Annotated in this window: 108 protein-coding genes, 2 tRNA genes, 1 pseudogene and 1 riboswitch (2 of these 112 cut by a window edge); of the genes and pseudogenes, 69 read left to right on the top strand and 42 right to left on the bottom strand. The window is 67.8% G+C overall.

The window, feature by feature from the left end:
• From gltX to ACIBH2_RS10160, 3 genes are all read left to right on the top strand, one after another.
• Positions 1–189, top strand: the 3' portion of a protein-coding gene (gene gltX, locus ACIBH2_RS10170) for a glutamate--tRNA ligase (RefSeq protein WP_397115469.1). The gene continues 1,284 nt to the left of window position 1, outside the view; the window shows 189 of its 1,473 coding nt (coding positions 1,285–1,473); the start codon falls outside the window, past its left edge; the stop codon is at positions 187–189.
• Between the two features lie 142 nt (positions 190–331).
• A tRNA-Gln gene (locus ACIBH2_RS10165) sits at positions 332–403 on the top strand.
• Positions 404–441: 38 nt separating this feature from the next.
• A tRNA-Glu gene (locus ACIBH2_RS10160) sits at positions 442–514 on the top strand.
• 58 nt (positions 515–572) lie between these two features.
• Here the strand turns inward: ACIBH2_RS10160 and ACIBH2_RS10155 are convergent.
• Both ACIBH2_RS10155 and ACIBH2_RS10150 read right to left on the bottom strand, forming a co-directional pair.
• A complete protein-coding gene (locus tag ACIBH2_RS10155) occupies positions 573–1,073 on the bottom strand; it encodes a pyridoxamine 5'-phosphate oxidase family protein (RefSeq protein WP_397115467.1) in 501 nt (166 codons plus the stop codon).
• A gap of 319 nt (positions 1,074–1,392) precedes the next feature.
• Positions 1,393–2,094: an IclR family transcriptional regulator gene (locus tag ACIBH2_RS10150; RefSeq protein ID WP_397115465.1), complete on the bottom strand. Its 702-nt coding sequence runs from the start codon at positions 2,092–2,094 to the stop codon at positions 1,393–1,395.
• Between the two features lie 119 nt (positions 2,095–2,213).
• On the opposite strand from ACIBH2_RS10150, the gene leuC reads away from it, so the two are divergent.
• The 3 genes from leuC to ACIBH2_RS10135 all read left to right on the top strand — a co-directional run bounded on the left by leuC (position 2,214) and on the right by ACIBH2_RS10135 (position 5,078).
• Positions 2,214–3,638: a 3-isopropylmalate dehydratase large subunit gene (gene leuC / locus ACIBH2_RS10145; protein ID WP_397115463.1), complete on the top strand. Its 1,425-nt coding sequence runs from the start codon at positions 2,214–2,216 to the stop codon at positions 3,636–3,638.
• A 36-nt stretch (positions 3,639–3,674) separates the two neighbouring features.
• On the top strand, positions 3,675–4,283 hold the full coding sequence (gene leuD, locus ACIBH2_RS10140) for a 3-isopropylmalate dehydratase small subunit (protein ID WP_397115461.1): 609 nt from the start codon (positions 3,675–3,677) through the stop codon (positions 4,281–4,283).
• Between the two features lie 156 nt (positions 4,284–4,439).
• Positions 4,440–5,078, top strand: coding sequence for an HU family DNA-binding protein (locus ACIBH2_RS10135; protein WP_397115459.1), 639 nt, complete (start codon positions 4,440–4,442; stop codon positions 5,076–5,078).
• Positions 5,079–5,350: 272 nt separating this feature from the next.
• On the opposite strand, the gene ACIBH2_RS10130 is transcribed toward ACIBH2_RS10135, so the two are convergent.
• From ACIBH2_RS10130 to cofC, 3 genes are read right to left on the bottom strand one after another with little or no spacing between them, the layout of a single operon-like run.
• Positions 5,351–6,280 carry an NUDIX domain-containing protein gene (locus tag ACIBH2_RS10130; protein ID WP_397116954.1) on the bottom strand — a complete coding sequence of 310 codons (930 nt, stop codon included), beginning with the start codon at positions 6,278–6,280 and terminating at the stop codon, positions 5,351–5,353.
• A gap of 47 nt (positions 6,281–6,327) precedes the next feature.
• On the bottom strand, positions 6,328–8,514 hold the full coding sequence (locus ACIBH2_RS10125; protein WP_397115457.1) for an RNA degradosome polyphosphate kinase: 2,187 nt from the start codon (positions 8,512–8,514) through the stop codon (positions 6,328–6,330).
• 52 nt (positions 8,515–8,566) lie between these two features.
• Complete coding sequence (gene cofC / locus ACIBH2_RS10120; RefSeq protein WP_397115455.1) at positions 8,567–9,277, bottom strand: 2-phospho-L-lactate guanylyltransferase; 711 nt, start codon at positions 9,275–9,277, stop codon at positions 8,567–8,569.
• Between the two features lie 229 nt (positions 9,278–9,506).
• On the opposite strand from cofC, the gene ACIBH2_RS10115 reads away from it, so the two are divergent.
• The 3 genes from ACIBH2_RS10115 (at position 9,507) to ACIBH2_RS10105 (ending at position 12,206) form a co-directional block, all read left to right on the top strand.
• Positions 9,507–10,502 (top strand): NAD(P)H-dependent glycerol-3-phosphate dehydrogenase, encoded by a 996-nt coding sequence (locus tag ACIBH2_RS10115; protein ID WP_397115453.1) that lies wholly within the window; start codon positions 9,507–9,509, stop codon positions 10,500–10,502.
• A 224-nt stretch (positions 10,503–10,726) separates the two neighbouring features.
• Complete coding sequence (locus ACIBH2_RS10110) at positions 10,727–11,824, top strand: D-alanine--D-alanine ligase family protein (protein ID WP_397115451.1); 1,098 nt, start codon at positions 10,727–10,729, stop codon at positions 11,822–11,824.
• An 82-nt stretch (positions 11,825–11,906) separates the two neighbouring features.
• The gene (locus tag ACIBH2_RS10105) at positions 11,907–12,206 is read left to right on the top strand and encodes a DUF6191 domain-containing protein (RefSeq protein ID WP_397115449.1); all 300 of its coding nucleotides are present in this window, start codon (positions 11,907–11,909) and stop codon (positions 12,204–12,206) included.
• On the opposite strand, the gene ACIBH2_RS10100 is transcribed toward ACIBH2_RS10105, so the two are convergent.
• A complete protein-coding gene (locus ACIBH2_RS10100) occupies positions 12,203–13,087 on the bottom strand; it encodes a DUF3515 domain-containing protein (protein ID WP_397115447.1) in 885 nt (294 codons plus the stop codon). The genes ACIBH2_RS10105 and ACIBH2_RS10100 overlap by 4 nt on opposite strands.
• A gap of 148 nt (positions 13,088–13,235) precedes the next feature.
• Between ACIBH2_RS10100 and ACIBH2_RS10095 the strand changes: the two genes are divergently transcribed.
• From ACIBH2_RS10095 to ACIBH2_RS10085, 3 genes are read left to right on the top strand one after another with little or no spacing between them, the layout of a single operon-like run.
• Entirely contained in the window at positions 13,236–14,177 is a 942-nt protein-coding gene (locus ACIBH2_RS10095) for a thiamine-phosphate kinase (RefSeq protein WP_397116952.1), read from the top strand.
• 39 nt (positions 14,178–14,216) lie between these two features.
• Positions 14,217–14,894: a uracil-DNA glycosylase gene (locus tag ACIBH2_RS10090; RefSeq protein WP_397115445.1), complete on the top strand. Its 678-nt coding sequence runs from the start codon at positions 14,217–14,219 to the stop codon at positions 14,892–14,894.
• Positions 14,895–14,931: 37 nt separating this feature from the next.
• The gene (locus ACIBH2_RS10085; RefSeq protein WP_397115443.1) at positions 14,932–15,192 is read left to right on the top strand and encodes a hypothetical protein; all 261 of its coding nucleotides are present in this window, start codon (positions 14,932–14,934) and stop codon (positions 15,190–15,192) included.
• Positions 15,193–15,221: 29 nt separating this feature from the next.
• Here ACIBH2_RS10085 and ACIBH2_RS10080 read toward each other — a convergent pair whose 3' ends face one another.
• The 3 genes from ACIBH2_RS10080 to ACIBH2_RS10070 all read right to left on the bottom strand — a co-directional run bounded on the left by ACIBH2_RS10080 (position 15,222) and on the right by ACIBH2_RS10070 (position 16,654).
• The gene (locus tag ACIBH2_RS10080; RefSeq protein WP_397115441.1) at positions 15,222–15,740 is read right to left on the bottom strand and encodes a GNAT family N-acetyltransferase; all 519 of its coding nucleotides are present in this window, start codon (positions 15,738–15,740) and stop codon (positions 15,222–15,224) included.
• A 76-nt stretch (positions 15,741–15,816) separates the two neighbouring features.
• Positions 15,817–16,008 (bottom strand): 50S ribosomal protein L28, encoded by a 192-nt coding sequence (gene rpmB / locus ACIBH2_RS10075; protein WP_039799620.1) that lies wholly within the window; start codon positions 16,006–16,008, stop codon positions 15,817–15,819.
• Between the two features lie 202 nt (positions 16,009–16,210).
• Entirely contained in the window at positions 16,211–16,654 is a 444-nt protein-coding gene (locus ACIBH2_RS10070) for a hypothetical protein (RefSeq protein WP_397115439.1), read from the bottom strand.
• Positions 16,655–16,834: 180 nt separating this feature from the next.
• Between ACIBH2_RS10070 and ACIBH2_RS10065 the strand changes: the two genes are divergently transcribed.
• From ACIBH2_RS10065 to ACIBH2_RS10045, 5 genes are all read left to right on the top strand, one after another.
• Complete coding sequence (locus ACIBH2_RS10065; protein ID WP_397115437.1) at positions 16,835–18,883, top strand: DAK2 domain-containing protein; 2,049 nt, start codon at positions 16,835–16,837, stop codon at positions 18,881–18,883.
• The gene (recG, locus tag ACIBH2_RS10060) at positions 18,884–21,157 is read left to right on the top strand and encodes an ATP-dependent DNA helicase RecG (protein ID WP_397115435.1); all 2,274 of its coding nucleotides are present in this window, start codon (positions 18,884–18,886) and stop codon (positions 21,155–21,157) included.
• A gap of 45 nt (positions 21,158–21,202) precedes the next feature.
• Positions 21,203–22,105: an EamA family transporter gene (locus ACIBH2_RS10055; protein WP_397115430.1), complete on the top strand. Its 903-nt coding sequence runs from the start codon at positions 21,203–21,205 to the stop codon at positions 22,103–22,105.
• Positions 22,106–22,192: 87 nt separating this feature from the next.
• Positions 22,193–22,927 carry a FadR/GntR family transcriptional regulator gene (locus ACIBH2_RS10050; RefSeq protein ID WP_397115428.1) on the top strand — a complete coding sequence of 245 codons (735 nt, stop codon included), beginning with the start codon at positions 22,193–22,195 and terminating at the stop codon, positions 22,925–22,927.
• Complete coding sequence (locus tag ACIBH2_RS10045; protein ID WP_397115426.1) at positions 22,914–23,570, top strand: sterol desaturase family protein; 657 nt, start codon at positions 22,914–22,916, stop codon at positions 23,568–23,570. The genes ACIBH2_RS10050 and ACIBH2_RS10045 overlap by 14 nt, the downstream gene beginning before the upstream one ends.
• Before the next feature lie 3 nt (positions 23,571–23,573).
• Here the strand turns inward: ACIBH2_RS10045 and ACIBH2_RS10040 are convergent, their stop codons facing one another.
• Positions 23,574–24,215: a response regulator gene (locus ACIBH2_RS10040; RefSeq protein ID WP_397115424.1), complete on the bottom strand. Its 642-nt coding sequence runs from the start codon at positions 24,213–24,215 to the stop codon at positions 23,574–23,576.
• Positions 24,212–25,378 (bottom strand): sensor histidine kinase, encoded by a 1,167-nt coding sequence (locus ACIBH2_RS10035; protein ID WP_397115422.1) that lies wholly within the window; start codon positions 25,376–25,378, stop codon positions 24,212–24,214. Before ACIBH2_RS10035 ends, ACIBH2_RS10040 begins: the two co-directional genes overlap by 4 nt.
• A 129-nt stretch (positions 25,379–25,507) precedes the next feature.
• Between ACIBH2_RS10035 and ACIBH2_RS10030 the strand changes: the two genes are divergently transcribed.
• Together ACIBH2_RS10030 and ACIBH2_RS10025 are read left to right on the top strand one after the other, a co-directional pair.
• A complete protein-coding gene (locus tag ACIBH2_RS10030) occupies positions 25,508–26,641 on the top strand; it encodes an SDR family NAD(P)-dependent oxidoreductase (protein WP_397115420.1) in 1,134 nt (377 codons plus the stop codon).
• Positions 26,642–26,718: 77 nt separating this feature from the next.
• Positions 26,719–27,210, top strand: coding sequence for a hypothetical protein (locus tag ACIBH2_RS10025; RefSeq protein WP_397115418.1), 492 nt, complete (start codon positions 26,719–26,721; stop codon positions 27,208–27,210).
• A gap of 3 nt (positions 27,211–27,213) precedes the next feature.
• Here ACIBH2_RS10025 and ACIBH2_RS10020 read toward each other — a convergent pair whose 3' ends face one another.
• Positions 27,214–28,635, bottom strand: coding sequence for a short-chain fatty acyl-CoA regulator family protein (locus ACIBH2_RS10020; protein ID WP_397115416.1), 1,422 nt, complete (start codon positions 28,633–28,635; stop codon positions 27,214–27,216).
• 150 nt (positions 28,636–28,785) lie between these two features.
• Between ACIBH2_RS10020 and ACIBH2_RS10015 the strand changes: the two genes are divergently transcribed.
• A complete protein-coding gene (locus tag ACIBH2_RS10015; RefSeq protein WP_397115414.1) occupies positions 28,786–30,294 on the top strand; it encodes an MmgE/PrpD family protein in 1,509 nt (502 codons plus the stop codon).
• Positions 30,295–30,323: 29 nt separating this feature from the next.
• On the opposite strand, the gene ACIBH2_RS10010 is transcribed toward ACIBH2_RS10015, so the two are convergent.
• Positions 30,324–30,491, bottom strand: coding sequence for a DUF1737 domain-containing protein (locus tag ACIBH2_RS10010; protein WP_397115412.1), 168 nt, complete (start codon positions 30,489–30,491; stop codon positions 30,324–30,326).
• Positions 30,492–30,529: 38 nt separating this feature from the next.
• Between ACIBH2_RS10010 and prpB the strand changes: the two genes are divergently transcribed.
• Together prpB and ACIBH2_RS10000 are read left to right on the top strand one after the other, a co-directional pair.
• A complete protein-coding gene (gene prpB / locus ACIBH2_RS10005; protein ID WP_397116950.1) occupies positions 30,530–31,426 on the top strand; it encodes a methylisocitrate lyase in 897 nt (298 codons plus the stop codon).
• A gap of 5 nt (positions 31,427–31,431) precedes the next feature.
• Positions 31,432–32,577, top strand: a complete 1,146-nt coding sequence (locus ACIBH2_RS10000) for a bifunctional 2-methylcitrate synthase/citrate synthase (RefSeq protein ID WP_397116948.1) — start codon at positions 31,432–31,434, stop codon at positions 32,575–32,577.
• Here ACIBH2_RS10000 and ACIBH2_RS09995 read toward each other — a convergent pair whose 3' ends face one another.
• Complete coding sequence (locus ACIBH2_RS09995; RefSeq protein ID WP_397115410.1) at positions 32,578–33,789, bottom strand: DUF445 domain-containing protein; 1,212 nt, start codon at positions 33,787–33,789, stop codon at positions 32,578–32,580.
• Positions 33,790–33,874: 85 nt separating this feature from the next.
• Between ACIBH2_RS09995 and ACIBH2_RS09990 the strand changes: the two genes are divergently transcribed.
• From ACIBH2_RS09990 to ACIBH2_RS09980, 3 genes are all read left to right on the top strand, one after another.
• The gene (locus ACIBH2_RS09990; RefSeq protein ID WP_397115408.1) at positions 33,875–34,780 is read left to right on the top strand and encodes a helix-turn-helix domain-containing protein; all 906 of its coding nucleotides are present in this window, start codon (positions 33,875–33,877) and stop codon (positions 34,778–34,780) included.
• A gap of 92 nt (positions 34,781–34,872) precedes the next feature.
• Positions 34,873–35,514 carry a YitT family protein gene (locus tag ACIBH2_RS09985; RefSeq protein ID WP_397115406.1) on the top strand — a complete coding sequence of 214 codons (642 nt, stop codon included), beginning with the start codon at positions 34,873–34,875 and terminating at the stop codon, positions 35,512–35,514.
• Between the two features lie 5 nt (positions 35,515–35,519).
• Positions 35,520–36,419: an alpha/beta fold hydrolase gene (locus ACIBH2_RS09980; protein WP_397115404.1), complete on the top strand. Its 900-nt coding sequence runs from the start codon at positions 35,520–35,522 to the stop codon at positions 36,417–36,419.
• A 52-nt stretch (positions 36,420–36,471) separates the two neighbouring features.
• Here the strand turns inward: ACIBH2_RS09980 and metE are convergent, their stop codons facing one another.
• Positions 36,472–38,736 carry a 5-methyltetrahydropteroyltriglutamate--homocysteine S-methyltransferase gene (metE, locus tag ACIBH2_RS09975; RefSeq protein ID WP_397115402.1) on the bottom strand — a complete coding sequence of 755 codons (2,265 nt, stop codon included), beginning with the start codon at positions 38,734–38,736 and terminating at the stop codon, positions 36,472–36,474.
• Positions 38,737–38,874: 138 nt separating this feature from the next.
• A riboswitch (cobalamin riboswitch) is annotated at positions 38,875–39,064 on the bottom strand.
• Between the two features lie 215 nt (positions 39,065–39,279).
• On the opposite strand from metE, the gene ACIBH2_RS09970 reads away from it, so the two are divergent.
• Positions 39,280–42,684, top strand: a complete 3,405-nt coding sequence (locus tag ACIBH2_RS09970) for a pyruvate carboxylase (RefSeq protein ID WP_397115400.1) — start codon at positions 39,280–39,282, stop codon at positions 42,682–42,684.
• A 67-nt stretch (positions 42,685–42,751) separates the two neighbouring features.
• Entirely contained in the window at positions 42,752–43,318 is a 567-nt protein-coding gene (rsmD, locus tag ACIBH2_RS09965) for a 16S rRNA (guanine(966)-N(2))-methyltransferase RsmD (RefSeq protein ID WP_397115398.1), read from the top strand.
• Positions 43,319–43,391: 73 nt separating this feature from the next.
• Here the strand turns inward: rsmD and ACIBH2_RS09960 are convergent, their stop codons facing one another.
• Positions 43,392–43,829, bottom strand: coding sequence for a DUF4279 domain-containing protein (locus tag ACIBH2_RS09960; RefSeq protein ID WP_397115396.1), 438 nt, complete (start codon positions 43,827–43,829; stop codon positions 43,392–43,394).
• 108 nt (positions 43,830–43,937) lie between these two features.
• Here ACIBH2_RS09960 and coaD point away from each other — a divergent pair, with 108 nt between their 5' ends.
• Positions 43,938–44,423, top strand: a complete 486-nt coding sequence (coaD, locus tag ACIBH2_RS09955) for a pantetheine-phosphate adenylyltransferase (RefSeq protein ID WP_397115394.1) — start codon at positions 43,938–43,940, stop codon at positions 44,421–44,423.
• A gap of 845 nt (positions 44,424–45,268) precedes the next feature.
• Here coaD and ACIBH2_RS09950 read toward each other — a convergent pair.
• Positions 45,269–46,732 carry a hypothetical protein gene (locus ACIBH2_RS09950; protein ID WP_397115392.1) on the bottom strand — a complete coding sequence of 488 codons (1,464 nt, stop codon included), beginning with the start codon at positions 46,730–46,732 and terminating at the stop codon, positions 45,269–45,271.
• Between the two features lie 285 nt (positions 46,733–47,017).
• On the bottom strand, positions 47,018–47,533 hold the full coding sequence (locus ACIBH2_RS09945) for a GtrA family protein (RefSeq protein ID WP_397115390.1): 516 nt from the start codon (positions 47,531–47,533) through the stop codon (positions 47,018–47,020).
• A 348-nt stretch (positions 47,534–47,881) separates the two neighbouring features.
• On the opposite strand from ACIBH2_RS09945, the gene ACIBH2_RS09940 reads away from it, so the two are divergent.
• The 6 genes from ACIBH2_RS09940 to ACIBH2_RS09915 all read left to right on the top strand — a co-directional run bounded on the left by ACIBH2_RS09940 (position 47,882) and on the right by ACIBH2_RS09915 (position 51,830).
• Complete coding sequence (locus tag ACIBH2_RS09940; RefSeq protein WP_397115388.1) at positions 47,882–48,631, top strand: DivIVA domain-containing protein; 750 nt, start codon at positions 47,882–47,884, stop codon at positions 48,629–48,631.
• 85 nt (positions 48,632–48,716) lie between these two features.
• Complete coding sequence (locus ACIBH2_RS09935; RefSeq protein ID WP_397116946.1) at positions 48,717–49,346, top strand: YceD family protein; 630 nt, start codon at positions 48,717–48,719, stop codon at positions 49,344–49,346.
• Positions 49,347–49,348: 2 nt separating this feature from the next.
• A complete protein-coding gene (gene rpmF, locus ACIBH2_RS09930) occupies positions 49,349–49,531 on the top strand; it encodes a 50S ribosomal protein L32 (protein ID WP_397115386.1) in 183 nt (60 codons plus the stop codon).
• A 25-nt stretch (positions 49,532–49,556) separates the two neighbouring features.
• Positions 49,557–50,303 (top strand): ribonuclease III, encoded by a 747-nt coding sequence (rnc, locus tag ACIBH2_RS09925; protein WP_397115384.1) that lies wholly within the window; start codon positions 49,557–49,559, stop codon positions 50,301–50,303.
• Positions 50,303–51,160 (top strand): bifunctional DNA-formamidopyrimidine glycosylase/DNA-(apurinic or apyrimidinic site) lyase, encoded by an 858-nt coding sequence (gene mutM, locus ACIBH2_RS09920; RefSeq protein WP_397115382.1) that lies wholly within the window; start codon positions 50,303–50,305, stop codon positions 51,158–51,160. The genes rnc and mutM overlap by 1 nt, the downstream gene beginning before the upstream one ends.
• Positions 51,161–51,248: 88 nt before the next feature.
• A complete protein-coding gene (locus ACIBH2_RS09915; RefSeq protein ID WP_397115380.1) occupies positions 51,249–51,830 on the top strand; it encodes a dihydrofolate reductase family protein in 582 nt (193 codons plus the stop codon).
• Positions 51,831–51,890: 60 nt separating this feature from the next.
• Here ACIBH2_RS09915 and ACIBH2_RS09910 read toward each other — a convergent pair whose 3' ends face one another.
• The 7 genes from ACIBH2_RS09910 to ACIBH2_RS09880 all read right to left on the bottom strand — a co-directional run bounded on the left by ACIBH2_RS09910 (position 51,891) and on the right by ACIBH2_RS09880 (position 56,116).
• The gene (locus tag ACIBH2_RS09910) at positions 51,891–52,343 is read right to left on the bottom strand and encodes a DUF350 domain-containing protein (RefSeq protein ID WP_397115378.1); all 453 of its coding nucleotides are present in this window, start codon (positions 52,341–52,343) and stop codon (positions 51,891–51,893) included.
• Positions 52,344–52,377: 34 nt separating this feature from the next.
• Positions 52,378–53,541 carry a glutathionylspermidine synthase family protein gene (locus tag ACIBH2_RS09905; RefSeq protein ID WP_397115376.1) on the bottom strand — a complete coding sequence of 388 codons (1,164 nt, stop codon included), beginning with the start codon at positions 53,539–53,541 and terminating at the stop codon, positions 52,378–52,380.
• A complete protein-coding gene (locus ACIBH2_RS09900) occupies positions 53,541–54,263 on the bottom strand; it encodes a hypothetical protein (protein ID WP_397115374.1) in 723 nt (240 codons plus the stop codon). Before ACIBH2_RS09900 ends, ACIBH2_RS09905 begins: the two co-directional genes overlap by 1 nt.
• 27 nt (positions 54,264–54,290) lie before the next feature.
• Positions 54,291–54,572, bottom strand: coding sequence for an acylphosphatase (locus tag ACIBH2_RS09895; RefSeq protein ID WP_397115372.1), 282 nt, complete (start codon positions 54,570–54,572; stop codon positions 54,291–54,293).
• The gene (locus tag ACIBH2_RS09890; protein WP_397115369.1) at positions 54,569–55,033 is read right to left on the bottom strand and encodes an OsmC family protein; all 465 of its coding nucleotides are present in this window, start codon (positions 55,031–55,033) and stop codon (positions 54,569–54,571) included. The genes ACIBH2_RS09895 and ACIBH2_RS09890 overlap by 4 nt, the downstream gene beginning before the upstream one ends.
• A 99-nt stretch (positions 55,034–55,132) precedes the next feature.
• Positions 55,133–55,573, bottom strand: coding sequence for a hypothetical protein (locus ACIBH2_RS09885; RefSeq protein ID WP_397115367.1), 441 nt, complete (start codon positions 55,571–55,573; stop codon positions 55,133–55,135).
• Positions 55,574–55,669: 96 nt separating this feature from the next.
• Positions 55,670–56,116, bottom strand: a complete 447-nt coding sequence (locus ACIBH2_RS09880) for a MarR family winged helix-turn-helix transcriptional regulator (protein WP_397115365.1) — start codon at positions 56,114–56,116, stop codon at positions 55,670–55,672.
• A gap of 112 nt (positions 56,117–56,228) precedes the next feature.
• Here ACIBH2_RS09880 and ACIBH2_RS09875 point away from each other — a divergent pair.
• Positions 56,229–56,798, top strand: a pseudogene (locus tag ACIBH2_RS09875) (Dyp-type peroxidase domain-containing protein); the annotation flags it as partial.
• 95 nt (positions 56,799–56,893) lie between these two features.
• Positions 56,894–57,535 carry a Dyp-type peroxidase gene (locus tag ACIBH2_RS09870; RefSeq protein WP_397115363.1) on the top strand — a complete coding sequence of 214 codons (642 nt, stop codon included), beginning with the start codon at positions 56,894–56,896 and terminating at the stop codon, positions 57,533–57,535.
• On the opposite strand, the gene ACIBH2_RS09865 is transcribed toward ACIBH2_RS09870, so the two are convergent.
• Positions 57,532–58,194: an HAD family hydrolase gene (locus tag ACIBH2_RS09865; protein ID WP_397115361.1), complete on the bottom strand. Its 663-nt coding sequence runs from the start codon at positions 58,192–58,194 to the stop codon at positions 57,532–57,534. The two genes, ACIBH2_RS09870 and ACIBH2_RS09865, sit on opposite strands and share 4 nt — an antisense overlap.
• A gap of 151 nt (positions 58,195–58,345) precedes the next feature.
• Here ACIBH2_RS09865 and ACIBH2_RS09860 point away from each other — a divergent pair, with 151 nt between their 5' ends.
• A complete protein-coding gene (locus ACIBH2_RS09860) occupies positions 58,346–59,539 on the top strand; it encodes a cytochrome P450 (RefSeq protein WP_397115358.1) in 1,194 nt (397 codons plus the stop codon).
• Positions 59,540–59,542: 3 nt separating this feature from the next.
• Here ACIBH2_RS09860 and ACIBH2_RS09855 read toward each other — a convergent pair whose 3' ends face one another.
• From ACIBH2_RS09855 to ACIBH2_RS09845, 3 genes are read right to left on the bottom strand one after another with little or no spacing between them, the layout of a single operon-like run.
• Entirely contained in the window at positions 59,543–60,244 is a 702-nt protein-coding gene (locus ACIBH2_RS09855; protein ID WP_397115356.1) for a response regulator, read from the bottom strand.
• The gene (locus tag ACIBH2_RS09850) at positions 60,241–62,775 is read right to left on the bottom strand and encodes an ATP-binding protein (protein ID WP_397115354.1); all 2,535 of its coding nucleotides are present in this window, start codon (positions 62,773–62,775) and stop codon (positions 60,241–60,243) included. The genes ACIBH2_RS09855 and ACIBH2_RS09850 overlap by 4 nt, the downstream gene beginning before the upstream one ends.
• Positions 62,772–62,921 (bottom strand): hypothetical protein, encoded by a 150-nt coding sequence (locus tag ACIBH2_RS09845; protein WP_397115352.1) that lies wholly within the window; start codon positions 62,919–62,921, stop codon positions 62,772–62,774. The genes ACIBH2_RS09850 and ACIBH2_RS09845 overlap by 4 nt, the downstream gene beginning before the upstream one ends.
• A 358-nt stretch (positions 62,922–63,279) precedes the next feature.
• Between ACIBH2_RS09845 and kdpF the strand changes: the two genes are divergently transcribed.
• From kdpF to ACIBH2_RS09825, 4 genes are read left to right on the top strand one after another with little or no spacing between them, the layout of a single operon-like run.
• Positions 63,280–63,366 carry a K(+)-transporting ATPase subunit F gene (gene kdpF / locus ACIBH2_RS09840; protein ID WP_397116944.1) on the top strand — a complete coding sequence of 29 codons (87 nt, stop codon included), beginning with the start codon at positions 63,280–63,282 and terminating at the stop codon, positions 63,364–63,366.
• Complete coding sequence (kdpA, locus tag ACIBH2_RS09835) at positions 63,367–65,037, top strand: potassium-transporting ATPase subunit KdpA (RefSeq protein ID WP_397115350.1); 1,671 nt, start codon at positions 63,367–63,369, stop codon at positions 65,035–65,037.
• A 1-nt stretch (position 65,038) separates the two neighbouring features.
• The gene (gene kdpB, locus ACIBH2_RS09830) at positions 65,039–67,201 is read left to right on the top strand and encodes a potassium-transporting ATPase subunit KdpB (RefSeq protein WP_397115348.1); all 2,163 of its coding nucleotides are present in this window, start codon (positions 65,039–65,041) and stop codon (positions 67,199–67,201) included.
• 1 nt (position 67,202) lies between these two features.
• A complete protein-coding gene (locus ACIBH2_RS09825; RefSeq protein ID WP_397115346.1) occupies positions 67,203–68,072 on the top strand; it encodes a potassium-transporting ATPase subunit C in 870 nt (289 codons plus the stop codon).
• 56 nt (positions 68,073–68,128) lie between these two features.
• On the opposite strand, the gene ACIBH2_RS09820 is transcribed toward ACIBH2_RS09825, so the two are convergent.
• Complete coding sequence (locus tag ACIBH2_RS09820) at positions 68,129–68,761, bottom strand: NAD(P)-dependent oxidoreductase (protein WP_397115344.1); 633 nt, start codon at positions 68,759–68,761, stop codon at positions 68,129–68,131.
• Positions 68,762–68,835: 74 nt separating this feature from the next.
• Between ACIBH2_RS09820 and ACIBH2_RS09815 the strand changes: the two genes are divergently transcribed.
• A complete protein-coding gene (locus ACIBH2_RS09815; RefSeq protein ID WP_397115342.1) occupies positions 68,836–69,423 on the top strand; it encodes a TetR/AcrR family transcriptional regulator in 588 nt (195 codons plus the stop codon).
• Here the strand turns inward: ACIBH2_RS09815 and ACIBH2_RS09810 are convergent.
• On the bottom strand, positions 69,410–69,859 hold the full coding sequence (locus tag ACIBH2_RS09810) for a PaaI family thioesterase (protein ID WP_397115340.1): 450 nt from the start codon (positions 69,857–69,859) through the stop codon (positions 69,410–69,412). The genes ACIBH2_RS09815 and ACIBH2_RS09810 overlap by 14 nt on opposite strands.
• 94 nt (positions 69,860–69,953) lie before the next feature.
• Between ACIBH2_RS09810 and ACIBH2_RS09805 the strand changes: the two genes are divergently transcribed.
• Positions 69,954–70,508, top strand: a complete 555-nt coding sequence (locus ACIBH2_RS09805; protein ID WP_397115338.1) for a TetR/AcrR family transcriptional regulator — start codon at positions 69,954–69,956, stop codon at positions 70,506–70,508.
• Between the two features lies 1 nt (position 70,509).
• Here the strand turns inward: ACIBH2_RS09805 and ACIBH2_RS09800 are convergent, their stop codons facing one another.
• The 3 genes from ACIBH2_RS09800 to ACIBH2_RS09790 form a co-directional block, all read right to left on the bottom strand.
• The gene (locus ACIBH2_RS09800) at positions 70,510–72,594 is read right to left on the bottom strand and encodes an acyltransferase family protein (RefSeq protein ID WP_397115336.1); all 2,085 of its coding nucleotides are present in this window, start codon (positions 72,592–72,594) and stop codon (positions 70,510–70,512) included.
• An 85-nt stretch (positions 72,595–72,679) separates the two neighbouring features.
• Complete coding sequence (locus tag ACIBH2_RS09795) at positions 72,680–73,963, bottom strand: SLC13 family permease (protein ID WP_397115334.1); 1,284 nt, start codon at positions 73,961–73,963, stop codon at positions 72,680–72,682.
• Positions 73,964–73,982: 19 nt separating this feature from the next.
• Complete coding sequence (locus ACIBH2_RS09790) at positions 73,983–74,426, bottom strand: CBS domain-containing protein (RefSeq protein WP_397115332.1); 444 nt, start codon at positions 74,424–74,426, stop codon at positions 73,983–73,985.
• 115 nt (positions 74,427–74,541) lie between these two features.
• Between ACIBH2_RS09790 and ACIBH2_RS09785 the strand changes: the two genes are divergently transcribed.
• The 3 genes from ACIBH2_RS09785 to ACIBH2_RS09775 are packed head-to-tail and all read left to right on the top strand — an operon-like array spanning position 74,542 to position 76,867.
• Positions 74,542–74,991, top strand: coding sequence for a hypothetical protein (locus tag ACIBH2_RS09785; RefSeq protein ID WP_397115330.1), 450 nt, complete (start codon positions 74,542–74,544; stop codon positions 74,989–74,991).
• A 53-nt stretch (positions 74,992–75,044) separates the two neighbouring features.
• Positions 75,045–76,415 carry a dihydrolipoyl dehydrogenase family protein gene (locus tag ACIBH2_RS09780; RefSeq protein WP_397115328.1) on the top strand — a complete coding sequence of 457 codons (1,371 nt, stop codon included), beginning with the start codon at positions 75,045–75,047 and terminating at the stop codon, positions 76,413–76,415.
• Complete coding sequence (locus ACIBH2_RS09775; protein ID WP_397115326.1) at positions 76,412–76,867, top strand: nitroreductase family deazaflavin-dependent oxidoreductase; 456 nt, start codon at positions 76,412–76,414, stop codon at positions 76,865–76,867. The genes ACIBH2_RS09780 and ACIBH2_RS09775 overlap by 4 nt, the downstream gene beginning before the upstream one ends.
• Here ACIBH2_RS09775 and ACIBH2_RS09770 read toward each other — a convergent pair.
• The 3 genes from ACIBH2_RS09770 to ACIBH2_RS09760 form a co-directional block, all read right to left on the bottom strand.
• The gene (locus ACIBH2_RS09770; protein ID WP_397115324.1) at positions 76,861–77,301 is read right to left on the bottom strand and encodes a carboxymuconolactone decarboxylase family protein; all 441 of its coding nucleotides are present in this window, start codon (positions 77,299–77,301) and stop codon (positions 76,861–76,863) included. The genes ACIBH2_RS09775 and ACIBH2_RS09770 overlap by 7 nt on opposite strands.
• Positions 77,302–77,417: 116 nt before the next feature.
• Positions 77,418–78,545 carry an acyl-CoA dehydrogenase family protein gene (locus ACIBH2_RS09765; protein WP_397115322.1) on the bottom strand — a complete coding sequence of 376 codons (1,128 nt, stop codon included), beginning with the start codon at positions 78,543–78,545 and terminating at the stop codon, positions 77,418–77,420.
• Between the two features lie 2 nt (positions 78,546–78,547).
• Positions 78,548–79,780 (bottom strand): acyl-CoA dehydrogenase family protein, encoded by a 1,233-nt coding sequence (locus tag ACIBH2_RS09760; RefSeq protein WP_397115320.1) that lies wholly within the window; start codon positions 79,778–79,780, stop codon positions 78,548–78,550.
• A gap of 160 nt (positions 79,781–79,940) precedes the next feature.
• Between ACIBH2_RS09760 and ACIBH2_RS09755 the strand changes: the two genes are divergently transcribed.
• A complete protein-coding gene (locus ACIBH2_RS09755; protein WP_397115318.1) occupies positions 79,941–80,363 on the top strand; it encodes a DUF1707 domain-containing protein in 423 nt (140 codons plus the stop codon).
• Between the two features lie 1,214 nt (positions 80,364–81,577).
• On the opposite strand, the gene ACIBH2_RS09750 is transcribed toward ACIBH2_RS09755, so the two are convergent.
• Positions 81,578–83,077 (bottom strand): DUF222 domain-containing protein, encoded by a 1,500-nt coding sequence (locus tag ACIBH2_RS09750; protein ID WP_397115316.1) that lies wholly within the window; start codon positions 83,075–83,077, stop codon positions 81,578–81,580.
• Between the two features lie 214 nt (positions 83,078–83,291).
• Here ACIBH2_RS09750 and smc point away from each other — a divergent pair, with 214 nt between their 5' ends.
• Positions 83,292–86,900, top strand: a complete 3,609-nt coding sequence (smc, locus tag ACIBH2_RS09745; RefSeq protein ID WP_397115314.1) for a chromosome segregation protein SMC — start codon at positions 83,292–83,294, stop codon at positions 86,898–86,900.
• Between the two features lie 39 nt (positions 86,901–86,939).
• Here the strand turns inward: smc and ACIBH2_RS09740 are convergent, their stop codons facing one another.
• Complete coding sequence (locus tag ACIBH2_RS09740; RefSeq protein WP_397115312.1) at positions 86,940–87,836, bottom strand: NmrA family NAD(P)-binding protein; 897 nt, start codon at positions 87,834–87,836, stop codon at positions 86,940–86,942.
• A gap of 112 nt (positions 87,837–87,948) precedes the next feature.
• On the opposite strand from ACIBH2_RS09740, the gene ACIBH2_RS09735 reads away from it, so the two are divergent.
• The 4 genes from ACIBH2_RS09735 (at position 87,949) to ACIBH2_RS09720 (ending at position 91,499) form a co-directional block, all read left to right on the top strand.
• Entirely contained in the window at positions 87,949–88,734 is a 786-nt protein-coding gene (locus ACIBH2_RS09735) for a TetR/AcrR family transcriptional regulator (RefSeq protein WP_397115310.1), read from the top strand.
• A gap of 149 nt (positions 88,735–88,883) precedes the next feature.
• On the top strand, positions 88,884–89,546 hold the full coding sequence (locus ACIBH2_RS09730) for an HAD family acid phosphatase (RefSeq protein WP_397115308.1): 663 nt from the start codon (positions 88,884–88,886) through the stop codon (positions 89,544–89,546).
• A gap of 59 nt (positions 89,547–89,605) precedes the next feature.
• A complete protein-coding gene (locus tag ACIBH2_RS09725; RefSeq protein ID WP_397115306.1) occupies positions 89,606–90,952 on the top strand; it encodes a hypothetical protein in 1,347 nt (448 codons plus the stop codon).
• A 130-nt stretch (positions 90,953–91,082) separates the two neighbouring features.
• Positions 91,083–91,499: a hypothetical protein gene (locus ACIBH2_RS09720; protein WP_397115304.1), complete on the top strand. Its 417-nt coding sequence runs from the start codon at positions 91,083–91,085 to the stop codon at positions 91,497–91,499.
• Positions 91,500–91,730: 231 nt separating this feature from the next.
• Here ACIBH2_RS09720 and ACIBH2_RS09715 read toward each other — a convergent pair whose 3' ends face one another.
• Both ACIBH2_RS09715 and ACIBH2_RS09710 read right to left on the bottom strand, forming a co-directional pair.
• Complete coding sequence (locus ACIBH2_RS09715) at positions 91,731–92,219, bottom strand: pyridoxamine 5'-phosphate oxidase family protein (RefSeq protein ID WP_397115302.1); 489 nt, start codon at positions 92,217–92,219, stop codon at positions 91,731–91,733.
• 106 nt (positions 92,220–92,325) lie between these two features.
• Positions 92,326–92,715, bottom strand: a complete 390-nt coding sequence (locus tag ACIBH2_RS09710; RefSeq protein WP_397115300.1) for a DUF2237 family protein — start codon at positions 92,713–92,715, stop codon at positions 92,326–92,328.
• Positions 92,716–92,949: 234 nt separating this feature from the next.
• Between ACIBH2_RS09710 and ftsY the strand changes: the two genes are divergently transcribed.
• The 6 genes from ftsY (at position 92,950) to ffh (ending at position 101,331) form a co-directional block, all read left to right on the top strand.
• Positions 92,950–94,734, top strand: a complete 1,785-nt coding sequence (ftsY, locus tag ACIBH2_RS09705) for a signal recognition particle-docking protein FtsY (RefSeq protein WP_397115298.1) — start codon at positions 92,950–92,952, stop codon at positions 94,732–94,734.
• A gap of 266 nt (positions 94,735–95,000) precedes the next feature.
• A complete protein-coding gene (locus ACIBH2_RS09700) occupies positions 95,001–96,305 on the top strand; it encodes an ammonium transporter (protein WP_397116942.1) in 1,305 nt (434 codons plus the stop codon).
• A gap of 3 nt (positions 96,306–96,308) precedes the next feature.
• On the top strand, positions 96,309–96,647 hold the full coding sequence (locus ACIBH2_RS09695; protein ID WP_397115296.1) for a P-II family nitrogen regulator: 339 nt from the start codon (positions 96,309–96,311) through the stop codon (positions 96,645–96,647).
• 117 nt (positions 96,648–96,764) lie between these two features.
• Positions 96,765–99,230, top strand: coding sequence for a [protein-PII] uridylyltransferase (locus ACIBH2_RS09690; RefSeq protein WP_397115294.1), 2,466 nt, complete (start codon positions 96,765–96,767; stop codon positions 99,228–99,230).
• Positions 99,231–99,426: 196 nt separating this feature from the next.
• The gene (locus tag ACIBH2_RS09685) at positions 99,427–99,696 is read left to right on the top strand and encodes a hypothetical protein (RefSeq protein ID WP_397115292.1); all 270 of its coding nucleotides are present in this window, start codon (positions 99,427–99,429) and stop codon (positions 99,694–99,696) included.
• 66 nt (positions 99,697–99,762) lie between these two features.
• Positions 99,763–101,331 carry a signal recognition particle protein gene (gene ffh, locus ACIBH2_RS09680; protein WP_397115290.1) on the top strand — a complete coding sequence of 523 codons (1,569 nt, stop codon included), beginning with the start codon at positions 99,763–99,765 and terminating at the stop codon, positions 101,329–101,331.
• A 79-nt stretch (positions 101,332–101,410) separates the two neighbouring features.
• Here ffh and ACIBH2_RS09675 read toward each other — a convergent pair whose 3' ends face one another.
• Positions 101,411–101,599: a hypothetical protein gene (locus ACIBH2_RS09675; RefSeq protein WP_397115288.1), complete on the bottom strand. Its 189-nt coding sequence runs from the start codon at positions 101,597–101,599 to the stop codon at positions 101,411–101,413.
• Positions 101,600–101,673: 74 nt separating this feature from the next.
• Here ACIBH2_RS09675 and ACIBH2_RS09670 point away from each other — a divergent pair, with 74 nt between their 5' ends.
• From ACIBH2_RS09670 to ACIBH2_RS09620, 11 genes are all read left to right on the top strand, one after another.
• Positions 101,674–102,597: a LysR substrate-binding domain-containing protein gene (locus ACIBH2_RS09670; RefSeq protein ID WP_397115286.1), complete on the top strand. Its 924-nt coding sequence runs from the start codon at positions 101,674–101,676 to the stop codon at positions 102,595–102,597.
• 73 nt (positions 102,598–102,670) lie between these two features.
• Positions 102,671–103,765, top strand: a complete 1,095-nt coding sequence (locus tag ACIBH2_RS09665) for an amidohydrolase family protein (protein ID WP_397115284.1) — start codon at positions 102,671–102,673, stop codon at positions 103,763–103,765.
• Between the two features lie 433 nt (positions 103,766–104,198).
• On the top strand, positions 104,199–104,642 hold the full coding sequence (gene rpsP, locus ACIBH2_RS09660) for a 30S ribosomal protein S16 (RefSeq protein ID WP_397115282.1): 444 nt from the start codon (positions 104,199–104,201) through the stop codon (positions 104,640–104,642).
• A gap of 2 nt (positions 104,643–104,644) precedes the next feature.
• On the top strand, positions 104,645–104,887 hold the full coding sequence (locus tag ACIBH2_RS09655) for an RNA-binding protein (RefSeq protein WP_067524163.1): 243 nt from the start codon (positions 104,645–104,647) through the stop codon (positions 104,885–104,887).
• A complete protein-coding gene (gene rimM / locus ACIBH2_RS09650; RefSeq protein ID WP_397115279.1) occupies positions 104,888–105,424 on the top strand; it encodes a ribosome maturation factor RimM in 537 nt (178 codons plus the stop codon).
• Between the two features lie 5 nt (positions 105,425–105,429).
• Positions 105,430–106,113 (top strand): tRNA (guanosine(37)-N1)-methyltransferase TrmD, encoded by a 684-nt coding sequence (trmD, locus tag ACIBH2_RS09645; protein WP_397116940.1) that lies wholly within the window; start codon positions 105,430–105,432, stop codon positions 106,111–106,113.
• Positions 106,114–106,247: 134 nt separating this feature from the next.
• Entirely contained in the window at positions 106,248–106,502 is a 255-nt protein-coding gene (locus ACIBH2_RS09640; RefSeq protein ID WP_397115277.1) for a hypothetical protein, read from the top strand.
• Between the two features lie 169 nt (positions 106,503–106,671).
• Complete coding sequence (locus ACIBH2_RS09635) at positions 106,672–109,041, top strand: Tex family protein (protein ID WP_397116938.1); 2,370 nt, start codon at positions 106,672–106,674, stop codon at positions 109,039–109,041.
• A 117-nt stretch (positions 109,042–109,158) separates the two neighbouring features.
• Entirely contained in the window at positions 109,159–110,031 is an 873-nt protein-coding gene (locus ACIBH2_RS09630) for a hypothetical protein (RefSeq protein ID WP_397115275.1), read from the top strand.
• A gap of 228 nt (positions 110,032–110,259) precedes the next feature.
• Positions 110,260–110,601, top strand: coding sequence for a 50S ribosomal protein L19 (gene rplS / locus ACIBH2_RS09625; protein ID WP_379401135.1), 342 nt, complete (start codon positions 110,260–110,262; stop codon positions 110,599–110,601).
• Positions 110,602–110,794: 193 nt separating this feature from the next.
• Positions 110,795–112,327: the 5' portion of a zinc ribbon domain-containing protein gene (locus tag ACIBH2_RS09620; RefSeq protein ID WP_397115273.1), read on the top strand. The gene runs 342 nt beyond the window's last position; 1,533 of the gene's 1,875 nt are visible here — the first part of the coding sequence; the start codon lies at positions 110,795–110,797; its stop codon lies off the right edge, out of view.

Raw genomic sequence — 112,327 nt, 5'->3', positions numbered from 1 at the left:
GAGGAGGCCCTCAAAGCCGCGCTCATCGACGAACTCGGTCTCAAGCCGCGCAAGGCGTTCGCGCCCGTGCGCGTCGCGGTCACCGGATCGCACATCAGCCCCCCGCTGTACGAGTCGCTCGAGCTGCTCGGCCGCGAGACGGCCATGGCCCGGCTGCGGGCCGCGCTGGACTCGATCGCGGCGGCCTAGTGCCGTCCGGAGCCCGAAATAGCCGGAAAATCGGCCTCTGACCAGCCGATTTGTGGTTTACCCGGTGGCGTTTGGTAATCTCTTTCTCGGCCGGAAACGAGGTTGAGATCCCCACAAGGGACAGACCAAACGCCCAGGTCATTGGGGTATGGTGTAATTGGCAACACAGCTGATTCTGGTTCAGCCATTCTAGGTTCGAGTCCTGGTACCCCAGCGGAGTTCGATGAACTCTCGGTTGCTCGCAACCATCCTGGTCCCGTCGTCTAGCGGCCTAGGACGCCGCCCTCTCAAGGCGGTAGCGCGGGTTCAAATCCCGTCGGGACTACAACGAAAGGCCCCCAACCACCGGTTGGGGGCCTTTCGCATTTCCACGAACAATTCGTTCAGTCCAAGGCATTCGCGGTCGAGCCGCCCAAAGGCATGGCGGGCATCCCGAGTTTGCGGTGATCCCAGCTGCGGATGCGCTCGGGCACCACCCGTACGGCCACGCGCTTGTTCAGCATCTGCTCGACGAACGGCTTCATATCCTCGCTGTAGGGCCCGGTGTAGCGCTCCCACACGCTGATTCCCACCTGGAACAGCTGGTCGGCGTCGTCGATGATTTCGGCCCGGCCCTCGAGGGAGACGCCGCGCAGCTGGTCGTAGGTGTCGCCCGCCTCGATCAGCACGGTCACGCGCGGATCACGGCGCAGATTGACCGCTTTCTGCGACTTCGCCTTGGTCTCGAACCAGATCTCGCCGTTGATCAGCCCGTACCACATGGCGGTCAGGTGCGGGGTGCCCGTGGGCCCGAGGGTGGCCAGGGTGGCGATGCGGCTGCGCTCCAGGAAGTCGGTGATCTCCTGCTCGGACATCACGATCGACGCGCGTTGATTAACTCCCATGCGGCCGACTGTACTTTACGGCGTATGGGGCAGGTCACAGTCGTCGTACGGTGATGCGGTTCGGGCGCGAGAGTGATTCGCGGCTCGCGGGAAGTCCGCTGCTCTCGGCGTCGCCGCGGTCCGGGCCGTTCGAGGGGGCCCGGGGCGGTCGGGAGCGGGTGTGAGGGGCTGTTCGGGAGCGGGCGCGGGGCCGCGTGACCGGTGCGACGCGATGCGACCGGTGTGCCCCGAGAGGGCGCTGAGGGGTTTGTGACGCCCGGGAAAGCCGGGAGGGTGTTTCCCCGTCCCCGGCTGCCCCGTAAGCCCGTCAGGGCCGATTTCAGAGGCGCTTGTGCAGGGCCTCGGCGGCGGCCACGAGATCGGCGGCCCAACGCGCGCCGGGGCGGCGGCCCATACGGTCGATGGGTCCGGATACCGAGACGGCGGCGATGACGGCCCCCGCCGCGTCACGCACCGGAGCCGAGACGCTGGCGACACCGGCCGCGCGCTCGGCCGCGCTCTGGGCCCAGCCGCGGCGGCGCACCTCGGCCAACGCGCGTTCGCCGAAGACGGCGTCGGCGAGGATGGTGCGCTGCAATTCCGGATCGCCCCAGGCCAGCAGCACCTTCGCGGCCGATCCGGCGGTGAGCGGCAGGCGCGCGCCGATCGGCACGGTGTCGCGCAGTCCGGCCGCGGGCTCCATGGCGGCCACGCAGACGCGGGCGTTGCCGTCGCGGCGGTAGAGCTGCACGCTCTCGCCGGTGATCTCGCGCAGGCGCGGCAGGATGGTGCTCGCCGCGTCCAGCAGCGGGTCGCTGGCGGTGGTCGCGAGCTCGGAGAGCGCGGGTCCGGGCCGCCACAGGCCCTGGTTGTCGCGGGCCAGCATCCGGTGCACTTCCAGGCCTACGGCCAGCCGATGTGCCGTCGCTCGGGGCAGGCCCGTGCGGGTGCACAGCTCGTTGAGGCCGCAGGGTTGCTCGGCGACGGCGGCCAGTACCGCCATGGCTTTGTCGAGCACCCCGATACCGCTATGCTGTCTCATAGAACGATATTAGCGTCTCGCATGTTGGGAATTGCAACTCGACTCCCCGACGGCCGTGCGAGCCGCGACCGCGCCGACAGCCCCGGCGCGGGCGATGTCTACCGAAAGGTGATGGAGATATGGCCGATCGGCCACGCACTCTGGCGGAGAAGGTCTGGGAGCAGCACGTCGTCGTCCGCGGCGAAGGCGACGGCGAACAGCGCGAGCCCGACCTCATCTACATCGATCTGCATCTGGTGCACGAGGTGACCAGTCCGCAGGCCTTCGACGGTCTGCGCGCGGCCGGTCGCCCGGTGCGTCGACCGGATCTCACCATCGCCACCGAGGACCACAACGTCCCGACCATCGATATCGACAAGCCGATCGCCGACCCCATTTCGCGCACCCAGGTGGAGACGCTGCGCCGCAACTGCGAGGAATTCGGTATCCGCCTGCACCCCATGGGCGATCTGGATCAGGGCATCGTGCACGTGGTCGGCCCGCAGCTGGGCCTGACCCAGCCGGGAACCACGGTGGTGTGCGGTGATTCGCACACCTCCACGCACGGCGCGTTCGGCGCGCTGGCCATGGGTATCGGCACCTCCGAGGTGGAACACGTGCTGGCGACACAGACTTTGTCGCTGCGGCCCTTCAAGACCATGGCCATCAATATCGATGGGCAGCTGCCGCCGGGCGTCACCGCCAAGGATGTGATTCTCGCCGTCATCGCCAAGATCGGCACCGGCGGCGGCCAGGGCTATGTGCTGGAGTACCGCGGCGAGGCGGTGCGCTCCATGTCCATGGAGGCCCGGATGACCATGTGCAACATGTCGATCGAGGCCGGTGCCCGTGCGGGCATGGTGGCCCCCGACGAGGTCACCTACGAATTCCTGAAGGGCCGCCCGCACGCGCCGCAGGGCGCCGACTGGGATGCCGCCGTGGCGGCCTGGGAGGCCCTGAAGACCGATGAGGGCGCGGTTTTCGACGCCGAGGTGCACATCGACGCGTCGGCGCTGACGCCTTTCGTCACGTGGGGAACCAACCCGGGACAGGGTGCGCCGCTGGGCGATACCGTGCCCGACCCGGCCGATATGGCCGACGAGAACGAGCGTGAGACCGCCGAGAAGGCGTTGCGCTACATGGATCTGACGCCGGGTATGCCATTGCGCGATGTCACCGTCGACACCGTCTTCGTGGGCTCGTGCACCAATGGCCGGATCGAGGATTTGCGTGCCGTCGCAGAGGTTCTGAAGGACCGAAAAGTGGCCGACGGCGTGCGGATGTTGATCGTGCCGGGCTCCATGCGCGTGCGTCTGGAGGCGGAAAAAGAAGGGCTGGGCGAGATTTTCACCGCCGCGGGCGCGGAATGGCGGCAGGCCGGTTGTTCCATGTGCCTGGGCATGAACCCCGATCAGCTCTCGCCCGGTCAGCGCTGCGCCTCGACGTCGAACCGGAACTTCGAAGGGCGACAGGGCAAGGGCGGCCGGACGCATCTGGTCTCGCCGCAGGTCGCGGCGGCCACCGCGGTGCGCGGAACCCTGTCCTCACCTGCGGATCTGAACTGATTCCGCCCTTCCCACACCAGACTTCAGGAGTAAACGATGGATGCCTTCAAGGTTCACAAGGGGATCGGTGTTCCGTTGCGCCGATCCAACGTCGACACCGATCAGATCATCCCGGCGGTGTATCTGAAGCGCGTTACCCGAACGGGTTTCGAGGATGGCCTGTTCTCGGCATGGCGAACGGATCCGAACTTCATTCTGAACACCGAGCCCTACAAGCGGGGCAGTGTCCTGGTCGCCGGTCCGGATTTCGGGACCGGATCCTCACGCGAGCACGCGGTTTGGGCGCTCATGGACTACGGCTTCCGCGTGGTGATCTCGTCGCGTTTCGCGGACATCTTCCGGGGGAACGCTGGCAAGGGTGGGTTACTGGCCGCTCGAATGTCACAGAACGATGTCGAATTGCTCTGGAAGATCATCGAAGAGCAGCCGGGTCTGGAATTGGTTGTGGACCTGGAGGCTCGAACCGTGACGGCGGGAACGGTCGTGTTGCCGTTCGATATTGACGACTACACGCGGTGGCGGCTGCTCGAGGGCTTGGACGACATCGGTCTCACCCTGCGCCGTTGCGACGAGATCGACGCCTACGAAAAGGCAAGGCCGACATGGAAACCCGCAACGATTCCGGCTCATATTTCGCAGACGTAATCATCCGGATCCATTAGCTGAGTCCTCTCCGACCCGATAGCTGGGCGTGTGCCACAACACATGAATTTTGGCGTGGCACATAGACTCTTGCCCAATGAAGGTTTAACGTGGTACCTAGTCGGTCCGACGACGGGCCATTAGTCTGCGGAGGATTCAATGAACAAGGCGGAACTGATCGATGTTCTGACCGAGAAGTTGGGTACTGACCGGCGCACGGCCACTGCGGCAGTGGAACAGATGGTGGACACCATCGTGCGCGCGGTGAACAAAGGTCAGAGCGTCACCATCACCGGATTCGGTGTCTTCGAACAGCGTAAGCGGGCGGCTCGCGTCGCCCGTAACCCGCGCACCGGCGAAACCGTGAAGGTCAAGCCGACTTCGGTTCCCGCGTTCCGTCCGGGTGCTCAGTTCAAGGCGATCATTGCGGGTAAGCAGAAGATCGCCGCGAGCGGCCCGGCCGTGAAACGTGGTGTGGCCGCCCCGGTGTCGGGCAAGGCTGGTGCCAAGAAGACCGCCAAGAAGGCGGCGGCGAAGAAGACCACCGCGAAGAAGGCCGCGACCAAGGCTCCGGCCAAGACCACGGCGAAGAAGGCGGCTTCGAAGGCTCCGGCCAAGAAGACCACCGCCAAGAAGACCGCCACCAAGGCCGCCGCCAAGAAGACCACGACCGCCAAGAAGGCTCCGGCCAAGAAGACGGTCAAGGCCACCGCGGCGAAGAAGACGACCGCGAAGAAGACTGCTGCCAAGAAGGCTCCGGCGAAGAAGACCGCCGCCAAGCGCACCGCCCGTCGCTAGACGGCGGCAGCCGTCCAGCGCGGGATACGCGCGACGCAGTAGGACGACATATGCGAAACGGCCCGGCCATCGGCCCGGGCCGTTTCGCATGTCAGCGGCCGGATTCGCCTGTCGGGGAGCAGATCTCCCGGTCAGCCGACGATCCCCCGGTCAGCGCGACGTTGCCCGGTCAGGACCGCATTCGTGGTCCCGTCCGGGCGTGAAATGCGCTGGCGACCGGGGGAAGTGGGCTGTGACGGCGCGAAATGGCCTGTGACGGCGCGGCTGCGGGACTAGCGCCCGATATCCACGGTCAGGGCACGGTCGAGGTGATCCGCGGCCACCAGGCGGCCCTCGTGCAGTGACAGCACCCAGGCGCTGCCCTTGCGATTGCGGGCGGGCGGCAGCGTGACGCCGTCGCGGGCGGCCCACCACTCGAGCAGATCCGGAATCACCTTGCCCTGACTGCAGATAACCGGAACAGCGTCCTCGGAAACCAATTTGCGGGCGCGCTTGCGGGCCGCCTCCGTCATTTCGGCATAACCGGTTTCGGAGAACAGTGGTTCGAGTTCGATCTCGATACCGAGTTGTTCGGCGAGCGGGCGCACCGTCTGCACACAGCGCAGCGGTGGGGCGGAGTGGATTTCGGTCGCCCCGAAGGCGGCCAGACTGGGCGCGAGTCCACGCGCCTGTGCGCGACCGGCCTTTTCGAGCGGCCGCTCGTCGTCGGGGCCCGAGAAACGTTCCTTGCGGCCAGCTTTGGCGTGCCGGACGATCAGCAGGGTGTCGGTATCGGCCGGTAGCCGCAGGAAATTGCGCACGACGGTGCGATCCATCGGATAGGACAGCTGATCCATCAGCCCGTCGACGTGATGCCATTGCAACTCGTCGACCTCGTTGTTGGAGGAGAACTGCCCCTCCACCACCTCGGCCGCCCAGTAGTCCACCCGCTTGAGCTTGCGGTGGCCGGGGATCGGATAGGTCACGTAGCCGAGATAGCGGCCCAGCCGCGAATGCAGGCCGGTCTCCTCGGCCACCTCGCGCACGGCCGTGACCATCGGCGTCTCACCGGGATCCAGCTTGCCCTTGGGCAGCGACCAGTCGTCGTACTTGGGGCGGTGCACGACCGCGATCTCGATCCCGCCGCGGGCGTCGTAGCGCCACAGCACCGCCCCCGCCGCGAGAATATTGGGGCTGACCCGGGGGTCGGAGATGCCGTTCATCGATTCGGATGCGCCTGTGGTGTCCGGCTTGTGGGATTTCGACTTGCTCACGGGCGGTCCGGTCGTCGCAGTCGCATGAGGTACTCCTGGTGGTCGCGCACCTGTTCGCCCGGCACGCTGCCGTCCGGGCTGGCCTGCCAGCCGCTGTCGGATTGCAGGATCCAGCACCGGGTATCCGGATGCAGGGCGGAGTCGAACATGGCGTTCAGCTGGCCCGCCAGGCGCGGATCCTTCACCTGCGCCATGACTTCCACGCGCCGGTCCAGATTGCGGTGCATCATATCGGCGCTGCCGATCCAGTACTCGTTCTGCGCCTGGAAGTGCATGACCCGCGAATGTTCCAGGTAGCGGCCCAATATCGACCGTACCTCGATGTTCTCGCTCATACCCGGGACGCCGGGCTTCAACCCGCAGATGCCGCGCACCACGATCTGGGTGGGCACCCCGGCCTGGGAGGCGCGGTAGAGCGCGTCGATGACCTGTTCGTCCACGATGGCGTTGGCCTTCAAGCGGATTCGCGCCGACTCACCCTGCTGGGCCAACTCGATCTCGCGCTCGATGCGGTCGATGATTCCGGCGCGCACGCCGCTGGGCGCCACAAGTAGGTTGCGGTAACTGGACTTTCGGGAGTATCCGGTCAGCGAATTGAACAGGTCGGTCAGATCCGCGCCGATCTCCGGTGCGGCCGTGAGCAATCCGACATCTTCGTACAGGCGCGCGGTCTTGGGGTTGTAGTTGCCGGTGCCGATATGGCAGTAGCGGCGGATGGTCGCGCCCTCACGGCGCACCACCAGGCAGGTCTTGCAGTGCGTCTTGAGGCCGATGAGCCCGTAGACCACGTGCACGCCAGCCTGTTCCAGGGCGCGCGCCCACTTGATATTGGCCTGTTCGTCGAAGCGCGCCTTGATCTCGACCAGCGCCACCACCTGCTTGCCCGCCTCGGCGGCGTCGATGAGGGCATTGACGATGGGGGAGTCGCCGGAGGTGCGGTAGAGCGTCTGCTTGATGGCGAGCACCTGCGGGTCGGCGGCGGCCTGTTCGATGAAGCGCTGCACCGAGGTCGAGAACGAGTCGTAGGGGTGGTGCACCAGCACGTCGCCCTCGCGCAGGGCGGCGAAAACGTTTCGGGGCGTTTCCCGTTCGCCGAAGGCGGGGGGCGTGGCGGGGACGTAGGGCGCGTCCTTGAGATTGGGCCGGTCGACGCCGTACACCTGCCACAGGCAGGACAGGTCGAGCAGGCCGGGCACCTGGATGACGTCGCCGGGATCCACATCCAGTTCGCGCAGCAGCAGATCGAGCATGTGCTCGGTCATATCGTCGGAGACTTCCAGGCGCACCGGCGATCCGAAGCGGCGGCGGGCGAGTTCGCGCTCCAGGGCCTGCAGCAGATCCTCGTCGCGGTCCTCGTCCACCTCGAAGTCGGCATTGCGGGTGATGCGGAACGAATGGTGTTCCACCACTTCCATTCCCGGGAAGAGCAGATCCAGGTGCGCCGCGATGAGCTCCTCCATGGGCAGGAAGGCGGCCATGGCGGAACCGGTGGGGGAGTTGGCATCCCGGGCCGGATTGGTGCGGCGCACCCGCACGAAGCGGTCCACGTTGTCGGGCACCTTGACGCGGGCGAAATGCTCGCCGCCGGTGACCGAATCCTTCACCGTCACCGCGAGATTCAGGCTCAGGCCGCTGATGTAAGGGAACGGGTGGGCCGGGTCGACGGCGAGCGGGGTGAGCACCGGGAAGACCTGATCGGTGAAGTAGCCCGAAAGGCGTTGGCGCTCGGCCTCGTCGAGATCGTGCCAGCCGATGATGTCGATGCCCTCCGCGGTGAGGGCGGGCAGGACCGCGGTCAGGAAGACGCGGGCGTGCCGGTCGGCGATCTCCTGGGCGCGTGCGGCGATGAGATCGAGCTGTTCGTTGGGGGACAGGCCGTCGGCGGAGCGGACCGACAGGCCGGTCTCGGCGCGGCGTTTCAGCCCGGCCACGCGGACCATGTAGAACTCGTCCAGATTCGACGCGAAGATGGCCAGGAATTTGGCGCGCTCGAGCAGCGGCTGGGAGGTGTCCTCGGCGAGGGCGAGCACGCGGGCGTTGAAATCGAGCCAACTCAGTTCACGATTGAGGTAGCGATTCTGCGGCAGCCGCGACTGCGTGGGCGGTGGGGTCGCCGCGGGCGGGGCCGCGGGTAGTAGCGGCGGTTGCTTGACGGTTTCCGTATCGCTCACGCTCACAATCATTCCCTATCTGGCGGGGGGCTCGCCGATCCGACACCGCGCAGTGCAGTGCAGATCACGCCGGTCGCGACACCGGCGGCCCCGTACGGTCTACTGCGGATTTGCCGCCGCGCCCGCGCGACATATCCAGTTCACGAAGTAGTGCGCGGGTGTTCACGCCGACGCCCAGCGCCACGGCGCGGGTCAGGTCGTCGGCGGTGTCCACGTCCTGGCGCAGGCCGGGCCAGTCGCCGAGCAGCTCCACCGCCCCAGCCGCGATGTGGCGGCGGGCCGAATCGGTGCCGAAAAGCGGGTTCAGCGGGGCGGATCCATCGCGGACGAGCAGGGCGACGGTGCCGGTGCCCTCGTGGTCGACCACCACCGATCGCCCGCGTGCGGGGGCGGTGGCGAGCATGCCGGACAGTTCGTCCGGGCGCAGCGCGGGCAGATCGGCCTGCAGCGCCAGCAACTCCACCGGTCCGTGAGTGTCGCGCACCGCGCGGGCGGCGGCCGCGAGGGCGGAGTTCAGGCCGGTGCGATGGTCCGGGGCGGTCGGTTCGGGAATGACCCGCGCCCCCAGCCCGTGCACCAGATCCGAGACCCGAGGATCCGGCGTCACCACGGTCACCGACTCGACCTCCGGCGTGGCGGTGGCCGCCACCACGGTGTCGGCCAGCATGGCCAGCACCAGGTGCGGCCGGTCGTGCGGAGGCAGCCGATCGGCGAGTCGGCTCTTGGCGAGCCCGAGACTCTTCACCGCGATCACGGCGTGCACGGACGAGCGCATGCCCGAATCCTCCCACTCCTTGGTGACGCGGTGCGCGGCGGTCGCCGTTTGGCGAGGCCCGCCGGGGCCGCGTGCCGCTCCCGCGCGGCCGTCCCAGGCGTCAGCCTGCGCGGGGCGCGTCGGTATTCCCGATCCGGCGCGGCGGGTCGAAACGCGGGGGATCGGCAAGTGTCCGCACCGAATTCGGGAGTGTCGGCGACCCCGTGCGCGGCGTGCATATAGTGGTCTGATGACGAGGGCGGCAGTACTGGGCGCGGGGTCTTGGGGGACCGCGTTCGCGAAGGTGTTGGCGGAGGCCGGAACCGAGACCATCATGTGGGCGCGGCGGCCGGAGGTGGCGAAGGCGTTGGCCACCGAGCACCGCAATCCCTGGTATCTGCCGGATGTCGCGCTGCCCCCGATCGCCGCCACCGATGATCACCGGGTCGCGCTCGCGGGAGCGGACATCGTGGTGTTGGCCGTACCCTCGCAGACCCTGCGCGCCAATCTCACGGAGTGGAAGGGCGACATTCCCGCCGACGCCACGCTGTTGAGTCTGGCCAAGGGCATCGAGACCGGCACGCTGCTGCGAATGAGCGAGGTCATCGCGGAGGTGAGCGGCGCCGATCCCGGCCGCGTGGCGGTGCTGTCCGGACCGAATCTGGCGCACGAGATCGCCGCGGGCCAGCCCGCCGCCACCGTGGTCGCCTGTTCCGATGTCGGGCGCGCCGAGGCCGTGCAGCGCGCGTGCGCGGCCGGGTACTTCCGCCCCTACACCAATACCGATGTGGTGGGCGCGGAGATCGGCGGCGCGAGCAAGAACGTCATCGCCCTCGCCTGCGGTATCGCCTCGGGAATGGGCTTGGGCGACAACTCGATTGCCAGCCTCATCACCCGCGGGTTGGCCGAGATCATCCGCCTCGGCGTCGCCCTCGGCGCGGAACCGGTGACGCTGGCGGGTCTCGCCGGTGTCGGCGATCTGGTCGCCACCTGCACCTCGCCACTGTCGCGCAACCGCTCCTTCGGTCACGCCCTCGGCTCCGGCGGCACGATGGAAAGCGCCCAACAGGCCACCCACGGCCAGGTCGTCGAAGGTGTGAAGTCCTGCACATCCATCCGCGCCCTAGCCGAACGCACCGGCGTCGAAATGCCCCTCACCGACGTAGTCCACCGCGTCTGCCACGAGGGCCTCTCCGCCTCGGACGCCGTCGGCCACCTACTCGGCCGCCGCCTCAAATCGGAGTAATCCTGTGGCCTAGCCGTGTGCCCTTGTGCGCGGGTACCGGTCCGAGGTGCTGCGCGCCGAATACGCTGGTTCGCAGGGCTCAGTGGTCGGTCGCCGAGCACGGGCAGCGCCCTTCTCTTCCTCTCTTTTCTGTGCCCCACTGCCGCCAGGCAGTGGGGCACGAGATCCCAGAGTGGTCCCCCATGTAACCGTGGCGTCACACTCGACCGGGTACGGTTCCGGGCATGACCAACAGGATCCGGGTGGCGGTGGTGTTCGGCGGGCGCAGCAACGAGCATGGCGTCTCGTGTGTGTCGGCTCGTACTGTGCTGGGCAGCCTAGATCCTGAGAAGTACGAGGCGGTTCCGATCGGCATCACGCGCGAGGGCACCTGGGTGTTGAGTGCGGGCGACCCGCGCGCGTTGACCACGGCGGGGCGGGAACTGCCGTCGGTGGAGACCGGGTCGGGCACCGAGATGACATTGGCGGCGGATCCTAGCCGCCGCGGCACTCTGGTGCCGCTGGGCGGTGGCGAGGTGCTCGGCAGCGTGGACGTCGTCTTCCCGGTACTGCACGGGCCGTTCGGTGAGGACGGCACCCTGCAAGGGCTGCTGGAGCTCGCCGAGGTGCCGTACGTCGGCCCGGGCGTGCTCGCCAGCGCGGCCGGAATGGACAAGGAGTTCACCAAGAAACTCCTTGCCGCCGAAGGACTTCCGGTCGGCACCCAGGTGGTGCTGCGCCCCGGCGTCGGCACCCTGAGCGAGGACGACAAGCAGCGCCTCGGACTGCCGGTGTTCGTGAAGCCCGCGCGCGGCGGCTCCTCCATCGGCATCACCAAGGTGGACTCCTGGGACGGGCTCGACGCCGCCATCGCCGCTGCGCGCCAACACGATCCGAAGGTCATCATCGAGGCCGGGATCGTGGGCCGTGAAGTCGAGTGCGGCGTACTGGAATTCCCCGACGGGCGTGTGGAAGCCAGTGTGGTGGCCGAGATTCGGATGCCCGAGAGCGACACCGACGTCCCCGACTTCTACGACTACGACACCAAATACCTCGACGACGTCTGCGAATTCGACGTTCCGGCCAAGCTCGACGACGACGTCTCGGATCGGATTCGCGAACTGGCGGTGCGCGCCTTCCGCGCCCTCGACTGCCAGGGCCTGGCCCGCGTCGACTTCTTCGTCACCGCGGCCGGGCCGGTCATCAACGAGATCAACACCATGCCGGGGTTCACCTCGATCTCCATGTACCCGCGCATGTGGGAGGCCACCGGTATCGACAACACCGAACTGGTGAGCACGCTCATCGAGACGGCGCGGGTGCGCGGCACCGGGCTGCGCTGAGCGTCGACGGCTCGGTGCCCGTTCGGGGCACCGACCACTCGGGCCACGGCAGCCGCCGCCGCGTCCGCGTATCCTCGGTCCCGTGATCGTGGCGATGACAATTCCCGGGCTGGCGATACTGGTTATCGCGGTGGCCTTCGCCGAGGTGACCTATCGCAAGATCACCGGCCGCACCGGCCTACCGTGGATGCGCACCGACGAGGATCGCCGCGCCGCCGTCATCGGCTTCGAACAGTTCGACGCCATCTTCAATTCGGCCAAGCGCGTCGAATTCGAGCAGCGTCAGTCGGTGCTCATGCACAGGGACAATCCGGGCGACGGCGCGCCCGGCGGGATCGATATCGACCTGTCCTCCGGTACCGCGCGGTTGCGCAGGCCCTAGTTGGGCAGCGGGCCCGGATCGAGCGGCTGTTCCGGCATCGCCTTCTTGATGGCCTCCGAAATATCTTGCAGCGGAGTCGGTCCCGCGCTGTCGGGCATGGTCACGGCGACATAGGTGCCGCGGTCCACCGCGAACCAGGTACCCGAGTCGACGCCGCTGGTCTCATCGCGCACCGCGAACCAATTGACGCCGTTGACGACCTGGAGCGGCGAGGCGCGATTGAATTCGAGGGGCCGATCCAGCCCACAGCGCAGCACGATCGCCTCACCGCCCTCGGGCAACTGCCATGCCTTGGTGGCGGGCGGCGCGGGCTGCGCGAGTTCGGCATCGGTGTAGTCGCCGAGGGTGTTGGGCAGCTGCGGCAGCAGGGCCGTGCACGCCGGTCCGGTGGCGCCGGGGGCGGGAACCGAACCGAGGGCGAGCGGATCACGAGTCACGTTCTGCCGCGCGATGACCGCCATGACGAGCACCCCGACCAGCAGTGCGATCGGCAGCGCGACGGCCGTGGCGATGAGCGCGGGGGAGCGACCGGAGGAGGGCTCGGCGGCCTCCGGCTCCCCGGCGGACTCGGCGGCCTTGGCCTCCGACCCGCCCTCGACTCGTGACCGCGCGGTGTCTGCTTCGGAGTCCCCCTTGGCCAGTGACGGTTTGGTGGCTCCGGCGGTATCCGGGGCGGCCGAGCCCTCGGCTGTCGCGCGCGCGGCGTCTGCGGTCTGCGAGTCGGTGTCCCCCTTGGCCAATGACGGCTTGGAGTCCCCTGCGGCATCCGAACCGGACCCGGCCGCCGACGACGTGGCGGCCGTCTCGGGGTTGCCGGATTCCGCGGACTGCTCGGCCGCCGACGTGGGTTCCGTCTCGCTCCCGTGCGTGTCGTTGCTCATCCGGTCCTACATCCCCGATCTCCGGAGCCGGGTCGACGCGTCCCGGCTGGTGGTCTGCGATTGCTGGACCGAGGGTACCGTCGGTGCGTTCACCGCCGACATCGCACTCGCCTCGAAGGAGACCGTCATCACCGCCAGCAGGAAGACCGTGGCCGAGCTCGGTGAGTTCGCGCTCATCGCGAAGGTGACGTCGGGGCGCACGCAGGCCCCGGGGGTGCTGCTCGGGCCGGGCGACGACGCGGCCGTGATCGCCGCGCCGGACGGCCGGTTCGTGGTGACCACCGACATGCTGGTGCAGGATCGGCACTTTCGGCTGGACTGGTCGAGCCCGCACGATATCGGTCGCAAGGCCATCGCCCAGAATGCCGCCGACGTGGTGGGCATGGGCGCGACGCCGAGCGCGTTCGTGGTCTCGCTGGGCTGCCCGTCGGACACCCCGGTCGATTTCGTACAAGCCCTCGCCGACGGTATGTGGGCCGAGATCGAACGCAGCGGCGGCTCCATCGCCGGGGGCGATATGGTCCGCAGTCCGCTGCTGGTGATCTCGGTGACCGCCTTCGGCGATCCGCGCGGCCGCGCACCCGTACTGCGCTCGACCGCGCGCCCCGGCGATGTGGTGGCCGTGGCCGGGCGGCCGGGGTGGTCGGCGGCCGGACTGGCGGTGCTGTCCGCCGGGGTCGATCCCGAACGTTTCCCGGAAGCCGTTGCCGCGCACCGTGTTCCACGCCCGCCGTACGCCGCCGTGTTGGATCTCCCGGCCGATGCGCCCATTACCGCCCTGACCGATGTCTCCGACGGCCTGCTCGCCGATCTCGGACATATCGCCGAATCCTCCGCTGTCGCCATCGATCTCGACTCGTCCGCGCTGCGCGACCGCGCCCTCGAGCCGGTGTCGACCGCCCTGAACGCCGACCCGTTCGACTGGATCCTCACCGGCGGTGAGGATCACGCCTTCGCCGCCACCTTCTCCGGCGCCGTCCCCGCAGGTTGGGCGCCCATCGGACGAGTTCTGTCGGGGTCCGCCGTTACGGTCGACGGCGCGCCCAGATCCGGACCGACCGGCTGGGAGTCGTTCGGATCGGGTGGGTGAGGTATCGCAATGAAATTGACCACGATAAGTTTTCCCGACATGGCTGCCAAACCACTGTCGGAGGTCATCGATTCGGGCTGGGCCGAGGCCCTGGAACCGGTCGCCGACCGCATCGCCGCGATGGGCGAATTCCTGCGTGCCGAGAATGCCGCCGGGCGCGGCTATCTCCCCAAGGGGGAGAACGTATTACGGGCTTTCCAGCGTCCGTTCGACAAGGTGCGGGTGCTGATCGTCGGACAGGACCCGTACCCGACGCCCGGACACGCGATGGGTCTGAGCTTCTCGGTGGAGCCGGATGTCAAACCGGTGCCGCGCAGTCTGGCCAATATCTTCTCCGAGCTCTCCAAGGACCTCGGCCTGCCGACGCCCTCCAACGGTGATCTGTCGCCGTGGTCGGATCAGGGCGTGCTCATGCTGAACCGAGTTCTCACCGTCGCGCCGGGCCAGGCCGCCTCGCATCGCGGCAAGGGCTGGGAAGCGGTGACCGAGCAGGCGATTCGCGCGCTCGTGGCCCGCGACCAGCCGCTCGTGGCGATTCTGTGGGGCCGCGACGCCTCGACGCTGAAGCCGATGTTGGGGTCGACGCCCTACATCGAATCCGCCCACCCCTCACCGCTGTCCGCTTCGCGCGGTTTCTTCGGTTCTCGGCCATTCTCCCGAACGAACGAATTGCTCGGTACATTAGGGGCCGCTCCGGTGGATTGGCGTCTGCCGTGAGTGTGCAAATCCGTTGAGCCGATTCAGGAGCAGATGCATGCAGAGAAAGACTGCCCGCGGTGTCGTCGCCGCCCTCGCCGTGGGTGCCGCGTTCGCCGCCCCCGCCGTCGCACAGGCGGAGCCGCTGACGCTGGAACCCGCTACGACCACGACGACCGCGCCCAGTGCGGCGACACCGGTCGGCAGCCTGTTCGACACCAATAGCGCCTCGTCGCTGTCGTCCAGCACCACCTCGACCCTGTCGTGCCTGGTCTACTCGATCAGCCAGCAGTCCGAGTGCATCGGCGGCGCGGTCTAAGAGCTCGACAGACGAATGGTGCGGCGCGCTCAACCGGATTCGGTGGCGCGCCGCACCATTCGCACTTCCAGGGAAGGACTGAAGGCTTCGACGCGGCGCGCGCCGTCGAGTTCGAATCCGAATTTGGCGTAGAAGGCGCGGGCGCGGGGGTTCTCCTCGAAGACCCACAGCGTCGTATCGACCTCGGGCACCAGCACCGCGCGCATGAGATCGTGGGCCACGCCGGTGCTGTACCAGGCCGCCCGGACGTAGAGGGCGTTGATTTCGCGTGGCGTGACGGTGGTTTCGTCGAGAGCGGGTCCGCCCGATCCGAATCCTATGACGGCGCCGTCGGCCACGGCCACGACCGTGCGGTCCGGATGACTGAGGCGGCGGCGCTCCAACTGCTCGGCGCGGCGGTCCACATCGAAAGCGTCGAGTACATGCCGGGGAATCAGGTCCGCGTATGCCTCACGCCAACAAGCGATATGGCATTCGGCCAGGCTCCGGATGTGTTCGGCGGCCAGGGGAACGACCTGCCACCGTTGTACCTCGCGCGCCGTCCGCATGGATTCGAGCCTAGCGACGACAACGCCCCGGTTCACCCTGTTCGGGTGCGCCGGGGCGTTGTCGAAAAGCTGGAAATCAGCCGCGCGCGACCTTGCCCGCCTTGAGGCAGGAGGTGCACACGTTCATGCGGCGGGTGTTGCCGGGGGCAACCTGCGCGCGCACGGTCTGGATGTTCGGGTTCCAGCGACGGTTGGTGCGCCGGTGCGAGTGCGAAACCGACTTACCGAAGCCGGGGCCCTTGGCGCAAACGTCGCAGACGGCAGCCATAGTCGCGAGCTCCTTCATGTCATGTTGGGACCCGCTACTTTGGTAAGCAGCGTGTCCGAAAACCTAATGTCTGGACATGCCTGGTGGCGAACCGCCAGCGACCGCAGGTGAAGACCCCGCGTCAGGCAACCCTGCAAGAGTAACCGGCCCGGATGGGCCATGTCCAATTGCCCCCTCGGTGGCCGCCGCCAGCACGTCCGGGTCAGTACTGCGTCACCTCGAACTCGACCTCACCCGATTGTCCGAGATGTTGCTGGTCGACCGTCACGGTGGCCTTGATATGCCCGATGCCGGGCTGGAAGATGGCCGATTTGCCATCGTTCATCCACAGTCCCGGACCGCTCGGCGTGACGGACTTGGACCCGGTCTGCCCGGTATCGAGGTTGCGCCAGTTCAGGGTGACGGTGAGGCCGCACTGCGCGAGGCCGTAGAGATTGGCCTTGACGGTGAAGGCCGCGGAGTTGGGGTAGGCGTCGCCCTTGACCGAGGAGTCGACGACCGCCACGCACGGCCCGTTGGTGAGTGAGTACAGGGTATTGAAGGAGCCGCCGCCCCCGGCGGCGGCGGGTGCCGCGAGGGCTACGACGGACGCGGTGGTAGCGGTCGTGACGGCGGAGAACGCGAGTATTGATCGAACCGAACTCATCGAGCCTCCCAAGGCGGGGATGATCATGGTGACGTACAGCACATCGGACCATGGCGACCGGGTGTTTCGTCGCGAGATGGTCGAAACGCGTCGAACAGCGGCTGACGGCGGCCTGTCGGTGACGGCGACTACCCTGGCGTGCGGGGATTTCACGTGCAAGGCGGCGGAAGGACGGTGACGGTGCCCGGGGAAGGGGACGTGCTCGACGGTGCTGCGCTGACGCACTGGGGCCAGCGTTGTCTGGCGGGGCTGGAACGCCACCGCGACGAGATCAACGCGCTCAATGTCTTTCCGGTCGCCGATGCCGATACCGGGACCAATTTGCTCACCACCATGCGGGCCGCGGTGCGCGGTGTGGAGGATGCGGCGCGCGCCGTCGCCCGGGCGGACGACATCGCTGGCCGAGTGGGCGAGGACGCGGCTGTTCGAGCGGGTGACGCGGCCGATCGAGCGGGCGACGCGGCTGTTCGAGCGGGTGACGCGGCCGATCGAGCAGGTGACGCGGCCGTTCGAACGGGCGACCGTCTGGCCGCGCGAGGGCTCACGGCCCATGCCGTCGCCGCCTCGATGGCGCGCGAGGCGACCCTGGGTGCGCGCGGCAACTCCGGAATCATCCTGTCGCAGGTGCTGCGCGGCCTCGCCGAGGCCGCCGCCGACGGACCGCTGACCGCCACATCCCTGCGCCTGGCCCTGCGCCGCGCCGCGGTTCTGGTGCGCGAGGCCCTGAGCTCCCCGGTCGAGGGCACCATGCTCACCATCCTGGATTGCGCGGCCGACCATGCGGCGGAATGCCATGAGGACACCCTCGAAGCGGTCGCACTGGCCGCCGCCGATGGAGCCGCCAAAGCTCTCGGCGAAACCCCCTCGCAATTGGGCGTACTGCGCGAAGCGGGCGTAGTGGACGCGGGGGCGCGCGGATTGCTGGTGCTACTCGATGAATTGGTGGCGGTCACGGGCGGCCGCGCGCCGACCCGGCCCGCGTATGTACGCCGTACGCCCGCCGGTGGCGTGCCGCGCTCGGTGACGGATTCGCTCGGCGCTCACTCCGGCAAGACCGGCCTCTCTGGCGCGGGGGGTGTTTCCGCGAGGAATGGCGCAGCGAACCCGGCTGGGGTCAGCGGCGGTGACCCGGCAGCGGGTGATGCGCGTTCAGGCACCCCTGCGTCGAATGGTTCGACGGGCGTGGAAGTTTCGGCGTCCGACAGTCCCACGGGCTTGGGGACGGACGTGGCGGCCGCGCATAGGAGGGACACAGGGGCGGGCGGTTCTGCGGACGTGGGGAGGGCGTCTTCTGCTGCGCGCGTGGGGGATTCGGGCGCGCCTGGGATGCCCGCTCCGCAGTACGAGGTGATGTATCTGCTGGAGCACACCGATGAAGAGCAGGTGACGCGGTTGCGGAATGCGCTTGCGGAGCTTGGGGATTCGGTGGTTGTCGTCGGCGATGGGGACGGTGCGTGGTCGGCGCATGTGCATTGCGCCGATGCCGGTGCGGCCGTGGAGGCCGGGTTGGTGGCGGGGGCGTTGCGGCGGATCAGGATCGAGACGCTGGCGGTGTCGGCGCACGCGTCGATGGGTCCGGCGGATCGTGGGATTCTGGCGGTGGCGTCCGGGGCGGGGGCGGTGCGGTTGTTCGAGGACGGCGGGGCGGTGGTGCTTCAGGGGGAGGTCACCTCCGAGGCGCTGTTGGAGGCGATTCGCGCGCTGCCGCATCGAGAGGTGTTGGTACTGCCCAACGGTGCGCTGCCCGCCCATGAACTCGTCGCCGTCGGTGTGGCCGCGCGCGACGGTCACCGCGATGTGCTCATGCTGCCGTGCGCGTCCATGGTGCAGGGGCTGGCCGCGCTGGCCATGCACGACGCGGGTCGCATCGCGGTCGACGATGTGTTCGCCATGTCCGAGGCGGCGGCCGGAACCCGTTGGGGCTCACTGCGAGTGGCCCCGGAGCGGGCGCTCACCATTGTCGGGACCTGCGAGGCCGGTGACGGGCTCGGCCTGGTCGGCCATGATGTGGTGGTGATCGACTCCGATGTGCGGGCCGCGGCCCATACGCTGTTGGACCGCATGCTCGGGCTCGGCGGGGAACTGGTCACCATCCTGCTCGGCGAACAGGCCCCCGAGGATTTCGCTGACGAATTGAGTGAGCACATCACCGCCGGATTCCCGGGTGTGGAGGTGGTGGTCTACCCCGGCGGTCAGGCCGGGGATCTGGTGCAGATCGGGGTGGAATAGATGGCGACGTTCGCGGATCGGCTCGACCATGTGTTGGGCGTGAAAGCCGCTGAGCCACTGGCGGACGCGTTCGATATGCACACCGTCGAGGACCTGCTGCGGCACTATCCGCTGCGCTACGCCACCCAGGGGCAGCCGCTCACCGAGGAGGCCCCGGAGGAGGGCGCGCACATCACCGTCATGGGCCGGGTCACCAAGACCGAACTGCGGCCCATGAAGAACCGGCGCGGCAGCCTGCTGAAGGTCGCCCTCGATGTCGGCGGCGCGCGTCCGGTCGACATCACCTTTTTCAATGGCGACAAGGTGCGCTACCTGGTCAAAGACGGTGTGAAGGCGATGATGTCGGGCACCGTGCACTGGTGGCGGCCGGACCGCTGGAACCTCTCGCACCCGGACTACCTGATCATGCCCGACAAGGGTGACGGCAGCGTTGAGAACCTCACCCAGGTGCGCGGCGGCGGCGCGTTGCGCGGTCTCGCGCAGAGCGCCAAAGGCGCTGGGGGAGTGGATGTCTCGTTCTTCGAGCGGGAGTTCATCCCGGTGTACCCGGCGACCGCCAAGGTGCAGAGCTGGGATCTGCTGCGCTGTATCCGCCAGGTGCTCGACCAGCTGGACCCCATCGACGATCCGCTGCCCGCGTCCTTGCGCGCCGAACATTCGCTCATGCCGGTCACCGACGCGCTGCGGCTGATCCACCTACCCGAGAGCAAATCCGATATCGAAGAGGCCAGGGGCCGCCTGCGTTTCGACGAAGCGCTGGCCCTGCAGCTGGTGCTCGCCTCGCGCCGCCACGACGTGGAGGGCCGCGTCGCCCGCCCGTGTCCGCCGCGCACCGACGGCATCGCCGCCGCCTTCGACAAGCGACTGCCCTTCGAACTCACCGAGGGGCAGCGCGCGGTGATCGAGGAGATCTCCGCGGATATGTCGCGCAGCCACCCCATGCACCGGCTGTTGCAGGGCGAGGTGGGCTCCGGCAAGACCATTGTCGCGTTGGAAGCCATGCTCCAGGTGGTCGACAACGGCCGTCAGTGTGCCCTGCTCGCGCCTACGGAAGTGCTTGCCGCACAGCACTATCGGTCACTGCGGAATATGCTGGGCGATCTCGGCAGCGGCGGTGAGCTCGGCGCGGCCGACAATGCCACCAAGGTGGTGCTGGTGACCGGCTCCATGTCCACCAAGGACAAGAAGGCCGCCCTGCTCGACGCCATGACCGGCGAGGCCGGACTCGTCATCGGCACGCACGCGCTGATTCAGGACAATGTCGAATTCCACGACCTGGGCATGGTGGTGGTCGACGAACAGCACCGCTTCGGCGTCGAACAGCGTGATGCCTTGCGCGCCAAGGCCAAAGACGGGGTCAGCCCGCACCTGCTGGTCATGACGGCCACCCCGATCCCGCGCACCATCGCCATGACGACCCTCGGCGACCTGGAGACCTCGACGCTGACCCAGCTGCCGCGCGGCCGCTCCCCGATCACCACGAAAGTCGTTCCCGCCAAAGTGAAACCGTCCTGGGTGGACCGCGCGTGGGAGCGTATCCACGAGGAGGTCCAGGCCGGTCGCCAGGCGTATGTGGTGTGTTCGCGGATCGGCGGCGACGAGGAGGAGAACGGCAAGAAGGCCAAGGGCAAGGCCAAATCCGCCGAGGAGAAGGAAGCGCCGACCACGCACGCGGTGGTCGATCTCTACGAGATGCTGCGCGCCGGGCCCCTCGCCGATCTGCGCGTCGGATTGCTGCACGGCCGTCTGCCCGCCGACGAGAAGGACCGTGTCATGCGGGCTTTCAACGACGCCGAGGTCGATGTGCTGGTGTGCACCACCGTCGTCGAGGTCGGCGTGGACGTGCCGAACGCCACCATCATGGCCATTGTCGACGCCGACCGCTTCGGCGTGAGCCAGCTGCATCAGCTGCGCGGGCGCGTCGGCCGCGGCAAGCACGCGGGGCTGTGCCTGCTCATCACCGAGACCAATCCGGTGGGGTCGGCCATGGCGCGCTTGGAGGCGGTCGCCGCCACCACCGACGGTTTCGAATTGGCCGTGCTGGATCTGCGCCAGCGCCGCGAGGGCGATGTGCTCGGCTCCGCCCAGTCCGGCACCGCCCGGTCGCTGAAGCTGCTGTCGCTGCTCGATGATCTCGAAGTCATCACCGCCGCACAGCAATTGGCGCGCGAGGTGGTGGAGGCCGATCCGGGATTGGAGAAGCATCCGGGCCTGGCGGGCATGATGCATGCCGCCGTGGACTCCGAGCGTCTGGAGTATCTGGCCAAATCCTGACGGCTGCACAACGTTTGACGGTTATTCGGCGAGAGGTTGCACGGCGTGGTCGCGATCGATATCGAACGGTCCTGGAAACCGGTTCGCAGACAGTCGATTCCACGCCTGGTCGCCTGGCGCGGGCTCGGCGGGGTGCCGCCGACCGCTCTGGTCATGGCCGGAATCGTGAGCGTCCAGATCGGCGCGGCCTTCGCCAAGCAGTTGTTCGCCGCGACCGGGCCCGCCGGTGCGGTGAGTCTGCGGCTGGGCTTCGCGGGCATCGTGCTGCTGGTGCTGTGGCGGTCGGCGCTGCGGATCGACCGGCGCGCGCTGCCGGTGGTGCTGGCCTACGGCGCGGTCCTGGGCCTGATGAACCTGTGCTTCTACGAGGCCATCGACCGGATTCCGCTCGGTATGGCGGTGACCATCGAATTCCTCGGGCCGCTCGCGGTGGCCCTGGCGGGTTCGCGGCGTTGGATCGATCCGGTGTGGGCCCTGCTCGCGGGCGGCGGGGTGTTCCTGCTGACACAGTCCGACGGTCCCGTGGTGTGGTCGGGCATTCTGCTCGCTCTCGCCGCGGGCGGCTGTTGGGCCGGATACATCCTGCTCAGCGCCAAACTGGGCGAACGGACCAGCGGTGGCGGCGGATTGGCCATCGCCATGGCCTTCGGCTGTGTGCTCATCGCGCCCATCGGCATTTGGGAGGCGGGTAGCTCGCTGCTGCAACCCTCCGTTCTCGCAGCGGGTTTCGCCGTCGCCATGCTGTCGTCGGTGGTGCCGTACTCGGTGGAGCTCGAAGCGCTGCGCCGTATTCCGCCGCGGGTGTTCGGCATTCTCATGAGCCTCGAGCCCGCCGTCGCGGCGTTGGCCGGGTTCGCGGTGCTCGGTCAGATTCTGGGTATCGGGCAGTGGGCGGGAGTGGTCTGTGTGGTCGCGGCCTCTGCCGGGGCGACCCGCACCGCCACATAAGAGCAGGACAGGCGTCTGTTCCGTGTCAGGCAGGAAAATTGGTCTGACCACTTGACCTCTGACCAATTTTCGCCGTAGCGTCAACGTATGGCGTTGCAGCGGATCGACCGCAAAACCGTTCCCGACGAGGTATTCGACCAGCTCGTCGACACCGTGCTCGATGGTGAGGTGGCCCCCGGCGACACCTTGCCCGCCGAACGGCAGCTCGCCGAAGCGTTGGGCGTCTCCCGCCCGACCGTGCGCGAGGCGCTTCAGCGCCTGGCCCATACCGGTCTCGTCGAGGTCCGTCAGGGTGGCGGCACCACGGTGCGCGACTATCGCCGTTTCGGTGGCCTCGATATGCTCCCGCGCCTGATCTTCCGGCGCGGTGAACTCGACCACGCGGTCCTGCGCAGCATTCTCGAGGCGCGCGCCGCCATGGGTCGCGAGGTCGCCGGGCTGGCGGCCGAACGCGCCGACGCGGCGGTGGTGCCGACACTGCGCGTGACGGTGGACGAGCTTGTGGCGCACCAGGATCCGGTGGCTCAGCAGCGCAGCGCCCTCGCCTTCTGGGATCACCTCGTGGACGCGGCCGATTCCATCGTCTACCGGCTGCTCTACAACAATCTGCGCGCCGTCTACGAGCCCGCCCTCGAGGCACTGGCCGGTCTCATGTCCGCCGAAGTGGCCCAGGCCGACCGGTACCGGGCCATCACCGACGCGGTGGCCGCCGCCGATCCCACCGCTGCTCGCGCCGCGGCCAGCGCTCTTCTGTCCACGGCGACCACAGAATTCGCCGCTTTCATCCGCCGTCTAGAGGAGGCGACCCATGACCAGTCCTGACCGCCGCACCAAACTCACCCTCGCCGCCGCGTTCCGCGTCTTCGTCCGACAACCCTCCCCGTGGATCATCGCCACCTTGTTCGTCGGTGCGCTGATCGCGCGGATCTGGATGGGCGATTGGCAACTCACCGACGCTCTGGTCCCCGTGATCATGCTCGCGCTGTTCCCCTTGGTGGAGTGGATTATTCACGTCTGCGTGCTGCACTGGCGGCCGCGTCGCATCGGCCGTCTCACCATCGATTCGCTGTTGGCGCGCAAGCATCGTGAACACCACACCGACCCGCGTGAGATCCCGCTCATCTTCATCCCCTGGCAGACCTTCCTGTGGTTGCTGCCCGCGCTAGTGGCCATCGCCCTACTCGTATTCCCGCGCCCCGCACTGGGTTTGACCTTCCTCCTGGTCCTGGGCGTGCTGGGCCTCAACTACGAGTGGACCCACTACCTGGTGCACACCGACTATCAGCCCACCAGCCGCCTGTACAAGGCTGTCCGTCGCAACCACCGGCTGCATCACTTCAAGAACGAGCATTACTGGTTCACGGTCACCAGTTCCGGCACCGCCGACCGAGTGCTGCACACCTATCCGGATCCCGGCAAGACGCCCAATTCGCCTACCGCGAAGGCGCTGCACTCCGCGGCGTGACCCTCAGCGTCGAAGTCCGAGGACCGCGAGCCGAACCCGGTTGGACGCACCGGTTTTCGTCATCAGATTGGTTATGTGGGTTTTCACGGTGGTGATGCCCACATGCAAGCGGTCGGCGATCTCGGTGTTGGACAGACCCTCCGAGACGAGTTCGAGGACCTCCCGCTCGCGGTCGGTCAGACCCGGCAGCTGAGTGGGGGTGGGTATGTCGTCGGTGGCGCGGGCCGTGACGGCCGAATCCATGACGCGGCGCAGGACTTCCGGCGAGAAGGGATGGTCGCCGGTGGCGGCGCGGCGGATACCGGAGAGCAGTTCGGCGGGGGAGGCGTCCTTGACGAGGAAGCCGCACGCTCCAGCGGCCAGCGCCGGATAGAGGTGATCGTCGTCGTCGAAGGTGGTGAGCACGACCACCTTCGCACCGGGGCGGGTGGCGAGAATACGTTCGGTCGCGCGAATGCCATCCATGCCGGGCATGCGCAGATCCATCAGGATGACATCGGGGCGCAGTTCGTCGGCGAGGCGCACGGCCTCGCTTCCGGTCGCGGCCTCGCCGACCACCTCGAGATCCTCGGCGGTCTGGCAGAGCATGCGCAGACCGGCCCGGACCAGTTGTTGGTCGTCGACGACCAGAACGCGAATCGTCACCGCGGGTCTCGCGATCCGATGGGCAGGTGCGCGGTCAATTGCCAACCGTCGCCGGTGGATTCGGCGGACAACGTACCGCCGAGCACCTCCACGCGCTCACGCAACCCGATGAGCCCGACACCGGGCGGGGACTTGTCGGGTGGCGTGGCGTCGGAAATGTGGTCGCGCAGAACGAAATCGACGGCGGCGTCGGAGACCGTGATCGCCAGTTCCGCCTTGGCGGCAAGGCCCGCGTGCTTCACGGTATTCGCCAATCCCTCCTGCGTCAGACGCAGCAGCGTCAAGCCGGTGAGGGCGTCCACCGTGGTGATATCGGCGGCGACATCGCTGTCGACCCGCACACCCAGCCGCCGCGTTCGGTCGACGGCCGCGGTGACGGCCTCAGGCAGATCGGCTGGGACCAGGAAGGATTCGTCATTGCCGTTCGGGTCGCGCAGCACGGTCACCAGCTTGCGCAGATCGACCAGAGTGGACTTGCCGCTGGCGTGAATATCGTCGAGAACCTCGAGCACCTCGGGCGGGGCATCCGGCTGCGCGTGCCGGGCGACGGCGACGCGCAGCACCGTCGAGGACACGTGGTGGGCGATGAGGTCGTGGAGTTCGCGGGCAATGGCCGTGCGCTCCAGGGCGCGCGCGGCGGCCACCTCCGATTCACGGCGCTGAGACAGCTCCCGAGCCTGCTGGCGCGCGTGTTCGGCATTCTCGCGGGCGGTGCGCAGCAGCGTGCCGATGAGCAGCGGCAGACCCGCCATGACGACAGCGCGGTATCCGGTGGCGGCGGCACCATCGCCGGTGTGCAGCAGATAGGCGCCCGCGAGTGCGCCAGCGCCGAGCAGTGGCCGCCAACCACTGTGGCGTGCGGTCAATTCGGTGAGGGCGATGGCGGCCGCGACCTTGGCGACGAGAGGTCCGGTATGCCCGAATTCGAAGCCGAGGACCAGCACGCCCGTGGTGGCAAGGGATGTCGCCAGCGGCCACCGCACCGCGCCGACGGTCAAGACCACCGACACCAGGCCGATAACCCAGTCCACTGCAGCCGTCGTCCGCGTGAGCAGCAGCAGGCACCCGGCCGCGAGCGCGACGAGCACCACGAGCCGCACCGGCACCGACCGGGCATCGAGCACCCATTCGATCCCTCGGCTCACGCCACGCGACTCCACCACGCCCACATCATGCCCGCCCGATCCGGCCTGGCGTCTCCTACCCAGGGAGGAAACCGCTCCACCTCGAGGCCGCGCAGTGAAACCGCCGGACGGATTCGATCGCGCCCGTCACCGACAAGAGTTGCGGCCATGACCGACGCGAACGACAGCACTCCCGCCGCGAAAACGAAGAAGGCCGCATCGTGGGAAGCCACCGCCACCACCCCGGACCGGCCCGCCACTCCGAATCGGGCTGCCAGCAAGAGCGGCGGTGAGGACGCTGCCGGAAGCGCGACTATGCCTGCCGCGCAGGGGGATGCTGCCGCCGCCCCGGCATTGGGACACGGTCGGGGCATGGCGGCGAAGGGGCCGGGACCGAGTCGCCGTCGATTGTTCGGGTTGACGGCCGCGGGTCTGGCGGCGGGCGCGGCGGGTGGGTTGGCCGGGGGAGTGGCGCTCGGGGCCGACTCCAATCCGCCGCACCCCGTGGCTGGCGGGCAGCGGCGGTTCGAGAACAAGGTCGTTCTGATCACCGGTGCCACCTCCGGAATCGGTGCGGCGGCGGCACGGCTCTTCGCCGCCGAGGGGGCGCGGGTCGCGTTCTGCGGCAGGCGGGTCGGGCTCGGGCAGGCGGTGGAGCGCGAGATTCGCGCAGCCGGGGGCGAGGCGACCTATATTCGCGCCGATGTGCTCGTCGAATCCGAGGTGCGGGACTTCGTGGAGAGCGCGGTGCACCGGTACAACGGCCTGGATGTCGCGTTCAACAATGCGGGAATCACGATTCAGAAGACGCTGCACGAATACAGTGCCGAGGATTTCGACAGGGTGGTCGGAACCAACCTGCGCGGCACGTTCCTGGCCATGAAATACCAGGTGCCGCACATGATTCGGGGCGGCGGTGGCACGATTGTCGTCACCGCGTCGAGCAATGCCGTCGCCACCGATGCCGGGAGGGCGGCCTACACCGCGAGCAAGCGCGCACTGGTCGGCTTGGTGCAGTCCGCCGCTCTGGACTACGCGGGCAACGGAATTCGCGTCAACACCCTCGTCCCCGGCACCACCGACACCGAATTGGTCTGGCGAGCAGCCGGATTGGAGTCCATGCCCGCCGACGCCCGGCAGGTCTTCCTCAAACAGTGGGCCGGATCCAATGTCCCGGGCCTGGGCCGCCTCGCCACCCCGGAGGAGATCGCCGCTTTCGCCCTCACCCTCGCCTCACCGGAGCATCCGTATCTCACCGGCGCACAACTGGTTATCGACGGCGGTAAGACCGCGCACGCCTGATCCCTCGGCTGGCGGCGCGCCCACCAGCCACTAGACTCCCGCCACGAAACATGGAGTCTTACGGGAGGGGACGGCGCATGCGCCGCACGGTTTTCGCACTACTACTGCTACCCATCGCCCTGACGGGATGCAACGACAAGGTGACCGGCTCCGCGCAACAGGACGCGCGCACCACCACATCGGCCAGCAGAGCCGCCACCACCACCGCGACGGTCGAGGGCCCGGTGCCGCTGGCCGATCTCTCCGGCACCTGGACCGGCACCTACACCTGCGCCCAGGGCGAGACCGCGCTCACCCTCACCATCGAGGATCCCGTGAGCGGTTCGGCCCGAACCGTTTTCGCCTTCGGACCCTCCGCGCAGAATCCCACCGTGCCGCACGGCAGCTTCGAGGCGACCGCCCGCTACGCCAACCGCCTGCTCGGCATCGTCCAGAAGCGGTGGATCGACCGGCCGTCCAACTACGAGATGATCGACCTGCAGGCCAATGCGGTCTCACCGTCGTCGATCAGCGGCACCGTGCAGACCTCGGGCTGCACCACGTTCAAGGTCACCAAGGACCGCCACTGAGCCCTAGCGCGGTAGCCGTGGATACGGCAGATCCGTACACGTCACCTCACTGACCGCCAGCGGCCTCCCGATCTGCGGGAAGGCCCGCTGCGGGCAGGCCGGGCGCTCGCACACCTTGCAGCCCGCGCCGATCGGCACCGCGGCCGCCGGATCGTCGAGTTGTAGACCCTTGGAGTACACCAGTCGATCCGCGTACTCCAGATCGCAGCCCAGGCCGATGGCGAATTCCTTTCCCGCCGTGCCGAATCCGTGCGGGGAGGGATTGGTGGTGCGCGCGACCCACAGGTACCGCCGCCCGTCGGGCATGGACGCCACCTGGGTGAGCGTGCGCCCCGGATGCGCGAACGCGTCGTACACCACCCACAGCGGGCAGCTGCCGCCCACCCGCGAGAAATGGAAGGCGGTCGCGGACTGCCGTTTCGAGATGTTCCCGGCCCGATCGGTGCGGATCAGGAAGAACGGCACACCCCGCTGCCCCTGCCGTTGCAGGGTGCTCAACCGGTGGCACACGGTTTCGAAGCCGACCTCGAATCGCAGGGCGAGCAGGTCGATGTCGTAGTGCAGCTCCTCGGCGGACCGCAGGAACTTCCCGTACGGGAGAATCAGCGCGCCCGCGAAGTAGTTGGCCAACCCGATCCGGGCCAAGGTGCGGGATTCACCGGTCAGCGTGGGGGTTTCGTCGAGCACCTCGTCCAGCAGCTGACCGTAGAGCAGGAAGGCGAGCGTGGTGGCGATCTGGAAGGCCCGCTGCCCGGGCCGCAACCGCCGCGCCAACGTCAGCGTGCGGGTTTCCTTCTCGTAGTGGCGTTTCGGGATATTCGGATCCGCGCCGTCCCCGCGCACCAGCACGGTCACCCCCGCGCGCTCCTCGGCGACGCGCGCCAACTGCCGGTCCAGCGAGCCGATACTGAGCCCGCACTCCTCGAACAGCCGCTCGGCCGCCAGGTCCAGCTGGGCTATGTGATTGTGGTGGTCGTAGAAGAAGTCGCGCACATCCTCGTAGGGCATCGGCACGCCCGGAGCCCCCGTCGGGGCAGCGACTTTCGAGGAGAGCAGGTCGAGCTGATCGGTCGCCGCCCGTAGTCGCCGGTGCATGGCGACAATAATCTTGGCGACCTCGGGTAATCGAGTAGCGAGGTCCTCGACCTCCGCGACCGGCGCGGAATTGCCGCCACTGGCTTCCACGAGCACCTCGTGCAGATCCGATACCAGCCGGGCATCGGAATCGGCCGCGAAGAACTGCACATCCAGATCGAAGGTGGAGTTCAACTTCAGTAGCACCGGAATGGTCAGGGGCCGCTGATCGCGCTCCAGCTGATTGAGGTAGCTGGGCGACAGGTCCAGCGACTTCGCGAGAGCCGCCTGCGTCATCCGACGTTCCTCGCGCAACCGCCGTAGTCGGGCACCCGCATACATCTTGCGCACGGTCGGAATGCTACCCACAGAGCTTCGCAAACATTGCAATTTCGAGCGGACTCGCTGGCAGAAATCTGCTACTGCAAGGTATTTCCACCCCACCCACACGCTGCGTAGCGTGCGAAGAAAGAGCTGTTGTCCCGCCTCGGAGAGAAGACCATGAAGACCCATATAGTACGCGCCCACGCCGCTGACGAGGCGTTTCCGCGGACAGAACATCTCGCGACCCGGGTTGCCGAAGTGGCTGCTGATCTTGTGCCGGTGCCCGACGACGTCACCGAGATGATCATCAACCGAGTCATCGACAATGCCGGTGTGGCGGCCGCTTCGCTGGCGCGTCGCCCGGTCACCTCGGCGCGTCGCCAGGCCGAGAAGCATCCGTACACCCCCGGCGCGACCGTCTTCGGACTGCCCGCCGCACAGCGTGTCTCACCGGAATGGGCGGCCTGGGCCAATGGCGTCGCGGTGCGAGAACTGGACTTTCACGACACCTTCCTGGCCGCCGAGTACTCGCATCCGGGTGACAACATTCCGCCGATTCTGGCGGTCGCCCAGCACACCGGGCGCGGCGGTGCGGAGCTGATTCGCGGTCTGGCCACCGGATACGAGATCCAGATCGACCTGGTGCGCGGAATCTGCCTGCACGAGCACAAGATCGACCACGTGGCTCATCTCGGCCCCTCGGCCGCAGCCGGAATCGGCACGCTGCTGGGGCTCGACACCGACACCATCTATCAGGCCGTCGGTCAGGCGCTGCACACCACCACCGCGACGCGACAGTCACGCAAGGGCGAGATCTCCAGCTGGAAGGCGTACGCGCCCGCCTTCGCGGGGAAGATGGCGGTCGAAGCGGTGGACCGCGCCATGCGCGGCGAGGGTGCGCCCGCGCCGATCTGGGAAGGGGCCGACGGTGTGATCGCCTGGCTGCTGGGCGGTCCGGGCGTGGAGTACCGGGTGCCGCTGCCGGGACCGGGTGAGGCCAAACGCGCCATTCTCGACAGCTACACCAAGGAGCATTCGGCCGAATACCAGAGCCAGGCCCCGATCGACCTGGCGCGCCGAATGCGCGACCGCATAGGCGATCTCGGGCAGATCGCCTCGATCGTGCTGCACACCAGCCATCACACGCACTACGTGATCGGCAGCGGCTCGGGCGATCCGCAGAAGTACGACCCGAACGCCAGCCGCGAGACCCTGGACCATTCGCTGCCCTATATCTTCGCGGTCGCGCTCCAGGACGGCGTCTGGCATCACGAACACTCCTACGCGCCGGAGCGGGCGCGACGCGCGGACACCGTGGCGCTGTGGAGGTCCATCACCACCGTCGAGGACCCGGAGTGGACCCGGCGGTATCACGCCACCGATCCGGCGGAGAAGGCGTTCGGCGCGCGAGCGGTGGTCACGTTGCGGAGCGGCGAGACCATTGTCGACGAACTCGCGGTGGCGGACGCGCATCCCTTGGGAGCGCGGCCCTTCGGGCGTGAGCAGTACATCGAGAAGTTCCGCACCCTCGCCGAGGGCGTCGTCGAACCGGCCGAGCAGGACCGTTTCCTCGCGGCCGCGCAGCGCATCCCGGATCTGCGTCCGGGCGAATTGGACCAGCTGACCTTCACCGTCCCCGAGACGGTGCGCAAGGCCGCCCCGACGATCCGGGAGGGGATCTTCTGATGCCGAACACCAGTGTCGCGCCTCGGAATTCAGTCGTCCAGGACGACGGCCTGCGCGGCGATCACGGTATTGCCGTCATAGGTCACCGAGGGCGAGCCGTGGAGCCGGTAGCCCTCGGCGAGCAGTGCGCTGATGCGCGCGCAGAACGTGGCGTCGTCGGGGCCGGTGATGAGTCGGTAGCGCAGCTTGTCGGTCATGGTGTGAGCCTAGGACGGTGGTCGCTGTGACCGGGCTCATGGCGGCGGTGACCAGCGCCGCGGACAAGCGCGCGGCGTTTCGGGCCGGATTGGCGAGCGGGCGCATCCAACGGCTGCCGGGCGCGTTCAACCCCTTGGTGGCCAAGCTGATTCAGGAGATCGGATTCGAGGGCGTCTATGTCTCGGGCGCGGTGGTCTCGGCCGAATTGGCGTTGCCGGATATCGGGCTCACGACACTGTCCGAAGTGGTGGCCCGGGGGCGGCAGATCGCCGCGGTGACCGATTTGCCGGTGCTCATCGACGCCGATACCGGATTCGGCGAGCCCATGAACGCCGCGCGGACGGTGACGCTGCTCGAGGACGCCGGTCTGGCCGGATGCCATATCGAGGATCAGGTGAATCCCAAGCGGTGCGGGCACCTCGACGGCAAGGCCGTGGTGCCGGTCGGGGAGATGGTGCGGCGGCTGCGGGCGGCGGTGAGTGCGCGGCGCGATCCGAATTTCGTGGTCTGCGCCCGCACCGATGCCCGGGGGACCGAGGGGCTCGACGCGGCGATCGAGCGCGCCAAGGCGTATGCCGACGCCGGAGCCGATCTGATCTTCACCGAGGCCCTCGCCGATGCCGGTGAGTTCGCCAAGTTCCGTGCGGCCGTGGATATCCCGCTGCTCGCCAATATGACCGAGTTCGGCAAGTCCGAGCTGCTCTCGGCAGGGCAGCTCGAGCAGCTGGGCTTCAACGCCGTCATCTACCCCGTGAGCACCCTGCGGTTGGCCATGTACGCCGTCGAGACCGGGCTGCGCGAGATCGCCGGTACCGGAACGCAATCCGCGCTCCTCGGGCGCATGCAACACCGGTCGCGGCTCTACGAACTCCTCGACTACGCCGCCTACAACGAATTCGATTCCGACATATTCAATTTCACCGTGAGCGAGTGAGCGATATGACCGAGATCAAGAAGGGCCTCGCCGGTGTGGTGGTCGATACCACCGCCATCTCCAAGGTGGTGCCCGAGACCAACTCCCTGACCTACCGGGGCTATCCGGTACAGGATCTGGTGCGGCACTGCACGTTCGAGGAGGTCGCCTATCTGCTGTGGTACGGCGAACTGCCCGACGCCGCGCAGTTGGCGTCGCTGCGGCAGTCCGAACGCGCACTGCGGCAGGCGGATCGATCGCTGCTGGCGCTCATCGGAAAACTGCCCGAGACCTGCCATCCCATGGATGTGGTGCGCACCGCCATCAGCTACCTCGGCGCGGAGGACCCCAACGAGGATCGCGGCCGCACCCCGGAGGCCCTGCGCGCCATGGCCTTGCGCATGACCGCGGTACTGCCCACCGTCATCGCCGCCGATATGCGCCGCCGTCGCGGCCTCGATCCCATCTCCCCGGACGCCAACCGCGGCTTCGCCGAGAACTTCCTCTACATGTGCTTCGGCGCGGGTTCGGCCGGTGACCGCCACCTCGACCCGCGTGTGGTCCGCGCCTTCGAGACCTCGCTCATCCTCTACGCCGAGCACGGTTTCAATGCCTCCACCTTCGCCGCGCGCGTGGTCACCTCGACCGAATCCGATATCTACAGCGCGGTGACGGCGGCCATCGGCACGCTCAAGGGCCGCCTGCACGGCGGGGCCAACGAGGCCGTCATGCACGCCATGCTCGAGATCGAGGATCCCGACCAGGCGCGGGAATGGTTGCGGCACAAGCTCGCCCACCGGGAGAAGGTGATGGGCTTCGGGCATCGCGTCTACAAGCGTGGCGACTCGCGGGTGCCCACCATGAAGGCCGCCCTCGACGATGTCGCGGAGGTGACCGGTGGGCAGCACTGGCTGCGCATGTACGGCGAACTCGAATCGGCCATGGCCGAGGCCACCGGTATCGCACCCAATCTCGACTTCCCGGCCGGTCCCGCGTACTACCTCATGGGCTTCGACATCGACATGTTCACACCGATTTTCGTCATGAGCCGGGTGACCGGATGGACCGCCCACATTGTGGAGCAGTCCGAATCCAATGCCCTGATTCGCCCGCTCTCGGAGTACGTCGGGGTTCCGCAACGCGCTCTGAGCCCGTTGCTGCCCGCCTCCTGATCAGTGCAGCATGATCTGCACTTGCAGCTCACCGACCAGGAATCCGAGGACCGCGCCGATGGCGACGAGTTTCCACTCGTCCTGTTTGAACGCTGGACGCAGCAGCCCCTCGTACTCCTCGTCGGTGAGCAGCTTGGTCTTCTCGATGACCAGCGACTTCATATCCAGAATCTCGATGGCCTGCTGATCGAAGGTGTGCGCGGCCACGCGAATGTAGTCGAGCACGTAGCTCACCGCCTCGCGCTGCATGGTGCCCAGGGACTCCCCGGCGACCAGGGTGACAAGCGGTTTGGCCGGACCGGCCGCGCTGTCCACGAAGGACTGCATGCGATGGGAGAGCAGCGAGGCCAGCCGATCGGCTCGCTCACCCTCGAGCACCGCCTCCAGAATCTTCGCCGGAGTGAAGATCTCGTTGGCGATGAGGTCGGCGTAGTCGATGCACACCTGCTCGCGGCGCTTGTGGAACAGGCCCTGCCACTTGAACGGGCCGATGCCGACCGGCTTCACCGGCCGGAAGATCATCTGTAGCGCAAGCCAATCCGTGGTCAGGCCGGTGAGGCCGCCGAAGGCGGGCATGAGCAGGGGCGAATGGGTGAGCGCCCAGGTGAACATTTGCACGACGCCCAGCACGGTGCCGAAGAGCAGGCCCGACCGCACGATGAAGCGCAGCTCGTGATGGCCTACGCGCCTGACCATTTCGACCAGCAGCGCCGGATCGTCGACCAGCGCGCTGATGGCCATACCGCGCAGATCCATCACCTGGTCGATATTGGTGCGCAGATCGACGACGATCTCCTCGATCAGCTGCGGCACCTCGCGCTGCACCCGTTCGATGAGGGCGCGCTGCGCGGCGGGCGGCATATTCACCCAGAGGCGCGGATTGTGCCGCATCATCATCTCGCGGACCATGTGGTCCACCGCCGCGTTCAGCGGAACGCGCAGGCGCGTGGTCAATTCCGCCACATCGACGCGGTCGATCATCTCCTGCGGATTGATGAGTTTGGTGAACATGAGATCGACCGCGATGGTCGCCATGCGCGGTGCGGCCTTGGGCACCACGCCCTGCCAGCCGAGGTAGGGCGGAATGCCGATGAAGCGCAGCGGCCGCATGAGCATCTCCACCGCGACGATCTTGGTGGACCATCCGATGAGCGCCGCGACGAGCGGAATCGACAGATACAGCAGCCAGTTCTCGGCGAAATCGGCGATCACCGCGTTGTCCCCACGCCCACTCCTCAGTACGATTATTCGAATCGACCAATATGTCTATTCGTATTCGGCTAGGCTAGGAGAACCTGTGCCCACTGGCAAGACCGGGGCGGTGGAGAGCTCGCCGCCCACCCGGCGGGTCATCTCCGTGGTCGAACTCCTGACCGCCCACCACAGTTCGATGACCGCCGCCGAAATCGCCGACACCCTCGATCTCAATCGCTCCACGGTGGGTGCGATCCTGGCGGCCCTCGGCGACAGCGGGTGGGTGCGCCGACTGCCCGATCTGAGCTATGAGCTCGGTCCGGCGCTGGCCGCCATCGGCCACCGGGCCACCGCCGCCCAGCGCGACTGGGAGTGGTTGCACGCCGAGCTCGAGCGCCTCGCCGCCCGGGTCGGCTGCGGTGCCGCGCTCACCGCCATCACCGGCGAGGAGCTGGAATTCCTTGCGGTGACCCGTGATCGGGGATTGGTACCCGGCGGCATCGAGGCGGGCATCCGCTTCCCGCTGCTGGCTCCCGCCGGGGCGGCCATCATTGCCCACGCCGGGGCGGCCCGGCAGCGCGACTGGCTCGAGACCGCCGTCCCAGAACGCCGTGCCGACTACGCGGCCGTGCTGGAGACGCTGCGCACCGAGGGCTACAGCGCGTGGCGGCTGGCTCCCGACAGCATTCCGACCCTGCGCGTACTCGCCGATGTGGTGGACCATCTCGCCGAACACCCGACGAGCAAGGATCTGCGCGGCCGGGTGCTCGCGCTCTTGGCGACGGTCGGGGGCGCTCCCTACGATCCGGCGACGATGAACGGTGCCGACGCGCTGCCGCTCAGCTACCTGAGCGCGCCGGTCTTCGATGCCGAGGGCCACGCCGCCATGGAGTTGCAGATCGGACCGTTGCGCTCCGCGGTCACGCGTGCCGAACGTTTGCGCTATATCGAGGAATTGACCGCCGCGGCCGGTCGCCTCGGTGCGGAAAGGTCCACTTTTCAGTCCTGACGAGGCGAAAACCAGTCCAGTTTCGGACGATCGGTCCAGTAATTGGCGAGTGGCTCTGTATTCACAGACCAGTTGCCCGCCATGCTGGGCCAATGTTGCTTCGTCGGTTGATCGCGCTCTATGTCGGACTGGTGCTCTACGGGCTGTCGATGGCGGTCATGATTCGCGCCGGGCTCGGCCTCGATCCGTGGGATGTGTTCCATCAGGGCGTGGCCGGGCGGGTGGCGATCAGCTTCGGCGCGGTGGTCGCGATCACCGGGGTGGCGGTGCTGTTGGCCTGGATTCCGTTGCGGCAGAGGCCCGGTCTGGGGACCGTGAGCAATGTGGTGGTCATCGCGGTGGCCGTCGACGCGGGGCTCTGGCTGCTGCCGCAGGTGCACGGGCTGCCGTGGCAGGTCGGGGCCATGGGGCTGGCGGTGGTCGTGAACGCGGTGGCCACGGTGCTCTATATCGGTGCGGGGATGGGTCCGGGGCCGCGCGATGGCTTGATGACTGGACTGGTTCGGCGGACCGGTCAGCCGGTGTGGTTGATTCGCACCGGGATCGAGGCGTCCGTGCTGGCCACCGGCTGGCTGCTGGGCGGCAGTGTCGGCATCGGCACCCTCGTCTACGCCTTCGGCATCGGGCCGCTCATCCAGCTCATGATTCCGTTCGTCGACGACTACCTCCCTGGCTTCCGGGAACCGGAGGCTTCCAGGGAAGCGGAGATCGCCCCGGCGGTGAGCGCCGCCTGAATTCCATGACCTCGGAGGTCATCGACGCCGTGATCTCGGCGCGGCACTGTGGGAATCAGTCCCGCCCAAGAGATCTGGAGAGTGATATGGCCAAGACCGCCCTGGCGAGCGAACTCGGCGTCGTGGAAGGAACACTCGAACACGGCATGCCCTACCTGGCATTGGGGTCGGGCAGGCCGCTGGCGTTCCTGGTGTGGTTCACGCCGGATTTCGCCAATCCCACCGGGTGGATGCGCGCGGCGATGATCAAGACGCTGGCCCCGCTGGCCGAGCGGTTCCGCGTCTACGCGGTGAACCGGGCACCGGGCACCCCGGCGGGCACCACCATGGCCGATATCGCCGCGCGGCACGCCGACGCACTGCGGATCGAATTCGGTGAACCCGTCGACGTGATCGGCGTCAGCTCCGGCGGATCCATCGCCCTGCAATTGGCCGCCGACCACCCGGACGTGGTGCGCAGGCTGGTGGTGCTGTCGTCCGGATATCGGCTCGACCCGAATGCCCTTGTCGCGCAGCGCAACTACGCCGAGGCGGTCGCGGCGGGTCGCCGTGGTCTGCACCACGGCGTGGATATCACCATCAAGTCCCCGGTCTTGGCCGCGTTGGCCAGACCGCTGCTGTGGTTGGTCGATCCCCTGGTGCGTCCGAAGGACCCGGCGGGCATGCTGGCCTATGTGCGCGCCGAGGACGGCTTCGACCTGACCGGACGACTGGGCGAAATCGACACGCCGACATTGGTTCTCGGCGGCGACCGGGACGCCTGCTATTCGGTCGAGAACTTCCGGCGCACCGCCGAGGGACTGCCGAACGGCCGCCTGATCGTGTACCCGGGTGCCTCGCACACGGGTGCGGTCAAGGATCCGCGTGCCGTCGCCGACATGCTGAATTTCCTCACCGCCGACTAGGTTTCGCTCGGCCGAGGGCCCGCGGTCACCGCTGACCGCGGGCCCGCCGAACTCAGCGCACGGCGTCCGCGGCCGCCCGCATATTGCGCAGCGACGCCGCCACCTCGACCGGCCCACGGGTCTTCAGACCGCAGTCCGGATTGACCCAGAGCCGTTCGGCTGGAACGGCTTTCAGGGCCGCGCGCAGCGAACCGGCGATCTCGTCGACGCTCGGGACGCGCGGGGAGTGGATGTCGTAGACACCCGGGCCGATCCCCAGCGCGAATCCGGCGGCATTGAGATCGTCGAGGACCTCCATGTGCGAGCGGGCCGCCTCGATCGAGGTGACATCGGCGTCCAGGGCCGCGATGGCGTCGATCACCTCACCGAACTCCGAATAGCACAGGTGCGTGTGGATCTGGGTGGCGTCGGAGACGCCGGAGGTGGCGAGCCGGAACGCCGCCACCGACCAGTCCAGATACTCCTGCTGCTGCTCGCCGCGCAGCGGCAGCAGTTCACGCAGCGCCGGTTCGTCCACCTGGATGATCCGAATACCCGCCGCCTGTAGGTCCACGGTTTCATCGCGGATGGCGAGGGCGACCTGGCGCGCGGAATCCGCCAGCGGCTGGTCGTCGCGCACGAACGACCAGGCCAGGATCGTGACCGGCCCGGTGAGCATGCCCTTGACCGGCTTGTCGGTGAGCGACTGCGCGTACTCGATCCACTCGATGGTCATCGGCTCGGGCCGCGCCACATCGCCGTAGAGAATCGGCGGGCGCACGCAGCGGGTGCCGTAGGACTGCACCCAGCCGTTCGCGGTGGCGGCGAAGCCGTCGAGCTGTTCGGCGAAGTACTGCACCATGTCGTTGCGCTCGGGCTCGCCGTGCACGAGCACGTCGAGGCCCAACTTCTCCTGCAGCGCTATCACTTCGGCGATCTCGGCGCGCATGCGCTCCTGGTATTGGGCGGGGGTGATGTCGCCCTTGCGCAGTGCCGCCCGGTCCCGGCGGATGGCGGGGGTCTGCGGGAAGGAGCCGATGGTGGTGGTCGGTAGCAAGGGGAGGTTCAGCCGATCCCGTTGCAGGGCAGCGCGTTCCGCGGCGGGGGCGCGGCGGGTGGCCTCCGGGCCGAGGGCGGCCAGGCGGGCGCGGACGGTGTCGTCGCGCAACCGGGCGTCGGCGGCCCGGCTCGCCAAAGCCGCACGGGCGACGGCCAATTCGTCGGCGACGCCCTCGGTTCCGGAGTGCACGGCGGTGGCCAGCACCCGCACCTCGGTGACCTTCTCGTCGCCGAAGGCCAGCCACGACCGCAGCGCCGGATCCAGGTCCGGTTCGGCGGTCAGCGAGTACGGCACGTGCAGCAGCGAGCACGAGGTCGAGACCACGAGTGCGCCGGTGCTTCCCAACAACGTGGCGAGGGTGGACAGGGCGTGGTCCGGATCGGTGCGCCAGATATTGCGGCCCTCCACGACTCCGGCCACCACCAGTTTGTCGCGCAGCGCAGCGACGCCGACCACATCGTCCACGGTCGTTCCGGCGGTGAAGTCCAGCGCGATCGCCTCGACCGGCGTGGAGGCCAGCACCGGCAGTGCCGGGCCGGGCCGCCCGAAGTAGGTGGCGACGAGCAGGGCCGGGCGGTCCGGCACCGAGGCCAGTTCCCGATAGGTATTGCCGACCAAGGCCAGCTCGTCGGGTGTGAGATCGGTGACCAGCACCGGTTCATCGATCTGCACCCACTGCGCGCCCACCTCGGCCAACTGCCGCAGCAGGTCGCGGTAGAGGGGCAGCAGGTCGTCGAGTCGCCGCAGCGGATCGACACCGACACCCTTGGCGAGCTTCAGGAAGGTCAGCGGTCCGATCACCACCGGCCTCGCGGGAATATCGAGCTCACGGGCTTCGCGCAGCTCGGCCAGCAATTTCTCCGGATGCAGCGAGAACGCGGTCTCGGCTCCGATCTCCGGCACGAGGTAGTGGTAGTTCGTGTCGAACCACTTGGTCATCTCCAGCGGCGCGACGGTATCGGTGCCGCGCGCCGCCGCGAAATAGCGGTCCAAGGGGTCCTCGATCCCGGCCACGCGCGGCGGCAGTGCGCCGACCATGACGGCGGTGTCGAGCATCTGGTCGTAGTACGAGAAGGTTCCGACCGGAATCGAATCCAATCCGGCGGAGCGCAAGGCGTTCAGCTGCGCCGTTCGCAGCTCCCGCCCGACGGCGTGCAGTGCCTCGGCGTCGATGCGCCCGACCCAATAGGACTCGATGGCGCGCTTGAGTTCCCGGCGCGGCCCGATACGCGGCGTACCGAGCACCGTCGCGGTGAAAGGGGTGGGTGTTGCGGTCACAGGTGTTCTCCAGTGCTCCAGAGCCACTGGCCACCGCCGCGGGTGCGAACAGCCGTGCCGCGTGCACGCCGAAACCAAGGCATGCCGAGTACACGTGCGGTCCGTCGCCCAATCCACGAGGCGGAGGCCGCCGGATACGGCGTATCCGGCACGGTCGGCAGGTCTTCGGACTCGCGGGCTCCGGCCTCATCGGCCGACCTACTGGCCGTCGCTTCCCAGGTGTGCCCAGTGCTCATGACGGCGGTCGTTCCCGTATACCGCTGCGGGACAGTCCCGGATTCTCACCGGGTTCCCTCTCACCGGAGGAACTCACGGGCTGTGAGTATCCGGTTTCGACGCCGACTGGGGGCTCCCGTCCGGCGAACCGACTGCGCCACAGAGCATATCGCCGACCGATAGCCACCGTTCACGAGGCGGGGTCGGAGGGCCCATGTGTCGTCCGCGTGAACACATCTTCGCAATTCAGCCAACCCCCGTTGTGAAGATTCCTGCGAACCGGACATCGTGACCGAAGGCTGTCCGGGGAGCAGGTACCTTAGGCGAATGTTCTCCAAAGTCCTGGTCGCCAACCGCGGCGAGATCGCCATTCGCGCATTCCGCGCGGCATACGAACTCGGCATCGGCACGGTCGCTGTCTTTCCGTACGAGGACCGCAACTCGGTGCACCGGTTGAAGGCGGACGAGGCGTATCAGATCGGCACGCCGGGGCATCCGGTACGGGCGTATCTGTCGATCGAGGAGATCATCACCGCGGCCAAGAGTGCCGGGGTCGACGCTGTCTACCCGGGTTACGGTTTTCTTTCCGAGAATCCGGACCTCGCGTCGGCCTGCGCGGACGAGGGCATCACCTTCATCGGACCGTCCTCGCAGGTGCTGGAGCTGACCGGTAACAAGGCCCGGGCGATCGCCGCCGCGAAGGCCGCCGGACTGCCGGTGCTGAACTCGAGCGAACCCTCCGCCGATGTGGACGCGCTCATGGCGGCGGCCGAGGACATGGAGTTCCCGGTCTTCGTCAAGGCCGTCGCCGGTGGCGGCGGTCGCGGTATGCGCAAGGTGGACGACCGGGGGCAGCTGCGCGAATCCATCGAGGCCGCCGCGCGCGAGGCCGAATCGGCCTTCGGCGATCCGACGGTCTTCCTCGAGCAGGCGGTGGTGAACCCCCGCCATATCGAGGTGCAGATCCTCGCCGACCAGCACGGCAATGTGATCCACCTCTACGAGCGCGACTGCTCGCTGCAGCGGCGGCATCAGAAGGTCATCGAACTCGCGCCCGCCCCGAACCTGGATCCCGCACTGCGCGACCGTATCTGCGCCGATGCCGTGGCCTTCGCCAAGGAGATCGGGTACTCGTGCGCGGGCACCGTGGAGTTCCTGCTCGACGAACGCGGCAAGCACGTGTTCATCGAGATGAACCCGCGAATCCAGGTGGAGCACACGGTGACCGAGGAGATCACCGATGTGGACCTGGTTCAGGCGCAGATGCGCATCGCCGCCGGGGAATCGCTGGAAGACCTTGGGCTGAGCCAGGATTCGATCACCATTCGCGGTGCGGCGCTGCAATGCCGCATCACCACCGAGGATCCGGCCAATGGCTTCCGGCCCGATACCGGACGGATCACCGGCTACCGCTCGCCGGGCGGCGCGGGCGTGCGCCTCGACGGCGGCGCGAATGTCGGGGCCGAGGTCGGGGCCTACTTCGACTCCATGCTGGTGAAGCTCACCTGCCGAGGGCGCGATTTCTCCGTCGCCATCGCACGGGCGCGGCGGGCGGTGGCGGAGTTCCGCATTCGCGGCGTGACGACCAATATCCCGTTCCTGCTGGCCGTGCTCGACGATCCGGACTTCCGGGCGGGCAAGGTCACCACCTCGTTCATCGACGAGCGGCCGCAGCTGCTGACGCTGCGCTCCTCCGCCGACCGCGGCACCAAGATCCTGCGGTATCTGGCCGATGTCACCGTGAACAAGCCGCACGGACAGCGGCCCACCAAGGTGTACCCGCACGACAAGCTGCCCGCCCTCGATATGACCGTGCCGCCGCCCGCCGGATCGCGGCAGACGCTGCTGGAGCTGGGGCCGGAGGGGTTCGCGGAGTGGCTGCGCAAGCGGCCGGGGGTCGCGGTCACCGACACCACCTTCCGCGACGCGCACCAGTCGCTGCTGGCGACGCGGGTGCGGACCAATGGCCTGCTCGATGTCGCGGGGCATGTGGCGCGCATGACGCCGGAACTGCTGTCCATCGAATGTTGGGGCGGCGCAACATATGACGTCGCTTTGCGGTTCCTCTACGAGGATCCGTGGGAGCGGCTCGCTGCGCTGCGCGAGGCGGTGCCGAACATCAACCTGCAGATGCTGCTGCGCGGGCGCAATACCGTCGGCTACACGCCGTACCCCGAAAAGGTCACGCGCGCATTCGTTTCCGAGGCCACCGCGACCGGCATCGACATCTTCCGCATCTTCGACGCGCTCAACAACGTCGACCAGATGCGGCCCGCCATCGACGCGGTGCGCGAAACCGGTACCGCCGTAGCGGAAGTCGCCATGAGCTACACCGGCGACCTGTCCAATCCGGACGAGAACCTCTACACGCTCGACTACTACCTCAAGCTCGCCGAGGAGATCGTCGACGCCGGGGCGCACATCATCGGCATCAAGGACATGGCCGGGCTGCTGCGCGCTCCGGCCGCCGCGACGCTGGTCGGGGCGCTGCGCCGGGAATTCGATCTGCCGGTGCACGTGCACACCCACGACACCCCGGGCGGGCAGCTGGCCACCTACCTCGCGGCGTGGCAGGCGGGGGCGGACGCCGTCGACGGCGCGTCGGCTCCGATGGCGGGCACCACCTCTCAGCCCGCGCTCTCGGCCATCGTCGCGGCGGCGGCCAATTCGCCCTACGACACCGGGTTGAACCTGCAGAACGTGTGCGACCTCGAGCCGTACTGGGAGGCGCTGCGGAAGGTGTACGCGCCCTTCGAATCCGGACTGCCGGGGCCGACCGGGCGCGTGTACCACCACGAGATTCCGGGCGGTCAGCTGTCGAACCTGCGCCAGCAGGCCATCGCCTTGGGCCTCGGCGACCAGTTCGAGGAGGTCGAGGCGAAATACGCTGCGGCAGACCGGATGCTGGGTCGACTGGTCAAGGTCACGCCGTCGTCTAAGGTGGTCGGTGACCTCGCTCTCGCGCTGGTCGGCAGCGGGGTCGATGTCGAGGACTTCGCCTCCGATCCCGGACGCTACGACATTCCCGATTCCGTGATCGGTTTCCTGCGTGGCGAACTCGGCACCCCGGCGGGCGGCTGGCCCGAACCCTTCCGCAGCCGCGCGCTGGCCGGACGCGGACCGGCCAAGCCCGAAACCCAGCTCACCGCCGAGGACGAGGCCGGACTCAACGGCACCTCCGAGCAGCGCCGCGCCACCCTCAACCGGTTGCTCTTCCCCGGCCCCACCGCCGAATTCCTCGCCCACCGCGAGAAGTACGGCGACACCACCGGGCTCTCGGCCAACCAGTTCTTCTACGGTCTGCGCCACGACGAGGAGCATCGCGTCCAGCTGGAGAAGGGCGTCACCCTGCTCATCGGCCTGGAGGCCATCTCCGAGCCCGACGAGCGCGGTATGCGCACGGTCATGTGCATCCTCAACGGGCAATTGCGGCCCGTCGCGGTCCGCGACCGCTCCATCGCCAGTGAGGTGCCCGCCGCCGAGAAGGCCGACAAGACCAGTCCTGGGCATATCGCGGCGCCCTTCGCCGGTGTGGTCACCCTGGCCGTCGGCGAGGGCGACTCGATCGCCGCGGGCGACACCATCGGCACCATCGAGGCCATGAAGATGGAGGCCGCCATCACCGCCCCGCGCGGGGGAGTGGTGAAACGTGTTGCCATCAGCAAGGTGCAGCAGGTCGAGGGCGGCGACCTGCTGATCGATATGAGCCTCACCGAGGCCGCGGCCGAGTGAACGCCGGTACGCGGTCGGCCCCTCGCGTGGAATCGGCGGGGGCGCAGCGGATTCGGAGGGCGCGGCGATGACGCGCATTGTCGCTGGCACGGCTGGCGGGCGGCGACTGCGCGTCCCGCCCGCCGGTACGCGGCCGACCTCCGACCGGGTGCGGGAGGCGCTGTTCTCGGTGCTCGCCGCCCGGCTGGACTTCGACGGCCTGCGTGTGGTCGACCTGTACGCGGGCTCGGGCGCGCTGGGGCTGGAAGCCTTGTCCCGCGGCGCGTCCCGCGCGCTGCTCGTCGAATCGGACCGCAAGGCCGCCGCGGTGATTCGCGGCAATATCGGTGATCTGGGGTTGCCCGGAGCCGAATTGCGGCCCGGCGCCGTGGCCTCGGTGCTCGCGGGCGGGCCGTCCGGTGGCCCTTACGATCTGGTGTTCTCCGACCCGCCCTACGATCTCGACGTCACCCAGGTCATCGCGGACCTCGCCGCCCTGGCCGAGCACGGCTGGCTCGCCGAGGACGCGCTGATCGTCGTGGAACGCTCCAGCCGCTCGCCCGAACTGTTCTGGCCCGCAGGCTATTACGCCCTGAAGTCGCGCACGTACGGAGAAACTCGCATCGACTTGGCCGAGTACTCGTCGGAGTCCTAGCTCAGCTGAGTCCTAGCTCAGTGGGCCCTGGTTCAGCGGGGTCCTGGTTCGGCAGGGTCCTGGTTCGGCGGGGCTATTCGCTCAGGTCGTATTCGTCGACGTCGAGCTCCGCGCCGACCGCGAGGAGGAACTCCATGACCTCGCGGTTCAGGTGCCACCCGAAGAGATTGGGCGCATCGGTGGGCGCGCGATCATCCGGGTCCCCGAAGGACCGGACGACATTGAGTGTCGCCCAACCACCTTCGGCCTCGAGCCGCCGCGCGCAGGTGGCGATCCGCTCCGTGCGCGGCCGCAGCCTGTCGACGATCCGCTCGATCTGCTCGTCGACCCGCAGCCCCGAATCGAGGCACACGAGCTTCCACGCGTGGATGCGCGGGACCACCCGAGGCTCGGTGCGCCGACTGCCGCGCACCCACACCTCGTCCGGAGCGAGATCCACCTCGGCGGCGATCGTCTCCGCCGAGGTGTGCTCGCTCATGAGTGCGAAGTAGGCGTACTGACTGACCGGCATGCCTGGCAGCCTAGAACAGCGCATTGTGCCCGGTCGCATGGTTTTCGGCGGTTCGGCCTCCGGCGTCCCGCAGGGGCGCGGCCGGTGCGGTCCTGCTAGCGTCGCCACATGGCTGGAGCAATCTGCCCGGGCTCGTTCGACCCGGTACACAATGGGCACCTCGATGTGATCGCGCGGGCGGCGGCGCAGTTCGACGAAATCGTGGTCACCGTCGGTGTGAACCCCAACAAGCAGGGCATGTTCACGATCGACGAGCGGATGGAGTTGGTGCGGGAGACCACCTCGCATCTGCCGAATGTGCGGGTGGCGTGCTGGCAGGGGTTGACGGTGGACTTCGCCAAGCAAGAGGGGATCACCGCCATGGTCAAGGGGTTGCGCGATGCGACCGACCTCGGACACGAATTGCAGATGGCGCAGATGAACCGCAAGCTCGCCGGAGTCGAGACGTACTTCATCGCCACCAATCCGGCTTACAGCTTCGTGTCGAGTTCGCTGCTCAAGGAAGTCGCGACCCTGGGTGGGGATATCGCGGATCTGCTGCCGGATGTGGTGCACAAGCAGCTGCTGGCGAAGATCGCCGAGCGTCGAGGCTGAGGCTAGGGCTATCGGTTCGAGGGTTTGGCCTGAGCGGTCGCACATCGCCCCCCGAGGGCGAATTTCGCCGTCCGAGGCACGATTTCGTCCGCTCAGACCAACCCCCGATCAACTCCCGCTGGCACTACCGGTCACCGTGCTACCAAGAATGGCCAACCAATACCGGAACAACTCCCAGGGGTTGGTCGGACCTTGCGGGAAGGTGGGGTCGAACATGGCAATCTCCCTTTAGCGCAACACGTTCGACGCCCACCCTGACAGTCATTCGAGCCAGGCGACATCCCCGGCTTCTTCTGCCCAGGCAAGTAGGGGCGTAAGACCCACAGACACGGGCCTCCGAGCCGCAGCGCGCAGTAACCGGACCTGCGACGCGCAGTAGCCGGTGCCGTGGCGCGCTGCCACCGGTGCCGCGACGCGCTGCCACCGGAGCTGCGACGCGCTGCCACCGGAGCCGTGGCACGCGGTAACCGAGCCGTGGGCGCACCACCCGGACAAGGCCGTATCACCCGGAGTCGTCCGCACACCATCGAGATGCGGGCGAGGAACCTGACCCGTGGGCGTATCACCTGGACGGGGCGTGCTACCCGGAGCCGTCCGCCGCATCACCGAGGGCGGGCGAAGAACCTGACCCGTGGGCGTATCGCCTGGGCAGGGGCGTGCTAGCCGGGGCCGTCGGCCGCACCGTCGAGAGATGCGGTGCGTAGCGCCTGGAACATGAGGCGTACCACCGGGTCACCGGGAGACGTGGTGCTTGCTTGGAGAAGTGGGGGCGCGAAAGTCTGCGGTTTTTCGCGCCCCCACCGACCGGCCGTCGGCGGACCGGCGGCCGGAGTCCTATACGCCAGTTATAGCTTCCGGATGGTCAGTGGGCGCGGGGTGGGGAGTGCGGCCTGGCGGAGGTATCCGGTGGGCGGCGGGTTGCGGCGGGCGCGTTGGACGGCGTCGCGGACGCGGGCGCCGACCTCGAGGGAGGTGATGTCGTCGTCGGTCCAGCGCACCACCTGGAATCCCAAGGCGCGCAGGGCTTCTTCGCGGCGCAGGTCGGCGCGCACCGCATCGCAGAGGGTGGAGAGCCGCTGCCGTTGGTGGCGGCGGTCATCGAAGAGGCCGACGACTCCGGTGTCGCCGAAGTAGCAGTCGACCAGACCGGCCCGCTGCCCGTCCGGGCCGAACACCTCGCCGCGCCACTGCGGCACCGGCACCCCGAGCCGCCGGAACATGACCCGGCTGCGCGACTCCCCGACCCGCGCGCAATGCGGATCGAGAAACGCCGCCACCCGGTGCGCCATGGTGCACCCGTGCCGCCGCTTCGCCGTACCCAACTCCGCCGCCAAATCCACGGCGGTGACCCCGAACCCCCGCGCGATGGCATCGCCCGCCACCACCGCCGCCTCGAACGGCAGCGTGCGCGCGAGATCGACAATCGTGCGCGCCGGTGTGGTCACCGCCAACCCATCCACCTCCGCGACGGCGTCCACGGGCGCGCAATGCACCTTCACATCCGTCCGAATCCGCCCACCCCCACGCCGATTCCGCGTCACGCACACCCGCTCCAACTCCGACGACCACACCGGCGCCCCATACAGCACCGCAGCCGACTGATGGCTGACGATCGCCTCCACCGACAACCCCGGCACCACCCCCGCCACCAACAACCGATGCCGCTGCGCCACGCCCAAATCGGCGAACGCCGCCCGATCCGCGTACAACCCCCGCCGCACCCGCCGCCACGCCCCACCCGCACACAGCCGCCGAATCTCCTCATCACTCACCCCACCCCGCACCATCTCCTGCCGCCGCCGCACCGGCCCGCCGCAGGCGGCGACATTCGAATCCGTTGCGCGGTCAGCAGAGACATGTGGTGAGTTCGGCGCCGCGGCTACATCCACCGCATCGGGGCGGTCGCCTACCGAGGAAGTGTTGCGGGCGGTCGCCCCCGCCGCGCCTCGCATCGGTACCGCTGTAGCCGCGGCCGCATCACCACGCTCGCGCCCCGAGGGTGCGTCGCGGATGGGGACCTTTTGCGCCGCTGCGATCACCATTGGCGCTGTGGTAGCTGCGGCCGCGTCGCCCCGCTCGCGCCCCGAGGGTGCGTCCGGGGTGGTGACGTCTTGCTCCGCTGCGATCACGATCCGCGCTTTGGTAGCCGCGGCCGCGTCGCCGCGCTTGCGCCCAGGGGGTTCGTCGTGGGTGGTGACGCGTTGCTCTGATCCGATCGCCATCGCTTCTGTCGGGTCCGCCGTATCGCCGCCGCGCGGGTCACGGGCCGCAATGCTGCGCGGCGCTATCGGCCGCTCGTCGGTGGTCATTCGGTGGCCTGGGGGCCGGGGTCGCGGGCGATGTGGCGGCGGGTGCAGGTGTGGGGTGTGGTGGTGGGGCGGAGACGGGGTCTGGGGGTTGCGCTGCCGCGCCAGATGATTCGGCGACTCGCACAACGCTTCATGGCTGTCCTCCAAGGGGATAGGCGTTATTCGCTTACTTCCTTGGACGCGCCACGGTGGGGGTGGGTTCCCTTCTTCGCACCCTGCGACTTCCCGCACCAAAAACTAGGTCCCGCACCACGTTCGCGTGGTGCGGGACCGAAGGACAGAGGGTCAGAAGACCCAGAGGCGCAGGGTGAGGAAGCGGAGGGTGCCTACCGCGGCGGTCACGGCGAGGACCGCCATGGCCTGGGCGATATCGCCCAAACCCGGTGCGCCCCACTCCAATGCGGCGATCGCGCCGGAGGTGATGGCCAGACCGGTCAGCGCCAGCGCGCCGCCCTCGATCTGCGCGGTGTGCCAGCGCACGCGCCCGGAGGCGTGGAAGGTGAGGCGGCGGTGCAGCTCATTGGCCAGCGCGGTGCTCACGATCGAACCGGCGAGATTGGCCAGCTGCGCGCCCTCGCCGTACAGCGCCAGGAACAGCAGCAGATAGCCGACATTGCTCAAACCGCCCACGAGGGCGAAGCGAACCAATTGCGCGAGAGCGTGCTCGCCACGGAGGAAGACACCCAGCTGTCCGAACCAGTTCGCCCCGGTACGCCGCATGGTCTGGTAGCCATCGGCGTAGATGGTGAGGACGTCGGCAGCGGGAAGGGTGGCCCGCTGCGGTAGATCCAGGACAGTCATTGTCTCTTCCGATCGAACTCGCCGTCCCCGACCTGGTGGGTCCGATACGGCTGCTGCTCTCTAGTTCTGTCTGTTCAGTCTGTACTGAACATCAGGAACTGTCAATGGGTTTTTCGAACCCGCCCGCTTGCGTCGTTGGGAGCGTTCGGTGCGCTTTCGCGAATAAATGTAACACGAACCGGAGGGTGAGCCTCCAGTTAATTTTGTGGTCTGCGAGACACTCCTGTGGCATTCCAAACAGGAGCCCGACACGCCGCCGCGCCACGCAGTTGACAGCGGCGGCTCGGGGCACACTGGCCAGAGCGGAGAGTGTCGCCGTGAGTCCGGCAGGAGAAGTGGGGTAGCAGTATGTACCGGGTATTCGAAGCACTGGACGAGCTCGTAGCCATTGTCGAAGAGGCGCGCGGGATTCCGCCGACCCGCAACTGCATCGTGCCGCGCGGCGAGGTGTTGGAGCTGCTCGACGATGTGCGCGAGGCGCTGCCCGGTGAACTCGACGACGCCCAGGACGTGCTCGACCACCGCGACAAGATCGTCACCGACGCCCGCGACTCCGCCGAGGCCGCGGTCACCGGCGCCAACGCCCAGGCCGAGCAGACCGTCACCGGCGCGCGCGAGGAGGCCGACCGCATCCTCGCCGACGCCAAGGCGCACGCCGATCGCATGGTCGCCGAGGCCCGCGCCCACGCCGACCACCTGGTCGCCACCGCCGAGCAGGAGGCCGAGCGCACCGTCGCCGAGGGCCAGGCCGAGTTCGAGGCCGTCACCGGCCGCGCGCGCACCGAATCCGAGCGCATGATCGCCGCCGGACAGGCCTCCTACGACCGCTCGGTCGCCGACGGCAAGGCCGAACAGGAACGCCTGGTCTCGCAGACCGAGGTGGTCCGCGCCGCGCACGCCGAATCCGCCCGGCTCATCGACACCGCCCAGGCCGAGGCCGACCGCCTGCGCGACGAATGCGACCAGTACGTCGACGGCAAACTCGCCGACTTCGAGGAGACGCTGCACAACGCCCTGCGCGTGGTCGGCCGCGGCCGTGCCCCCGCCCGGCCCGCGCCCTCGGTCGTCCCGGACTACGCGGGTGAGTTCCGCCGCTGACCCCGCTCTCGGTTTGGGCTGGAACCGGGCGATCCAGTATTGTTGAGTGGTTGCCCATTCCACACCGAGCGTGAGTGAGTTCGTGATGCCCGCCGATTCCGGTTCCAATCCGCGTCATCGTCGCAAGACGACCGACGCGGGTTTCGTGCTGGATGTACGCAGTCTCGGACGCGCCCCCGGATCGATGAAGGAAGTTCATCGCAACCTGACCACCGAAGCGAAGATCGGCCTGGAAATGGTCGGCATCCCCGTCGGTGCCCAGGTGGAGATGGACCTCGTTCTGCAGTCGGTCTCCGAGGGCGTGCTCGTCACCGGCACGGTGTACGCACCCATCGACGGCGAATGTTCGCGCTGCCTCGAGCCGTTCACCGACGAGCTCGAGCTCCAGATCACCGAACTGTTCGCCTATCCGGACAGCGCTACCGAGCAGACCACCGAGGAAGACGAGATCCACCGCCTGATCGACGACATGATCGATCTGGAACCGGTGGTCATCGACGCGGTGGGCTTGGAGCTTCCCCTGCAGCCGCTGTGCCAGCCGGACTGCGCGGGACTGTGCCCGGAATGCGGTGTACGGATGGCGATTGCGGGTTCCGGCCACGGCCATGAGATACTTGACCCTCGCTGGGCCAAGCTCGCGAACCTCGCGGTGCACAACGGTGCCGATGGCGCCGCGCCCAACCAGTCAGCCGATTCAGATTCAGAGGAGAACTAGTCGTGGCCGTTCCGAAGCGCCGGATGTCTCGTGCCAACACCCACTCGCGCCGGAGCCAGTGGAAGGCCACCGCGCCTACCCTGATCACCTGCCCGAACCGTGCCTGCGGTCAGCAGACCCTGCCGCACACCGCGTGCCCCAGCTGCGGCACCTACAAGGGCCGCCAGGTCACCGCTGCCGTCTGATTTCCCACATCCCGGTAGCGCATCCGTGACCGCCAGCAAGGACGCGGCGGACATTCCCGCCGTAGGCGACTCAGCCGACCACAACAGCCTGCTCGAGGCGCTCGGCGTCGATCTGCGACCGGACCTGTTGCGGCTCGCCCTCACTCACCGCTCGTACGCGTACGAGAACGGTGGGCTGCCGACCAACGAACGCCTGGAGTTTCTGGGCGATTCGGTGCTCGGCCTGAGCATCACCGAACGCCTGTACCTGGAACACCCCGACAAGTCCGAGGGTGAACTGGCGAAACTGCGTGCGAGCGTGGTCAATATGCACGCGCTCGCCGAGGTGGCGCGCGGTCTGGGCGACGGCGGGCTCGGTCGGCATCTGCTGCTCGGCAAGGGCGAAGAGCTCACCGGCGGCCGGAACAAGCCGAGCATTCTCGCCGATGGCATGGAATCGCTGTTGGGTGCGGTGCACCTGCAGCACGGCATCGATGTCGCGCGCAGCGTGGTGCTGCGCCTGTTCGCGGAACTGCTCGAGCGCGGCCCCCGCATGGGCGCCGGGCTGGACTGGAAGACCAGTCTCCAGGAGCTGACCGCGGAACGCGGAATCGGCGTCCCCAGCTACGAGATCACCTCGACGGGGCCCGACCACGACAAGGAGTTCACCGCCACCGCGGTGATCGGTGGTCAGGCCTACGGTCAGGGTGTCGGCCGCTCCAAGAAGGAAGCGGAGCAGAAGGCGGCCGGTGCCGCCTATCAGTCGCTGAACGCCGAGAACTCCGGGGCCTGATGCCCGAACTTCCCGAAGTCGAGGTCGTACGACGCGGGCTCGCCGAACATGTGGCGGGCCGCGTCGTCGAATCGGTCACCGTGAAGCATCCGCGCTCGGTGCGCAGGCATGTCATGGGCGGTGACGACCTCGCGGCGCGACTGGCCGGTCTCCGGGTGGAGGCGGCCCAGCGGCGGGGAAAGTTCTTGTGGCTCACCTTCGATGAGCCCGATACGTCTCTAGTCGTGCATCTCGGGATGAGCGGGCAGATGCTGGTGCAGCCCGCCGACGCGCCCCTGGAGAAGCACGCGCACATCATCGCCACCCTCGATTCGGGCAATGAGCTGCGCTTCATCGATCAGCGGACCTTCGGCGGCTGGCAGCTCTCCGGACTCGTCGAGGTCGACGGCACCCTGCTGCCGGATCCGGTCGCGCATATCGGTCGCGATCCGCTGGATCCGCTCTTCGATCCCGATGCCGTGGTGAAAGCCTTGCGCGCCAAGCACTCCGAGATCAAACGGGTGCTGTTGGACCAGACGGTGGTCTCCGGTATCGGCAATATCTACGCCGACGAGGCGCTGTGGCGGGCCGGTATCCACGGCGAGCGCATTGCCGCCAAACTCAGCAAATCCGCCCTGCACGGCCTGCTCGCCGAGGCCCAAGCCGTCATGGGTGAGGCGCTGCTGGCCGGTGGCACCTCCTTCGACGCGCTGTATGTGAACGTCAACGGCCAGTCCGGCTACTTCGAACGCGCCCTCAATGCCTATGGCCGCGAAGGCGAGCCGTGCGCGCGCTGCGGCGCCCCGATGGTGCGCGAGAAGTTCATGAACCGTTCCTCGTTCTCCTGCCCGCGCTGCCAGGTGCGGCCCCGCCGCTGACCGCCCGGTCCCCGCGACGCCCTCGCCGGGTCCGCGAAGTCGCGCTACCGTTTTGTCATCGGCCGCACATCGTGGCCATGGAGGACGAATGCGCAAACTGACCTACTACGTCGCGTCGACCATCGACGGATTCATCGCCACCGAGGAGGGCTCGGTCGATTTCTTCCCCGTGGGCGGTGACCACGGTTCGGCGATCGCCGCGCACTATCCCGAGACGCTGCCGACCAAGGTGCGTGAGGCGCTCGGGGTGGACAAACCGGGGACGACCTTCGATACCGTCGTAATGGGCCGCAAGACACACGATTTCGGCGTCCGCACGGGTACCTCCAGTCCCTACGCGCACCTACGGCAGTTCGTGGTGTCGGGGTCGCTGCCGGAGAGCCCGGACCCGGATGTCGAACTCATCTCCGCCGATCCGCTCGGGCGGGTGCGAGAACTCAAGCGGGAGAAGGGGCTCGGCATCTGGCTCTGTGGCGGTGGGGAATTGGCGCAGGCGCTGCTGCCGGAGATCGACCAGGTGTTCCTGAAGCTCTACCCGGTGCTGCTGGGCAAGGGCCGCCCGCTGTTCGGCGACAGTGCCCGCCTGCCGGAGCCGACCCGGTTCCGCGTGCTCACCAGCCGCGTCTTCGAGGACGGCGTCGCGTTCCTCAAGTACAGCCGAATCCGCTAGCGGCACAACACGACAAACGCGCCCGTCCCCGAGTTCGAGGGCGGGCGCGTTGGTGTCCGCTCAGAGAATGGCGACCGCGACGACCAGGCCCAGCGAGACGTGGGCGGCGGAGATCATGGCGGCGGCCGGGGTGTAGTTGGGGTCCTTCAGCACCGCGCCGATGTCGATGCCGATCACCCACTCCACGATGCGCACCGAAATCACCTGGGCGACAATGCCGATCAAGCCGAAGACCAGGGTGGCGATGAGCCCCTCGGAGAGTTTGCCCGCCGAGGAGTAGATGGCCAGCACCACGATGAACGCCATGCTGATCATTCCGCTCGCGCTCACCAGGACGGCGTTCGGACGGCCCTCGGAGACCATCTGCCGCAGGCTGCCCGGGGTGGTGACGTCCACGGCGTAGAAGCCGATGAGCATGAGGGCCAGGCCGAGGACGGCATAGCACAGAATGGCCCCGACGCCACGGCCGAGCGAACTCCAGTACCCCGCTTCGAGCGCGAGAGTAGTGGTCATCGTTGTCCTCCAGGTAGGTGGTATCAGGGTGGGATTATTGCGGAATCCGATGCGGTACGAAGGCCGCGCCGTCATCGGTGATCAGCCCCGCGGTTTCACGGATGCCGAGTCCGGCCGAGGTGTCGCCGACGATCCAGGCCCCGAGCACCGGGCGCATGCCGTCGAATTCCGGTAGCGGGTCGAACATTTGGTAGACGAAGCCCTCCGCGCCGTACACGCCGCCGGTGGCGGTCTCCGCGCCCGCGCCGACGATCGTCATATTCGCGCCCTCGCGGCCGAGCTTGGGTTTGCGAATGTACTCGGTGAGCTCGTGCGGGTCGTCGAGGTAGGCGGGCAGCAGATTGGGGTGCCCGGGGTACATCTCCCACAGCACCGCCAGCAGCGCCTTGTTCGACAGCAGCGTCTTCCACAGCGGCTCCAGCCACATGGACTGCGGTATCGAGCCGACCACGCGCTTGCCGAAATCGTCGTCGAGCACCCATTCCCACGGGTAGAGCTTGAAGATCGAGTCGATGGGCGATTCCGCCAGATCGACGAACCGCTCCAATTCGGTATCCCAGCCGACCTCTTCGATGGGCAGCGCGATGGTGTCGAATCCGGCCTCGGCGGCGGTCTCCTGCATGTACGCGGTGGTGACATTGTCCTCACCGGTGGCGTCGGCACTCGACCACGCGAAGTGCAGCTCCGGGGTGGGCAGCACCTCGCGCAGTTCGGTCCAGCGCTCGACCAGCTTCTCGTGCAACGAATTCCACTGGTCGTCGTCGGGATGGGTGTCGGTGAGCCAGTGCCACTGCACGATCGCCGCCTCCAGCAGCGAGGTGGGCGTATCGGCGTTGTACTCCAACAGTTTCGCCGGGCCGCGACCGTCGTAGCGCAGGTCGAAGCGGCCGTAGACGTGCGGGTCGGAGCGCTTCCAGGAGTTGGTGATGGCTTCCCAACTCCATTGCGGCAGACCGAAATCGGCGAAGCGCTCAGTCACCACGATCTGTTCGACGGCGTGCAGGCACATGGTGTGCAGCACCTCGACCTGCGCCTCCAGGGCCAGGATCTCGTCCATATCGAATTCGTAATGGACCGATTCGTCCCAGTAGGGCCGTGGTTGGCCGCTGGCATCGCGGCCGGGGGAGCCGTACACGAGGCCTTGGCTCTCGATGATGCGTTCCCAGCTCTTGCGTGGCGTACCGCGCATCCGCCGCATTACGAGCCGCCGCCGATCCGGGTGCCCAGGCCGCCACGCTGAATCACGGTGCCGCTCTTGGTCTTGATCTCCGCGCCTTTCGGTTTCACGGTGGTGCCGCCGACCGGGGGCTTGCCGACGGTATTGGTGCCGCCGTAGTAGTAGCGGTACTGATTGCCCGCCAGAATGAAGATGCCGGTGCCGCCGCCGCTGTGCGACCGGGAGGCGTCGTCGCAGTAGTTGTCCGGTACGACGATCTCCTGATTGTCCTGCGTGGCGGTGATGGTCTGGCCATTGCCGATGGCGACCTGCTGGCCCTTCTTGGCGATGATCGTGCAGTAGGCGGTGACGTCGTCGGGCGCGGTGATGGCGCTGTAGGCGAGGTAGCCGCCGCCGACCAATCCGGCCACGCCCACCACGGCGACGCCGCCGATGAGCAGCTTCTTGCGCTTCTTTTTCTTGGCGGCCTCCGCGTCGGCCTCGGCGCGGGCCTGCTCCTCGGCGCGTTTGCGGGCCTTCTCGCGCGCCCGCGCCTCGGCGACCGTAGGTGGGCGGGGCGTGGTGACGCCGGGTTCCTGGCGCTGCATACTGCCGCGCTGCGGGGGTTCGGCGGGCGGTACGGACGGTCCGGTCGGCTGGGCGACGGGGCGGTCGTCCTCCTTGGACTGCCAGCTCGGCTGCGCGACCGGTCGAGAGTCGTCCTCGGGTGGCTCCGGCGTACCGCCGGGACGTTCGTCAGCCAACGCTCGACTCCCTGAACTCCCCGCGCACTACCGCTCCTCGAATCCGCTCATCTCACCCTGTGCGGCCGCCCAGTCTTCCACAACCAGATCGACCCGACCAGGAGTATTGCCGGAGCGTAGCAGCGCGAGCAAGGTTTCACAGCGCTCTCGCGGACCCTCGGCGACCACGTGTACGCGGCCGTCGCGGTGATTGCGAGCGTAGCCGGTGAGCCCGAGTTCCAGTGCGCGCGAGCGCGTCCACCAGCGGAAGCCCACACCCTGGACGAGGCCGTGCACCCAGGCGCTCAGCCGGACCTGGTCGGCACTCACTCGTCGATGGTGAAGGACAGGTTGACCACGGTGCCCGCCTTCAGGGTCCGTCCCACGGTGCAGACCTTGTCGATGGAGCGCTGCGCGGCGACGAGCAGGCGCTGGCGCGATTCCTCGTCTAGTTCGCTGAGGTCCAGTTCGAAGGATTCGTTCAGCTCCGGGTACAGCTCGTTCTCGCGGTCGGCGTCGCCGGAGACGCGCACGGTGGCGTCGAAGGAATCGCCGAGGCGGCGCGAGAGGGTGAAATCGGCGCTGAGTCCGGTGCAGCCCGCCAGCGCGATCTTCAACAGCTCACCGGGGGTGAACGCCCCGGGCACGCCCTGCGAGGCGATCAGCACCTCGCCGCCACGGTTGTTGCGGCCGGTGTAGGCCCGGGTGCCGGTGCGCTCGACCCAGAGCTCGACCGGCTCGGCGGCCTGCGCGGGAACGGCGTTCTGCGGTGCGACGGTCTGTTCGGACATAGCAAGATCCTCCCATTGGCTGACGGCGTGCGGGCGCGTGCCCTATCCGGACAATTCGAAACACCGATGGCCGCGGCCGAATTCCGCCGGTGCGGGCCGCTAGTCCGCGCCGGGACGCGCGATCATGAGAACGACGACGACGGTCCAGAGCAGGTTGTAGATACCGGCCAGCATGCCGAGGGTGCGCAGGCGCTTGCCGTCATCGGGTGTGTCGAGGGCATCGCGCTGCATGGGGTGGATGACCACGGCGAGCAGGCCGCCCGCGATGAAGGTCAGCGCCATGGCGAGGGTGATCCAGATCTCGCCCATGCGGCCCTGGTAGATCGCCAGCGCGATACCGACGACGGGAACGATGAGGGCCAGTAGCGCGTAGTTGCCGGTGATGCGGTGAAAAGCCTTGGCCACGGACGGGTTTCGCTCTGCCGCAAGCTCGGTGCCCGCCACGGGCGCGTACCGGGGGAACAGGCTCGCCGCGACGGCCGAGCCGCCCACGAAGATGATTCCGGCCAGCACATGGATCGACAACAGCACGGGTTTCACGGGTCCTCCAACCTTCAATGTGGCTGAAGCCTAGCACTGGGCTTCAAAGTGACTGAAGGTTGTGTGTGAAGTCACGGGCACCGTGAAAGGCGGTGTTCAGGAGTCGTTTCGGCTGCTGAAGGCGGCCATGACGGCCGCGCCGACCTGACGCCGCGCGGGTTCGGCGTCCGGGCCGAAGAGGCGCTCGTCGACCTCGGCGACCGCCTTCTCGGCGGCGTTCAGCAGGCGGGTGCCCTTGGCGGTGAGTTCGATGGTCGAGGCGGAGCCCGCCCGCGCGGTGCGATCGCGCACCAGGCCCGCGGCGACCATGGCCTTCACCGCGGTGTGCACGCTCTGGACGCTGATCGCGCCCATGCGGGCGAGCTCGCTGAACGAGGCTCCGGGAATGCTGGCGATATGGCCGAGCAGCGCCAAGCGCGAGACGGTGAGATTCAGTGGCGCGAGGGCGGCGGCGAGTTCGGACTCCACTCGGTGGGCCAGCGTCAGCACGATGATGGAGGTGCTGGCGGGCGGTGGGGCGGGCTGGCCGTGCTCGGTACTCACCGCATCAGTTTCGCGCATGGCGGGTGCGCGGCGCGGCAACCGGTCCGCGCTGGCGCGGTGCTAACCTTCAACCTAGTTGAAGCTCGGGCGGTTCGCCAGTACCCTTCGGGACATGGACGAATCTACTACGAATCGTAGTAATTCAGGGCGGGTTTCGCGTCGGACGCTGTTCGGATCGGCGCTCGTGGCGGCGGGGGCCGCGAGCGCGGGGGTGGTGGCCGGTCGGGTCACCGCGCCGGAACGCGCGGACGCCCCGCGCGTGGAGGACTTCCACGGCACCCATCAAGCGGGTATCGCGACCGCCGCCCAATCCCACGCGCTGTTCCTCGCCTGCGATGTGGCGCGCCCGGATCGCGGTGTGCTGCGGGAACTTCTGGCGGCCTGGACCGAGACGGCCGCGGCGCTCACGGCGGGGGAGCGGGTGCCCGACGGTTCGGACGCGTCGCCGGGGTTCAGCAATCACACCGATTTCGTGACCGGGCTGGATCCGGCGCGGCTCACGATCACCTTCGGATTGGGGCCGTCGATCTTCGACGACCGGTTCGGCCTGGCGGACCGGCGGCCCGAACATCTGCGGCCGCTACCCGAATTCACCGGGGACGCACTGCGTTCCGCGTGGTGCGGCGGTGATCTCCTGGTGCAGATCTGCGCCGACGACGCCCAGGTGGTGAGTCATGCCTTCCGCTCGTTGCGGGCGCGCCTGCCCGGGCTGGGCAGTATGCGCTGGACCCAGCAGGGCTTCCTGAGCCGCCCGGCCGCGGCGGCACGCCGCGAAACATGTTCGGCCACAAGGACGGGACGGCCAACCCGCGACCGGGTACCGCCGACTTCGACGCCGCGGTGTGGGTGCGGGCCGCGACCGAACCCGCCTGGTTCCGTGGCGGCAGCTATCTGGTGTTCCGCAAGATCCGCATGAAGACCGCCGACTGGGACATGTTGCCGCTCGCCGAACAGGACCAGATCATCGGCCGACGGCGCGGCGACGGCGCGCCACTGCACGGCGGCCACGAATTCGACGCGGTCGATCTCGAGGCCCGCGCCGACTCCGGCGAACTCGTCATCGCCCGCGACGCGCATGTCCGCCTCGTGCACGGCATCCCCATGCTGCGCCGCGGCTACAACTACGACTACGGCACTCTGCTCTCGACCGCCACGGGCAGCTCGGAACAGGTTGCGCCGCACAGTCATCCGGAGGGCACCGACCCGAACCACACCCACGGCGGGCACGACAAACTCGATGTCGGGCTGCTCTTCGCGGCCTATATGAACAACCCGCCGGAGCAGTTCATTCGTGCGCAGGCGGCGCTGGCCGCGAGCGACCGGCTCAATGGTCTCGTCCAGCACACGGGCAGCGCGTTCTTCGCCGTGCCGCCGGGTATCGCGCCGGGCGAGTCCATTGCCGCCGGGCTCGGCCTCTAGTCGCCCAGGGACGAGAGCAGTTCTGGCGTCAGGTCTTTCAGCCTGTCGGCCGTGTACGCGGCCAACGCGAGAGCGTCGGCTGCCGGTGGGTACCGCGGATGGGGTACGGCGATTACGGTCATACCCGCCGCGTTCGCCGAGCGCAGCCCATTGCTGGAATCCTCGACCGCCACGCACCGGTCGGGCGAGATATCCAGTCGCGCGGCCGCTTCGAGGTAGCCGTCGGGTGCGGGCTTGCCGCGCTCGACCTCCTCGGTGGAGACGGTCGCGCGGAACAGCTCCGTGACACCCATATGGTCGAGCACCACATCGATGAGCTTGCGCGGTGAGGAACTCGCCAAGCCCAGCGTGAACGCCTCGCTCATGCGCCGCACGGTCTCGGCGGCATCCGGCATGAGCGGCAGCCGCTCGGCGTACCGGGCGCTCATGCGCTCGATGACATCCTCGGCCACCTGCTCCGGGGCGCGCTTGCCATCGAGCAGATCGGCGCTCAGATACCGCGCCCATTCGACGGTGCTCATCCCCATGAGCCGATCCTGGGTATCGGGCAGCCAGCGCCCGCCCAGATCGTCGATGTACCCGCGCCGCACCTCCTCCCAGATGGGCTCGGTATCGATGAGTACGCCGTCCATATCGAACACGATGGCCTCGATTGACATGGGTTCCATGGTCCGCGACGGCCTGGGCGGGTGGACGCGCGGGGTGTCCGCTGAGTGGGACCGTCCTTGCGCAATCGTGCGCGCGGCGGGTCGGGGCGGCTTACGGTCGAAGCGAAACCCGCACACCCGCAAGCGAATACCGAGGTGAGCCGTGAGCGCGGTCATCGACATCTACGATCCGGAACTCTACGTCGACGGGCCGATCCACGAGATCTTCGCCGAACTGCGGCGCACCCAGCCGGTGTACTGGCAGCCCATGCCCGGCGAACCCGGTTACTGGGCGGTCCTCGACCATGCCGATGTCGCGTACGTGGCCCGCAATCCGCTGCTGTTCTCCGCCGAGCGCGGCGGCGTGATCCTGGAGAATCAGCCGCCCGAGCGGCTCGAGATGACCCGCAACATGCTGCTCATGATGGATCCGCCGCGGCACACCGAATACCGCAAACCCCTCGCTGAACACTTCAAGGCCAAGGTGATCGGCGAGCTGGAGGATCGGATTCGCGAGCTCACCGGGCGGCTGCTCGACAGCGTGCACGGTGAGGTCGAGTTCGTGCACGATGTGGCGGGGGTGCTGCCGAGCCAGGTGGTCGGCGGGCTGTTCGGCATTCCGGCGGCGGACTGGCCGAATATCCGGCGGTGGGCCGAACAGTCCACCAGCCAACAGGATCCCGAGCTGATCGGCGATTTCGACGCCACCGCCGAGGTGACCAAGATGGCGATCTACGCCATCGAGTTCGCGACGCGGCGGCGCGCCGAGGAACCGCGCCCCGATCTCACCTCGCTCATTCTGGGCGGCGTCTACGGCGGGCAACCCATGTCCGATATCGAATTCGGCAGCTTCTTCACCCAGCTGGTGACGGCGGGCAACGACACCACCAAGACCATGCTCTCCTCGGGACTGCACCTGCTGCTCCAACATCCGGAGCAACTCGAGGCGCTGCGGGAGGACCCCGGGCTGATTCCCGGTGCGGTGGAGGAGATCCTGCGCTACGCCAACCCGCTGCACTACTTCCGCCGCACCGCCACCGCCGACACCGAACTGCACGGCGTGCCGATCAAAGCCGGTGACAAGGTCGCCATGTGGTACACCTCCGCCAACCGCGACGAGAAGGTGTTCGCCGACCCGCAGCGCTTCGATATCCGCCGAAACCCCAACCCGCACTTGTCGTTCGGGCTGGCGCAGCACTACTGCCTCGGCGTCCACCTCGCCCGGCTGGAGGGGCGGGTGTTCTTCGAGGAGCTCCTCGCCAGATTCCCGAGGATCGAGCAGACCGGCGACGCGCGCCGCATCCGCTCGAACCTCAACAACGGGCTGAAGTCGCTGCCGATTCGCCTGTCGCGGTGAGGATCACGCCTGGAAGCGATACCCCATACCGGCCTCGGTCAGCAGGTGCTTCGGATTCGACGGATCGTCCTCGAGTTTGCGCCGCAACTGCGCGAGATACACCCGCAGGTAATGGGTTTCGGTCGCATACGACGGCCCCCACACCTCGCGCAGGATCTCGCGGCGGCCCACGAGCTTGCCGCGATTGCGCACCAGCATCTCCAGCATTCCCCACTCGGTGGGCGTGAGGTGCACGTCCTTGCCGTGCCGGGTCACCTTCTTCATGGCCAGATCCACTGTGAAGGAGGCGGTTTCGACCACCGGCTCGGCGGCGTCCGCGCTCGCGGCGCCGCGCCGCACCGCCGCCCGCAGCCGCGCCAACAGCTCGTCCATGCCGAACGGCTTGGTCACGTAGTCGTCCGCGCCCGCGTCCAGGGCCTCCACCTTGTCGGAGGAGTCCGTGCGCGCCGACAGCACGATGACCGGCGCGGTGGACCAACCCCGCAACCCTTCGAGCACCTCGATCCCATCCATATCCGGCAGCCCCAGATCCAACACCACCACGTCGGGATGCTTCTCGGCGGCCGCGCGTAGCGCCGCCGCCCCGTTCGCGGCGGTGATCACCTCGTAGCCGCGCACCGACAGGTTGATGCGCAAGGCGCGCAGGATCTGCGGTTCGTCGTCGACCACAAGGACTTTGGTCGACGGTGCGGCATCTGTCGTCACCCGATCTCCTCTGCTGTCTGCGTACCCTCGTCCCAGTCTTCGGAGTCACCGGACCCCGCGGGTAGGTCGATCACCATGGTCAATCCCGCGCCGGGCGTCGGTTCGGCGTGAACGGAGCCGCCCATCGCCTCCACGAAACCGCGCACCACCGACAGCCCCAGCCCCACACCGGTCGAGTTGTCGCGGTCGCCGAGCCGCTGGAACGGCTCGAACAGCTGATCCTCCAGGCCGGTCGGCACGCCGGGACCGGAGTCCACCACCGTCACCGACACCCGGTCCCCGGTGCGCTCCGCGGTCACCCGCACGGGCGTGTCCGAGGGCGAGTATCGCACCGCGTTGTCGATCAGATTGGCCAGCACCCGCTCCAGCAGCCCCGGATCGGCGTACACCGACACGCTGCCGACCTCCACCTTCACCCGGTTCACGGCGGCACGCCGCAACCCCTTGGTGCCCATACCAAGCAGCGCCCGGTGCACCACCTCGTCCAGATACACCTGCCGCGCCGCCGGTTTCACCACACCGACCATGAGCCGCGAGGAATCCAGCAGATTGCCCACCAGCGCCGTGAGCTGATCCACCGATTCCTCGATGGTCTCCAGCAATTCGGCGGTGTCCTCCGGCGAGAACTCCACATCATCGCTGCGCAGGCTCGACACCGACGCCTTGGCGGCGGCCAGCGGGGTGCGCAGATCGTGGCTCACCGCCGAGAGCAGCGCCCGCCGCAGCTTGTCGGCCGCGAGCAGGGCCTGGGCCGCGCTCGCCTCCTCCCGCAACTGGCGCTGATGGACCATTCCGGCGGCCTGATTCGCGACCGCGCCCAGCACCGCGCGGTCACCGGAGCTGAGCTGGCGGCCGCTCAGCAACAGCCAGTGCGTATCGTCCCCGGCCTCGACGGCGGTCTCGGCCTCGGACACCCGCCGCGGCGCGTCCGTGCCCACCGAGGCCACCACGGCGTCGTCGGTGACGAAGCTGACCGCGCGCTGGTTGTAGGTCTCGCGCGCCCGCTCCAGCAGCGTCGGCAGATCCGCGCCGTGCAGCACCGCGCCCGCGAACAGCGTCAACAGCTCGGCCTGCCGAGATGCCTTGCGCGCCTCGCGGGTTCGTTTGCTCGCCACATCCACCAACGCCGCCACCGCGACCGCCACCACCAGCAGCACCACAATGGTGAGGAAGTTGTCGAGTTGATCGACGGTCAGGCTGTAGCGCGGCGAGGTGAAGAACCAGTTGAGCAGCAGGCCGCTCAGCAGCGCCGAGAGCAGCGCCGGGGCGATACCGCCGAGCAGCGACACCGCGATGACGCCGATGAAGAACAGCGCGCTCTCGCCGCCGAGGTTCAGGTACCGGTCCAGCCACAGCGCGTTCACCGCGCAGATGAGCGTCGGCACCAGGAACGCGGCCGCCCACGAGGTGAGCTTGCGATTGCGCGGCAGCAGCGCCTGCCAGCGCATACCGCGCCGGGACTCCTCGTGCGTGACCATGTGCACGTCGATCTTCTGCGATTCCTGTACGACGGTCGCGCCGATGCCCTCGTCGAACATGCGCGCCCACCGCGAGCGCCGCGAGGTGCCCAACACCAGTTGGGTGGCGTTCACCTGGCGCGCGAAATCCAGTAGGGCCGTGGGGACGTCGTCACCGGTGACGGTGTGCAGGGTGGCGTCCAGACTGGTCGCCAGATCCCGCAAACGGCCCAGCCGCCGCGCGGACACCCCGGCGAGCCCGTCGCCGCGCACCACGTGCACCACCACCAGTTCCGCGCTCGCCTTGGTGGCGATGCGGCTGGCCCGTCGCACGATGGTCTCCGACTCCGGCCCGCCGGTCACCGCCACCACCACGCGCTCGCGCGCCTCCCAGGTGGCCGTGATCTTGTGGTCGGCACGGTATTTCGCGAGCGCGGCGTCCACCTGGTCGGCCAGCCACAACAGCGCCAGTTCGCGCAGCGCGGTCAGATTGCCGGGCCGGAAGTAATTCCGCAGCGCCGCATCGACTTTCGAGGCGGCGTACACATTGCCGTGAGAAAGCCTGCGGCGCAGCGCCTCCGGCGTGATGTCCACCAGCTCGACCTGGTCGGCTCCGCGAACCACCCAGTCCGGCACGGTTTCTCGCTGCACCACTCCGGTGATCTGCTCGACCACGTCGTTGAGGCTCTCCAGGTGCTGCACATTGACCGTGGAGACCACGTCGATCCCGGCGTCGAGGAGTTCGTGCACGTCCTGCCAACGCTTCTCGTTGCGGCTGCCCGGCACATTGGTGTGTGCCAGTTCGTCGACCAGCACCACCGCGGGCGCGCGCCGCAGCACCGCCTCGACATCGAGTTCGGGCAGCGTGGCGCCCCGGTATTCGATCATCTTGGGTGGGATGCGCTCGATGCCGGTCAGCAGTTCGGCGGTCTTGTCGCGCCCGTGCGTCTCGACCACGGCCGCGACCACATTCCGGCCGCGGTCGATGCGCCGGTGCGCCTCGGCCAGCATCGAGTAGGTCTTGCCCACACCCGGTGCCGCGCCGAGGTAGATCCGTAGTTGCCCGCGCTTCACTCGTTGATGATCGCGCGCGGGCCGCGGCGGGCGGTGCGCGCCACCCGGACCCGCTGGGGCGTGGGGGCGGTGGCCAGCAGGCGCAGTACCAACGCGGCGGTCAGGAAGCCGAAGATCACCAGCAGGGTGATCGCGATATCCGGCACCTTTGTCTCCTTACCTATGTCGTTCCGGTCGCATGACCGAGTCTCACACTGTCTACCGGCGTAAAGACGGAACGGCCGGACATTAGCGCTTTCTTTACGGGATCACGTCGCGGCTTGACGGGATTCGTCGACACGCCGTGTGTTTGCTGTAAGCGTCCCGTCAAGGAGCGGCGGTGCGCCGCTAAGGAACCGTAAGGGACCTCGAAATTCGGACAACTGGGCGCTTGACTCGCTGAGGCGCATCCCCGGGTGCGTCCCGTAGAGAGAGGTTCCCATTCATGTCCGTCGTGGTGTTCACGGTCCTGACGGTGGCGATCTTCGCCCTGCTCGGACTGATCCAACGAGGAGTCGAGCGGCTGTGATCCAGAACGTTGTCGGACTGGTGTTGGCCGTCGGCATTGCCGTGTTCCTGATCGCGGCGCTGCTGTTTCCGGAGAGGTTCTAGGTGAACACGACAACCGCCGGGATCGTCTTCGTGGCGTCCCTGGTCATCGCGCTGGCCCTGGTCCATGTACCGCTGGGCGATTACATGTACCGGGTCTACAACAGCGACAAGCACTCTCGCGTCGAACGCGGGATCTATCGGCTCATCGGTGTGAGCCCGGGAGTCGAACACACCTGGGCGGTGTATGCCCGCAGTGTGCTCGCCTTCTCCGCGGTGAGCATTCTGTTCCTGTTCTTCTTCCAACTGCTCCAGGGCAATCTGCCGCTGCGCCTGAACGATCCGGGCACCGAGATGACCGCGCCGCTGGCGTGGAACACCGCGGTCAGCTTCGTGACCAATACCAACTGGCAGAACTACGCGGGTGAATCCACCATGGGTCACCTCGTGCAGATGGCCGGGCTGGCGGTGCAGAACTTCGTCTCCGCGGCCGTGGGCATATCGGTGGCGGTCGCGCTGGTGCGCGGCTTCGCGCGCAAGCGCACCGGCGATCTGGGCAATTTCTGGGTGGATCTGGTGAGGGGAACCATCCGAATTCTGCTGCCCATCGCCTTCGTCTCGGCGATCGTGCTGGTGGCCGGTGGCGTGATTCAGAACTTCCAACCGCACGACACCATGGCCACCACCATTGCCGGTGCGCAGCAGACGATTCCGGGCGGGCCGGTGGCCAGCCAGGAGGTCATCAAGGAACTCGGCACCAATGGCGGCGGCTTCTTCAATGTCAACTCCGCGCATCCGTTCGAGAACCCGACCACCTGGACGAACTGGATCGAGATCTTCCTGATCCTCATGATCAGCTTCTCGCTGCCGCGCACCTTCGGGCGCATGGTGGGCAGCCGCAGACAGGGCTACGCCATCGTCTCGGTGATGGGAGTGCTGGCGCTGATCAGCGTGGGGCTCACCAATCTGTTCCAGTTGCAGCACCACGGCACCGTGCCGACCGCCATCGGCGCGTCCATGGAAGGCGTGGAACAGCGCTTCGGCGTAGCGGATTCGGCGACCTTCGCCGCCTCCACCACGCTCACCTCGACCGGTGCGGTGGATTCGTTCCACGACTCCTACACCAGCCTCGGCGGGCTCATGACCATGTTCAATATGCAATTGGGCGAGGTCGCGCCGGGCGGTGTGGGCTCGGGTCTGTACGGCATGCTGATCCTCGCGATCATCACGGTGTTCGTCGCCGGACTGATGGTGGGCCGCACTCCGGAGTACCTGGGCAAGAAGATCACTCCGCGTGAAATCAAGCTCGCCGCGGCGTATTTCCTCGTGAGCCCGCTGATCGTCCTGGTCGGCACCGCCTGCGCCATGGCCCTGCCCGGGCAGCGCGCGGCCATGCTGAACTTCGGACCGCACGGGCTGTCGGAGGTGTTGTACGCCTTCACTTCCGCGGCCAACAACAATGGTTCGGCCTTCGCCGGTCTCAGCGCCAATACCGAATGGTTCAACACCGCGCTCGGCCTGGCCATGGTCTTCGGCCGCTTCCTGCCGATCATTGTCGTTCTCGCACTGGCCGGTTCGCTGGCCGCGCAGGGCGCCACGCCGGAGTCGATCGGCACGCTCCCGACTCATCGGCCGCAGTTCGTCGGCATGGTCGTCGGCGTGACCGTCATCCTGGTCGCCCTGACCTTCCTGCCCGCGCTCGCGCTCGGGCCGCTCGCCGAAGGAATCCACTGATATGACCGCCCCTACTATCGAAAACGTCGCTCCCGCACCGGGATTGCCCCGCAAGGAGCGCGAGTCCGGTGGGCTGTTCGACCCGAGGATGATGCTGAAGTCGTTGCCGGACGCCTTCCGCAAACTCGATCCGCGCATCATGTGGCGCAACCCGGTCATGCTGATCGTGGAGATCGGCGCGGTGTGGTCCACCGTGCTCGCTCTCACCGATCCGAGCTTCTTCGGCTGGGCGATCGTCGTATGGCTCTGGCTGACAGTGCTTTTCGCCAATCTGGCCGAAGCCGTCGCCGAGGGGCGCGGCAAGGCGCAGGCGGATACGCTGCGCAAGGCCAAGACCGACACCGTCGCGCGGCGACTGGTGGACTGGTCACCCGGCGCGCGGGTGGTCGAGGAGCGTGTCGCGGCGCCGGAACTGCGCCGCGGCGACCATGTGGTGGTGGAGGCCGGTCAGGTCATTCCCGGTGACGGCGATGTCGTGGAAGGCATTGCGTCGGTGGACGAATCGGCCATCACGGGCGAGTCCGCGCCGGTCATCCGCGAATCCGGCGGCGACCGCTCGGCCGTCACCGGCGGCACCACGGTGCTGTCGGACCGGATCGTCGTGCGCATCACCCAGGAGCCCGGCGCGAGCTTCATCGACAAGATGATCGCGCTGGTGGAGGGGGCGAGTCGGCAGAAGACGCCGAACGAGATCGCGCTCAATATCCTGTTGGCGGCGTTGACCATCATCTTCGTCTTCGCCGTGGTGACCCTGCAGCCGATGGCCATCTACTCCAAGGCCAACAACCCCGGGGTCCTCGACAGTCTCGCGCTGGACGCGCACGGCATCACCGGCATCGTCATGGTGTCACTGCTGGTGTGCCTGATTCCGACCACCATCGGCGCGCTGCTCTCGGCCATCGGCATCGCCGGGATGGACCGGCTCGTGCAGCGCAATGTGCTCGCCATGTCCGGTCGCGCCGTGGAGGCCGCCGGTGATGTGAACACCCTGCTACTGGACAAGACCGGCACCATCACCCTCGGCAACCGCCAGGCGTCGGACTTCGTGCCCATGCCGGGGGTGAGCGCCGACGAGATGGCCGATGCGGCACAGCTTTCCAGCCTCGCCGACGAGACGCCCGAGGGGCGGTCGATCGTGGTGTACGCCAAACAGGCGTACGACAAGCGCGAGCGCACGCCGGGGGAGCTCACCGGGGCCACCTGGGTGGAGTTCACCGCCCAGACCCGCATGTCGGGTGTGGATCTGCACGACGGGCACCAGCTGCGCAAGGGCGCGGCGGCCGCCGTCACCGAATGGGTCCGTACGCACGGTGGCGAGGTACCCGCCGAGGTCGGCGCGGCCGTGGACGGTATCTCCGCCTCCGGCGGCACACCGTTGGTGGTGGCCGAGCTGCGGGCGGACGAGGCCGGGACGCGGCGCGCCAGGCTGCTCGGCGTCATTCACCTCAAGGACGTCGTGAAGCAGGGCATGCGGGAGCGCTTCGACGAGATGCGGCGCATGGGCATTCGCACGGTCATGATCACCGGCGACAATCCCTTGACCGCCAAGGCGATTGCCGATGAGGCGGGCGTCGACGACTTCCTCGCCGAGGCCACCCCCGAGGACAAGCTGGCGCTCATCAAGCGCGAGCAGGACGGCGGCCGCCTGGTCGCCATGACCGGCGACGGCACCAATGACGCGCCCGCCCTCGCGCAGGCCGATGTGGGCGTCGCCATGAACACCGGCACCTCGGCGGCCAAAGAGGCCGGGAACATGGTCGATCTGGACTCGGATCCGACCAAGCTCATCGAGATCGTGGAGATCGGCAAACAGCTGCTCATCACGCGTGGCGCGCTCACCACGTTCTCCATAGCCAACGACATCGCCAAGTACTTCGCGATCATTCCCGCGCTGTTCGTGTCGCTGTTCCCCGGACTGGACGCGCTCAACATCATGCGCCTGGCCAGCCCGCAGTCGGCCATCCTGTCGGCGGTCATCTTCAACGCGATCATCATCGTGCTGTTGATTCCGTTGGCGCTCAAAGGCGTCGGCTACCGCCCGTCCTCGGCGTCGAAGCTGTTGAGCCGCAACCTCGCCGTGTACGGCGTGGGCGGCATCATCGCGCCGTTCATCGGTATCAAACTCATCGACCTCGTCGTCCAATTCCTCCCGGGGATGTCCTGATATGCGCATGTCAACCTGGATCCGACAGCATGTGGCCGCGCTGCGCGCGCTGCTGGTGCTCACCGTGATCACCGGAATCGTCTATCCCCTGGCGGTTTTCGCCATCGCCCAGCTCCCCGGCCTGAAAGACAAGGCCGACGGATCGCTGCTCGAGGTCGACGGAAAGGTGGTGGGCTCCAGCCTGATCGGGCAGTCCTTCACCGATGCCGACGGCAAGGCCCTGGCGCAGTATTTCCAGAGCCGTCCGTCGGCGGCGGGCGACGGCTACGACCCCATGTCCACCTCGGCCAGCAATCTCGGACCGGAGGACCTGATCGACACCGCCGACCGCACCAGCCTGCTCACCACGGTGTGCGCGCGAAGCAAGGAGATCGGCGACCGCGAGGGCGTCGACGGCAGCCGTCCGTTCTGCACCCCCGAGGGCGTCGGCGCGGTGCTGTCGGTCATCGGCCCGCGCGCGGCCGATGGTGAGGTGGACCATCCGACCAAGGTGGTCAGCGTCAACGAGAAGTGCCCCGCCGCACCGTTTCTGACCGAGTACAAGGGCGTGAAGGTGCAGTGCGCCGCCGAAGGCGAGGACTACTCGATCGGCCGGATCGTCCCGATCAAGGGCACCGGCCCCGACCAGCCCGCCGTCCCGGCCGATGCGGTCACCGCCAGCGGTAGCGGCCTGGATCCGAATATCTCCCCGGAGTACGCGGCCATCCAGATCGCCCGCATCGCCAAGGCGCGCGGTATCTCCGACGACCAGGTGCGCGCTCTGGTCGAGTCGCACACCGACGGCCGCACCCTCGGTTTCCTCGGTGAGCCCCTTGTGAACGTCGTGGAGCTCAACCTCGACCTGGATCAGCGGTACCCATTGCGCGGCTGAGCGTTTCGCACGAGGCCGTCTCGACCGCATGGGGGATCGAGACGGCCCGTCCGGCCTCAATTGGCGACATTGACGTGCTTGCGCACCGCCTCGCCGTCGCTCACCAGGTCGAGCATGCAGGCCGCCAGATCGTCGCGGGTGATCCGAATCCCGAAGACGACATTGCGCTCCACGGCCTTTCGGTACTTGCCCTTGGCGGCCTTGTCGGTGAGCTGCGGTGCGCGCACGATGGTCCACGCGAGATCGCTTGCCTCCACGGCCTGTTCGGCGCGTGACATATCGGCGAGGCTGTGCCGCAACAGCGGTCGCAGAATCAGCGGCTTCACCACGAACCGCGTGAACGGTTCATCGCCCGGCCCCGCGATGCGCGCGCTGTTGCTCACCACGATCAGCCGCTTGGTTCCCGTCCGGTGCATGGCCTCGACAATCGACGCCGCCGCGTCCGCGCAGACCGAGGTCGGGCCCTTCTCCCGCGAGCCGATGGTGTCGAGGACAGCATCGGCCCCCTCGACCGCCCCGACGATCTTCGCCGGATTCATGACATCCGCGGCCACGACCCGCAGCCGGGGGTCCGCGGGCAGTCCGTGCCGACCGCGCACCACCGCCGTGACCTCGTGTCCCGCGCCGAGCGCCTGTTCGACCAGACGTCCGCCGGTAGCGCCGCTCGCACCGAAAATCGTGAGCCGCATGAGTGCCTCCTAGGTTGGTGAGTATTTACTAACCTATAGTGGGTGAGTGCCCACTAACCTGTCAAGAGGAGGACGTGACCTTGGGAACTCGTGATCTGATCCTGGACGCTGCCGCCGACATCCTGCGTCAGCGCGGGGTCGTGCACGCCACGACCAAGGAGATCGCCAAGGCGGCCGGGTTCTCCGAGGCCGCGCTCTACAAGCACTTCAGCGACAAGGAAGAGCTCATCCTGAATGTGCTGCAATCGCGGATGCCCAGCCCGGCGGCCGGAATGCCGACGCCCGGTGCGGCCACCGTCGAAGAGAATCTGTGCGATATCGCGCGCGGCGCGCTGAGCTTCTACCAGGGCTCGCTGCCGCTACTGGGCGGACTGCTGGCGCATCCGGAAAGGATGGCGGCACACCGGGATTCGATGCGCCGCCACGCGGGCGGTCCGGGCCGTGCCATCGCCGCAATCGCGGCTTACCTTCGGGCCGAACAGGAATTGGACCGGGTGGCCGCCGACGCGGATGTCGATACCGCCGCCGCGCTGCTCGACGGGGCCTGTTTCCACCAGGCGTTCCTGCGCTACTACGAGGGCGGTCCGGAGGCCGATCCGGTGCCGGAGGACTTGGCGCGCAGGCTGGTTGGGGGAGTGCTGCGCGGACTCAGCGGAAAATGACGCAGGTGGTGGTGGCGTGGGCGACCAGGCGACCCTGATCGTCGGTGACGCGGCCCTCGGCGGTGGCCGTGGTGCGGCCGACGTGGATGGTGGTGCCGGTGGCGGTGAGCTTGCGGCCGTCGGTCGGGACCGCGCGAATGTAGTTGATCTTCAATTCGAGGGTGGTGTAGCCGACTCCCGCTTCGAGGGTGGTGTGCACGGCGCAGCCCATGACCGAGTCGAGGAGGGTCGCGCAGATGCCGCCGTGCGTGGTGCCCAGCGGGTTGGCGAAATCGGGGCGGGTCTCGAGGGTGAAGACGACCTTGCCCTCCTCCAGGGATTCGGCCTCGATACCGAGCAGATCGCCGATGAAGGGTGGCCGACCAGGCATGGTCATGGCGGTCCGCAGCAGCTCCAGACCGGACAGCTTGGCGTAGTCGATCTCGGCGGCGGTCATCGAATTTCCATCCTTTCGGTGAACCGATCGGTCCACATCTGTCATGATTGGAACATGGACCGATCGGTTCACGCAAGGTTGTCAGGAGGACCTCATGAGTGCCGGACCGCGTGATCGGCTGATCGACAGCACCATCGACCTGGTGCGTGAGCAAGGGGTGCACGGGACCGGCCTGGCCACCCTGCTGGAACGCAGTCGTGCCTCGCGCAATTCGCTGTATCAGCACTTTCCGGCGGGCAAGAGCGAGTTGGTGCGGGCCGCGACCATGGTGGCGGGGGAGCGCATGAACGCCGTGCTCGAACGCATCACCGCCGAGGGGACGGCGCGCCAGTGGCTCGACCATCTACTGAATTGGTGGCGCAAGTACCTGGAGACCACGTCGTTCACCGCGGGCTGTCCCGTGGTCGGCTCGGCGCTGGCCGAATCCGAACCCCAGATCCAGGCCGCGGCCGCGCAGGTCTTCGAGGAGTGGACCGCGCTGCTCGCGAAAGCGCTGACCCGCGACGGGATTCCGGAGGACCGCGCCCGTTCGCTGGCGGGATTCCTGCTCAGCGCTCTGGAGGGTGCCATCGTCCAGGCCCGCGCCATGAAGTCGACCCGCCCGCTCGAGGACATTCGCGATCAGCTGACGGCGTTGCTGCCGGGCTGAGTCACCACCAGCCGAGAATGGGCTGCAGCTGACGGCCCAATTCCGGTGCGAGAGAACGCGAATAGCTCGCGGTGAGGTGGTGTTCGTCGTGGTAGACCAGGATATTGCCCTCGACCACCGCGCAGACCTCCGCCTCGCAGACCGCGTTGCTGAGGTCGAGGGTGTGCACGCGCGGGAACTTGCTGGCCGGTTCTTCGGCCGGGTCGACCGGTGAGAGCGCGTCGGAGCGCTTCATACCGCAGGCGAAGCGGTCGCCGCCCGCCGCGAGACAGTCGATGGCGCGGTAGCGCACGCCGTCGCGGCGCAGCCAGGGCGTATCGCGAATGGCCAGCACATTGAGGTCGCGCTCGGACAGCGCCGACCAGACATCGAGATAGTCGGCGGGGGTCTCGTCGCCGCCCGCGTCGGCGGGGCGGGTGCCGGTGGTGAAGACCCAGTCGGGGCGCTGCTCGCCGAGCCGGTCGATGACCTCCTGGGACCAGTCGCGGCAGTCGGGAATCGGCAGGCCCTTGTACATGGGTTCGGCGGCCACGGTGAGCGGACAGCCCATCTTGAGGAAGACGACCACGCGGAAGTGATGCTGTTCGCCCAGCGCCTGGAAGGCCGGAACCCAGTGTTCGGCATGGGAATTGCCGACCACGGCGATGGTGCGCGAGGCGGTCGTGTCGCCGTACTCGCAGGTGATGACGGCGCGGGTGTCGAAATCCGAGATACAGCCGTCGCGGGTGGGATACGAATTGTCCGCGGGCGCTTCCTGAATGGTCGGGCGCATGGTGGCGCGCGGTACGGGAGCGCGGTCGGCCAGCGCCTCGGCTCCCGGGTAGGCCACCGGGTCGAGGTTGCCGACCGGCTGTTGTTTGGAGCCGTTGATCACCTGCCAGGTGAAGGCCGAGCCGATGACCAGCACGCCGACGGTCGCCACCGCGAAACCCGTGCGCAGCCGATAGTTTCGGTTGCCGGTCGGCTGGGCGCGCAGGCGCAGCGGCTCCTCGATGAAGCGGTTGGTGGCGTAGGCGAGGACCAGCGATACGACGACGACGGCCGAGCCGCCGAGCAATCCGGCTGTGCGGGTGTGTCTTTCGCCGAGCAGGAAGATCAGAATCGGCCAATGCCACAGGTACAGCGCGTAGGCCAGGGCGCCGAGGCGGACCGCCGGGGCGGTGGCGAGCATGCGGTTGACCCACGGCTGTCGCGCCGGTTCGACATGCGCGCCAGCGACGATCAGCGCCACGGTCGCGCCGACCGGCAGCAGCGCTTCGGGGCCGGGGAAGCGCGCCGCGCCGTCGATCAGCCAGCCGCAGGCGACAATCGCGGCCAGGCCCGCGAACGCCAACACCGCGCGCGTGACGCGGCGCAGCGAAATGTGCGGCGCGACAATGGCCAACAGCGCGCCGACCAGGGGTTCCCAAGCGCGCGCGAAGGTGTCGTAGTAGTTCCAGCCCTGCTGGGTCGAAACACCCTGTGTCGCATGGGCGAAGGAGGCCATGGCCGCCATGGCGAACAGCCCGGCCGCGACGGGCACCACCAGATCGGAGCGCCCGCACCGTCGACAGCTCCACACCACCGCCGCCATCGCCGCCAGCAGCGCCAGATACATCTGCCCCTGCACCGACATCGACCACAGATGCTGAAGCGGGCTCACCGCCGGATCGGCCGCCAGGTAGTTCGTCCACGACGTCGCCAGGTACCAGTTCTGGTAGTAGAACAGCGAGGCCAGCGTCTGCGAAGCCATATCCGACCAGCGCGTGTACGGCTGCAGCGTCACCGTCGCCACGGCCACCGCGGCCAGCACCACCACCATGGCGGGCAATAGTCGGCGCAGGGTCCGCCGCAGCGTCTCGCGCACCCCTACCGGCCCGGCTTCGGCGCGGCGCAGCAGCAGGCCGGTGAAGAAGTAGCCCGACAGCACCAGGAACACGTCCACGCCGCCGGAAACCCGCCCGAACCAGATGTGGAACACCACCACCAGCGCGATGGCGATACCGCGCAGGCCGTCGAGGTCGAGCCGGTAGTCGCGGCGGCGCGCGGCGGCGTCACCCGGCCCGGCGGTCGGTGTGGTCAGCGAAGGCGAGGAGGACACAGACATGGCGCGGCAATTCTCGTGCTAACCCCGAGGGTAAGGGAAATCGCCACGCAAAACTTGACCGGAATGTGCCGTTTCTCACGGCTGATCAGGCAAATAGGAAATATCGCAGCCACAGATAGAGCGCCGCGATCGCGACGGTCACCGCCGTCACCACAATGCCCTTCCGGGTGAATTCCCAGAACGAAATCGGAGTGTCCGCGCGGCGGGCGATACCGAGCATGACCACGTTGGCGCTGGCCCCGACGGCGGTGAGATTGCCGCCGAGATCGGCCCCCAGCGCCAGGGCCCACCACAGCGGGTCGGCGCGGTCGCCCATGCTCGCGGCGAGCTCCTCCACGATGGGGCTCATGGTCGCGACGTAGGGGATGTTGTCGATGACGCCCGAGAGCACCGCCGAGACCACCAGAATGAGCATGGTGGCCAGCAAGGCGTCACCGCCGGTGGCGTCGGTGGCCCGGGTGGCCAGCTCCGCGACCACGCCGGTTTTCACCAGCGCGCCGACCATGATGAACAGTCCGACGAAGAACAGCAGGGTCTCCCATTCCACCGCGGCGAGGTAATCCCGTTGTGGAACACCGGAAATCAGCACCAACACCCCCGCGCCGAGCAGGGCCACCACCGAGGGTTCGATCTGGACGACGGAATGACCGACGAACCCGGTGAACACCGCGGCGAGCACGATCGCGGACTTCACCAGCAATCTCGGATCGCGAATCGCCTCCCGTTCGTTCAGCGACATGACGTCGGCCACCCGATCCGGGTCGACGGTGAACGAGCCCCGGAACAGGCGCGGCAGCAGCAGCGTGAGCACCACCAACTCGATCGCGACGATGGGGGCCATATTCCACAGGAAATCGTTGAACGACAGATTCGCCCGGCTGCCGATGATGATGTTGGGCGGATCGCCGATGAGGGTGGCGGCGCCGCCGATATTCGAGGCCAGCACCTCGGCGATGAGGAACGGCGCGGGCGGCACGTCGAGGCGCTCGCACACCAGCAGCGTCACCGGGGCGATGAGCAGCACCGTGGTGACATTGTCGAGCAGGGCCGAGGCACAGGCCGTGATGAGCGTCAGCAGGATCATCACCCGCAGCGCGGATCCCCTGGCGCGCTTGGCCGCCCAGATGGCCGTGTACTCGAAGACGCCGGTCTGGCGCAGCACCCCGACAATGATCATCATGCCGAGCAGCAGGAACACCACATCCCAGTCGATGCCGGTGTCGTGCGAGTAAAAGGCGTCGTCGGAGCTGAGGATGTGCAACGCCAGGATGACGCCCGCGCCGCCGAGCGCGGCGGCGGTCTTGTCGATGCGGTCGGAGGCGATGAGGGCGTAGGCGATGACGAAAACCGCCACCGAGACGGCGGTCACCGGGCCCGTCCCGGCGGGTTCAGTCGGGCAGTGAGGCCTCGAGCAGGCGTGACGCGGTGATCACGCCGAGCAGCTTCTTCCCCTCCAGCACGGCGACGATCGGTGAGCGGTGCCGGGCCATGATCGCGGCCACCTCGATAATGGTGTCGTCGGGCCGCGCGGCGGGGACATCGCTGTACTTCTCCGGTATGACGTCGCGAACCTTCTTGCCGCGCAGCCGTTTCACGGCCTTGTCGCACATGGACTCGTCGAGTACCCCGGCGAGCGCGGGATCGTCCTGCACGTAGCGCGGAATGATGAACCGCACCACCTGGTAGGCGGGCAGTACCGCCTCCGGCAGCCCGTCCCGGCCGATGGCCAGAATTCCGGGCAGCCGATGCTCCGCCAGCAGTCTGGCCGCGTCGAGCGCATCGGAATCCATGGCGACGACGGGAAATTCCTCGGCCAACTGCGCGGCATGCATATTCGCAGGATACGACGCTGTGCCGTGCGGTCACCACAGCAGAATACGTCAAGATCGAATCTGCGGGATTTACGCCCGTGATGCGAAATGGGACCGTCGGAAAGATAATCCGGGTATGGCATCCATGGGGTTATTGGTATTCGGCTTGATGTGCCTGGTCGGTGTACTGGCATTGGTGGGGATCATCGTGGCGGTAACCCGATCGGTGCAGCGGGGGCAGCAGCGCGGGCCCTGGTATCCGCCCGGCAACCAGTACGGCGGCGGCTGGGGTGGCGCGCCGGGCGGCGGACCGTGGCCCGGCGGGTACAACCCGCACCACGGGGGGTACGACGGGAGCGGACACGACCCGAACTTCGGCGGCTACGACGGTGGGCACAACCCGGGCTACGACGGTGGGTACAACCCCGGCTATGGCGGCTATGACGGTGGGTTCAGCGGCCACAGCTCCGGTTACAGCAGCGGATGGGGTGACAGCGGGTCGAGTTCGAGTTCCAGCTCCAGTGACAGCGGTTCCAGCTCCAGTTCGAGCTCCAGCGACAGCGGTTCCAGCTCCAGCAGCTCCTGACCGCTGCGAGTCGTGATCGCGCACCGGTCGCGCACCGACCTATCGTGGATCGCATGACAGTCGAGACGGTGGACGCGGTCGTAATCGGTATGGGTCCCGGCGGTGAGGACGCCGCGACCCGATTGGCGAAGGCGGGACTGTCGGTCATCGGCGTCGAAGGCCGCCTGGTCGGCGGCGAATGTCCGTACTACGCCTGCGTTCCCACGAAAATGATGGTCCGCGCGGCGAGTGCGGTGGCCGAGGGGCGGCGGGTCGACGAGTTGGCGGGGTCGGCGACCGTGCGGCCCTCGTGGGACCCGGTCGCGACGCGGATTCGCGAGGAAGCCACCGACGACTGGAACGACGCCGCCGCGGTGGAGCGCTTCGAGAAGGCCGGTGGCCGGTTCGTGCGCGGGTGGGGTCGGATCAGCGCACCCGGCGAGGTCACCGTCGATACCGAGGACGGCGAGCGGGTGTTCCGCGCCGAGCGCGCCATTGTGCTGAATCCCGGTACGGCACCGGTGGTTCCGTCGATTCCGGGGCTGGCGGAGACGCCGTATTGGACCAATCGCGACGCCGTGCCCGCCACCGAGGTGCCGGAATCGCTGATCGTGCTCGGCGGCGGACCGGTGGCCTGCGAATTCGCGCAGATCTTCGCGCGGTTCGGGGCGGCGGTGACCATGCTGGTGCGCAGCCGTATGGTGCCGAAGGATGAGCCGGAGGCGGCGGAGCTGCTGACGAAAGTCTTCGCGTCCGAGGGTATTTCGGTGCGCACCGGTGTCTCGCCGACCCGTGTCGAACACGACGGGAACGGGTTCAGCGTCCATACCGACGACGGGAACACGCACCACGCGCGGCGACTGCTCGTGGCGACGGGGCGGCACACCGACCTGGCGGCGCTCGGCGTTGGTGCGGTCGGATTGGACGAGGGGGCCAAGGGCATCGAGGTCGACGAGCATATGCGCGCCGCCGAAAAGGTCTGGGCCCTGGGCGATGTCACCGGCAAGGGCGCGTTCACCCATGTGTCCATGTATCAGGCGCGTATAGCCGCCAACGATATTCTCGGAGACTCGAGCGAGTCCGGCGCGTACCACGCGGTGCCCCGGGTGACCTTCACCGATCCCGAGGTCGGGGCGGTGGGGATGACCGAGGAGCAGGCTCGGCAGGCGGGGCTCACCGTGCGGGTCGGGCGGGCCGAGGTGCCCGACTCGACGCGCGGGTGGATTCACAAGGTCGGCAACGAGGGCTTCATCAAGGTCGTCGAGGACGCCGACCGGGGTGTGCTGGTGGGCGCGACCTCGGTCGGGCCGTGGGGTGGCGAGGTGCTCAGCGCGCTCGCGGTGGCGGTGCACGCCGAGGTGCCGGTGGCGACGCTGCGCCGAATGATCTACGCGTACCCCACATTTCATCGCGCCATCGAGGTCGCGCTGGACGACCTGTCATGACGTCCGACCTCGGGGCCAAGCTGCTGCGCACCCGCTGGTTCGTCCGCGCGCCGATCATGCTGTTCCGGGCTCGACTCGGATTCGTCTTCGGAGGCCGGGTGCTGCTGCTCGAACATATCGGCCGAAAATCGGGGGAGCCGCGATACGTTGCGCTCGAAGCGATTTCCCGACCGAATCCGCGCACGGTGATACTCGCCTCGGGCTTCGGCCCGACCTCGCAGTGGTACCGGAATCTCGAGGCGAATCCGAAGTGCTGGGTGAGCATCGGATTCGCGTATCGAGTTCCGGCGACCGCCCGCACGATGACGCACGAGGAGGCGAAAACCGTTCTCGCCGAGTACAAGCGGGTACACGCCAGGGCATACCGGGAACTGGGCGGGATGATCGAGAAGGCGACCGGTGGCAGCATCGACACCGTGCCACTGGTGGAATTGACCCTGAACGGTCAGTAGCCGCCGGGCTGCAGGCGCAGCGGAACGCCGATGCGGTTCCACAGGTTGATCTGGGCGGTGATGGCGACCAGGCCGCCGCGCTCACCCTCGTCGAAATGCTTCTCCACGGCGGCCCAGATCTCGTCGCTCACCCCGTGCGGGCCGAGTTCGGTTACGGCTTCGGCGTATTCGAGCGCGGCCTTCTCGGTCTCGGTGAACAGCGCGGATTCGCGCCACGCGTCGAGGTGGTAGATGCGCTGCTCGGTCTCACCGGCCTTGCGGGCCTCGGTGGTGTGCATGTCGATGCAGAAGACGCAGCGGTTGATCTGCGAGACACGGATTTTCACCAGTTCCCGGATCACCGCGTCGAGAGGGCCCTTGCGGATCGCCATCTCGGCCGCGGCCCATGCCTGGTAGACCTCGGGGGCCAGCTGCGGCAGATTCAGTCGTGACATGTGCTTCGTCCTTTCCTGGAGTGCCGGGCGTTTCCGTACACACCCCTTGGACGAGGCAGCGGTCGATTACGTGACGGGGTCGCGGCTGTGCCCCTCGTCACAGCCGCGACCTGGTGCTACGGCCGGGTGAGGGCCGCGTATCGGGCGGTGTGGAAGTCGGTGCTGCCGTACTCGTTCTGCACCGCGGTGAGCCGCTTGAAGAAGTGGCCGATGGCCAGCTCCTCGGTCATGCCCATCGCGCCGTGCAGTTGCACGCCCTCCTGACCGATGCGACGCGCGGCGCGGCCGATGGTGGCCTTGGCGGCGGCCACCGCCTTGGCGCGTTCGGTCGGCTCGGCGTCGAGTTTGAGGGTGACCAGGTACGTCGCGGCGACGGCCTGCTCGAGTTCGAGCAGCATATCCACCATGCGGTGTTGCAGCGCTTGGAAACTCGCGATGGGAACGCCGAACTGCTGGCGCTGCTTGGTGTATTCGACGGTGTCGCCGAGCACCTTGCGCATCGCGCCGACGGCCTCGGCGCAGACGGCGGCGATGGCCTCGTCGACGGTCGCGGTCACCGCGTCGGCGGCATTGTCGAGCAGCAGCGCGTCGGCGGGCAGGCGCAGACCGGCGAAGGTCAGGTCGGCGGCGGGGCGCTCGTCGATGGTGCGGTAGGTGTGCGCGGTGAGTCCGGCGGGCGGGTTGTTCACTTCGAAAGGCACTGTGAACAGCGCGATCTCACCGGATTCCAGGCGCGCGGTGACCAGGAGGTCGGTGGCGATGGGCGCGGTGGTCACCACGATCTTGGTGCCGTCGAGGACCCAGTCGTCGCCGTCGCGGCGCGCGGTGGTGTCGACGCGGGTGAAGTCGTATCCGGCCTGCGGCTCCAGGGCGGCGAACGCGGTGACCACCTCACCGGCCGCGATACCCGACAGCAGTTCCTCGGCGCGCTTGCCGCCCGCACGCTGGAGCAGGCCGCCGCCCACGACCACGGTGTCGATATAGGGCTCGACCACCAGTGCGCCGCCGAGGGCCTCGGCGATGATCATCGTCTCGACCGCGCCGCCGCCGATGCCGCCCACCGATTCCGGCAGGCTCGCACCGAGAATGCCGACCTCCTCGGCCAGCTTGCGCCAGATCTCCGGCTGCCAGCCCGCGCCGACACGCGCTGCGGCGCGGCTGCTTTCGAGGTGGTAGCGCGCCGCGAGGAACTCCGTGACCGTGTCGCGGAGCATCTCCTGCTCAGGGGTGAAAGTGAAGTCCATGTCTACAGTCCCAGGGTGGCTTTCGCGATGATGTTGCGCTGAATCTCGTTGCTACCGGCGTAAATCGAGCCCGCGCGGTCGTTGAAGTACCGCAGTGGGGCGACGGCCTGCCATTCTTCGCCGGTGACGAAACCGTCTGCGGGCGGGGTGAAGTCGGCGATCGGACCACCGGGCATGGTGGCGTGCGGCTGATAGGCGCGGCCGCGCGGACCGGCGGCCTCCAGTGCCAGCTCGGTGAGAATCTGGCTCAGCTCGGTACCCAGGATCTTGATGGTGGACGCGGCGGGGCCGGGATCCTTGCCGCTGGAAACCAGTGCGAGAGTGCGGTATTCGAGGATCTCGAGCACGTCGGCGCGGATGCGGGCGTCGGCCAGCTTGGCGGCGAAGGCCGGGTCGTCGAGCAGCGCCCCGCCGTTCGGGCCCACCTGTCGCGCGGCGGCCTGTGCGAGCTCCTCGGCCATCACCTGCAGGGCCGGGGCGGCCGCGCCGCCACCGCGCTCGAAGTTCAGCAGGTACTTGGCGACGGTCCAGCCGTCGTCGATCTTGCCCAGCACATTGGCCTTGGGCACCCGCACCTGGTCGAAGAAGACCTGGTTCTGCACCTGCTCGCCGGAGGTCATGACCAGCGGGCGAATCTCGATACCCGGCGAGCGCATATCGATGAGCACGAAGGTGATGCCCTGCTGCTTCTTGGCCTGCTTGGAGGTGCGCACCAGCGCGAAGATCCAGTTGGCCTCGGTGGCGTGGGTGGTCCAGATCTTGGAGCCGGTGACCACGAGGTCGTCGCCGTCGTCCACGGCGGCCATGGAGAGCGAGGCCAGGTCGCTGCCCGCCTCGGGCTCCGAATAGCCCTGGCAGAAGAACACCTCGCCGGTGAGAATGCCGGGCAGGAAGTAGTTCTTCTGCTCCTCGGTGCCGAACGCCATGATCGCGTGCGACACCATGCGGATGCCCATGGGGGAGAGGTTCGGCGCGCCCGCGAGGGTGCACTCCCGGCCGAAGATGTAGTGCTGCGTGAGGCTCCACTTGCAGCCGCCGTACTTCACCGGCCATGCCGGAGCGGCCCACCCACGCTCGTGCAGGATGTGCTGCCACTCCATGCTGGCTTCGTGATCGGGGTAGACGCTCGTCGCCAGTTGCCCGGCGCGGCGAAGATCAGGCGTTAACTTTTCGTCGAGGAAACGGCGTACCTCGTCGCGAAAAGCCAGATCGTCGGGCGACCAGTCGAGATCCACGATGACTCCTTGTGCGAGAACTGGCCCTAACCATCTCACCGTATCGCCCCTGCTGGCAAATGTGCTGGCACCCGCCATCACTTGAGGGTGTTGACATTCCACAGTGGAGGTTTACCATTGACCTTACGTTCCACAATGGAATATCCCGAGAGGATCGATCATGGACATCGCGACCGGCACCCGCGCCTCCGACGCCGAGCGCGCCCACGTCGTCGAACAGCTCAGCCGCCACCTGGCCGAAGGCCGCCTCGACCTGGCCGAATACGACGAGCGAACCGCACAGGTCTACGCCACCCCTACCCGCGAAGCCCTGGCGGTCGTGCTCTCGGACCTCCCGAAGCTGTCGAAATCCACCGCCCCGACGAAGCCTTCGCGCTTCCCGATCTGGCAGCGCATCGAAGGCAGCGCCTGGTTCGGCGTCGGCCTGCTCTGCCTCGGCATCTGGGCCGCGATCTCCCTCGCCGCAGGCGAGTTCACCTACTTCTGGCCCTTCTGGGTAATCGTCCCCTGGGGCGCGGTCCTCGCGTTCCGCGCGCTCACGGGCTGGGAATCCACCACACCCAAACACATTCGAACCATGTAGGAGCCCGCCATGTCGGGATACGCAGCCCTCCTGACCGTCCACATCGCAGTCGGAACAGCAGGCCTACTCCTGGGCCCGATCCTCTTCTGGGCGGATTGGCACCGATGGCCCCGGGCTCACGAACTCGGCATGGTGTACCTCGCGTTGGTTGCGGCGGTAGGCATTTCGGCAGTCGGCCTGGTACTGACCCGCCGCACGGACCTGTGGTGGCTCATCCCGGTCTCCGCCCTGACGCTGGGTCTGGGAATACTCGGCCGATACGCGGTAGGACGAAGCGGAATATGGACCCACGCCTACGTACACGGCCTAGGCGGCTCCTACATCGCCTTGATTACCGCAACCGTGGTCGTTAGTTTCGCGATCGACGGTCCGCTGCACGGTATCTCGCAATTAGTCGCATGGTTCGCACCGACCATAATCGGGCTCCCGCTCTTGGAACTATGGCGACAAGGCTTCCCAATGGCTCCTGCTTGGCCCGTAAAAGATTAAAACCATGAAGTGTGGTTGCGTCGCCTGCCTTTCCTGACTTTAGCTGACGCGACATTGGGTGCCGTAAGCCTGCGATCCCAGCCCGCGGACTGCACTAATGCTGTTTTAGAGATTTTTCACTGACGGATACACCGGGGGTTGTGGCGCGGCGGGGCCTCCGCCCGGGGTTGTCACCACGGGGGCTCGAGTGAGGTGAGTTCGCCTCCTGGCACAACTTCCGGGGGCACGGGTGTGCGGGCACGACCCCGCGCATATCGCATCGAACGCTGTAGCGGGACACCGTCTACCAGGACGCGGTGTGGCTGCGGCACGTGCTGGCTACCAATGCCGCCGGGGCACAAGCCCGTACGCTGCGATCCGCCGGTGAAGCTCGTCATCGCCGAGGACCGCCGCGTGTGGGATATCCCGGGGGTTGTGGCACGGCAGGACCCGCGTCCGGGGTTGCCACTACGGGTGGGCTGGAATGAGGTGCGTTTGCCTCCCGGCACAACTTCCGAGGGCACGGGTGTGCGGGCCGACCCCGCGCATACCGCATCGAACGCTGTAGCAGGAGACACCATCTATCAGGACCCGGAGCGGCTGCGGCACGTGCTGGCCGCCAATGCCGCCGGGGCGCAAGTCCGTATGCTGCCCGATCCGCCGGTGAAGCTCATCGCGGCCGAGGACCGCCACGCGTGGGATTGCCCCCGGGGGTTGTGGCGCGGCAGGACCTGCGTCCGGGGTTGTCACCACGGGGGTTCGGGTGAGGTGGGTCTTCCTGTGTCGGGCCGTGATTCGCGTCGGCGGCGTGCCTCGATGCGGACGTCGGCCTGATACAGGACCTCGTCGGGATGATGCACATGATTGACCTCGAGTAGACCGGTCGGGTCCACGTGGGCGGGGGCTCGCCAGCCGACTCTGCCGGGATGGCCCGAATTCGCGTCGAGGACTTCGGTTTCCCACCCCGACTGTGTGCCGGTGATCCGGGCGTGGCACTGATCGCAGGCCAGAGTCAGGTTCTCGATGTGAGTCAACCCGCCTTTGGCGAAGCCGAGAACGTGGTGCATCTGGCACATCGTCGCCGGAGCCGAACAGCCCGGACGCGTGCAGCCGCGATCGGTCGCGATCCGGGCGAGGCGCTGCCACTTGTTCGCCAGGCGCACACCGGGCGCGAGATGCAGAGGCTTGTTCTGCGTGTGGTCGAACACCATGAGTGTCGGAATCGAGCCTTCGGCCATTTCGAGCGCGGTCTTCATCGGCACCGTGCCGCCCGTGGCGGTGGTGGCGCAGCCCGACGCCTTCTCCACATCCTCGACAGTCATCGTCAGCACGACACTCACCGGGATACCACGGTGCTTGCCAAGCGTTTCCGGGCCGCCGTGCTTGAGGTAAGCCAACAGCGCGTCGTGATTGCGCTGCGCCTGACTGCGCGTGTCGCGCGCGGCAGCGGCCTCGACGAGACCGCGGTCGTCCCCATCGGGGTCAGCGACCATCGGGCTCTCGGGATCGTCCGGGTTGCACATCCCAGGGCGCGCCCACTTCGCCAACATGGTGTCGAGAAACGCCGTGGCCTCCGGGTTGAACAGACCCTTGAATTCGATCATCCCGTCGATGCGTTGCGTGCTGCGCACCAGCGACCGCATCCGCGCCCGATCACGGTCCGAGGCCAACTTCCCGTCGGGATCCAAGAAGGCGAGGATCCGCGCGCCGACCTTCTTCAACCCGTCGGGCGTGCACACGCGCGCGGACTCGACGAGGCGTTCTTCGGCCTCGGTCCGCGACTGCTGTTCGACGCTGGTTGGGATGCGGTCCATGACCGAGATGATCACGCGCACATGGTCGGGGGAGACTTCGCCTGCGGCCTGCGCAACCGCGGTCAACGGCAACGCGGGCGGCAGGTACCCGTTGGGGCTGAACCGGCGATCGTCGAGATGCTCGGCGGCGTTGGCGCGTGCGGCCGCGTCGCCCTTGGACAGGTTCAACGTCTCCACAAGGAAGCTGCGTACTCCGGCGGTGGGGCTGAATCCGTAGCGCTGGGCGAGTCCGCGGTCGGCGACGGCTTGCGCGAAGCGGTGTTGTACGACGGCGACTTTGCGGGCGAAGGCTTCGAATTCACGCATGTGATCAATGAATTCATCATCGGACAAAGTGGTGCATGAATTGTCGAGCAGGGAATCGAGAAGGACGTCGAGGTTCGCCAAAGTGGCGACCACGCCCCTCTCGTCGATTTCCCCACCCGAAGTCATGCATTGATTCTATCGCGAAATGCGTTGTGCCAGTGCAGGAATTATTTCTGATATAAGGATCTTCAAATTCTTCTGATCACCACAGCATAAATCTAACGCTGCCCAGAACGTCGCATTCATTCCAGACGAAACCCCCAAACCGCCCCACCTCAACTCAGACGCGTTCCCCGGCATACGCATGGCAACCCGCTTCAACCAGGTAACCTGGCCGACTGTGCACCTGAAGAGTCTGACGCTGAAGGGCTTCAAGTCCTTCGCGTCCGCGACGACCCTGCGGTTCGAACCCGGCATCACCTGCGTGGTCGGGCCCAACGGCTCCGGCAAATCCAACGTGGTCGACGCCCTCACCTGGGTTATGGGCGAGCAGGGGGCCAAGGCGCTTCGTGGCGGGAAGATGCAGGACGTCATCTTCGCTGGAACGACGGGGCGCGCCGCGCTGGGCCGCGCCGAGGTGACGCTCACCATCGACAACTCCGATGGCGCTCTGCCGATCGACTACGCGGAAGTCTCCATCACGCGCCGTATGTTCCGCGACGGCGCGGGTGAATACGAGATCAATGGCAATACCTGCCGCCTCATGGACGTGCAGGAACTGCTCAGCGACTCCGGTATCGGCCGCGAAATGCATGTCATCGTCGGTCAGGGGCAGCTGTCCGCGATCCTGGAATCGCGACCGGAAGATCGCCGCGCCTTCATCGAGGAGGCCGCCGGTGTGCTCAAGCATCGCCGCCGCAAGGAGAAGGCGGTGCGCAAACTCGATGCCATGCAGGCCAATCTGGCCCGGCTCACCGACCTCACCACCGAGTTGCGGCGGCAGCTGAAGCCGTTGGGGCGGCAGGCCGAGGTGGCTCGTCGCGCCGCCACCGTGCAGTCCGAATTGCGTGATTCGCGGTTGCGTCTGGCCGCCGACGACCTGGTGTCGCGGCGACGCGATCTCGAAGGTCAGCAGAGCAAAGAGGCCTTCGCGCGCGAGCAGCAGATCAATGTGCACGCCGAGCTCGACGCCGCCAATGCCGCACTCGCGCAGCAGGAATTCGAACTCTCCAAGCTCACCCCGGGAGCCGAGGCCGCCGCGCAGACCTGGTTTCAGCTCTCCGCGCTCACCGAGCGCGTCAACGCCACCATTCGCATCGCCCGCGACCGCGCTCGCAACCTCACCATCGAGCAGCCCACCGGCACCGGCCGCGATCCCGAACAGCTGGAACGCGAGGCCGACCGGGTGGAGGCCGAGGAGGCCGAGCTGATCGAAGCGGTCGAAATCGCCACCGAGACTCTCGAAGCCGCCCGCGACGCGCTGCACGAGCGCGAACAGGCCGCCAAGGCTGCCGAACAGGCGCACCTCGCGGCCGTGCGCGCCATCGCCGACCGTCGCGAGGGGCTCGTCCGGCTCTCCGGCCAGGTCGATTCGCTGCGCATTCGCGCCCAGTCCGCCGATGCCGAGATCGAGCGCATGTCCACCGCCATTGCCGAGGCCCGGCACCGTGGGGAGGCCGCCGATGCCGAATTCGAGTCCGTACAAGCCGAATTGAGTGAACTCGACGCGGGTGAGGAGGGGCTCGACGCGCAGTACGAGCATGCCGCGCAGGCCCTCGAACTCGCCGATCAGCGCGTCGCCGAACTGCGTGAACGCGATCGCGAGGCGGGGAAGCGGGTCGCTTCGCTGAGCGCGCGCATCGAGGCGCTCACCATGAATCTGGCCCGTCGTGACGGCGCGGCCTGGCTGTTGGAGCATCGCAGCGAAGGGCTGCTCGGCCCGCTCTCGGGACTCATTCGAGTGCAGGGCGGATTCGAGGCGGCCGTCGCCGCCGCACTCGGCCCGCTCGCCGATGCCGTCACCGCCGACACCGGGCCCTCCGCCCACTCGGCCGTGCGGGCACTGAAGGAAGCCGACGGCGGACGCGTAGCCATCGTCTACGGCAATGCGGCACAGGTGAATTCGCGTCCCGGCGGGGAGCTACCCGGTGGCGCGCGCTGGCTCGTGGACATCGTCGACTGCCCGGACCACATGCGCGGGGCCATCGCCGCCCTGACCGCCGGTATCGCCGTCGTCGACAGTCTCTCCGCCGCGACTGAACTCGTCGCGGCCCGCCCGGAACTGCGGGTCGTCACCCGCGACGGCGACCTCACCGGTACCGGCTGGGTGCTCGGCGGGTCCGACCGCGCCCCGAGCCAGCTCGAGGTGCAGGCCGAAATCGATTCCGCCAAGGACGAATTGGCGTCGTGGCAGCGGCAGGCCGAGGAGCTCGAGGCGGCGCTCGCCGGAGCGCTCGCCGAACAGGCCGACCGCAAGGAGGCCGTCGACCACGCGCTGCTCGCGCTGCACGAATCCGATCAGGCCCTGGTCGCCATCTACGACCGGCTCGGTCGCCTGGGCCATACCGCCCGTGCCGCGCAGAAGGATTGCGAACGCCTGCTCGCCCAGCGCGCCGATGCCGAAACCGGGCGCGACGAAGCCCAGGAGAAGCTGGCCGAACTCGAGGACCGGCTGCGCCGCGCCGAAAGCGAACAGTCCGATACGGGTACCGAATCCGAGGGCACCGACGCCGCCGCGCACCTGCGCGAGGAAGCCGCCGCCGCCCTCGCCGAGGCCCGCTCCATGGAGGTCGAGGCCCGCCTCGCCGTCCGCACCGCCGAGGAGCGCGCGGAATCGGTACGCGGTAAAGCGGATTCGCTGCGGCGCGCCGCCCGCGCCGAACGCGAGAACCGGGCCCGCGCCGAACGCGCCCAGGCCGCCCGTCGCCAGGCCGCCGCCGTGGCCGCCGTGGTCGCCGAGTCGGCCGAGCGCGTCGCCGCCGAACTGGAGAAGGTGGTGGCCCAGGCCTCCGCCCGCCGCGACGAATTGGTGCGCCGCCGTACCGAATGCGCCGCGCAGGTGGAGCAGACCAAGGAGCGCGCTCGCGCCCTCAACACGCAGCTCACCCAGCTCACCGATGCGGTGCACCGCGACGAGGTCGCCCGCGCCCAAGCGGCGCTGCGCATCGAACAACTCGAGACCACCATTTCCGAGCAGTTCGGCATCGCCCTCGACGATCTCATCGACGAGTACGGCCCGGACGTGCCCATGCCGCCGACGGCGCTGGAGATGATGGAGTACGAGCAGGCCAAGGAGCGCGGCGAGAACGTGAGCCCGCCGCAGCCCATGCCCTACGACCGCGCCACCCAGGAGCGCCGCGCCAAGCGCGCCGAGAAGGACCTCACCACCCTCGGCAAGGTGAATCCCCTTGCGCTGGAGGAGTTCGCGGCGCTCGAGGAGCGCTACAACTTCCTCGCCACCCAGCTCGAGGACGTCAAGAAGGCCCGCCAGGACCTCCTCGACGTGGTCGCCGAGGTCGACGCCCGCATACTCCAGGTCTTCACCGAGGCCTACGAGGATGTGGCGCGCGAATTCGTCGGCGTGTTCGGCAAGCTCTTCCCCGGCGGTGAGGGCCGCCTGCTGCTCACCGATCCCAGCGATATGCTCGCCACCGGCGTCGAGGTCGAGGCCCGCCCGCCGGGCAAGAAGGTCAAGCGCCTGTCGCTGCTCTCCGGTGGCGAGAAGTCCCTCACCGCGGTGGCTTTGCTCGTCGCCATCTTCCGCGCCCGTCCCTCACCCTTCTACGTCATGGACGAGGTCGAAGCGGCCCTCGACGACACCAACCTGCGCCGCCTCATCGGGCTGTTCGAACAGCTGCGCGAGAAGTCGCAGCTGATCGTCATCACCCACCAGAAGCCGACCATGGAGATCGCCGACGCCCTCTACGGCGTGAGCATGCGCGGAGACGGTATTACGCAGGTGATTTCGCAGCGGATGCGCGGGGAGAACCTGGTGGGAGCCGCCACGTGAGGGCGGCGGTTTCCGCCGGATAGCTGGTCTCGCCGGGCGCTACTGCTCCGCCGTGAGCAGCGCTTTGATCCGCGCCGCACCGGTTTCCGCCAACCAGGCGTCGAAAGTGCGCAGGCCCGGGTGGATTTCGCGGATCGCGTCGATATCGGCGTGCCAACCGATGCCCGAGCGGGACAGTCGCCATACGTTGGCGATCTCGGGACCCAGTGCGGCGGCATCGGATTCGTCGGCTTCCTGGTAGCGCAGTTCGATGCCGGTGGCGCGGGTGATGGTCTCGGCCGCCTCCGAGAACAGAATGCTGTCCCCGGCCAATTCCAGTGTGCGGCCGTGGAACCGGGCCGGATCCAGCAAGGCGAGCGCGGCGATCTCCGCGACATCGTCGACGGCGATCACCTGGACGGGACGGTCGCCGGGGAACAGGTGGCGGTGCACGCCGTTGGCGATGCCATCCACCACCGACTCGCGCAGCAGGTAGTTCTCCATGAAGCGCACCGGGCGCAGGATGGTCCAGCGCATACCGCTGGCCATCGCGGCCGCCTCGATACGACGCTTACCGCCTGTGCCCCAACTGCCTTCGACCTTGAACGAGGCGATGCTGGTGAAGACGAAGTGGTCGACTCCGGCCGCACTCGCCGCCGCGACGAGGCCCTCGCCGCGCTCGGCCTCGCGTTCGACATCCCAGCCGCCGGGGTTGTACGTGGCGGGAGGTACCGCGAAGACCGACCGCACACCCGCGACCGCCGCGGCCACGGAGTCGCGATCGTCGAAATCGCCGACCACGAGTTCGGCTCCGGCAGCGGCCAATTCGAGCGCCGCCGGGGCCTCGGGATCGCGCACCAGCGCGCGCACCGGCCGCCCCGCCGCGAGCAGTCGGCGGGCCGTGGCACCGCCCTGCTTGCCGGTCGCTCCGGTGACGAGAATGATTTCGTTCGACATGCGTCGCATCTCCTGGGAGTTCTTCGTTAAGATCCGGGTCGGGCAACCCGCATTCGGACGGTACGGGCGGCGGAACCCGGTTCGCCAGGCTCGGAAGGGATCGCGTAACGAAATGCAGGACGTACAACGCGCCGATCCGGCGGTCCGTGCCGATGCGCGGCGCAATCGAGAACTGATTCTGGCGGCCGCGCTGCGGGCGTTCTCCGAACGGGGAATGTCGGTGTCGCTGGCCGAGATCGCTCGGCGGGCGGGCGTCGGCGCGGGCACCGTACACCGCCATTTCCCCAGTAAGAACGACCTTCTCGCGGCGGTGCTGCGGCAGCGCATCGCGCGGCTGGCCGAGGCCGCTGCACATGCCCGGCGGCAGCCCGCCGTGGGCGCGGCCTTCTTCGACTTCTGCGTCGACGTGGTGACCACGACACCCGGGAACAAGGCGATGTGCGACGTGTTCGACACCGACGACGATTGGCCCAGTACCGCCCTCGTCGATGTCGGAGCCCGCTTTCAGCACGCGGTGGCCGATCTGCTGCTCGCCGCGCAACGTGACGGTGCGGTGCGGCCGGATCTGACCCTGCCCGATCTGCTGGACATCTTCTCCGGATGTGTTGCCATGCAGCGTGGTTCGAGGTCACGGCGCGGATTGTCGCGCCCGGTCGCCATGCTCTTGGACGCCATGCGCACCGAACGCCCGGCGATGGGCGTAACGAAACTCGCGGTGGCCAAGGGAGATCGGCGCGCGGGTGTGCGTAACGAAAGTGGCTACCGTAACGAAACGTCCCCGCGCTGCGCGGTGTGTGCGGAGCCTGTGCGGAATTCGGGTACCGGTCGTCCGGCTCGTTACTGCTCGGCCGCCTGTCGCCAGAAGGCGCATCGTGAGCGCACCCGCTCAGCGGGTTGATCACGCTGGCCGAGGCGAGGCGGCGCGGATGGCGTACTCGGTCCCGCTGCACCGAGCGTTACCCGGACAGTCCCACTGGGCGGGACACCAAGCGGGACAATGCGAAACGCCTGCGCTTCGGAGTGGTGGGACATTAACGTCCCCTGATCATGAAGCGCTCTATCGCAGGTATTGCCTTAGGAATCTCCGTCGCCCTGGCCGCCCCGCTGCCCGCCGCCCTCGCCGACACCGGATCGTCCTCGCTCTCCGGTGGTTCCGGATCCTCCTCGGGCTCGGGCGGTTCCGGCTCCTCGTCGCTCTCCGGGGGCGGCGGCGATCTGCCGCCGTACTCGCAGTGGATCGGCGAGGTACAGACCGTCGCCGCGCAGGCCCAGGACTATCTGGCCGGACGACTGCCCGGAGCCACTCGCCCGGCCATCGTCTTCGATATCGACAACACCGTGCTCGAGACGCAGTACAACCCGAGCATTATCACCCCCGCGATGGCACCCATGCTGGCGCTGGCCAAGTGGGCCAAGAATCAGGGCGCGGCAATCATTTTCGTGACCGGACGCCCCTCGCTCATGAACATCTACACCAATGTCAACCTGACCTCCGTCGGCTATCCCGTCGACGGCCTCTACGGCAGTCCGCTCACCACGCTCTCGGCTGGTTCGGCGGGATTGCAGGAGTACAAGACCAACGCGCGCATCGATATCGAAGGCGACGGCTACACGATCGTCGCCAATATCGGCAACAGCGCCTCGGATCTCGCGGGCGGACATGCGGAGAGGACCTTCAAACTGCCGGATTACGACGGCAAACTCTCCTGAACCTGGGGTTCGATGCCGCATCCTCGAGTCCGAGGGGGATGCGGCAGTAGGCTCACCTCGTGTTGTGGGTGTCGACGGCCGCCTTCGGGATCGCGTGGTGGCTGGGGTTGTATCTGCTGGCGCGAGACAGCCGAAAACCGGTGCTGCGTAGGGCGGGAAGCGGATTGCTGGTCTACGCCGTGGCGGTGGTCGGCGGTCAATTGCTCGGTGCCGACGATCGATTCGACGGCGTGCGGGCGGTGTTGGTGTGTCTGCCCGCCATCGCGTGGAGCGGCGTATTCGTCCGGTTGCTGCCGGAGGAGCCCGCGCGGCTGGTCGATCGGTGGTGGCGGTTCGGGCTGCTGCCCGTGTGTGCCTTGGTCGCGATCATCGCCGCCATGGGAATCGATACCGCCGGTTACGCGCTCGGCGCGCTCGCGGTGCTCGCGCTGGTGGGTTCGATGCTCGCCGTCGTCCGGCACCGGTCCGCGGTTCTCGCGGGCACGCGGAACCGGGCGACGGCGGGCCTGCTCGTGGTGGGCGCGTTGATGTTCGGGCTCAGCGCCAGCCTCATCCTGATCGGATTCGAGGTGGTGTCCTTCAGCGCCATGCTCTCCGCCGTCGCGGTCGACCTGGTGCTGCTCGGCGTCGGCATCGCCGTCCTCGACGCCTTCGAGGAGGGTGAGGCGCTGCGCGCGGATATGTCGCGCTCGCTCCTGGTCTCGGTCGGAACCGCCGTGGTGTTCGGCGGGCAGGCGGCCGTCGCCATCGTGCTGGTGGGGGAGCGCACCGGCTTGCAGGCGCTGCTGTTCGGCACCGTCGCCGCCGCCGTCGCGCTCCAGGTGCTCAACGCGCCGCTGCAATCGGCGGTGGACCGATTCGCCTTCGCCTCAGAACCCGCGCTGCGCGAGGCCCGCGACGAATTGCGCACCGCCGCGGAGGCGCTGCCGCGCAAGGACACCCACACCGGGCTGGCCGCGCTCGACGAGGACGAGTTCGCGCGCCTCACCCGTCGGGCGCTCAGCCACTACGCCGACCTCGGCAAACTGGTGTCGAGCCCGCTCATCGATCTGCCCGCAATCGACGCCCGGCTGCGCGGACGCGACAGTGTCGGCCCGTTGGACCGCGCCGCCGAACTCAAGACCCTGCTCACCGAGAGCATCGCGGCGCTGAAACCGCGCACCGGCGACGAATTCGGCACCAGCGAGGAGTGGCGGCACTACAACGCGGTGTACTTCTACTACGTCGTCGGTATCCGGCCCTACAGCGTGCGCACCAAACGCACCGATCTGGATCCGGTCTCGCGCAAGGCGCTCGCGTGGTTCGTCGATCAGGTACCCGAGCGGACGCTGCACAACTGGCAGAACTCGGCAGCGCGCATGATCGCCACGCAACTGCGATCCGGGTTCGGCAGTATGTCGAAATAATGCGCTGACCTGCGGTTGGCAGTAGTCGGCAGCTGTTGTGGTGGGTTCGGCAGTGGACGGCGGGTGACGGTGTTGGCAGCACCGGAACCCGAACGGGACACCGGGAAGCCGAACGGAAGGAACGATTCCCATGACCGCCACCACCGCCTCCAGCCTCCGCCGCACCATCGCCGGAATGTCCCCGGTTCGCCTGGCCTACGAATTCGACGGCATCGCGACACTGGTCTCCGGTCTCGCCCTGGCGTCGCTGGCCGCCGTGCTGGACTCGCCGCTGGGCCTGTCCGCCGCACTCCTGCTCGGCGAGGGCCTGTTCTTCATCGCCTACGCCATCGGCGTGCTTGTCATCGCCACCCGCCGCGAAATCCCTCGCGGCCCCGCGAAGGTCGTCATCGCCCTGAACGCCCTGTGGACCGTAGACAGCCTGGTCTTCCTGGCCGCGGGCTGGATCGAACCCACCGCCCTCGGTACCGGGGTAGTCCTGATGATCGCCGCCTTCACCGCCGTCATGGCCGCGGTGCAGGCCTACACACTGCGCGCCGACCGCTGACACCGGCGGCGACTCCCCAGGCGCTGCTGCCCGGAATCCCGGGCGGCAGCGCCATTCTCGTGTGCGCGCACCACTCGAACGGCTGAATACCGTCGCGTACGTCGTTATTACGGATAGGCGTGTCGCGCCCCGGTGAGCCCGCAGCGCCGCTGGAGCATGCGGCTTGGCGGTCTCATCTCTTGAAAAGTACCGACCGCCTTAGTGTTTCGGCGGCCTCCGCTGGTCTTCCGCTCAGGCGGGGTTGCCCAGGCGAACCACCGTGGGCGTGAAATTGCCTGCGGCCTTGGCGGCGTCGAGAACCTGGACGCGGTCGGGGTCCAGGCGTAGGACGGTGAAGTTCGGGTCCTCGGGGCCGGTCACGCCGAATGTGGTGAGGTCGTAGCCGAGTGGTGGCGGAGTGGTCGTAAACAGTTCCCAGACATGCTTTTTGGTGGCGGCGTCCGGTACCCACGAGGTGCTGGCCTCGCCCTGCACCACATTGTGCGCCGGACTCCAGTAGGAGAAGGCCACGACCGGATTGGCGGCCAAGTGGCGGGCTTTGATCGGGGAGGGGGCGGTGAAGATCCAACCGACCGGGCGACCGTCCACCATCTCCCAGATCGGGTGCAGAATGCGGGAACGCGGGCGGCCATCGGTATCGACCGTGGTGATGGTGCACCAGACGATATCGGTGGTGAAGCGGAAGAAGTCGGCCTCGATGGTCTCGAATGTCGCGGTCATGTCGATCCTCCCCAAGTGTCACAGCGAATAGGCGCATGATCGCACGGGGCACCGACAAGTATCCGGATTCGGCCCCGAACGGGACGAATCGCCTTGGCGCACTTGCCTACAGCAGATCGCTCACATCATCGGGGACGTCCACCGCGTACTTGCGCAGGGTGTCCATGGGGATTACCTCGAGGGCGTTCTCGTGGGTGGCGGCCAGGACCACCGGGGCGGCGACGCCGTCCTCGTGCGCGTGCAGCCAGCGCACCGCGACCACACACCAGCGGTCGCCGGGTTGCAGCCCGGGGAAGTTGTTCTCGGGACGCGGGGTGATCAGATCGTTGCCGATCGACTTCTGGTGTTCCAGGAACTCGGCGGTCACCACGGTGCACACCGTGTGGCTGCCGAGATCCTCGGGCCCGGTGCTACAGCAGCCGTCCCGATAGAAGCCGGTGAGAGGATCGGTGCCACACTCCTCCAGCGGTCCCCCAAGCACATTTCGATCGGTCACGTGGCCGATCCTATTGTCTTGGTGTCGGATTCGCCGCTGCTTCGCCTCCGTGGCACGTAGGCGACCAGACCGGTCGGTAGATGTCGATTTCTCGCCACCCCGCTCCGGCGTGTTGATCCCCCGCCCCGAAGACGGCTGTGCTATTGGCCACACCCGTCAGGCCCCTGAGCGGTGATGCGACTCGTGGGTAGGTAGGCAAACAGGTGATTGGGGGGTCTCTGACAGGATGGGGACGTGACTGCACAGGCTTGGATTCTGATCGCCGCAATCGCCGCGGTGCTGCTGGTGGCCTTCGTGGCCGGGTTCGTGCTGTACAAGCGGCGGCGCATTTCGCTGACTCCCGCTGAGGCCGAGAAGAAGGAACTGACGGACCGGTCGGGGGGATACACGGCATCCACTGGATTCAGTTTCAGTCAGGGCGGCAGCACTTCGACGCTGCCCAAACCCAGCCCGGAACCTGTGCGCCGCGCCCCGGCGAAGCCCCCGGTCACGCCGACCGAGCGCACCGACGACGAGGGCCAACCCCACATCGGTGACGACGCCGCGGTCCCACGCGACTCCGCCCGCCGCGGCATCACCGACATCCGCCTCCCCGAACCCGAGCAGGGACCGCAGGCCCCGACCGACTCCGCCGCGCTGGGCGACACCACGACCGAGCCCGCGCCGACCAAGCCCGCGCCGACCGAGACCGACACGAGCGCCACGACGGCCCCGACTGATTCCGCGCCCGCCGAAGCCGCGCCCGGAAAGTCCGCTGCGCCCGATAAATCCGTCTCCGGCGAGGCCGACGGCTCGGCTCCGGCTGCCACCTCCAGCGCAGCGCCCACGCGGCCCGCGCCCGAAAAGCCTGTCACGCCCGAGAAGTCCCCTTCGAGTGAGGCGGGTGGCTCGGCCTCGGCGGTCGCCCCGAGCCCTGCTCCGACCACTCCGCGCCCCGGCACGGCCCCGACGAAGCCCGCAACCGACGGTGCCCTCGCGCCCGAAAAGTCGGCTGCGCCCGGAACGTCGGCTTCCGCTCCGGCCGCCCCCGTCGAATCCCCGGCTCCCGCAGCCCCTTCGACCGCGCCCGAGATCTCGGCCCCCGATCTAGGCCAGATCGACCCCACCACCGGCCGCCTCACCCGCCTGCGCGGCCGCCTCTCCCGCTCCCAGAACGCCGTCGGCAAATCCCTGCTTGGCCTCCTCGGCGGCGGTGACCTGGACGAGGACTCCTGGGAGGAGATCGAGGACACGCTCGTGATGGCCGATCTCGGCACCGCGTCCACCACCGCGGTGGTGGAGCGGCTGCGTGAGGAGATGGCCGCGCGCACGGTGCGCACCGCCGACGACGCGCGTGCGGTGCTGCGGGACGTGCTCATCGAGGCCCTGCGCCCCGAACTCGACCGCTCGATTCGTGCCCTGCCGCACGACAATCGCCCCTCCGTGCTGCTCGTCGTGGGCGTGAACGGCACCGGCAAGACCACCACCACCGGCAAACTGGCCCGCGTGCTGGTGGCCGACGGCCGCCGCGTCCTGCTCGGCGCGGCCGACACCTTCCGCGCGGCCGCCGCCGACCAGCTCCAGACCTGGGGCGAGCGCGTCGGCGCGGAGACCGTGCGCGGCAAGGAGGGCGCCGACCCGGCCGCCGTCGCCTTCGACGCGGTGAGCGCCGGTATCGCCAACGGCGTGGACGCCGTCCTGGTCGACACCGCGGGCCGCCTGCACACCAAGACCGGCCTCATGGACGAACTCGGCAAGGTCAAGCGCGTCGTGGAGAAGAAGGCTCCGGTCGACGAGGTGTTGCTGGTGCTGGACTCCACCGTCGGTCAGAACGGCCTCACCCAGGCCCGCGTCTTCGCCGAAGTCGTCGATATCACCGGCGTCGTGCTCACCAAACTCGACGGCACCGCCAAGGGCGGCATCGTGTTCCAGGTGCAGCACGAATTGGGCGTGCCCGTGAAACTGGTTGGTTTGGGCGAAGGCGCGGATGATCTCGCTCCTTTCGAGCCCGGGGCCTTTGTCGACGCACTTCTCGGCTAAACCGGCGCTCACCGGCCGAAACAACGGGAAACAACATCATCCTCACAATGCGCCCGTAACACACGTGCGCATTGTGAAACGTGCTGGCAACAGTGCAATCTCATCCGTTCACCTAGGCGAAACGCCGCAGGATCACGGACGAAACACCAACAAAAGAACCTCATTGCAGGCTTCGTTCGCAGGTTTTCGACGGGGCCCGAGATGAGGAGGAAATCAAGGTGGCGTTTCCCGTACTCGGCGAACCGAACGCCGGAGATACCGCGTGGATGCTGACGAGCTCAGCACTCGTGCTGCTGATGACACCCGGACTCGCGTTCTTCTACGGCGGCATGGTCCGCGCGAAGAACGTGCTGAACATGATCATGATGAGCATCAGCGCCATGGGCGTGGTCGCCGTCCTGTGGTCGCTGTACGGCTTTTCCATGGCCTTCGGCGACGACAAGGGCAATCTGTTCGGTGACCCCGGCCAGTACTTCGGCCTGAAGGGCGTCTTCGGCGGCACCTACCTACCGAGTGCCGACGACGCGTCGGTGCAGGTGGAAGTGCCGCTGGCGGGCACCATTCCGCTCTCGGTGTTCGTCGCGTTCCAGGCCATGTTCGCGATCATCACGGTCGCCCTCATCTCGGGCGCGGTCGCCGACCGCCTCAAGTTCGGCTCCTGGCTGCTCTTCGCGGCCATCTGGTCCACCGTGGTCTACTTCCCGGTCTCGCACTGGGTCTTCGCCTTCGACGGCATCACCGGTGAGACCGGCGGTTGGATCGCCAACAAGCTCAAGGCCATCGACTTCGCCGGTGGCACCGCGGTGCACATCAACGCCGGTATCGCCGGTCTGGTGCTGGCCATCATCCTGGGCAAGCGCAAGGGCTGGCCGGGCACCCCGATGCGCCCGCACAACCTGCCGTTCGTCATGCTCGGCGCGGGCCTGCTGTGGTTCGGCTGGTTCGGCTTCAACGCCGGTTCGGCCGTGGGCTCCAACGGCATCGCCGGTGTCACCTTCCTCACCACGCTGATCGCCACCGCCGCCGCCATGCTGGCCTGGCTGCTGGTGGAGAAGGTCCGCGACGGCAAGCCCACCTCGCTGGGCGCGGCCTCGGGCGTGGTGGCCGGTCTGGTCGCCATCACCCCGGCCTGTTCCTCGGTGAACGTGGTCGGCGCGCTGGCCATCGGCGTGGTCTCGGGTGCGCTGTGCGCCCTGGCGGTCGGCCTGAAGTTCAAGTTCGGCTTCGACGACTCGCTCGACGTGGTCGGCGTGCACCTGGTCGGCGGTCTCGTCGGCACCATCATGGTCGGCTTCGTCGCCACCGCCGAGGCCCCGGCCGCGGTGGAGGGTCTGTTCTACGGCGGCGGTACGGATCAGCTGGTCAAGCAGACCCTGGGAGCCCTTGCGGTGCTTGCGTTCTCGGGTGTCATGACGGCCATCATCGCCCTCGCCATCAAGTTCACCATCGGCCTGCGCGCCGACGAGGAAGCAGAGTTCCAGGGCATGGACGAGTCGGAGCACGCGGAATCGGCATACGATTTCGCTGCTGTGGGTGGCACGGCACGTACCACCGCCGTCAAGGAGGCATGACGCATGAAACTGATCACCGCAATCGTCAAACCGTTCACCCTCGAGGACGTGAAAACCGGTCTCGAGCAGGCGGGAGTGCACGGCATGACCGTCAGCGAGGTGCAGGGTTACGGGCGGCAGAAGGGCCACACCGAGGTCTACCGCGGCGCGGAGTACTCCGTCGACTTCGTCCCGAAGGTCCGGGTCGAGGTGGTCGTGGACGACGCGTCCGTGGAGAAGGTCGTCGAGGTCATCGTCGAGGCGGCCCGCACCGGCAAGATCGGCGACGGCAAGGTGTGGGTGACCCCGGTCGAGGCGATTGTCCGGGTTCGCACCGGCGAACGTGGCTCCGACGCGATCTAGCGCGGTAGGGCTCTCGGGCACGAGATAGATCGAGCGCGGCCCCGCTCCCGTCGGCGCGAACCGGCGGGAACGGGGCCGCCCCCGTGTTGGCAGACGACTGGATGGGTGGTGTGAGTTGTGGGTTCCCAGCAATCGCGGAACGAGCAGATCGCGAACGGGGCATCGGACCTGGTCCGGGCTCGCGACCAGCTGCTGAGCGAAGCGACCAGAGGCTCCGGCAACTCCCGCCACCCGCGACTCGACGCCGAAGGGCTGCGCGCCGCCCTGGTCGATCTGTTCGAATTGTGGCTCACCACCAAGGGTTCCGAGGTCGGCATCACACCCGACAGCGGCCTGGCGGTGGTCGCCGTCGGCGGTCTGGGCCGCCGTGAGATGCTCCCGTACTCGGATCTGGACCTCGTCCTGCTCTACGACGACGTGGACCCCAAACGCGTCGCCGAGGTCGCCGACCAGCTCTGGTATCCGCTCTGGGACGCCCACATCAAGCTCGACCACAGCGTGCGCACCGTCCCGCAGGCGCTGCGGGTGGCCGCCGACGATCTCACGGCCGCCCTCGGCATGCTGGAGGCGCGGCACATCGTGGGCGACGAGGGCCTGAGCACGCTGCTCGTCACCGGCGTGCGGCGCGACTGGCGGGCCGGAATCCGCTCCCGCTTCGACGGCCTGATCCAGCAGGCCGAAGCCCGGTGGCGGCGCAGCGGCGAGATCGCGCACCGCGCCGAACCCGATCTCAAGAACGGGCGCGGCGGACTGCGCGATATCCAACTCCTCGACGCGCTGGCCATCGCCCAGCTGACCGATGCCATGCCGGGGCTCGGTCCGGATGTGCCGGGCGGCGGTCTGAAACAGGCGCATCGGCGTTTGCTGGATGTTCGCACGGAATTGCATCGGGTTGCCGGGCGCGCCCGCGACCAACTCCGCGCCCAGGACGCCGACGAGATCGGCGCGGCCCTGCGCATCGGCGACCGCTTCGACCTCGCCCGCACGCTCTCCGACGCCGCGCGCACGGTCAGCTATTCGGCGGAGGTCGGACTACGGACCGCTGGAAACTCCCTGCCCCGCCGGGGACTCGCCCGACTACGCCGCATGCCGGTGCGTCGACCACTCGATGAGGGGGTGGTCGAGCACGCCGGTGAGGTGGTGCTGGCACGGGACGCGCGTCCACAGCGCGATCCGGGGCTGATCCTGCGGGTCGCGGCGGCCTCGGCGCAGACCGGACTGCCCATGTCCGCCACCACGCTGAACCGGCTCTCCGAGGACGCGCCGGAGCTGCGGGAACCGTGGCCCAAGGACGCGCTCAACGATCTGCTGGTGCTGCTGGGCTCGGGCCGCAATGCCATCGACGCCATCGAGGCCCTGGATCGAACGGGCTTGTGGGGCAGGCTCTTTCCGGAGTGGGGCGTGGTGCGGGATCTGCCGCCGCGCGACGCCATCCACACCTGGACCGTGGACCGGCACCTGGTGGAGGCCGTGGTCCAGGCCAGCGCGCTGTCCACCCGCGTCGCCCGCCCGGACCTGCTGCTGCTCGGCGCGCTGCTGCACGATCTGGGCAAGGGCCGCCCCGAGGACCACAGTGTGGTCGGCGCGGAACTGGCCACGCAGATCGGCAAGCGCCTGGGGCTGTGGCCCTCGGATGTGCGCACCCTGGCCGCGATCGTGCGCCATCATCTGTTGCTGCCCGATACCGCCACCCGCCGCGACCTGGACAATCCCGACACCGTGCTGCTGGTCGTGAAGGCCCTCGACGGCGACGCGCAACTCCTGGAGCTGCTGCACGCGCTCGCCGAGGCGGATTCCCTGGCCACCGGCCCCGGCGTGTGGAGCGACTGGAAGGCCTCGCTCATCGCCGAGCTGGTGCGTCGCTGCAAGCTCTCCATGGCCGGAGACGAACTGCCCGAACCGGATCCGATTCCCGAGGAGCTCATCGCCAAGGCCGAGGGCGGCGGCGTGCATGTCGAGCTGCGGCCGGGGGAGGGCCGCTACCAACATGTGGTCACCATCGTGGCTCCCGACACGCCCGGCCTGCTCTCGGAGGCCGCCGGGGTGCTGGCGGTGCATTCCCTGCGGGTGCTCTCGGCCTCGCTGAACGGTGCCGGAAAATCCGCCATCGACACCTTCGTGGTCGCGCCGCGTTTCGGCGATCCGCCGGATCCGGGCCTGTTGCGCCAGGAATTGATCCGCGCCATCAACGGCGATTTGAATCTCGCCGATGTGCTCGCGCGCAAGGAACGCGAGGCGGGCGGAGCGCAGCGCAGTCCCTACGCGCAGGCGCGGCCGCGGGTCAAGTGGACCGAAACCGGGGAGCCGGGACGGGTGCTGCTGGAATTGCGCGCCGAAGACCGAATCGGTTTGCTGAGTCGTTTGGCGGGAGCGCTCGCGGGGGTCGGCGCGAATGTGTGTTGGGCGAAAGTCGTCACCATGGGCGCGGCCGTGGTGGACGCGTTCTGCCTGGACCTGGGCTCGACCGATACGCCGGAGCGCCGGGCGGAGATCGAAGCGGCGATTCTCGCGACGGTGCCGCCGCAACAACCGAAGAAATCTCCTGAATCGGACGAAGAAATCGAATCCGGCAGAGTTTTCTGACCGATCGCCAGGATGTGGGATTAACTGGCAAACCCCGCGTTTGCCAGTTAATCGGATCGTTGCGTGCAATTTGCTGGAATAGACATGGGTACCCCGGAAATACCCCTAATATCCCCTCAAAGAAAGCTATCGCGAGCATGAGGGGAGCAGGTCGGTGGCAATTGAAGTGGTATCCGCGTCAATGATGACGTCGGACATGACCCAGCATCACGCCCGCTGCGTCGGCGGTGATCGCTGGGTCGTTTCCTGGTTGCCCGGCCGCACCCTCTCCGGTCAACAGGCGGTGACAGCGATGACCATCGCCTCCACCGTCGCCGAGCACCCGCCCACCGAGGCCGAATGGGTGATTCTCGACGGTCTCGCCCTGGAACTCGGCCTCACCGCCCGCGAAGCGGTGGGTATGGTGGCCCAGGAGAGTCACGACCTGCGCCGCCCGGCCACGACCACGCGGCGCAACCTGGAATAACGCCTCTCGGCCGGTCCCACTACCCTGGTACCCGAGTGACGTCCCTCGAGATCAGGAGCGCGATCGGTGTTCGAATCCCTGTCCGACCGGTTGGCCGGTGCCCTCAAGGACCTTCGCGGCAAAGGGCGGCTGTCCCCGGCCGATATCGACGCGACGGCCCGGGAGATCCGCCTCGCCCTGCTCGAAGCCGACGTCGCGCTGCCCGTGGTGCGGTCGTTCATCGCGCGCATCAAGGAGCGCGCCAAGGGCGCGGAGGTCTCCGCCGCGCTGAATCCGGCGCAGCAGGTCGTCAAGATCGTCAACGAGGAGCTCGTCAATATCCTCGGTGGCGAGACCCGCCGGGTGCGCTTCGCCAAGAACCCGCCCACGGTCATCATGCTGGCCGGTCTCCAGGGTGCGGGTAAGACCACGCTCGCGGGCAAGCTGGCGAAATGGCTGAAGGGGCAAGGGCATCAGCCGCTGCTCGTGGCCTGCGACCTGCAGCGCCCGGGCGCGGTGACCCAGCTCCAGGTGGTCGGTGAGCGCGCCGGGGTGCCGGTGTTCGCGCCGCATCCGGGCACCTCCATCGGCGGCGGCGAGAACCCGCTCGGCGTCACCGCGGCCGATCCGATCAATGTGGCCCAGTCCGGTATCGCCGAGGCCCAGCAGAAGCAGTACGACGTGGTCATCGTCGACACCGCGGGCCGTCTCGGCATCGACGCCGAGCTCATGGCGCAGGCCGCCGGTATTCGCGATGCCGTGAACCCGGACGAGATCCTGTTCGTCCTCGACGCCATGATCGGCCAGGACGCGGTCTCCACCGCCCAGGCCTTCCAGGACGGCGTCGGCTTCACCGGTGTCGTGCTCACCAAGCTCGACGGTGACGCGCGCGGCGGCGCGGCGCTGTCGGTGCGTGAAATCACCGGCCAGCCCATTCTTTTCGCGTCCACCGGTGAGAAGCTCGAGGACTTCGACGTCTTCCACCCGGATCGCATGGCCAGCCGCATTCTCGGCATGGGTGATCTGCTCACCCTGATCGAGCAGGCCGAACAGGTCTACGACGCCAAGCAGGCCGAGGAGGCCGCGCGCAAGATCGGCTCCGGTGAGCTCACCCTCGAGGACTTCCTCGACCAGATGCTCGCCATTCGCAAGATGGGGCCGATCGGCAATCTGCTGGGCATGCTGCCCGGCGCGGGCCAGATGAAGGATGTGCTCGCCCAGGTCGACGACAAGCAGCTCGATCGGGTGCAGGCCATCATTCGCGGTATGACCCCGGCCGAGCGCGACAATCCCAAGATCATCAACGCATCTCGTCGACTGCGCATCGCCAATGGTTCCGGCGTGACGGTCTCCGAGGTCAACCAGCTGGTGGACCGGTTCTTCGAGGCCAAGAAGATGATGGGCATGATGAGCCGCCAGTTCGGTATGCCGGGGGCGCGCGGCGGCGGCAAGGGCAAGAAGGGGAAGAAGGGCAAGAAGGGCGGACGCGGCCCGACTCAGCCGAAGATGCGCGGTGGATTCCCGGGCATGCCCGGACTGCCGGGCGGTATGCCCGCCGGAATGCCGGATATCTCCAAGCTGCCCGAGGGCTTGAACGAATTGCCGCCCGGGCTGGAAGGTTTCGATCTGTCGAAGCTGAAGTTCCCCAAAAACTAGGGGCCCCAAAAAACTAGGACGGTGATTTCCGGCTCCCGACGTCTTGCGTCGGGAGCCGGAATCCTGTGTGGGGCCCGGTTCACGCCCCACCCAGCAGCCGGATCGCTCCGACAGGCTCCAACCAGGCGCGCACCCGCCCACACACGCAACGGGTGTAGACGACGGTGCCCTCCGATGTGCGGTGGCGCGACAGGGTTTCCGGCGGTCGGTGCAGCGGCCACCCGCAGTCCGGGCAGGTCGGGTGCTGGGATTCGGTGCGGGCGGTCATATTTCGAAGTATTCGGCGCGAAATATGTTCCGGTCCATCGAATAATTCCGCATCGAATCGTATTGAATAGCCACATGATCGACCCTCGATTGCTGACGCTGCGGGTGCTGCGCGAGCAGGGGACGGTCACCGCCACCGCCGCCGCGCTGCACCTCACGCCCTCGACGGTGTCGCAGCAATTGCGGCAGCTGGCACGGGAACTCGATGTGGCGCTGCTCGAGCAGATCGGGCGGCGGGTGCGGTTGACGCCCGCCGCGCACGCGCTGCTGCGGCATACGGACGCCATGGTGGCCGAATCCGAGCGCGCGCGAGCGGAATTGGCCGCGCACCGCGCCGGAATGGCCGGTGTGCTCCGGATCAGCGCCATGCCCACGGCCACCGTCGCCCTGGTGGTCGCGGCCGCCGCGCGACTGCGCGACGCGCATCCGGGATTGAGCGTGGAACTGGTCGAGGACGAGAGTCGACACTGCTTCGACCTGCTGCTGGCCGGTGACACCGATATCGGCGTGGTGCTGCCCGCACCCGGCAGCCCCAGCCCCGGCGACGCGCGCTTCGACCTGCGCCCGCTGCTCGACGAGCCGCAGGATCTGCTGGTTCCGGCCGATCACCCGCTGGCGCGGCGCGCCAGTGTCGCGCTGGCCGAGGCCGCCGCCGAGGCGTGGATCAGCGGGCCGGAACGCATCAGCCACCATCAAGCGGTGTCGACAGCGTGCGCCGCGGCCGGGTTCACGCCCCGAATCACCGGTCGCGCAATCGATTTCCTCGGCGTAGCGGCCATGGTGGCGCACGGCTTCGGCGTCAGCCTCGTCTCACGGCTGGTCTATCTGCCGCCGAATTGGCCGGTGGTGCGGGTGCCGCTGCACGGTGAACCGATGCCGATGCGACGCCATCTCATCTGTGTTCGGCGCGGGAGTGCCGAACATCCGCTCATAGCAGCGGGTTTGGCGGCGGTGCGCGAGGTGTGCCGGGAGCGCTCCGACATCACCGTGCTCGGGTGAGCGCCCGTCCCGGCGACCGCGTCCACGCTGCGTCATACTGCGTAGGACGTCCACCGAAGATCAGGAGGCCGGTATGCATCTGCGGGGAGTGGTTCTGCCGGACGACGAGGTGCGCGATCTGTGGGTGCGCGACGGCGCGATCTCTTACGAGCCGGTGCCCGGTGCCGAAACCCTCTGTGCCACAGGCTGGATCGTGCCTGGACTCGTCGACGCCCACTGTCATGTGGGCATTCGCTACGGCGGCGGCGACGAGGACCGCGACGGCGCGGTCGCCCAGGCCGAGACCGAGCGCGATGCCGGTGCGCTGCTGCTGCGCGATGCGGGCTCGCCCATCGACACCCACTTCATCGACGATCGCGCGGACCTGCCGAAGATCATTCGCGCGGGCCGCCACATCGCCCGCCCCAAGCGCTATATCCGCGAACTCGGCATCGAACTCGACGACGAGCGCGACCTGCCGGAGATCATCGCCGAACAGGCCCGACGCGGCGACGGCTGGGTCAAGATCGTCGGTGACTGGATCGACCGCTCCGTCGGCGATCTCGCCCCGCTGTGGAGCGACGCCATCCTGAAAGAGGCCATCGACGCCGCGCACCGCGAAGGGGCCCGCGTCACCGCCCACGTCTTCGGCGAAGACGCTCTCCCCGGCCTGCTCGACGCCGGAATCGACTGCATCGAACACGGCACCGGCCTCACCGACGAGACCATCGACATGATGGTCGCGCACGGCACCGCCCTGGTGCCGACGCTGATCAATATCGACACCTTCCCCGGCATCGCCGACAGCGCGGGCAAATTCCCCGTCTACGCCGCCCATATGCGCGATCTGCACCGCCGCTCCCGGGAGACGGTCGCCAAGGCGCACGACGCCGGAATCCCCATCTACACCGGCACCGACGCGGGCGGCTCGATCAAGCACGGCCGCATCGCCGACGAGATCGCCGCCCTCATCGGCGCGGGCTTCTCGGCCCACGACGCCCTCGGCGCATCCTCCTGGAACGCCCGCACCTGGCTCGGCCGCCCCGGTATCGAACCCGGCGCGCCCGCCGATTTCGTTGTCTATCAAGAAGATCCGCGCGCCAATCCGGCGGCGCTCGCGTCTCCGGCATGGGTGGTCCTGCGCGGCCGCGTCTACGACCGCCGCGACCCGGTTACCGGCCACCGCTGAATCTCGTCGTTTCCCCGCAGGCGCGAAGTGAATCAGTCATGCTTCACATGTTTGTGTAGCTCCAACCCAATGAGGCGATGACCATGGGATCCGTAGAAAGCCTGCTCACGGCCGTTCTGGCCGGACTGATCGTGAAACTCCTGACCTCCGGCAGCTCCGGCCACTGATCCGAACTCTCGGCCCATCGAGCCGTAGGATTCGATGGGCCGAGCGGTCCAGGCCCGGGCGGCCCGATTTCCGCGGCTCGTGACCCGTCTGGCAGAATGGTCGATCGTCCTCGTCGAGGACAGTGTCAGCCCGTCTCCGGTTACGTACCGCGCGGCGGTCACAACACTCAACGCAAAACCGGACCCATACGCCATATGGGCCGCTGAATTGCGACCGTGACCAATCAGGCTGCCTTGTGGCGGCCGCATGTGAAAGGCATCAGCTCATGGCTGTTCGTATCAAGCTGACCCGTATGGGCAAGATCCGCAACCCGCAGTACCGCGTCGTCATCGCCGACGCCCGTACCCGTCGTGACGGCCGCGCCATCGAGTCCGTGGGCAAGTACCACCCGAAGGAAGAGCCCTCGCTCATCGAGATCGACTCCGAGCGCGTGCAGTACTGGCTGGGTGTCGGCGCGCAGCCGACCGAGCCGGTGAAGCGTCTGCTGGAGATCACCGGCGACTGGCAGAAGTTCAAGGGCCTGCCGGGCGCCGAGGGCACCCTCAAGACCAAGGCCGCCAAGCCGTCCAAGCTGGACCTGTTCAACGCCGCGCTGGCCGCCGCCGACAACGAGCCCGTCGCCGAGGCCGTCACCCCGAAGAAGAAGGCCGCCAAGAAGGACGAGGCCGCCGAGGCCCCGGCCGAGGCCGCCACCGAAGCCGCCGAGTAATCATGAGCGCCGTTGTTGCCGATGCCGTCGAACACTTGGTTCGCGGCATCGTCGCCAATCCCGACGACGTCCAGGTCGAGCTGATCACCAGCCGCCGTGGCCGCACCGTCGAGGTGCACGTACACCCGGACGACCTGGGCAAGGTGATCGGTCGTGGCGGTCGCACCGCGACCGCGCTGCGCACCCTGGTCGCCGGAATCGGCGGTAAGGGTATTCGCGTCGACGTGGTCGACACGGATCAGTAGATGGAACTGGTCGTCGGGCGGGTCGCCAAGTCGCACGGAGTGCGCGGCGAACTCGTCGTAGAAGTCCGCACCGACGAACCGGAACTGCGGTTCGCGCCCGGCAGCACCCTCACGGGGCGGCTGCCGCGCGCGAAGACCACGCAGACATACGTCGTGGAGTCGGCCCGGGAGCACTCGGGCCGACTTCTCGTACGTCTGGAGGGTGTGGACGACCGCAGTGTCTCGGATGCGTTGCGCGGCATGCTCTTTGTCGTCGACTCGGCGGATCTGCCGCCGTCGGAGGATCCGGACGAGTACTACGACCACGAACTCGAGGGGCTCACGGTCCAGCTCGGGGACGGGACGGTCGTGGGCACCGTGAAGGAAGTTCTGCATTCGGCTGCGGGAGAACTGCTTTCGATCAAGGCGGGGGAGGCGTTTGCGCCCGCGGGGCGAGAGATCCTGGTGCCCTTCGTGACTCAGATGGTGCCGACGGTGTCCATTGACGAGGGCTTGATCGTCATCGATCCCCCCGAGGGACTGCTGGATCCGGAGTGACCGCGATGCGTATCGACGTCGTCACCATTTTCCCCGAGTACCTCGAGCCCATGCGAACGGCCTTGTTGGGCAAGGCGATCGACAAGGGCATCCTGGAGGTCGGCGTGCACGATCTGCGGCGCTGGACTCACGATGTGCACAAGGCCGTCGACGATTCGCCCTACGGCGGCGGTCCGGGCATGGTGATGAAACCCGTGGTGTGGGGTGACGCCCTCGATGAGGTGTGCCCCGATGACGCGCTGCTCGTCGTGCCGACTCCGGCGGGTGTGCCCTTCACCCAGGAAACCGCCCAAAGATGGTCTGCCGAAAAGCATCTCGTCTTCGCGTGCGGGCGCTACGAGGGCATCGACCAACGCGTCTTCGATGACGCCGCCCGGCGTGTGCGCGTCGAAGAGGTCAGTATCGGCGACTACGTGCTGATCGGCGGCGAGGCCGCGGTGCTGGTCATGACCGAAGCGGTCGTACGCCTCATTCCGGGCGTACTGGGCAATCAGCAATCCCATGAACAGGATTCGTTCTCCGACGGACTCCTGGAAGGCCCGTCCTACACCCGCCCGGTGTCCTGGCGCGGCCTCGACGTACCGGAGATCCTGCTCTCCGGCAATCACGCCAAAATCGAGGCGTGGCGGCGCGAACAGTCCCTGGAACGCACCCGGGCGCGCCGTCCTGATCTCCTCCCGCCCGACTGAGCGCTATCGTTTCGCCTGCTCGCATTCGTTTCGGACGAGGAAAGGCAGGCGTGGAAGTGTTCCGTAGCAGTGTCTTTTTCAAGAGCGTTGTCGTATTAGCCGGGAGTGTCGCCATCGTCGGGTTCGGTCCCGCTGTGGCACAAGCCTTCACACCGCAGGACGAACTGCGCTTCACCTTGATGGGCGATCAGCAGCAGTCCGAGTTCTACAAGCGGGTCTCCGTCTCGCTGGGCCACAAGACCTGCGCCGAGATCGACCGCCACGGCGCGTCGCGCAAGGCCGCCCTCATCGCCTGGGACCGCCGCAATCCCGACACCAACACCGGCCTGAATGGCTTGACCGCCACCGAGATAGACATTCTCGCCTACTGCCCGCGGCACCTGCTCTAGCCGAGGTCGACGCGCTGTCCGCCCCCGGCGCGCCCGGGGGCGGAAAGGCGACGATCGCGACTTCCGGTGCGGCACTGTGTCGCGCTGTCGGCGGACGACGGTAGTGTCTGCGGGCGTGACGACAGCCTCCGAAACCGTCAACGCAGACAGCACCGGAACCGAGAGCACCGTGCGACTGGCGAGCGTGAGCCGCCGCATCGCCGATGAGCTAGGGGTGCGGGATGAACAGGTGCGCGCCGCAGTCGAGCTGCTCGACGGCGGATCCACCGTGCCGTTCGTCGCCCGCTACCGCAAAGAGGTCACCGGTGGCCTGGACGACGCGCAACTGCGGCAGCTCGACGAGCGCCTGCACTATCTGCGCGAAATGGACGAGCGCCGGGCGTCGATCATCGAATCCATTCGCGGCCAGGGCAAATTGGATGCCGCGCTGCACGCGCAGATCATGCTCGCCGACACCAAGGCGCGCCTGGAAGACATCTACCTGCCTTACAAGCCCAAGCGTCGCACCAAGGCGCAGATCGCCCGCGAGGCCGGGCACGAGCCCGTCGCCGACGCGCTGCTGACCGACCCCACCACCGATCCCGCCCAGTACACCGCCGAACAGCTCGACGGTGCGCGCGCCATTCTCGTGGAGCGCTTCGCCGAGGACGCCGACCTGGTCGGCGAATTGCGCGAACTCATGTGGACCCGCGGCCAGATCACCTCCACGGTGCGCCCGGGCAAGGAAGAGGCGGGCGCGAAGTTCTCCGACTACTTCGAATTCAGCGAGCCGTTCGAGAAGCTGCCGTCACACCGGATTCTGGCGCTGCTGCGCGGTGAGAAGGAAGAGGTGCTCACCCTGCACCTCGAACCCGATACCGAAGAGCCGGAGCCGGGGGAGCGCACCGTCTACGAGGGCCGCATCGCGGTGAAGTTCGGCATTGCCGACCAGGGTCGCGCCGCCGACAGCTGGCTGCTCGACACCGTGCGCTGGGCCTGGCGCACCAAGCTCCAGGTGAGTCTGGGCATCGACACCCGTATGCGGTTGCGGCAGTCCGCCGAACGCGATGCCGTCGACGTGTTCGCCGCCAACCTGCGCGATCTGCTGCTGGCCGCTCCGGCGGGCACCCGCACCACCATGGGCCTGGATCCCGGCTACCGCACCGGCGTCAAGGTGGCCGTCGTGGACGCCACCGGCAAGGTGGTCGCCACCGAGGTCATCTACCCGCACAAGCCGCAGGGGCAGACCGAGAAGTCCCTCGCCGTGCTGGGCGCACTGGTCGCCCGGTTCAACGTCGAACTCATCGCCATCGGCAACGGCACCGCCTCGCGCGAGACCGATGCCCTTGCCGCCGAACTGATTTCGCGTATTCCGGAGAACAAGCCCACCAAGATCGTGGTCTCCGAGGCGGGCGCGTCGGTGTACTCCGCCTCGGCCTACGCCTCGCAGGAGCTGCCCGATCTGGATGTGTCGCTGCGCGGCGCGGTCTCCATCGCCCGCCGCCTCCAGGACCCGCTGGCCGAGCTGGTGAAGATCGAGCCCAAGTCCATCGGCGTCGGCCAGTATCAGCACGACATCTCCGAGACCCTGCTCGCCCGCTCGCTGGGCGCGGTGGTCGAGGACGCCGTGAACGCGGTCGGCGTGGATGTGAACACCGCCTCGGTGCCGCTGCTCTCGCGAGTCTCCGGCATCGCCACCTCGCTGGCGGAAAGCATTGTGGCGCACCGCGATCAGAACGGCCCGTTCACCAGTCGCGCGGCGCTCAAGAGCGTACCGCGCCTGGGCCCCAAGGCATTCGAGCAGTGCGCGGGCTTCCTGCGCATTCGCGGCGGCGAGGATCCCCTGGACACCTCCGCCGTGCACCCGGAGGCCTATCCGGTGGTTCGGCGCATTCTCGACTCCACCGGGCGCGGTATGGCCGAGCTCATCGGCAACACCACGGTGCTGCGCTCGCTGAAGCCCGCCGAGTTCACCGATGAGAAGTTCGGTGTCCCCACCGTCACCGACATCATCGCCGAACTCGAGAAGCCCGGCCGCGACCCGCGCCCGGAGTTCAAGACCGCCGAATTCGCCGCGGGGATCGAGAAGGTCGCCGATCTGGTGCCCGGCATGGTGCTCGAGGGCGTGGTCACCAATGTGGCGGCCTTCGGCGCGTTCGTCGATGTGGGCGTGCACCAGGACGGCCTCGTGCACGTGTCGGCCATGTCGCACACCTTCGTCAAGGATCCGCGCGAGGTCGTGAAATCCGGTGACGTGGTGAAGGTCAAGGTCATGGAGGTGGATGTCCCGCGCCAGCGCATCGGGCTGTCGCTGCGCCTCGACGACGAACCGGGCGCGGCCAAGCAGGCCGACGGTGGACGGCCGCGCGGGCAGGGGCAGCGTGGTCCCGGCGGCGGTGGTCGCCCGCAGCAGCGCACCGGGGGACAGGGCAACGGCCGCACTGGCGGTCAGGGCCAGCGCAATGGGCAGGGCAACCGGGGCGGGCAGGATCGCCGCCAGTCCGCGCCGAGCGGTTCCATGGCCGACGCGCCCCCGTCGCGATTCGTTGCTGGCCGGTGACTCGATGTCGCTGCACAATGGGCAGGGCGGTTCGGTGCTCGCCCGATCGGATCGTGACGGCAGCGCGCCCCGCCCGCTCGGCGCGTGGTGAGTATCGATCGGAGAATCAGCGGACTGATGGCAGGTCTACGGCGGTGGCTCGACGAGGTCGTGATTCCGAGCGGGCGACTGCCATTGCTGTGCCTGCTGTTCGGCTTCATCCTCGGCTTCGTGCTGATTCGCATCAGCGTGCGGTTGATCCGGGCCAAGGTGCGGTGGTGGCCCGGCAATGTGCGGGCCGGTGACACCCACATCCACCACATGGTCTTCGGCGTGATCATGGTGCTGGCGTCGGGGGCCGGGTTGATCACCCTCTACGACAACGGCGTCGCCACCATCAGCGCGCTGGCCACGGTCTTCGGCCTCGGCGCGGCGCTGGTGCTGGACGAATTCGCGCTCATCTACTACCTGCGCGACGTGTACTGGGAAGAGCAGGGCCGCACCTCGGTGGATGCCGTGTTCGTGGCGGTGGCGGTCACCGGGCTGCTACTGCTTGGCTTCCATCCACTGTGGCTGCTGGACATCAACAATGTCCGCCACGAACCCACCACGGCCGCACGGGTTTTGGTGAGCCTGTTCTCCATCGCCAATCTCGCGCTGGCGGCCATCGTCATCGCCAAGGGCAAGATTTGGACCGGCCTGTTCGGCATGTTCTTCCCGCCGCTGCTGGTCGTGGGCACGCTGCGGCTGGCCCGCCCCGGCTCGCCCTGGGCGCGCTGGCGCTACGGTTCGCGCGCGAAAACCATGCGCCGCGCCATCATTCGCGAACGCCGCTACCGCCGCCCGGTCATCCAGGCCAAGATCTTCGTCCAGGATCTGATCGCCGGAAAACCCGATGTGGTGCACGTCCGGCAGGCGACCGAGGAAGAGCTGGCCCGCACCGTGGTCCCGGCCCCGCCCGCGCCTTTGCCGACCCACCATCTGATCGGTAGCCGCAAATCCGCTGACTGACCGCTGTGCCAGGATCGACCCGGTCGCACGCCGCGGACCTGGCCCGCACGGGTGACGGACGCAACCCGATTTCCGGCGACCCCGCGCCATCTGGCACAATGCTCAGGTTGCCTTGGGCGCACTCTGTCGCGCCCACCGGCACCGCCCAATTATCCGGAGCATGAACCGGTCGCGCGCATCCAGCGCCGCCAGGGTCCTCTGTTCGCGCGAACTTCCAAAAGGACGGACATGAACACCCTCGACTTCGTCGATGCCAACTCGCTGCGCAGCGATATCCCCGACTTCCGCCCGGGTGACACCGTGAACGTGCACGTGAAGGTCATCGAAGGTAACAAGGAGCGCATCCAGGTCTTCAAGGGCGTCGTCATCCGACGTCAGAACGGCGGCATCCGCGAGACCTTCACCGTGCGCAAGGTGTCGTTCGGTGTCGGCGTGGAGCGCACCTTCCCGGTGCACAGCCCCAACCTCGACAAGATCGAGGTCGTGACCCGCGGTGACGTGCGTCGCGCCAAGCTGTACTACCTGCGCGATCTCCGCGGCAAGGCCGCCAAGATCAAGGAAAAGCGCTGAAGTAGCTTTTCCCGAGGGCGACAACAGCTCTCGACCGAACTGCCGAGTAGCCCGGCACCGTGCGATTTCGTCGCGGTGCCGGGCTACTCGTAGGTTGGCCAATCGGATCCGGACAATCCCGGCTGTCTGAAAACTTGCAGTTCGGAAGCGCATTCTCGAACTTCGGTGAGATCCGTTCGGATACCATTCGAACATGGGTTCGACGTGGGTAACTCGGTTTTCGCCTCGGGCAGGTTGTCCGATCGGCGCTCGCCGGGAACGACTCTTCTCGTTCACGACCCGAGCACATGCGGCAGTCGATGACGCGACCGGTGAGCCGATCGGGCTCGACGAGGTCGATATACGCGTCGGATGGCTGCTGGACGTGGTTGCCGCCGCTGGACGGGACCTGCTGGCCCGCCTTTGGGAATCGGCGACGTTCGATGTGCTCGCCGCCAACCGTGATCGCCACGATCGCAAACTACCGGCCCAAGGCCATGTCGCCGCGGCCCGTCTGGGCTGGATCCCAACCTATCCCGACGGAACCTACGTGCCCTCGCGGGTGACTCGAATGGTGACCACGCAAGTGATGGCGACCTTGCGGACCATGGCCTACCGCGACGTCGCAATCGCCTCACTGTGCGCCCGATTCGATCCTTCGACCGCGCCCGCCAGCGCGGAGGACTATGTGCCGTCAGGTTTCGCGCGTGGCGTTCGACGTCAGCTCGCGGTCCTCTCTCGCCACGGTGGCGGGGCGACGGGGGAGCGACTGCGGATCACCGACGTGCAGGGACCGCCCCGGATGGCGGCGATCGCCAGGCTCTCGGCCGCCGATCAGCAGCTCGCGAAACTCGCTGTAGCTGAACGTGAGCTGGTGTTGACGGTGAAGCTGCCGACCTGCGCCGCCCCTACGGAACCGGCGCATTGGCTGCGGATCCGCCTGACGGCGGCCATCCCCGAACACCTTCGGGACAGGGAGATCACTGACTGGCACCTACCGAGTCTGGTCCTCGACCGTCGAGGTCTGCTGTGGCGATGTGCCGCAACCGAATTGGTTCCCGGTGGTGACCTGGCGGCCCGTACGGTCGCGGTCGGGGTCGATTGGTCTCCGGCGGCACTCGGGGCGGTCGCCCTGGTCTCCGAGGGTGCGGGCGGGTTGTTCTCGGACTACCGGGGGTGGACTTACGACGACCGAGGGCTCGGGACCAAATTGGCGCGCCTGCAAACCGAAGGACAATCGCTGCATCGGAAAGCCGCACGGTTGACCAGACTCGCCGCGACCGCTTCAACGGAGGTTCGTTCGGCTCTCGAGGCAAAGATCGCCGTGCTCGATGGTCATCGCGCCGCAGTCGGCGCGAAACGGCGGAAGATCAATCGGGAGCTGGCATTTCACTTCGCCCGTCAGGTCACTGACTACGCCGACGTGGCGGGTGCTCGGCTGATCGCGGTCGAAGACCTCACCACCCTCGAGCCCCGTGCGCGCGGGCGGTCCAACAACAATCGGGCCGCACAGTCCGCTCGCCGCCAAGCGGTTTCCGCGCTCACGCATACCTCCGCCAGAGCGGGTATCACGGTGGTTTCCGTGCCCGCACGAGGATCGTCGGCGAGGTGTCCGGGCTGTGACGAACCACTGTGCCGCCCAGGCGGTTACCACACCGCGTGGTGCCGACAGTGCCGAATCGGCGGGAATCGTGACCACATCGCCGGGGTCAACCTGGCCAAACGCGCGCTACTCGGCAAGGACAAA

Source organism: Nocardia sp. NPDC050406 (genome assembly GCF_044459025.1).
Classification (GTDB): Bacteria; Actinomycetota; Actinomycetes; order Mycobacteriales; family Mycobacteriaceae; genus Nocardia.
The sequence above is the reverse complement of the archived record's forward strand: the minus strand, read 5'-3'. Positions and strand labels throughout refer to the sequence as shown.

Bases quoted from the DNA above. Each gene is read 5' to 3' on its own strand.
- ACIBH2_RS09915 (WP_397115380.1), top strand. From the start codon at position 51,249: ATGCGCAAACTGACCTACTACGTCGCGTCGACCATCGACGGATTCATC.
- ACIBH2_RS09730 (WP_397115308.1), top strand. From the start codon at position 88,884: ATGAAGCGCTCTATCGCAGGTATTGCCTTAGGAATCTCCGTCGCCCTG.
- ACIBH2_RS10025 (WP_397115418.1), top strand. From the start codon at position 26,719: ATGCGCCGCACGGTTTTCGCACTACTACTGCTACCCATCGCCCTGACG.
- ACIBH2_RS10135 (WP_397115459.1), top strand. From the start codon at position 4,440: ATGAACAAGGCGGAACTGATCGATGTTCTGACCGAGAAGTTGGGTACT.
- ACIBH2_RS09765 (WP_397115322.1), bottom strand. From the start codon at position 78,545: ATGGACTTCACTTTCACCCCTGAGCAGGAGATGCTCCGCGACACGGTC.
- ACIBH2_RS09775 (WP_397115326.1), top strand. From the start codon at position 76,412: ATGACGTCCGACCTCGGGGCCAAGCTGCTGCGCACCCGCTGGTTCGTC.
- ACIBH2_RS10050 (WP_397115428.1), top strand. From the start codon at position 22,193: ATGGCGTTGCAGCGGATCGACCGCAAAACCGTTCCCGACGAGGTATTC.
- rplS (WP_379401135.1), top strand. From the start codon at position 110,260: ATGAACACCCTCGACTTCGTCGATGCCAACTCGCTGCGCAGCGATATC.
- ACIBH2_RS09720 (WP_397115304.1), top strand. From the start codon at position 91,083: ATGACCGCCACCACCGCCTCCAGCCTCCGCCGCACCATCGCCGGAATG.
- recG (WP_397115435.1), top strand. From the start codon at position 18,884: ATGGCGACGTTCGCGGATCGGCTCGACCATGTGTTGGGCGTGAAAGCC.
- trmD (WP_397116940.1), top strand. From the start codon at position 105,430: ATGCGTATCGACGTCGTCACCATTTTCCCCGAGTACCTCGAGCCCATG.
- mutM (WP_397115382.1), top strand. From the start codon at position 50,303: ATGCCCGAACTTCCCGAAGTCGAGGTCGTACGACGCGGGCTCGCCGAA.
- ACIBH2_RS09825 (WP_397115346.1), top strand. From the start codon at position 67,203: ATGCGCATGTCAACCTGGATCCGACAGCATGTGGCCGCGCTGCGCGCG.
- ACIBH2_RS09655 (WP_067524163.1), top strand. From the start codon at position 104,645: ATGAGCGCCGTTGTTGCCGATGCCGTCGAACACTTGGTTCGCGGCATC.
- ACIBH2_RS09780 (WP_397115328.1), top strand. From the start codon at position 75,045: ATGACAGTCGAGACGGTGGACGCGGTCGTAATCGGTATGGGTCCCGGC.
- ACIBH2_RS09805 (WP_397115338.1), top strand. From the start codon at position 69,954: ATGAGTGCCGGACCGCGTGATCGGCTGATCGACAGCACCATCGACCTG.
- leuD (WP_397115461.1), top strand. From the start codon at position 3,675: ATGGATGCCTTCAAGGTTCACAAGGGGATCGGTGTTCCGTTGCGCCGA.
- ACIBH2_RS10015 (WP_397115414.1), top strand. From the start codon at position 28,786: ATGAAGACCCATATAGTACGCGCCCACGCCGCTGACGAGGCGTTTCCG.
- ACIBH2_RS10045 (WP_397115426.1), top strand. From the start codon at position 22,914: ATGACCAGTCCTGACCGCCGCACCAAACTCACCCTCGCCGCCGCGTTC.
- rpsP (WP_397115282.1), top strand. From the start codon at position 104,199: ATGGCTGTTCGTATCAAGCTGACCCGTATGGGCAAGATCCGCAACCCG.
- ACIBH2_RS09700 (WP_397116942.1), top strand. From the start codon at position 95,001: ATGCTGACGAGCTCAGCACTCGTGCTGCTGATGACACCCGGACTCGCG.
- ACIBH2_RS09905 (WP_397115376.1), bottom strand. From the start codon at position 53,541: ATGCGGCGGATGCGCGGTACGCCACGCAAGAGCTGGGAACGCATCATC.
- ACIBH2_RS10080 (WP_397115441.1), bottom strand. From the start codon at position 15,740: ATGCGGACGGCGCGCGAGGTACAACGGTGGCAGGTCGTTCCCCTGGCC.
- ACIBH2_RS09785 (WP_397115330.1), top strand. From the start codon at position 74,542: ATGGCATCCATGGGGTTATTGGTATTCGGCTTGATGTGCCTGGTCGGT.
- ACIBH2_RS09810 (WP_397115340.1), bottom strand. From the start codon at position 69,859: ATGACCGCCGCCGAGATCGACTACGCCAAGCTGTCCGGTCTGGAGCTG.
- rimM (WP_397115279.1), top strand. From the start codon at position 104,888: ATGGAACTGGTCGTCGGGCGGGTCGCCAAGTCGCACGGAGTGCGCGGC.
- ACIBH2_RS10115 (WP_397115453.1), top strand. From the start codon at position 9,507: ATGACGAGGGCGGCAGTACTGGGCGCGGGGTCTTGGGGGACCGCGTTC.
- ACIBH2_RS09685 (WP_397115292.1), top strand. From the start codon at position 99,427: ATGACCCAGCATCACGCCCGCTGCGTCGGCGGTGATCGCTGGGTCGTT.
- ACIBH2_RS09985 (WP_397115406.1), top strand. From the start codon at position 34,873: ATGTTGCTTCGTCGGTTGATCGCGCTCTATGTCGGACTGGTGCTCTAC.
- ACIBH2_RS09960 (WP_397115396.1), bottom strand. From the start codon at position 43,829: ATGCCGGTCAGTCAGTACGCCTACTTCGCACTCATGAGCGAGCACACC.
- coaD (WP_397115394.1), top strand. From the start codon at position 43,938: ATGGCTGGAGCAATCTGCCCGGGCTCGTTCGACCCGGTACACAATGGG.
- ACIBH2_RS09630 (WP_397115275.1), top strand. From the start codon at position 109,159: ATGGCAGGTCTACGGCGGTGGCTCGACGAGGTCGTGATTCCGAGCGGG.
- rpmB (WP_039799620.1), bottom strand. From the start codon at position 16,008: ATGGCTGCCGTCTGCGACGTTTGCGCCAAGGGCCCCGGCTTCGGTAAG.
- ACIBH2_RS10090 (WP_397115445.1), top strand. From the start codon at position 14,217: ATGGCTGCCAAACCACTGTCGGAGGTCATCGATTCGGGCTGGGCCGAG.
- ACIBH2_RS10010 (WP_397115412.1), bottom strand. From the start codon at position 30,491: ATGACCGACAAGCTGCGCTACCGACTCATCACCGGCCCCGACGACGCC.
- ACIBH2_RS09870 (WP_397115363.1), top strand. From the start codon at position 56,894: ATGTTCGGCCACAAGGACGGGACGGCCAACCCGCGACCGGGTACCGCC.
- ACIBH2_RS09945 (WP_397115390.1), bottom strand. From the start codon at position 47,533: ATGACTGTCCTGGATCTACCGCAGCGGGCCACCCTTCCCGCTGCCGAC.
- ACIBH2_RS10030 (WP_397115420.1), top strand. From the start codon at position 25,508: ATGACCGACGCGAACGACAGCACTCCCGCCGCGAAAACGAAGAAGGCC.
- ACIBH2_RS09790 (WP_397115332.1), bottom strand. From the start codon at position 74,426: ATGCATGCCGCGCAGTTGGCCGAGGAATTTCCCGTCGTCGCCATGGAT.
- ACIBH2_RS09695 (WP_397115296.1), top strand. From the start codon at position 96,309: ATGAAACTGATCACCGCAATCGTCAAACCGTTCACCCTCGAGGACGTG.
- ACIBH2_RS09935 (WP_397116946.1), top strand. From the start codon at position 48,717: ATGCCCGCCGATTCCGGTTCCAATCCGCGTCATCGTCGCAAGACGACC.
- ACIBH2_RS09750 (WP_397115316.1), bottom strand. From the start codon at position 83,077: ATGACTTCGGGTGGGGAAATCGACGAGAGGGGCGTGGTCGCCACTTTG.
- ACIBH2_RS10130 (WP_397116954.1), bottom strand. From the start codon at position 6,280: ATGAACGGCATCTCCGACCCCCGGGTCAGCCCCAATATTCTCGCGGCG.
- ACIBH2_RS09735 (WP_397115310.1), top strand. From the start codon at position 87,949: ATGCAGGACGTACAACGCGCCGATCCGGCGGTCCGTGCCGATGCGCGG.
- ACIBH2_RS10100 (WP_397115447.1), bottom strand. From the start codon at position 13,087: ATGAGCAACGACACGCACGGGAGCGAGACGGAACCCACGTCGGCGGCC.
- ACIBH2_RS09770 (WP_397115324.1), bottom strand. From the start codon at position 77,301: ATGTCACGACTGAATCTGCCGCAGCTGGCCCCCGAGGTCTACCAGGCA.
- ACIBH2_RS10110 (WP_397115451.1), top strand. From the start codon at position 10,727: ATGACCAACAGGATCCGGGTGGCGGTGGTGTTCGGCGGGCGCAGCAAC.
- ACIBH2_RS09675 (WP_397115288.1), bottom strand. From the start codon at position 101,599: ATGACCGCCCGCACCGAATCCCAGCACCCGACCTGCCCGGACTGCGGG.
- ACIBH2_RS09715 (WP_397115302.1), bottom strand. From the start codon at position 92,219: ATGACCGCGACATTCGAGACCATCGAGGCCGACTTCTTCCGCTTCACC.
- ACIBH2_RS09800 (WP_397115336.1), bottom strand. From the start codon at position 72,594: ATGTCTGTGTCCTCCTCGCCTTCGCTGACCACACCGACCGCCGGGCCG.
- leuC (WP_397115463.1), top strand. From the start codon at position 2,214: ATGGCCGATCGGCCACGCACTCTGGCGGAGAAGGTCTGGGAGCAGCAC.
- ACIBH2_RS09670 (WP_397115286.1), top strand. From the start codon at position 101,674: ATGATCGACCCTCGATTGCTGACGCTGCGGGTGCTGCGCGAGCAGGGG.
- cofC (WP_397115455.1), bottom strand. From the start codon at position 9,277: ATGCGCTCGTCCGTGCACGCCGTGATCGCGGTGAAGAGTCTCGGGCTC.
- ACIBH2_RS09890 (WP_397115369.1), bottom strand. From the start codon at position 55,033: ATGTCCGAACAGACCGTCGCACCGCAGAACGCCGTTCCCGCGCAGGCC.
- prpB (WP_397116950.1), top strand. From the start codon at position 30,530: ATGGCGGCGGTGACCAGCGCCGCGGACAAGCGCGCGGCGTTTCGGGCC.
- rsmD (WP_397115398.1), top strand. From the start codon at position 42,752: ATGACGCGCATTGTCGCTGGCACGGCTGGCGGGCGGCGACTGCGCGTC.
- ACIBH2_RS09740 (WP_397115312.1), bottom strand. From the start codon at position 87,836: ATGTCGAACGAAATCATTCTCGTCACCGGAGCGACCGGCAAGCAGGGC.
- ACIBH2_RS10000 (WP_397116948.1), top strand. From the start codon at position 31,432: ATGACCGAGATCAAGAAGGGCCTCGCCGGTGTGGTGGTCGATACCACC.
- ACIBH2_RS10150 (WP_397115465.1), bottom strand. From the start codon at position 2,094: ATGAGACAGCATAGCGGTATCGGGGTGCTCGACAAAGCCATGGCGGTA.
- ACIBH2_RS09950 (WP_397115392.1), bottom strand. From the start codon at position 46,732: ATGACCACCGACGAGCGGCCGATAGCGCCGCGCAGCATTGCGGCCCGT.
- ACIBH2_RS09665 (WP_397115284.1), top strand. From the start codon at position 102,671: ATGCATCTGCGGGGAGTGGTTCTGCCGGACGACGAGGTGCGCGATCTG.
- ACIBH2_RS09980 (WP_397115404.1), top strand. From the start codon at position 35,520: ATGACCTCGGAGGTCATCGACGCCGTGATCTCGGCGCGGCACTGTGGG.
- ACIBH2_RS10155 (WP_397115467.1), bottom strand. From the start codon at position 1,073: ATGGGAGTTAATCAACGCGCGTCGATCGTGATGTCCGAGCAGGAGATC.
- ACIBH2_RS09820 (WP_397115344.1), bottom strand. From the start codon at position 68,761: ATGCGGCTCACGATTTTCGGTGCGAGCGGCGCTACCGGCGGACGTCTG.
- ACIBH2_RS10085 (WP_397115443.1), top strand. From the start codon at position 14,932: ATGCAGAGAAAGACTGCCCGCGGTGTCGTCGCCGCCCTCGCCGTGGGT.
- ACIBH2_RS09940 (WP_397115388.1), top strand. From the start codon at position 47,882: ATGTACCGGGTATTCGAAGCACTGGACGAGCTCGTAGCCATTGTCGAA.
- ACIBH2_RS10125 (WP_397115457.1), bottom strand. From the start codon at position 8,514: ATGATTGTGAGCGTGAGCGATACGGAAACCGTCAAGCAACCGCCGCTA.
- ACIBH2_RS09970 (WP_397115400.1), top strand. From the start codon at position 39,280: ATGTTCTCCAAAGTCCTGGTCGCCAACCGCGGCGAGATCGCCATTCGC.
- ACIBH2_RS10070 (WP_397115439.1), bottom strand. From the start codon at position 16,654: ATGAGTTCGGTTCGATCAATACTCGCGTTCTCCGCCGTCACGACCGCT.
- ACIBH2_RS09910 (WP_397115378.1), bottom strand. From the start codon at position 52,343: ATGACCACTACTCTCGCGCTCGAAGCGGGGTACTGGAGTTCGCTCGGC.
- ACIBH2_RS09865 (WP_397115361.1), bottom strand. From the start codon at position 58,194: ATGTCAATCGAGGCCATCGTGTTCGATATGGACGGCGTACTCATCGAT.
- ACIBH2_RS09755 (WP_397115318.1), top strand. From the start codon at position 79,941: ATGGACATCGCGACCGGCACCCGCGCCTCCGACGCCGAGCGCGCCCAC.
- kdpB (WP_397115348.1), top strand. From the start codon at position 65,039: ATGACCGCCCCTACTATCGAAAACGTCGCTCCCGCACCGGGATTGCCC.